Origin of the sequence: Mesorhizobium calcicola, from assembly GCF_042682105.1 — a bacterium.
Lineage (GTDB): Bacteria > Pseudomonadota > Alphaproteobacteria > Rhizobiales > Rhizobiaceae > Mesorhizobium > Mesorhizobium calcicola.
The window spans coordinates 57,672-173,014 of sequence record NZ_JBHUGY010000019.1 but is presented as its reverse complement, the minus strand read 5'-3'; the positions used below and the strand labels follow the sequence as shown (position 1 = coordinate 173,014).

Sequence of the window (115,343 nt, the reverse complement as noted above, 5' to 3'; positions counted from 1 at the left end):
GCTCCCATGCTTGTCAGCATGAAGGCACTGGCCACGATCTTGGCGAACTCATCGCCTTTTGCGTCTTCCTGCCGACTGCTAAAGGCGAAGAGCCGGCGAGCGCATAGGTCCAAGTAATTCAACACCCAATCCGGTATCGAATCTTTCGTCACGCGCGCATGGCTGAAAGCCGCCCAAGCGTGCATGGCATTCCCGGTCGCAAGGAAGCTCTTGTGTTCCACTTCGATAAAGTCCGCATTGTCGCTCACCGCCCGAATTCCTTCACCTCAGCCACTGGCTTCTGCAGCACATTCATCGCGTCAGCGGTGCGCTGTGCGCCACGCCGGCCAAGGCTTTCGGCGCGCGCCACATACCGGCCCGTCATCGCCAAAGTTTTCCAGCCGAAGGCCTCCCGGAGTTCGTGCGCCTCCGCACCGCTCAGAGCGGCCCAAGTCGCGGCAGTGTGGCGCAATGCGTGAGGCGTGATGGCCTTGATCTTTGCCGCCTCGCAAACGCCGGTCAGGACTTCGCGGAGGAGCTTATAGGAAACTGGCTGCGTTCCCTTGCGCCCTGAAAAGACATAGCCGACGCGGTGCGCTTGCTGGTCGATGATGGTAGCACCATCGGTCGAGAGCGCCCGGGCAGATGCTCCCGTTTTCGTGTCGGGTAGACGGACGACAAGGCGCGGCAAGTCGACCATGTCCCAGGTCATCAACCGGCCCTCCGAGACACGCCAGCCAGAGACGGTAAGGAACCGGATTAGATCGGCATGGGGACCGGCAACGCTGGCGAGTGCTTTGACGAATTTTGGCAGGTCAGTCTCGTCGAGCCATTCCTCCCGCGCCGTTTCCTTGTTTCTCCGAACGCCCATGCACGGGTTATCTTTGCGCCAGCCAAGTTCCATTGCCCGGCCCATCATGACCGACAGCACCGCGAGCGACCGATTTGCGTCGGTCGGATTGCCGTGCTTCTTGGCATGGAAAGCCCGCACCATTTCGGCGGTGATGTCGGCAACGCGCTTGCCCTTGAACGCCGGTCTCAGATTGCGCCGGATGCGCCCGCGATAGTCCTTCCGCGTCTGGGGTTTTTTCTTCTCGATGTGCGTCGTCTCGAATTCCTTGATGAGATCTTCGAAAAGCGGCTGCGCCTTTTTTGCAGCCCGCGCTGCCGCAGGATCGTCGCCGACGCTGATCGCCTGGAGCATGCTCTGAGCCTCGGCGCGCGCCTTCTCGGCTGGATAGGTCGCGTGATCGCCAATGATGATCTTTCTACGCTTGCGGGCGCCGTCGCGGCCGGGAAGCTCCTGAAAGACGAGGAAGGTCTTCGATGCCTTGCCATCAGCCTTGCGACGTAGGCGGAGCGCGAAGCCTGCGAGCTTACTGTCTCGGATAATCAGTTCGTCGCGGTCGCGTGGCAGAACAGTCGAATTGACGAAATTGTCGGAAAGCACTGGCATTGCCTGTCTCCCTTGGGTAGCCGTGCGGGTAGCCGCGACGTGTCCACTCAAGGGAACGTATCGGAACAAACAGGGACTGTAAACCCTCGGTCTTTCCTTTATTCACAAGGCTTTCAGCGTCTTTGGATACCCAAGGGTGGACCGCTAGAAAGAGACTTAAAATCCCTCGATCTCTGATCGTACGGGTTCGATTCCCGTCGTCCGCACCATGTTGAAATAAAACAATATGGCTTTGCGGCATTCGCTGGCCGCCTCTCCGGCGCGATCTCATCAACCCGCACTTAGAAGGCCGCGCCTATCTCGGAATGCGGCGCAAAGAAACAGCGGGTGTCGCCCTTTCCGAAACTTCCCTGATCCAGGTTGAGAAATTCCGATTGATAGATGCAGCGGTGGAACTGCCGATCCTGGCTATGCTGTACGCGAAGATACGGGATGAACTCGCCGGTGGGGAGATAGATATAGCCGCCCGGCATTTCCTTGACTTCAGAGTCCGGGATCGGTGCGCAATCTGTTCCCGCGCAGCAAGTGAAGCCCGTGACGGGGTCCTTCTTGCCCGCATACCACTCGTGCGCCACGGCGCCAGTCGAGACAATAGCCAAGGCCGGGACAAGGATCCTGAAAGAGCTACGCATACATCCCCCGCGCAATCCAGCCTGGCGGCCCGATCCCTTGCGTTCCCTCATTCGAAAGCTTTAGATATATTAGCATTTGCGCATATATTTTCCAACCGGCGTCGGCGTCGTCAGGCCCGCTACAAAAGCCGCATGGCCAATGGCGGGGGAAACGTCCGAACAGGGTTCTGCTGCAGATTGCTTATATAGGGATCGGCTTTAGCCGGCTGGCCCCAACAAAGCCGGTCAGGCTCGTCGGCCTCTCGTCAACCCGATCGGCTGTCGAGCCGCCTGAAGGCCGAGAGCTGAACGAAAAGCCTCGCCGCTCCATTTGCGAAGCGGCGAGGCTCCCCCATTTGCCCCGATGCCGGGCCCCAATACCCGGCGTCGGTGGCGGTGCAATTATGGTGCCAGCACATATGACCCATTTCGGGACGTCTGCCTGCATCGGCTTAGGCGGTGTTGGCTAAGATTAATCCAGTCCGACCGGAATCGTCCGCCGAGCAAAGGTGGCACGGTTCTTGCAGTTATCACCTCAGACATGCCGGGCCAAAACGCTGTTCCACATCGACACCGGCGTGTGAGGTTGGGACAATGATGTCGCGCAAGCTTCTGTTTGGCCTTCCCGCAGTGCTCCTGGTCACGGCCTTGGCGGTAGCCCTCTTGTCGTCCGAGACCTCGTGGGAATTTCTGACTGCGACCCAATCCGATACGGTCTTTTGTTCAAGCGGCTCCTCGACCGTATCGGCGTCGGCTTCAGCATCGCGGACTTTGCCGTCATGTGGATAGCACAGACAAAAATCGGAAATGAACAGCCTCCAGCAGCGGCGTCTTGCAGGGATTGGGTCATCGGATGTTGGGGTTTGATCACACGGTTGGCATTGGCCTTTCGCGAATTCGTTGCACCGCGCTACCGGCCAGAACTCCACTATATGCGCGGCCCCGGGCCGGCCTGCGCGCGCCGCGTGAGGCCACGCTGAAGGCTTCATCCTTCCTGATCTCTCGCGGTTAGCCCGACATTTCGCACCGGTCGAACCAGACGGTCACGTTGAGCTTGGGAAAGTGCGGTTCCTTCGCCTGCCGCCAGACCGTTCGATCTCATATTCCCCTATGCCATCCCGCAAGCGTCCAGCCGCGGCCAGCAATTGCCGAAGTCACGGCTTGCGCGAAGTCCTTCCCTCAAAGATGGCTGAGCAATCGATCTCTTCGTGAAACGGAGCATCAGGATCGAACACCAACCAGGACGCATGAGATCGAAGCTCTCTCAGCCGGGCGTTCTTTTCGAGGCGGGCGGAGCGTTCCACTTCCGCATGGAACGCCAGCGTAGGCTATTCACGAAGAGAACTCATCCGACCCCCACTTGGTGACGTCGCCTATTGAACGCCTCGCTCGGCGTTGCGTTCCTTTGATGCGGGGACGCAACTTCGCAGGAGCCTCACCAGCGTGGGTTTCAATTGGCCGCTGTCCCTGCAGCGCTGCCGATAGAGCGCCGGATAGCCGGCGCTGGATCAAGCCTTGATCGGGTTCAGCTTCAGGTGCTGGACGAGGATGATCGTCTTGGCATCGATGATGCGGCCATCGGCGATGCCGGCCAGCGCCTCGTCGAGCGGTATTTCCAGCACTTCGATGTCCTCGCCCTCGTCCCGCGCGCCGCCGCCGGCCGAGATGCGGTCGGCGGGCGAATAGCGGGCGACGAAGAACCAGAGCCGTTCGGTGACGCTGCCCGGGCTCATATAGGGCGAAAACAGCCGCTCCACGTTCTGCAGCCGGTAGCCCAGTTCTTCCTCGGCCTCCTTGCGGATGCAGGTTTCCGGATCGTTTTCGTCCAACAGGCCGGCGCAGGCCTCGATCAGCGGCTCGCGGTGGCCGGTGACGTAGGCGGGATAGCGGAACTGGCGGACCAGAAGCACGGTCGAACGCGACGGATCGTAGGGCAGGATCACCGCGCCGTCGCCGCGGTCATAGGTCTGGCGGATCTGCGTCTCCCACTGTCCGTCACGCCGGCGGTAGTCGAGGACGGTTTTCTTCAGGACTGCCCAGTCGTCGGAGAGGATTTCCTCCGAACGGATGCGAATGCGATCTTCCATCATGGTCTCCATGCTTATGCATGTCGTTCTCCCAAAACCGGGGCCACTTTTGGGCGACATGCATTGTCGGGTCGAGGCGTAGCCGCGAACCGGCATTTGCGCAATGCAGGCAATCGGTCCCAAATTCACCGTATCGTGTCTGGCGCGCCTTCGATCCGCTACCTAGATAGCGGCTTACCTCCCGGAGCCCCATTTCATGACAACATCGCTTTTCCAGCCGATTACTCTCGACGGCCTCACCTTCCCCAATCGCATCGCGGTCGCGCCGATGTGCCAGTATTCCGCCGAAGACGGCTCGGCCAGCGACTGGCACCTGTATCATTGGATGAACCTTGCCATGTCCGGCGCCGGCATGGTCACGGTCGAGATGACCGATGTCGAGCGGCGCGGGCGTATCACGCATGGCTGTCTCGGCCTTTATTCCGAAGACAATGAGGCGGCCGCCCGCCGCGCGCTGGATGCGGCCAGACGCGTTGCCGCGCCCGGTACGAAGTTCGGCTCGCAGCTTGCCCATGCCGGCCGCAAGGCCTCCAACCGCAAGCCCTGGGAGGGCGGCGGGCCGCTGCAGCCAAACGAGGATCCCTGGCAGACCGTGTCGGCCTCGGCCATCGCCTATGACAGCGGCTGGAACGTGCCGCGCGCGCTGGAGGACGAGGAGATCCTGCAGCTCATCGAACGTTTTGCCGAAGCGGCAAGGCGGGCCGAGCGGGCCGGCTTCGACTTCCTCGAACTGCACGCGGCACACGGCTATCTGATCTTCCAGTTCCTGTCGCCACTGTCCAACCAGCGCACCGACCGCTGGGGCGGCTCGCTGGAAAACCGCATGCGTCTTGCCGTCGAGATCGCCAAGGCGGTGCGGAAAGCAACGCCAAAGCTGATGCTCGGCGCGCGGCTGTCGGTGAAGGACTGGGTCGATGGCGGCTTCGAGGTCGAAGACGCGATCGAAGTGGCGAAAGCACTAAAGGACGTCGGCGTCGCCTATCTCTGCTGCTCGAGCGGCGGCAATTCGCCCTTGCAGAAATTGCCCACCGGCCCCGGCTACCAGGTGCACCTGGCGGAAGCCGTGCGCAAGGGCGCCGGCATTCCGACCCGTGCGGTCGGCCTGATCGACGACCCCAAGCAGGCCGAGGCGATCGTCGCCGAGGGCCGCGCCGACATGGTGGCGCTGGCACGCGCCTTCCTGGCCGATCCGCGCTGGGGATGGCGTGCCGCCGCCACCTTCAGCGAGACAATCCACCCGGCGCCGCAGCTTGCCCGTTCGGTGACGACGATGCAGCACTGGATGAAGGCGGGCTGATCGACCGGTTCTTCCGACCCCGGCGCGGCCCGCAGTTTGGGACAGTTTGCCACGGCTTGGCTTCAATTCTGTTCGCAAACTGTTACGTTGGGTGAGGCTGCGGCGGGCGCGGCCGGGCTTGGAGGAAATCATGTCGTTCAGGGCATTCTTGCCGGTTGCCGCGCTGACAGCCGTGGCCGGACTTTGGATCGGTGCGTCGACGCCGGTCGGCGCGCAATATTGCGAGGGCACCGTGCATGGCTTGTCCGGCCGTTACAATCTGGCGACCGGCAGCGGCTTTCTCGCCGTGCGGACACGGCCGAACTCGTCGTCGCGGATGATCGGACAGCTGTTCAATGGCGATCACACCGAGATCTTCGACCGGCGCGGCAACTGGTATCAGGTCGAAATCGGCGGCAGGACCGGCTGGGCAAATGCACGCTGGCTGCGCAATGATTGCGGCTACTGAGACGCCCGTGCCATGTCACCCAAAAGTGGATCCGGTTTTGGGACAACGACATGCATTAAACAAAAACCTCAGGTGTGTTGAGATTCAGGTGATGCCGGACTGCAAACGGCGCGTTCCTGCGCTTCCGGTGCTCACGTACCCAAAAGTACGCTCCGCTCTGGTTCTCAGAAACCACCGTTTTCGGCTCGGCCTGACCTGAATCTCAACACACCTTACAGCGCGTCACAAACGCGACGCGACTTTTGGGCGCAGGCTGAAGACCATGGTTGCAACCAAATTGGCTGCTTTGCGTTGCGGCCATGATGGACAACAAACCTTTTGAAGTGCCGGTCGTCGTCGAACTTGGCCACGTCGGCAAATATCGCCATATCCGTAGTGCCCAGGAGGCGGCGGAGTGCCTGATGACTGTGTGGCCGCTCAATCGCGGCCCGCGTCATCGTGATGCCCTCGACACTTGCCTCAAAGTGCTGGAAGGTTATCGTTCGACAGCGGATGCGCGCCGGGCGCTGATTGAAGCCGCCAAGGAATCGGAAGTGCTGGTGCCCGACGACAAACTGTCCGACGACCGGCTGCATTGAGCGGACGGACCTTTCAACTGGAGGTTTTCATGGCGAAGCTGACTTACAAGATCGTCGAGCATGACGGCGGCTGGGCCTACATGGTCGGAGCGACCTACTCGGAGACGTTCCCCACGCATCAGGGCGCCTTGCGCGCCGCCGAGATCGCTTCGGCCGAGCAGCAGGTCGCCGGGGCCACGGACGGCATCCAGTACGAGGATTCTGACGGCAAATGGCACGAGGAACTGGCCGACGGCCGGGACCGGCCGCAGACAGAAGTCTCCGACTGATCTTTTATCCAGATTTTAGATGGGCACAGAGGCCGGCCGCGGACGCCTGTAGAGGAGACGCTCGTGGCCAGTTGGGAGCCTGCTGCTGATTATTTCCCGCAGTACTGGTCGTTCACGTTCCCTTGGGCATTCGCATCAGGGCCGGCCGTGGTGGAGGCACAAGGCCCGAGCGGGCCGGGATTGCCCAGGCTGTTCAATCCCGAGCTATCGCCATTGATGCTTCCGGTGGTGCTCAGGTCGACAGCCGAGGAGTCCTCGTTGCCGAACAGCCAGTTGTGGTGGTTGGAATAGGTGCTGTCCGACGACTGCGCCATTGCCGATGTGGCAAGACCGATCGTCAGAACGGATGCTGCGAGAAGTTTCGTAACCATTGAATTACTCCGTGTCTTGGCCGCCTTGGGTGCGACACGGGTAAACCCGGCAATCAGCTGAATGGTTCAGTGAAATTGTCGTGAGGCCGCGGTGATGTCCGGAGAGCGAAGGCTCGGTTGGCGACGCGCTCGATGAAGGCCACGATCTGCTCCGGCGCGACGAATTGCGGCATATGCCCCATTCCCTCGACCACCTCGAAATCGAGCCCCTCGATCCTTGACCTCATCGGCGCGCCCTGGGTGTGAAAACGGGTCACGCGATCGGCATCGCCGAAGAGAATGCCGGCCGGCATGGCGATCTCGCCGTAGCGCCCCTCGATGCGGCCAAGGTCGCGCTCGATCGCCACGACATCGGAGGACATGGCATAGAAATGGGCCGGCCTGAGCCCGAGCCACCCGCCTCCCGCGACCATATAGTCGCCAGGCAGGACCTGCGGCGCGAAGATGAACTCCATTGTCGGCCGCGCATATCTGAGGCTTGTCGGTATCGCCACCGTATAGCTCATGATCCAGCGCCACAGGCGTGACGGAATATAGAGTGAGCCGAACCTTTCGCGCGCACCGGCCTCCATGTGGGTCAATGGCGCGAGGAGTGCGATGCCGGAAATCGCCTCGGGGTGTTCCACGGCCAGGGTCAGCGCGATGGCGCCGCCCAGGGAATGACCGACCACCAGCGGCTTCTCCAGCCCGAGAGCTTCAATGAAGCGCCGCACGATCTCGGCCTGTTCGGGCAGCCGGCCCGTCGCGGCGTTCGCCCGCACGGAATAACCCGCCCCCGGCCGATCGAGCGCGATCAACCGGTAGCCTGGACCAAGCCGTTCGAACAGAGTGTGCCGGAAATGATGGAGTTGGGCGCCGAGCCCGTGCAGGAAGACGATCGGCCGCCCTTCACCCTGGTCGACACAGTGGATGCGATTGCCGTCTATCTCGATGAATTTTCCGACCGGCGGCACCAGCCTTTCGGCCTTGGCCGCGATCCACAGCGTCGCCAGCACCAGACTGGCGATCCCCAGGACCGCCGGCAACAACAGAACGGCAAGCAGCCACGACAGAACCGACAGGAGCATTGTCCACCCGAACCAGAGCCAGCTTGAGCTTAGCCGCATCCGGTGCCGCTGCAATCCAAAACGCGTCGCGCTTGAACGGCGTCGGACGCCGCGCTATCTGAGGCGACCCGTCCTGCCGGAGTCTTCCATGCCCGAAATCGTTACCGCCGCCATGCTCGTCATCGGTGACGAGATTCTGTCCGGCCGCACCAAGGACAAGAACATCGGCCATCTCGCCGACATCATGACGGCGATCGGCATCGACCTGAAGGAAGTGCGCATCGTTCCGGACGAGGAGGACGAGATCGTCGCGGCGGTGAATGCGGTGCGCGCGCGCTACACCTATGTGTTCACCACCGGCGGGATTGGCCCGACGCATGACGACATCACGGCCGATTCCATTTCCAAAGCCTTCGGCGTGCCTTGCGAATACGATGCTAAGGCCTACGCCATGCTGGAGGCAAGCTATGCCACGCGCGGTATCGAATACACCGAGGCCCGCAAACGCATGGCGCGGATGCCACGTGGCGCCGATCTCATCGACAATCCGGTGTCCGTTGCGCCCGGGTTTCGCATCGGCAACGTCCATGTCATGGCCGGCGTACCGTCGATCTTCCAGGCCATGCTCGACAATGTCGTGCCGACGCTGAAGGCCGGCACCAGGATGCTGTCGGCAGCCGTGCACTGCCCATTCGGCGAAGGCCTCATCGGCGGACCGCTGGGCGACATCCAGAAAGCGCATCCGGACACGATCATCGGCTCCTATCCGAAATATGGCGACGGCAAATTCTGGACCGAACTGGTCGTGCGCGCCCGCAGCCAGGAAGCGCTGGACGCCGCTCGGGCGGACGTCGAGGCGATGGTGGCCGGCTTCGCCACCAACCCCGGCTGATCTGGTCCAGACCGGAACAAAGCACGACGCTGGAACGTTTCCCTGGCGCGAGTTCGATCGGCCACAATTCGATCGCTTGTAAACTGAGGGATTACCATGCGATTCAAAACCATCGTCGCCATTCTGCAAAACGAGCAGGACGCCGAGCGGGTGCTGGACTGCGCCGTTCCGCTAGCCAACCGATTCCAGAGCCATTTGATCGGCATCCATGCCGAAACGCTTCCGGTACCCTACACCTCGGCCACCGGCTTTCCCGACACCGAGTTCCTGCAGGTTTCAGCCGATATGAACCGGGAGCGGGCCGAGAAGCTGCAGGCTATTTTTCTTAAGTATATCGAGAATTCCGGGCTGTCCTTCGAGTGGCGCAGCCTGGAGAGCTTTTCGGGCGACAGCGCGCTGACCGGCATTTCCAGCGTACGTGCCGCCGATCTGATCATCGCCGCGCAGCGCGAGACGGGCGGCGACCCGAGCGCGGATGTCGATACGCTGGTCTATGATGCCGGTCGGCCGGTGCTGGTGGTGCCGCATGCTGGCCCGCTGGTCACCACCTTCAAGCATGTGCTGCTCGCCTGGAACGGCAGCAAGGAAGCGGCCCGCGCCGCCTTCGACGCGCTGCCGTTCATCATCGAAGCCGAGAAAACCGACATATTGGTCATTGATCCACCCGACACGCTCGACGAAAGCCCGGAGGCCGCCGGCGCCGATATCGCGTCCGCCCTGTCGCGCCACGGCGCCAACGTCAGCGTCTCGGTGCAGAGGTCGGGCGGCAATTCGATCGATGACATCATCCAGACCAGGATCGCGGAGACCGGCGCCGATCTGCTGGTGCTCGGCGCCTACAGCCACTCGTGGCTGCGCCAGCTGCTGTTTGGCGGCGTAACGCGCACCGTGCTGCGCACGGCGCAGGTAGCAGCCTTCCTGTCGCGGTAAGCCCACAGCGATTGCGGGGCTGGCCCTTGCCAAGGCCAAGGCTTTCCAGTTAATTCCGCGCGCATTCCCCTGTTTTCTTGCACGCGGTCCCCGCGTGCTGCGGAGTGCGCGACATGTCCCTTCCCGAAAAAGCCTTTCCGGTCTCCTGGGACCAGTTCCATCGTGACGCCCGCGCGCTCGCCTGGCGGCTTGCGGGTGCCAACAAGGGGCAATGGAAAGCGATCGTCTGCATCACGCGTGGCGGGCTGGTTCCGGCTGCCATCATCTCGCGCGAACTCGGCATCCGCGTCATCGAGACGGTCTGCGTCGCCTCCTATCACGACTATACCAGCCAGGGGCAGTTGCAGGTTCTCAAGGAGATCACCCCCGCCCTGCTGGCCGACGACGGCGCCGGCGTGCTGATCATCGACGACCTGACCGACACCGGCAAGACGGCGGGCATCGTGCGCGCGATGATGCCGAAGGCGCATTTCGCCACCGTCTACGCCAAGCCGAAAGGCCGGCCGCTGGTCGACACTTTCGTCACCGAGGTCAGCCAGGACACCTGGATCTATTTCCCGTGGGACATGGGCTTCACCTATCAGAAGCCGATCGCCGACGACCACGCCGGCTGATTCGTTTATTCCAATTTGTAGCCGCCGCCGGGGACCATTTGCTTGGGAACCGGCCCCCTTGGGTACGATTTCTTGCGAAATCGACCTTTGTTGGCGGAAATTGGCCAGTCCATCCAAAGTTTTTACTTTTATTGCCGACAATTGGCCGTAAAATTCGTGAGGCGGCAAACGATTCTGGAGGCTGGGGCTAGCTTCTCCGATGTTGACGAGACCAACGACGCACAACCATCTGGCCGAAAGGGTCCGGCGACTCTTCGGCACGGCGCCTTGCCGTCTGCAGGTAGCCGCCCTGCCCTGGCGGGATACCGGGAACGGCGTCGAGGTCATGCTGATCACCAGCCGCGATACCGGCCGCTGGGTGTTGCCCAAGGGCTGGCCGGAAGCCAGGGAGCCGCTCTGCGAGGCCGCGGCGCGCGAGGCCAATGAGGAAGCCGGACTGCGCGGAACGGTATCGCACCTTGAGGCCGGCCGTTATTTCTATGCCAAGGTATTGGCCTCCGGCGAAGAAGTGCCGTGCGAGGTCCTGGTGTTTCCGCTGCACGTCGACAAGATCGCGGATCGCTGGAAGGAAAAACGCGCGCGCACCCGCAAATGGGTCAGCTCCAGCGAAGCGGTGCGCATGGTCAACGAACCCGACCTTTGCCAGATCATCGCCTATTTCTGCGCCGACCCGCATAGATTCCCCTAGCCGCTTGCTTCCCTCGCCGGTCCCGCTTTCTTTCGCGTGTGTCGCCACCGATTCGCAGCCCTGTGATGCGCCGTGAATGGTTTGCTAATCATTCGCGGATAGGAATCGGTCGATCTGGCATGTGATCGATGGCGAACCCAGCAAACCCACTTCAGGAAGAATCCGGCGAGCCCCAGCGCGAGCGTCGTCCGCGCGTGCTCAAGGGTGGAGCGATCATCACCGGGATTCAGAACTCGGAGGTCGGCTGCACGCTGCGCAATCAGCACGAAGGCGGCGCGGAACTGAAGATACCGCTCGAGGCACGCGTTCCCGATCAATTCCTTCTCTATGTGCCGCTCGATGGCATTGCCTATCGGTGCGAGGTTCGCTGGCGCCGCAACGACCGCATCGGGGTGCAGTTCACCGGCACCGAGCCAAAGCCGAAATTGCATTACGGCTGATCCCTCGGGACGCAGCGGTCGTGTTTGCGCGAAGCATGCCGGCGGCAAAACCGCCTGCGCCACAGCTCAAGTCTATCCCCGTTATCCACATATGTGACACACAAGATGTTGGGGTCACAAAAGCTACGCAAACGAATCCTTGACGGCGCAAAACGAGTCGCCTTTTATAGGCCATGCGCTCCTGTTGAGAGCGCGACCGGAAAGTTCTGAGCCCGGTCTTTTTCCCGTATTATGTGCGTTTTTGCCCGCATTTCCGCCTGTTTACGAGGCCGGCGGAAGCGTTGGGGTTGTGGGGCGGTTGGGGACGATAGGGAGAATTGTCGGACTGGAATAAATTGTCTGTTAATACTATATTTAGTGTTTGCAGGTAGGTTCGACGCTAGATAGTGTGAAATTCCCTCAAGTGAGGGAATCGAAAAAAAATCAGTTTTGAGGGACCCGCGGGGTTCGTCGGCGCGTTGGACAGGCACTTCGCAAGGAGTTGACCAGCAGGGCCGGCGGAGACTGCGAAATGGAGAGCCGGCCGTTTTCGAACGCCGGCGGACGGCGGACATGCGCGTTTCGCATTGGGGGCAGAAATCCCCGGGAAAAGCGCTATATATAGACAAAAGGGACCGGACCAATGCGCATCGAGCGTCGTTTCACCAAGCCAGGACAATCAGCCTATGCGGAGATCGAATTCCGCAAGGCGCTTTCGGAGATCAAGAATCCGGATGGCTCGGTGGTGTTCCGCTTGGACAATATCGACGTGCCGGCGCAGTTTTCCCAGGTTGCCGCCGACATCCTGGCGCAGAAGTATTTCCGCAAGGCCGGTGTCCCCGCGCGGCTGAAGAAGATCGAGGAGAACGACGTCCCCTCCTTCCTGTGGCGCTCGGTCGCCGACGAGGCCGAGCTTGCCAGGCTGCCGGAAGCCGAACGCTATGGTTCCGAGATCGACGCCCGCCAGGTCTTCGACCGGCTTGCCGGCACCTGGACCTATTGGGGCTGGAAGGGCGGCTACTTCAAGGCGTCGGAGGAAGACGCGCGCGCCTTCCGTGACGAGCTCGCCTACATGCTGGCCACCCAGCGCGTGGCGCCGAACTCGCCGCAATGGTTCAACACCGGCCTGCACTGGGCCTATGGCATTGACGGCCCGAGCCAGGGCCACTTCTATGTCGACCCGTTCACCGGCAAGCTGACCAAGTCGAAATCCTCCTATGAGCATCCGCAGCCGCATGCCTGCTTCATCCAGGGCGTGCAGGACGACCTCGTCAACGAGGGCGGCATCATGGACCTTTGGGTGCGTGAAGCGCGCCTGTTCAAATACGGCTCCGGCACCGGCTCCAATTTCTCGCTGCTGCGCGGCGAAGGCGAAAAGCTGTCCGGCGGCGGCCGCTCGTCCGGCCTGATGAGCTTCCTCAAGATCGGCGACCGCGCGGCGGGCGCCATCAAGTCGGGCGGCACGACGCGCCGCGCCGCCAAGATGGTCATCGTCGACGCCGACCATCCCGATATCGAGGAATTCATCGACTGGAAGGTCAATGAAGAGCAGAAGGTCGCCTCGCTGGTAACCGGCTCCAAGATCGTCAAGAAGCATCTCGAAGCGATCATGAAGGCCTGCGTCAACTGCGAAGGCCATGACGACGATTGCTTCGACCCGTCGATCAACACCGCGCTGAAGCGCGAGATCAAGGCGGCCAAGAAGTCCGCGGTGCCGGAGAACTACATCTACCGCGTCATCCAGTTCGCCAAGCAGGGCTACACCTCGATGTCGTTCAAGACCTACGACACCGACTGGGATTCGGATGCCTACCTGACCGTTTCGGGCCAGAACTCCAACAATTCGGTGTCGCTGAAAGACAATTTCCTGCGCGCCGTCGAGGACGATGCCGACTGGCACCTCACCGCCCGCAAGGACGGCAAGGTGTTGAAGACGCTGAAGGCGCGCGACCTCTGGGAAAAGATCGGCTACGCCGCCTGGGCTTCGGCTGATCCGGGCCTGCATTTCAACACGACGATGAACGACTGGCACACCTGCGCCTCCGCCGGTGCGATCCGGGCGTCCAACCCGTGCTCGGAATACATGTTCCTTGACGACACGGCCTGCAACCTGGCGTCGATCAACCTTCTGCCCTATCGCAACGCCGACGGCACGATCGACATCGCCGCTTACGAGCACACGGTGCGGCTGTGGACCATCGTGCTCGAAATCTCCGTCATGATGGCGCAGTTCCCGTCGAAGGAAATCGCCAAGCAGTCCTATGAATACCGCACGCTCGGCCTCGGCTACGCCAACATCGGCGGCCTGCTGATGACCTCGGGCATCCCTTATGACTCGGACGAGGGCCGCGCGATCTGCGCCGCTCTCACCGCGATCATGACCGGCACGGCCTATGCCACCTCGGCCGAAATGGCCGCCGAACTCGGCGCCTTCGCCGATTACGACCGCAATGCGCAGAACATGCTGCGCGTCATGCGCAACCATCGCCGTGCCGCCTATGGCGAAAAGCAGGGCTATGAGAAGCTCGCGGTCAACCCGGTGCCGCTGGTCGCTTCCGACCTCAAGCAGCAGGACCTTGCGGTGCACGCCAAGGCCGCCTGGGACCGTGCCATCGAGCTCGGCGAGGAGCATGGCTACCGCAATGCGCAGGCGACCGTGATCGCGCCGACCGGCACGATCGGCCTGGTCATGGATTGCGACACCACCGGCATCGAGCCCGACTTCGCGCTGGTGAAATTCAAGAAGCTGGCCGGCGGCGGCTATTTCAAGATCATCAACCGCGCCGTGCCGGAGGCGCTGCGCACGCTCGGCTACTCCGAAAGCCAGATCGCCGAGATGGAGGCCTACGCAGTCGGCCACGGCAATCTCAACCAGGCGCCGGCAATCAACCCCGGCGCGCTCAAGGCGAAGGGATTCACCGACGACAAGATCGCGGCGCTCAACGCGGCGCTGAAGTCGGCCTTCGACATCAAGTTCGTCTTCAACCAGTGGACGCTCGGCGCCGACTGGGTGAAGGAGACGTTTGGCTTCACCGACGAACAGCTCAACGACTTCTCGTTCGAAATGCTGCCGGCGCTGGGCTTCTCCAGGAAGGACATCGAGGCCGCCAACATCCATGTCTGCGGTGCGATGACCTTGGAAGGTGCGCCCTTCCTCAAGGCCGAACACCTCGCCGTGTTCGACTGCGCCAGCCCGTGCGGCAAGATCGGTAAGCGCTCGCTGTCGATCAACAGCCACATCCAGATGATGGCGGCGGCGCAGCCCTTCATCTCCGGCGCCATCTCCAAGACCATCAACATGCCGAACGATGCGACGGTGGAAGACGCCAAGGGCGCCTACATGCTGTCGTGGAAGCTGGCGCTAAAGGCCAACGCGCTCTATCGCGACGGCTCGAAGCTGTCGCAGCCGCTCAATTCCTCGCTGCTCGCCGATGGCGAGGACGACGAGGACGAGGCGATCGAGCAGCTGATCGCCGCACCGGCGGCGGCGCGCGCGGCACAGATCACCGAGCGGATCGTCGAGCGCATCATCGAGCGCGTGTCGCGCGAGCAGGAAAAGCTGCCCGGCCGCCGCAAGGGTTATACCCAGAAGGCCAAGATCGGTGGCAACACCATCTTCCTGCGCACCGGCGAATATGACGATGGCCGTCTCGGCGAGATCTTCATCGACATGAACAAGGAAGGCGCGACCCTGCGTGGCCTTCTCAACAACTTCGCCATCGCCATCTCGCTCGGCCTGCAGTATGGCGTGCCGCTCGACGAATATGTGCACGCCTTCACCTTCACCAAGTTCGAGCCGGCCGGCATGGTGCAAGGCAACGATGCCATCAAGAGCGCGACGTCGATCCTCGACTACGTGTTCCGCGAGCTTGCCATCTCCTATCTCGGCCGCAACGACCTCGCCCATGTCGACCAGTCGGACTTTTCCAACACTGCACTTGGCCGCGGCATCAGCGAAGGCAAGACCGACGCCGTCTCCAAGGGCCTGACCCGTGGCGCCTCGCCGGTGAAGCTGGTGTCGCGGGTGAGCGGCAACGATCCGAAGGGCTTTGCCGGTGGTTCCGCCGGAACCCCTGCCCGCTCGGCACCGACTGCTTTCTCCGGCTCCAACGTGCTGGCGCTGAAACCGGCCAGCGACGAAGCGGTCGCCTACAAGCGCGACTATGAAGAGCGGGCGAAGGAATTGGCCGAGGACATCGCCTTCGAGGAAGCGGCCGGCGCTGCCTCCGACACCACGGCGGCGCTGTTCACCGACGCGGCGGCCAACGAAGCGGCCGAAGCAAAGAAACTCGCCGCCGACCGCCGCGCCAAGTCGCTGCTGCAAGGCTACACCGGCAATTCCTGCTCCGAGTGCCAGAATTTCACCATGGTGCGGAATGGGACGTGTGAGAAGTGCGACACGTGCGGCGCTACGAGCGGGTGCAGCTGAGAACTGATGCCGCCTGGTGCCACACCCAAAGTTGGGTACCTGAAAGCCAATGTTGTGTACTTGGAGCGGCTCGACGGCCGCTCTTCAGATCGCTGGAAAGGTGAGAAGGAACGGATTGCGCGACAAGTGTGCCATCTGTGGGGGGACAAACGCTAGGTAATCCCAATCAGTAGGGAGGGACCTGATGCAAAGCGACCCATAACTTTCCTTTTTTGGGCGCCAATTATCCCCTGACGCGTCACTGAATCTCGCTCAACGTCAAGATAGATCGTTCATTCGACACACGAAGTCTGCTCACCTCCGGCGGTAAGCCGAAAAACACCATCTCCCGGGCGCTTTTCGCGCCCGGGAATGCCAACGGGAACAAATCAGGAATTGAACGCATTCCGAGCGAATTAAAACGCTGCACAATCAACCGGATTGATTTTCGTCGCTGCGCGGCGTCCCGGTGTGAACTCACTTAATTTCATTGCGAAGTAGCTGGGCGATCCCAAGCGCCCTTGTCGATAGGAGTAGGTATGTCGAACAACTGGAAATACGATCGCGCCAAGGACGCGATCGACGCCCGCATCAAGGAAGTCCAGTCCGTCACCGTGGTGGACTACAAGCGGGACACCTCGCTGACATCGATACCGACAAACAAGGCCTACCGCATGGATGCGGTTCACCTTTACGTCGACATCCTGAACCTGCGGGATATGTTGGAAAGCACGCAGTCCGAAGGCGAGACCTGCCATAAGCGAACGCTGCGCTTCCTCAATCTGCATTATCGGGCCGTTCATCGCATCCTGGCCGCATCCGATGCAATTCGCGTAGACTTCCACAACCAGCGGCTTCACGCCGTCGTCGCCAAGCCTTATGGGGACGACGCGGAAGGAGATCGCGTCAACCGTGCTATCGCCATCGCGCGGCTGATCAGCGATGTCCTGCTCGAGACAGGCGATGACGACGAGAACATTCCGGCTGCGGCGGTTCGGATTGGCATCGACAGCGGCCGGGCGCTGGTCGTCAACAACGGCCGGAACGGCAACCGCGAACCGCTGTTTCTGGGTCGCCCCGCCAACATGGCAGCGAAGATCGCATCCAACGGGAGCGACATCGGCATATATCTGAGCAACGAGGCGAGGAAGGCAATCGGGCTCGAGGAGCTTGACGATGAAGACGTCCCGCTCACCGAGGCCGAGATCGAGGATTGCCAGAACGCCGCCAAACTTGGACTGAGCAAGGACTCCGTGGTGTCCGACTGGCGTGCTGACAACAAGAATAACCCGATCGGCGCCTTTGTGTTCAGCCGAGCGACTCCTCCTTTGCGCGACCTTGATATCTCGGTCCTTACGCCTGGAAACTCGAGGCGGATGGACACGGTTTCAGTCTACGCCGATGTCGACAACTTCACGGCATACGTCGACGCTCATATCGATGACGATCCAGAAGACGTCGTCCGCTGTCTCCACGTCATCCGTTCGGAACTCGACCGTGTTCTTTCCTCCGATTTCTCGGGGCGGCGTATTCGCTTCATCGGCGATTGCATCCACGGCCACGTGATGGAGGGAACAGCCTACCAGACGTACACCGAGGATACGGTGTCTACCTCGGCCCTGTGTGCCGGAGGATTGCGCAGCAGTTTCGATCTAGCGCTCGAAAGGCTTGGAGCGAATGACGTGGACACCGACGATCTCGGGCTAGCCATAGGCTTTGAATTCGGCCCGACGGCGATTACCCGACTTGGCATGCAGGGCGAGCGTGTCCGTTGCTCCACGGGTCGCGCCGTCCTAGATTCAGAAGCCGAGCAGAAGCGCTGCAGTGGCGAGCAAACCGCGATTGGGAAGGCGGCGTATGATGCTGGTCCGGAGTCTGTACGGACACTCTTCGGGACATCGCGTCGAAAATCCGGACTGACTTATGACGTAGTGCTTGAGGCGCTCACGGCCGAAGGCGACAAGGTGGCCAAAGCAGCGCATGCCGCCGCTTATGCCGCGAAGAGCCCGGCCATTGCCAGGGCTGCCGAGGAACCGTTCCGCCCACACTCGGAGGGGCGATGACGGCAATGTCGGCCCTCGCCCTCCTGGCCGAGACTGCACGCGACAACCACTCGGATCTGGTGAGCTGGAAAGACAATGTGGCGATCTTTGCCGTTCAGCCAGTCAACGCGTCCGGTGCACCCGCAACGCGGTTTCTCATCACGGTGGCTGATACCGGAGACAAGATAGTTGCGAAGGAGGCAAAAACCGAACACCTCCCCTCCTTCTGCCCGGAGCGCCACATCAACTTTGACGGTACGTTCTGTCTCTATTGGGCGGAGGCAGAACCGCTTGAAATCACCGACGCGGAAGCCGCCAGGCGATGGTGGGGAAAGCTGCTCATTTTCCTTCTGAGGCAACGCACCGCGGCAGCGCTTTGCAGCTGGCCCGGAAAAGGCGAGGCACGTGCTCACGGACCCGAAGCTGCAAGGTACCAGGCGGCGGCTGAAGCGAGCGCCATAAGGATCGGCGGGGCTTTCGAGAAGGCATTGAAGGAAGGGCGTCTTACGACATTGCGAAGGAGGCATGGCGGCCACGATCGATTGCGGCTTCTGCTCGACGGCAGGAGGTTGCTTACAGTCGACGTGGAGACCGGCCAAGTGATGACCCGACGCCAGAGGTGCCAGTGTGACCGAGGAAGCGGATTGCCGCTGGCGGCATGCTCCGACCATGCGCAGATGTGTGCCGACCTCGCGGCGGCGCTTGAAGGCTGGCGTTTAGCCGAGGCGAAATTTTTCGACAGCTTCAAGGATTCTTCCCTGAAGTGCTGCGGAACGATGGACGAGTGCCCTCTTCGGGACCTTGTCGACACCGAACTGTCAATAGCCGCATAGGAATTGCGATGGCCAAGAACGACCAGCAGGAAAGCTATGAAAAGGCCTTGGCTGCCAATCACAGTCGAATGATGGACCTCGTGAAATTCGCGGAAGCGAAGAACGCCGCGCTGCTCACGTTTTGCTCCGTTTGGATGGCAACCATCATCGGAATCCTTCGCTCCACGGATGAGCCTCCAATGGGCTACCGAACTGCCTTCCTGGTGGCGCTACCGCTGCTGGCCGTGGCAGCGGTGGTGACGCTCACGTCCTTCCTTCCAAAATTGCTGCACCATCTTCGCCATGAACGTGAGGAAACTAGCAACCTTCTTTACTTCGGTCACATCGCATCCCTGGAAATCGACGATTTCGGTCCAGCTTCCAAACAGCGGTACTACCCTGTAGAAGGCCAATCCTTCTCTGACGAATATCTGGATGACCTCGCAGTCCAAGTGGCCGTGCAGGCACGCATCGCCAATCGCAAATTCAAGACCTTCAACGCAGCTGGCCGCTTGGTCCTGGCTTCGTTTGTCTGCATGGCAGCCCCGCCGGTTGTCTGGGCTGTCCAGGTCGTGTGGGAAGCCGGCCAGAACTGGGTGTCAGCTCTCCATTAGGCTGACGCGCTCCCGCCTGCATGTGATCGCCAAGAGATCGTTCCGGGGAACGCATTCCCGGCCTTCTGCCCAGAGCGCCACTTAAACGAAGATAGTTCGTTCTGCCTGGCTACTGGGGCGGGTTTGGGATTGTCAGTCGCGCAACCAGGCGATCGTGTCGTGGGGGCTTCTGGAGCAGTATTAGCTTCTCCAAAAGGGTCTCGGGAAGGACACGCCGTTGGTCCGCGAGGCAGGCGATCACCCACGGCGATGTCGGTCCGCATCAAGTTGCTGCCTTGAATGCCGCCAAAGCACTCGGGCCGAAGAAGCCTATTACGAGATGCTGGAGGGCGAGCAAAAATGGTTCGCCGGACGCTTCCCTCGGTTGAGCAAATAAAGGCGATCGACTTCTCAATGGACGTTTGCCCTACCTGATGGGCTGCACGAAGAGGGGCGCCCAATCCTGCGGGTCGAATGCTGCCGAAGTGACGACCCTGCTTCGCGAAGAACGCCTGAGGCGGAAAAGACAAACGACTTTTGGAAAGACTGTGCTGGAACCTCACGCCGGCCTGAGGCGCTATGTGCGAATGTCATCTCGTCAAATAGCGGCTATCGTTTGCGGCTTCGACTGGACGCCACCGCAACGCCCGCGCATTCGGCGTAGCCAAGTCGCGCCTTGTCACGGAAGCTGGTCCGGTTCAGTCCGCTCACTTTAATCTTCGCAGGGCTATGCCAGGACCGTGATCCGCCGTCGACGATAGGAACACCACACCCTCTTTTTCGAGCGCCGTTCGAACCCTATCCACTACGTCGAACGCAACCCCTTTCCCTCCACCTTCGATCCTGACGATCGTTTGACGCCCCACGCCGGCGAGTTCGGCCAGGTCTTCCTGGCTGAGCTCAAGCAGCGCCCGCGCTACTCGCATCATCCGGATGGTATCGGCAAAGGACTCCATTGGTCAACGAAGCGACCGCTGGTCCTCGTTGTCAACAATTGGCGCATATTGATACAGATAGTATATGAAAGGATTCGAATCAGGTACAAATTGACCATTCGCTGAGCCATGGCATCATTTAATCCCCCTAAACCGCATGGTGATTCGGGGACCGCAGGAAAGCGCCTTGGAGGCGAGCAGAAGATAACGGGCAGCAAATACAGCCGGCTACCAGCGACGCGAAAGAGAGACGCCATGTTGCGCTTCGGACCAAACATTGATCTCGATCTAACAGCTTTCGGCGAGGAGAGGGTCCGGCTTGATGCTCTAGTCGCCGACCTTTGGTACGTCAGTCTCAACAAGCGCCCGGCATCGAGCTCCACGCATGACGCGCCGATTCTGGAGGAATGGCGTTTGGCGCTACGCCCGACCCTTTGCCTCGTCGGGTTGGCCACTGGGCATCCAAAGCTTCCGGGCCACCAGCGGGCGATTGTAACGTCTGGCTTGTCGATGTTCTCTGAGCAGCTCGGTTTGGGTAGGACTGAATCGCGGTGGTACCAACTGGGAAAACCGGCTGGTGATGTCCCCGAGCATTCGTGACATGGCTGCCCCCTCCTCCACTCTTCCAAACGCATTTCATCCGACATTCGATTGGGCCGCAGGCGCCGGAGTTCCTCAAGAACTCTGTCGGAACGTCGGACCAAGAGAACTGCGAGCGGCGATCGATCGCGATGGTGTCGATGTGCCTCAGAGGCCGGCGCTCGACCGGCAGAAAAAATGATCGGAGCCTGATATGAAACTCTGGATTTGGTCCGACCTGCATCTCGAACTGCAGGCCCCGGCTTTCCCGGAGACGGCTCCGCAGGCCGACCTGATCGTCTGTGCCGGCGACCTTTGCCGCGCCGACGTGCTTGGCGATACCGCGCGATGGATCATCGAGCGGTATCGGTTGCCGATGGTCTTCGCGCCGGGCAACCACGAATTCTATAGCGACGCCCGGATATCGCGCACCAAACCGTCCGATCACCTTTTGATGAAAGAGGCGGCCGAGGCGTCGAAAGACTGGGTGCGGCCGCTCCACGTCCTGGACGATCGCGTGGCCGAGATCGGCGGCGTTCGCTTTGTCGGCGCAACGCTCTGGACCGACTTCCGGATGAACCTCCAGGACGAGGCCGACCTGCCGCGACGCATGCGTTCGATGGCCTGGCAACTGGCGGACTTCTCCAGGATTCGGCTCGGCGACGGACAATGGCTGTCGCCTGAGGCGATGCTTGGCTTCCATGGGTTGACGCGTGGCTTCATCGAGCGCCAGCTCTCGATCCCGTTCGACGGCAGGACGGTCGTCGTCACCCACAACCTGCCGCATCCGGATTGCACGCCCGCCGTCTATCGGGGCCTCGAAACCAACTGCCTGTTCGCTTGCGGTGCGGAGGTATTCGAGGAGGTGCTGCATTCCGATGCCGCCCCGGCGCTCTGGATCTGCGGGCATACGCATCATCCTGCCGACGTCACGGTCGGCCGGACTCGGGTCGTGTGCAATCCGCGCGGCTATCTGAGGTCCGCCTCCGAGCGCGCCAACGGGTTTCGCTGGGACCTCGTGATCGACACGGAGTACCTGCCATGAAGCCCCGCTTCCCTGCACCGTACCCAACGTCCTTGGCCGCGGAATGCCGGCCATCATCTGGCGTGTTCGGATGCACGAACCGCTTCCCAACACCTGTCGGAGGACAAGATGCCGCGTTCACAGCATGAGACGACAAGCCCCGGTGCCAGCGTCGTCAAGGCCGACCTTCTGGCGCGAGCCTATCTCGATATCCTCGCCCGCGAGGACGGCGTGCATTCCAAGTCGATGCTGCGCGCCGGTTCTGGCGATCCTTCCGATGCGGTCGAAATTCTCCTCGACGACCTGATGGACACGCCGGTCGAGGAGCGTGTATCGATCCAGCCCGACCTGGCGGCCGTGGCCGTGCTGACCGCACGTGCGATTGAACTGGAGCCCGGACTGACACGAATCCTGCGGCGCGGCACGCCGGTCGTCAGTATCGCCACCCATACACCCGACCGGGTCGAAGCGGTCCAGAGGGTCATTACAGCTTGCGCGCTCCCTTCGGATCGCGTCGTATCGACCAGCGGCCGCCAATTTCGGGCCCGAAGGGACGAGGCGCTCATCGTTGCCCGCGACGGGATGGAAAAGGGCCACAAGCCGGACAGCGGCAACGAAGCGGTCGCGGGCGCTCTTCATGCGCGCTCGACCATCATCGGCATCGCTCCCGATCCCCGGCGACAGTTGCCGCGCGACCTGCAGCGCTCAGCGGAATATCATCTTGTCCTACCCGAGATCGATGAGAGCGCCCTGGCGCTTGTTGTCGAAGCAGCCACCGGAAGGCATACGGCGCGCTCGATCGACCAGACCACGGTCCGCCTGCTCGATATCGCCGACCTGGTACTGGCGCTGAGGCCGGACCGTAGTCCTGACGAATGCTTGACGCGGCTTGAGGAGCTTGTCGCCAGGAAAGGCGAGTTCCATTCCGACGGGCCCGCGCTGGAAGACCTCGACGGCTATGGCGAGGCGAAGGACTGGGGCCTCGAACTCGTTGCCGATTTTGCCGACTACAAGGCGGGGCGCATCAGCTGGGACGAGGTGGACAACAGGGGGCTCTTGTTGTCCGGTCCACCCGGCGTTGGCAAAACCAGCTACGCTCGGGCGCTTGCGAAATCGGCACGGGTGCCGCTGGTGGCCACAAGCGTCGCCGACTGGAACTCGGCAAGCTATCTCTCGGGCACGCTGCAGGCAATCAAGGATGTCTTCGCCCGCGCGCGAAAATTGTCGCCGTCGATCCTGTTCATCGACGAGCTCGACGGCATCTCCGACCGGGCACGGCTGCGCGGCGATTACGTCGAATACTGGTCGCAGATCGTCAACCTGTTCCTCGAACTGCTGCAGGGAATCGACGAAAGGCCAGGTGTGGTCGTCATCGGCGCCACGAACCACCCGGACGCGATCGATCCGGCGGTCAGGCGAGCTGGACGGCTCGATCGCGAGATCGCCGTCGAGAAGCCGGACGCGAGGACCCTTGCCCGGATATTCCGCTACCACCTTGGGGATCAGTTGCCCGATACCGAACTGATGCCTGCGGCGCTCGCCGCTCGCGGTGCGACCGGAGCCGACGTCGAGGCCTACGTCAGGAGGGCACGCGGCGCCGCCCGGCGTGGTCGTCACCCTCTTCGGATGGATGATCTTCTCTCCGAGGTCCGTTCCAAGCGCGAACCTCCGCCTGAGCAAGACCGCCGCCGCCTTGCCATCCACGAGGCGGGCCATGCCATTACCGCCACGCTGCTTGGCGGAATGGAGGTTGCCGGGGTCACCATCGGCGACCGCGATGGGGTAACCGAGATCGTTAGGCTTGACGGCTGCATATCCCCGGAACGCTGCCATGAGGTAATGATCACGCTGTTGGCAGGCCGTGCCGCGGAGGAACTGGTGTTTGGCAGCCCGTCGGCCGGCGCAGGCGGAGTTCAGGGCTCGGACCTTTCGCGGGCGACCGACCTTGCAAAGGACATGGAACTCCGTTTGGGATTCGGCGACCTCGGTCCTGTCTTCCTGCCGGAAGGAGCTCACGACACGTTGGTGATCATGCCGGGCCTTCTTGGCAGCATTCGCAGGCGGCTGGACAGAGCCATCTCTGACGCGAAAGAACTATTGGGAATGAACCGGGCGGCGCTCGACGGGGTCGCCGATAGGCTCGCGCTGTCCGGTTACCTGTCCGCCGCCGAAATCTCCGAAGTCGTTAGCACAGCGAGCCAGCCAAGCAACGGCAGCGATCAAGCCAAGGAACCTGAAGGCACTCTGAGCGTCTCGCTCGGGATCTTGCGGGAGGAGATCGAAACCGGTGTGACTGATGGAAACGCCAGCGAAGGCAGGAATGGAGAGAACGGGGAGCATGAGGCCCGCCCCGGCAATGCTGGGAGGGGAGCCGGGGAGTACCCCCGCTAGGCGTCGGGATCGAGAACCTGATACCGCTCCGCCTCCCGCTGGTTCGGGATCGTCCCTTCAAGTCCCAGAGCGTGCAACCGCCAACCAAGGGCTCGACCCATGAAAATCTGGCTGTTCTCCGACCTACACCTGGAAGTCGCAGATTTGCGGCAGCCGCTTGCCATTCCAGATGCAGACGTCTGTGTCGTCGCCGGAGACCTTTGTCGAGCGCCGGCCAACGGCGTCTACTGGCTGGCCGAAAACATCGCCCATGCGATGCCGTGCGTGTATGTCGCTGGGAACCATGAGTTCTACAGAGGTACGATCAAGGAAGGACTGGAGGACGGTCGCGCCGCCGCGACACGCTTCCCAGCCGTTCACTTCCTCGAAAACCAGGCCGTCGTCATCGGCGGCGTCCGCTTCCTCGGCGCCACGCTCTGGACAGACTACAGAATTGAAGGGAATCCCGAGGTGGCAATGTTCCATGCTCGCCAAAGCATGAATGACTACAGCCAGATCGCCGCACAACGAAATCCCTGGCAGCGCTTCCTTCCGCTGACTGCCTATCGCATGCACCAGGAATCACGGCATGTTATCGAAACCGCCTTGAAATCCGAGCCGGTCCCGACCGTTGTCGTCACGCATCATCTGCCCCATGCCAACTCGATTCCCAACAGATTCAAGGGGGACCTACTCAACGCGGCCTTCGCGTCGGATCTGTCGCAGGTCTTGGAAGTGGGGCAGCCTGCGCTATGGGTCCACGGCCACACGCACGATAGTTGTGACTACCAGGTCGGCAATACCCGCATTGTGTGCAACCCGAGGGGTTATGAGGATGAGAACGGCAAGTTTGATCGAGCACTCGTTATTCGGCTGGGCAACTGAACCGACGCAGCTTCCTGTCGGTTTTTAGGAAGCGGAGGGGAAGCTGTAATCCGTGGTCGACGGTCTTCTCGCGTATCAGGAATGGCGGCTTCGCGCCCAAAGTCTGTCGTTCAGCCATCTCTTTCGAAAACCTAAAACCGGACATCGTTTTGGCCTGAGCCGTTTGTCGGAGATGTCGGACAGTTGCGGACTTTCCGGATTTGGTGGCTCACCCGCAATAAGCTACCGTTCGCATAGCCGCATCGATCCTGGGAATAACGCTCCGGCCGGCTGAAAATGGCGCGCCAAGGCGAGCTCAGCGGCCGGTAACGTCGCCTAGCAGATCAGCCATCGCGTTGTTCGCCGTAGGCGTCCAAACGGCCAGCCTCTCGGCGATAGCACAGAAGCAACGCGTAAACGCGACCTGCGCACGATGGATATCGACAGCGTGATCGGGCTCTCCAGTGTGCAGAATCGAGCTGCGGGCGTAGTAGATCGCGTAGCCGGCGAGCCTTGCCACACTTTTCATGCAGATGCCGATCCGGCGACGAAGCCGTCCGCGGCCCCGAGCCCATAATGATCGGTGAGCAGCGTCTCGAATGCCACCGCGAGCGCGACGATAGCCTCGTCCTCGTTTGCACGAGCGCTAAAGGATTGCCGGAACCAGTGCAATGCCGTGAGCAAACGTCGGAAAAGGCGGTTCTCCGGCTTCTCTGCCTGTTCGCGCTGGCGCTTGAGGGGGTCATTGAATAAGGCTACCGAGGCCAAATGGAATTGCAGATTCGCATGTCCGTTTCGAGCAACCTCTGGTGAACCACCGGCAACCGCGCGAAGATTTTTCAGTGTATCAGCGGCATCGAGCCCCTGACTTTCGATCGGTATACAAGCAATCGTTTCGCCCGCGGCGGGGCCGCGTTAGGAAAGGCGCATGTTCACTGTCAAAGCGGATGACATCAAAAACTTCAACGGCGACCAGCTGGTCGAGCTGCTGCGTGTCCTCCTCTACGCCGAAGCCCGCAAGGCCGGCGTACCACTCCGCAATGTCGATGTGCCTCTCCAGATCACAGTTGCCGACGGCGGTCAGGACGCGACCGTCCAATGGGAAGGCGGGAAAACATCGACCGATTATTTCCCCGGCCGAGATGTCATCTTCCAATGCAAGGCGAAGGATTACGGCGACGCTCAGTGGGAAAAAGAGGTCTGGACCAAGCCGACACAGGCCAAGACGGCTAAGGTCAAGGTCCTCAACGACGCGGTTAAAGGCGTGCTCGCGCGTGGCGGCACCTATATCGGCGTCACCGCAAAGCCTCTGGTCGGCACCAAGCCGAGCGACCGCGTCACGGCGATCGAAAGGGGTATTAAGGCCGCCGGCGGCGATCCAGCCAAGCTTACTGCGATCCGCGTCTACGAAGGCAACACGATCGCCGCTTGGGCCAGTACCCATCCGGCGGTCGCCGTGTGGATCAAGCAGCAGAAAGCGGCGATTGAACTCGCCGGCTTCTCGACCCTCGACCAATGGGGCAAGCGCGTCGATATCGCGTCGCCCCCATTCGTGCCGAGCCCGGACCGGAAATTCTCGCTTGGCCCCACCGACGCCGACGTCATCGACTTCACCCAGCTCGCCGCGCGCCTCGTCGACGATCTCGCCGAGGGCGGTGCCTGCGCGCGCATCTGGGGTGCATCAGGCATCGGCAAGACGCGGGCCCTGCATTATGCCCTGAGCACGAGCACGGGAGCGCTCCAGGGACTGACTGCCGCTAACTTCATCTTCTGCGACTTCCGCGAGGTCCCTCTGAAAGTCTGGGACGTCGCCAATCAGATTGTGAAGGAAAGCTCCGCCGCGGTCCTTGTCGTCGACGGTTGCTCGATGGACGAGGCGCGCCGGCTCAATGACATCGCGCGCGGCGACGATAGCCAGCTCCGCGTTATCACGCTCGGCCCTGATGGCAGCGACCATGACGATTATTGCCAGATGATCCGGCCGGCCCAAGCCGATCGGGAGACCATCAGGGGTATTCTCAAGGCCGGACTCGCAAAAGCGAAGGCGGACGAGATCGACTATATCGCCACGCTCTGCGACGGCTTCCCGCGCATCGCGGTCCTGGCGACCCACAGCTACGACAAACGCGGCATCCTCAAATCGGTTGACGATGTCGCGGAGCAGATTCTCGGCGCCGCTGACGTCGAACGCGATACGGTCCGTGCGCTCGAATGCCTCTCCCTGTTCGAGCGGCTCGCGCCCGACGAGAATCCGGCTGGTTTCGACGATATCGCAGAGACGCTCGTCCACATAAAGGGCGAGCAGATGTACGAAAATCTTGTCATCGCCGCAGGCAAGCACCTGGTCGATCGCAACCACGGCAGCATGAATGCTCAGCCCCGACCCATCGCCGATTTTCTGGCGTTGCGCCGGCTCGATTATTTGCGGCCTTCGACCCTCATCAGCTTCCTCGACCGAGCACCATCCGCCCACCGCAACGCGATGCTCGCGCGCTGGCGCTTCCTTGCTCGATCACGGACGCTGAGCGACGTCGTCCACTCCCTGCTGCACGGTGCCTTCGCGGACGCCACCGACCTGCTCGGCCCCAATGCCGCCCAGTTCCTACCATCCTTCACGCATGTCGCTCCTGACAGGACAGGATCCGCCCTATTCTTCGCCATCATGCGAATGCCACTCGACGATCTGGCGGCAATCCCCGTCACCGATGGTCTGCTCGACGCGTTGCGCTTGCTCGCCTCCCGTTCGTCGAGCTTCAGGCAGGCCGCGCAAATCGTTCTGCGTCTGTCTGCAGTCGCCAGTACCGAGGGATCACCGCCCATCGTCGACCTGATGCGGCAGCTCTTCCAAATCGCCCTAGCGGGAACGCAGGCCGATGATCGACGCCGCCGCGAAGCCCTTACCGAGACGCTGGACGAGGATGATCCCCGGATCAGGCGGGCATGCGTCGAGGCGTTGGGGGCGATGATCCAGACCCACATCTCGCGCTCGACGGACTTCGAGCAGATCGGCGCCGAACCCTATCGGCCCGAATGGGCGCCCGCCGATCACGACACGATTCACGGCTATTTCAAATGGGCGCTCGAGCGCCTGCTTGACATCTGGCGCAAGACCCCTGAGCTGCGCCCGACCATCGAGGAGCACATCGCTGGCGACCTACGCAACTTGCTGGTGCCGGAACTTTTGTCGACCATCGAGGCCTTCGTCCGCGAGGTCGTTGCGACATCCGGTCACTGGTTCGGGGCGACCAAGAGCATCGGCGACTGGCTTTATTTCGACCGTCCCAGTCCGCCGGACGACTTTGCTGCGGCCGTGCGTGCTCTCTACGATCTGACGCTCCCGGAAGACCCCGTCGAGCAGGCGCTGCTCTACAGCCGGTTCTGGGTCTCGGACATCCACGACCCGGAAAAACGATACGCCGACAATGTCGATGATCCCGACTTCGAGTATTCGGCTCGGCGAGCGCAGGCGCTCGCGGCCGATATTGCGCGCGATCCGGACCAGCTCGCCCGGATCGTCGCCGCCATGTCGAGCAGGGAAATGAACGCTCCTTATCCCTTCGCCGAAGTGCTGGCCGGGCATTTGCCCGACCCGCTCGGCGCCTTGGAGCAAGCCGTCACCGCACTCGATGCCAGCGGCAATCGTGGCGGCATGGCCTTCGTCCGCGCGCTCCTTTCGGCCATTGACCGGCGGCTTGCCGATCAGGCCGATCAGATCGCGAAGCTGGAAACGATCGCCGAGTCTTCCGCGATGCTCGCGGCGAGCCCGATGAACATCTATACCGCGCTTCGTGTCACCGACAAGCGGTTGGCGCGCCTCACGGCACAGGTCCGCGAAGGCGCGATCGACACCGCTCAGGTGGTGACCATCTCCTACGGCAAGGGCCTGGCCCAGGTCTCGCCGCCGGCGCTGGCTGACTTCATCAAAGCGCTCGTCGAGCGCGAGGATGGCGGTGCCTGGGCTGCGCTCGAAATCCTCTCGATGGTGACACATGAGCGCAATGCGCTCACCTCCGAAATCGTCGAGCTTGTGAAGGCGGCCATACTCGCGCCTGCTATCGCGGATGGGACCGACGGCAATGCGAGCAACGCCGACTATGTCCACGATCGCATGCTCCGTCTGCTCGCCGCATCCGGCGCTATTGACGACAGTTTCGCGCGCGCTTTCGCGCTCCAGATCGAGCGAGCATGCCGTTCGGCCGGTTCGCGCTACGGTCGTCCTTCGGATGCCATTCGCTCGGCGCTAGCGATCGTCGTCAAGCAAGCCCCCAACGAGGTCTGGCCGGTCCTGAGCGGTTTCTACGAGATCGCAACGCGCGTCGAACGTGAGCGCCTTAACGCTATCACCTCCGCGACCAAGCTTTTCGCCTATGACGTCTCGCGCACCGGCCCGGGCGCACTCTTCGATACACCGCTGCCCTTGATGCTCGACTGGGCTGTAGAGGATCCGGACCGACGCGTTGCCTTCCTGATCAGCTTCTTCCCAATTCTGCAGCAGCAGGGCGAGGGCTGGACCTGGCACCCCGCTTTGCAGCAGCTCGCTCATCTTTATGGAGCCTCAAAGCGCTTCCAGGCAGCCCTCCGGCTGCGGATTTTCCCCAGCTCCTGGGGCGGCTCGCTGAACGCGCATCTGACCAGCTTCAAGGACCCCCTGGCGACATGGGTCGACGATCCCACCCTCGGCGACTGGGCGAGCGGAATGCTGGAGGTAGTCAACCGGTCGCTGGAGGACGGACTCTACGGGCGCTGACGCGCCCAGCCCGCGAAACGGAGAGAGACGAGGAACCCAGCCATTGGTTGCAATTGAACGAACGGAAGGTTTCGGGCAGCGACTTAGGCTATGCTGAATGACTCATGAAGGCGACTGCCGACCGCCCCGTTCGTTTGAGCGTCGGCTTTCCCATGTGCAGCATCTGTAAGCGGCCTGTCTCCAGGTACGGCCCCCTTGCGCACATCATTTGATCGCCGCAGGTGATGGTCGCTGTCGGCGCAAGCGCGATCTTGGAACTGCGGTAAAAGCAGAGGCAGCAGGCAAACTTCGCCTAAGATCGCCACACCACCATCTGGCTATTGTGATCATGCCTACGACGGAGTCTCCCTGACAGATTGGCGATGCGGCTTGCCGCGACATGCGGTGCTGCGCCTGCGTCGAAACTGCGATCGGCCCCTTCGTAAACCAGCCAGCCGAATCCTTGGTCGAGATCAACTATCAGTTTCCTGCCTGACTCGAACGTTAGGACCAGGCTTCGCTTGTGAGGCGGCTGGCCAACAGCCAACTTGACGTCAAGGTTTCGACGGTCGCCATAAGCTCCCGCAAAGGCATCCAATATGTCGTTGTCGGTGAGGTCGGAGGCGACCTGATGCCGTGAAAACCCCGAATCCTTGTCCGACGCAGTCTCGATCGACAGAGGTATCGTCTCTCCTCCGGTGAGAACTGACACGGTGTCAACGAGGAGACGAAGAACTAACGGCGACCGCGCGAAGCGATCACGGTAGGAAACTTGGATCGGCCGTTCCTTTGCTGGGACACCGCAATCAGCCGCAGCCTTGCGGATAGCTTTTGACATCTTCTCCCCGAAGGCGCTGATCGGGCCGTCAAAGGCTCGATCAAGGATGACCACCGCGGCACCGCTCTTTGGCGCCAACCTTTCGGGACCGACCGTCGCTAACCTGGGCTCGAATTCCAGGGGTGCGCGTGCGACGGGAAGACTGTGGCTGGCGCCCCAGTCGGGTGCGGCCAATTGGATGGCCTCGTCTCGGCTCGCCCAGGCGTGACCGGTCGACCCATCCATCGCATAAGCAAACAGGATGCCACCATTGCCAAAGCGCACGGCATCCCCCTCGGCGATAGCAATCTGATGCCTCGAACTGTAATCCCGGAGATAAAGAAGTTGAGACGCGTCGAGCGTGTCGATGGTGCCTCGCGGGAGGACTAGAGTGACTATCCGGCCGTTGCCTGCCCAGCGCCGAAACAGAGAGGTCGGGGGCCAATCCTCCAGTGCTGCCAGATCGCGCAACTGCGCCCAGAAAAAGAGCTTCGATCGGCCGCGACCGTTCAGCCATTCGTCGATCTCCGCGAGCGGTCGCCCAGATATGTCGGCACGCTGTGCGAAAACGTCCTCTGGGCTGATCATGTCCGGAAGGCAAAGATGGGCATCCATAAAGCTAATGGCCTTCTTTCGGTCGAGCTCCTCCTCCTTCTCCGGCGCATCGGAGACGAGGACGCAAGATGAGCAGGCATGGGCACACTTACGCGGGCAGTCGAGTATCGCGCGAGCACTCTTCAAGATCGCACGGATGTCATCTGCCGCGCGCACCACGTAGCCTGCACCTCCCGCAGCCCGGTCGTAGAGGAAGATGGAAAGCGTGGTACTAATCATGGCATTGCGCGATGCGCCAATGCCGTAACCCATCTCGTCCGGCTCGATTCCCAGGTGCCGCGCCAGCGCTTCGCGCATGGCGATCGCGAGCGCATTTGCGGCACCAACATCAGGTGTCGCTGCCGGTTGTAGTTCCAGAACATCCGTGTGGATCTCATAGCCCAGATGCAGGCCAGTCTTGATGGTGAAGGGCTTTTCGTTTCCCTCGCAAGGCTCCATGAAATTCTCCGGCGAGCGAAGCGGCTTATGGTCATCAAGCCCCGAGCACACCATTTCGCCTGGCTTCATCGGCTCCATGCGGCCGCAATACAGGCATAGCCCATAGCCAGAGGGTTGCGAGCCCGGCCCTTTCGTATGGTAGTATACGGTTCCGCGACGGTTGAGCCTCAAACGCCCAGCGGTGGGCTTGGTCAGGGCTTCCCATCGGGCGGATCCGGCCGAAATGCGCGGCGGCTCGGGCCGAACAAAGGCAACTTGGTCGATATCGGCATGCGTCTCGACATGGCTGTCGCGAAGAAAGCCGGCTGGCTTCAGGTAATCGTCGACTTTAATCGCCGCGTCCGCGCAAGTGCGGCACTGTTCGGGCCACGAGCCGGCACCTGTCCATGAATCGCCGCAATGTGCGCAACGTGCGGCCCAACGCAACGCCTGAATCTCACGCACGCCCTGTTCGCTTGAAGGGCGATGCCAATTCAGCGTAACCCCGCCAACGCGGTAGACTTGCCCGTCGACAACCGTCTCGGAACCCGGAGCGTAATCGCGGATGGCGATATCGAGCGGTCGCTTAGGTCCGCCGTGACGCTGGCCGATTCTACCATCCGCCACATCCTCGTCAGGGAGAGAACCGCCAAGCTCGAAAGAAACAATGTTGTTTGGAAAGCCATGCCCAGGCAGGAATCCTCGATCTGCGAGATCAGACAGCAGGAACTCGCCGCACAAGCGTTTCAGATGAAGTTCAAGGGATTTCGCCGCACCGATTTCCGTCGCCCCCCGCAATTGTTCCTGAAGCGCTCGCCACTCATCAGCGAACTCGCATTCAACGGCTGCCATGGCGTCAGTGGTGAGCTCCGCCAGGTCCCGCCGCCCGTCCAGCACTGTGCCGCGCACAAGGCGATGGAGCGGGGCTTCGTTGTCATTAGCGGTCGTAGCCAAACCTAACCAATCTAGAAACCGAGCGACGGGCCGTTCCGCCTTCACGGCGCGAGCGGCGCGGGGCAACTCGGGACAGCCGAAGAAATCGCCAGCAGCCATTTTCAGGGCGTTGCCGCTATTTGCCTCTAGGAAGCGACCGAGAAAGAAGGCTCCCACGTGGCGCAGCACGATAGGTCGGCTGTCCAGTGCTACTCTGGGCGCCGCGATTTCGCGCTTCAGATAGATCGCAGGATCTCGGAAAGCCTCACGATCCAGCGGTCTATCCTTCGCAAACGTGAAGGCGAGCGAGAGAGGCTGACCGCGCCGTCCAGCACGGCCGACGCGCTGTCGATAGTTGGCGATCGAGGGCGGGACGTTGGTCATCATAACGCCGTTCACCGAGCCGATGTCGACACCCATCTCCATCGTCGTCGAGCAATTTAGGAAATTGATCTTTCCGACTTTGAACAGTGCCTCGTAGCGACGCAACCGTGCCGGCGACAGTTGTGCCGAATGTTCGGCGGATCTCGCATAGGGCGAGAATAGTGCAATGCGGTCGTGGAGGTCCGTCCAGAGACCTCGCGCCCGCAGCTCCGCAACAGTCGTGTCGTTTTCCGTGAATGCGCGGCGGATCGCTTCGTCCCCGTCAACGGGACAGGACGGCAACGCAATAGGCTCGGCGCGATCCCTTGCAATGCGAGCATACGGGGTCAGCCCGAAAGGTGCGACGTCGACGATACGTCGCGTGACGGGACAGAGAAACGCGTTCTTGAGCGGCGCAATCTGTAGCAGGTCAAAATCCAAGGCACGCTCGCCACTTTCATTCGCCGGGAAGAGTGGAAGGAGCTGGTTCCACGCTTTCTCCAGCCAATCGTTCATCTCCATCCGGTCTTCCTTCGAACCCGGATTGAGACCAAGGCCCAGGCGAAGCAACTCAACTACCTGAGGGATTTTCGCCGACGTAGAAGCACGTGGCCAGGCCTGTTGTCTTCTCGCCGGCTCAAGGCCTGGCGACGAGAGTTTCTTCGGAAATCCCTTGCGCGCAATCCAACGGAGAAGATCACGCGACACGGCGACAGCAAACGGTGACCGCACGGCGAATACCAAAATGCTGCCAAGCCAGGCCTTCCAATCCTCAAGCGTGGCGCCCCGTTGCAGGAATCCGCGTGGGGCGTCTACAATCCTCTCGACCGTTGGATAGACGAGCCGCGCCAGCCCCATGGTCTCAGGCGTGTTCGCCATGCGTGGACGTCGCAGCAGTTCACGCAGCAGGAGCGCGTTCGCCAACTGCGAAGCAGGCGACGACCCGGAGGCCTTGAAGATGTCAGCGCGATCACCCCAGACCTGCGGCAGCCATTCTCGCATCTCAATCCGGTCAGCCAAGCTCGCGCGAAGGTCGGGCCAGCTGATAGTCCCGTCGCCAGACTGCTGCGCAAGCTCCTTCTCCCAGCCGGCCACGAGGGATGCGAATAAGGCGTCGTCCTGCCATCCCTCGCGTTCCTTGACCCGAACTATGTTCCTGCGAAGTTCGATCGTTTTCTCGGTCTCCCCGTCACCCGCAGCCTTCAGCTGAACGGCCTGGTAGATGAACGAGCGTACGAAAGCTCGCTCCGACTCGATCTGCAGGCGGGCGGCCATGCGAGCGGTGCCCTGGCGGCTGTCGGTAAAGCTGATGAGTTGGCGCCCGCTCGCCGGAAGGTCGGGGGGTGTTTGCGGCAGAAGAGGTACGACCACCTTATCGGCAGGAGGCATGGCCGCAAGCAGCATTGGAGCCGCGTTTCCAATGATGAACGGAGCGCCAAAGCGGAAAGGATAGAGCTTGTCACCTGACTTGTTTCTGGCGCTGCACGAGGGGCAAGGTCCCGTTCCATCGCCATGAGATGTTAGACGGTAACGGCCCTCACCGCCCGAATCTGCCGTGCGGCCAGTCGCCTTGTCTATGAAAAGGGGCAGCAGACCTGCATCTTGCAGCGAAAAACAGTGACGAACCGACGGCATGTCTAACGCGGACACTTCCTCGATAGCCTCATCCTCCCCATCATCTTCGACTTCGCGGATCGCTTCGAAAAGGAACTCGTCAGAGGGCGGCAGATTGCGTGGCGGAGTTAGGCGATCGCCTTTCTCCTCGGCAATCATGAAGGCTTCGCCGCACTCGTTGCATGTGAACAGTTCGGCGACGGGCATGCGGCATGACGGACAAGTTTCTTCACGCTCGTAAAGAACCCTTCCGGCCGACCATCCTTCACCCATTTTGGCGGGACAATCTGGATTGGTGCAGGACCAAAGGCCAGGTGAGGCGCGATGGAAGGAATGGACGCGCAGAGGCGCCAATGTTTCTCCATTTGCATTCTGGGCGCGCGCCAGCGCCATTGCCAGTGTTTCGCCGTTCACCCCGATCGCGCCGGCCAATCGTTCGAACTCTGCCGCTGGAACCGATCGATCCTTAAGCCCTTCCACCAACGACCACACAGGATTGTGGCTGCCTAGCGCGTCGAAGAGAGCTTGCGGAGACATCGTCCCGAGATCGGCCACTTTCGGCGCGACGCCACCCGTTCCTGGACGGCGCGGAAGCCGGCGATGTCCCGTGATCATGGTCACTTGGTCGAGCTGAATGCCGCCTATGTTTGCAAGGAAGCGGCGCAATTTATCTTCAACATCGGCGCCCTCGCCGATCGTCGCCGAAGTGGCAACGAAACGGACCGTCGTGGGGTCGACCTCGAAGGCTTCCATGACTCGACGTAAGAGCAACGCAACTTCTGCTGCCGCCGAGCCGACCAGTGTATGGGCCTCGTCCAGCACGATCCATTTCAGTCGACCGCGAGATGCTTCCAGAATTGGCCTGTCCTGCGGGCGGACGAGCATGTACTCAAGCATCGTGAGGTTCGTCACGAGAAGCGGTGGCGGATCTCTGCGAAGCGCCTGGCGGTCCGGCACATTCTGCGGCGCGCGCAACAATGCCTCTCGTTGTTCGTTTGCCTTCAGCTTCTCACGCAAGTTGCCGTTATATAGGCAGTAGCGGATGGCGCCATTGGCCGGCTTCGTCCAGGCGTCGAGGCGTTCCTGTTGGCTGGCGATCAATGCGTTGAGCGGGTAAAGCATGATGGCTTCGACACCACTCACGCGCGCCCTTCTCCTGTAGAGGCTGTCAAGCATAGGGACGAAGAAGCATTCGGTCTTGCCAGAGCCCGTACCTGCGGAGATGATGGCGCTCCTTGGTTTCGGATCTCCTAGTACGCGCCACGCCTCAAGTTGATGCTTATAGGGAGAGCGCTTCTGCGGAAAGGAATAGCCTTCGCCGCTGTTGTCTCCGGCAAGAGCTGCGACAGTTCGCTCATCGAGAAGTCTCCCAGACAGTGCCGCCAGCGTCTCATCGGCTGTGACGAATGGAAAGGCGCCTTCCAGAACGGGTGGCGGTATGAGCGCGCCTTCATGGTGCGGGTTGGGCAGCGTTTCTCTTAGATGAGCCGTCAACGCCGGATGCCGCAGACCTGATTGGGCTATCACGGCTTCCGCCATGCGCTGGCGCAAGCGGCTTAGGGTCTCGAAGGGTCTGATGGTCATTTGGAAAGGAACTCGAGGCAATGAGGGTAAGCTGTCGCGATGTAGGTGCTATCGAAGTCCAGCGCGTTGCGGAGGCCTGCCGCCACATCCGGCGTCATCTCCAGTTTTCCGCAAGCAATGCCGGCGAGACAAAGCGGCATCAGTAGCATCGGGAAGTGATTGTAATCGAAGCCCTGGAGCCCGGCTGGGGCGCCCAGTCGAGCAGCGTATTCAGCAAGGCTGCGTGGCAGATCGTCCACTTGGTCGTGGCGAAGGCGTACATAATTCTGGGCCACGGACCGAAGGTCTTGAGGCAGCGTCTTTCCAATGCCGATTGAACGTGACACACCGGCAAACCATAAGGTGCGCTCAGCCAGGGTTTCAAATCGCTTCTGCATCTGCATCGTGGCTTGTTTCGACGCTTGGGCGGAATCGAACACAGTCGACAATTCCTGCACAGCGCGATCCCATTCGGCGCCTGCGGCCTGTTTCCATGCGTCCACAGGCAAGGCCATCCAGAGGAACGGCAGATCGCGTTCCAGCGTCAGGATTGCCTCTAGTCTTTCGGGGCTGGCGGCCAACAGCAAACGACACAACAGCTTGGGACAGGAAGGCAACTCCCGCGTGAGGTCGAGCGCTCGCGGACTGAGCCCCTTAAGCGACGCGACAACACGGATAAGGTGAGAGAGCTCCGCGCTAGATGCCGTCCGATCGGCAATCCTCGAAAGCTCCTCCTGGATTGCCAGTCGCCGTTCGTCTTCCTTTGAGATCAATGAATTCGCCTGCAGGCGCGTTGTGGTCGAAGAGCTGCCACCGCCTACAGGAGCGTCAATCAGCCAGGGACGTGTCACAACTGCGTCGCCTTTACGGCAATACACGAGATACGGGCCATCCGGCGGGGTTGGCAGTTGGAATAGCCCGGAGCCGATCTGGGTGAGGGCCAGCTCGGTTTCAGGATGGAGGAGTGGCCTTGCCACTGCGAACGCATCTGCAGCCAAACTCGCGAAGAGGGCCTTGCCGTCATTGACAAACGGCACGGTTTGACTACGGCGGATGGTGCATAGCGGCCGATTGCGGTCGTCCCTTACCACCACGCTGGGGCCACGTTCGGCCGACAGGCCCAGCAGGCTTTCGGCCAGCGCACCAAACTTGATCATTGGCGTCTCGCCTTCCACACGGCGGGCGATCAAAGCGCGCGCACTCGCCGCTCCTCGCAAATCGAGATCGATCGTCACCGCCCGACCGGTGAGGAGAACGGCTCCGCGCAAATTGGCAAGCGATAATTCTGGCGCGTCCTTGCGGATCCTGCCTGAGGCGTCGACGAGGACGGTCTCGTTAGCCGCCAGGTCCAACATGGCCATGACGGCAGATCCATACGGATCGATCAACCTGATGCGCAGTTGCGCAGTGGGTTGTCCCTGCCATGGCGCGACCAAACCGGCGTCGAGGCGATCGGCCTCGATTTGTGTGCCAAACTCATCGACTGCCGCGACTTGCCAGCCCTGCAATCCTTGCCAAGACACACGCGCGCCGCCGGTCTCGATTCGGCCCTCCAAACTGAAGCCTTGAGGCAACGCGAGAACCCGGGCCCGCTCGATAAGGAATCCTTCGTCATCAAGCCATTGAACGGTGACGAGGCCCTCCGCGGCACCTTGAGCACTGACCTCACGACCTTCCCTGAGAAAGCGCAAGCGCGGTTCACCGCCGCTCCCGCGAGTTCGCGGCCGCAGAGGTGCGGCCACAGGTTGAATTGATCCGTCTTCGAAGGACAAATCAGAAATGAAGATTGTCTCCAAATCGAGCCGTCGCTCGTCGTCCGACGAGGCGCCGGCCTGCACACGATAGCGCTCTCCCTCTTCCGTCTCGACGAGCGCCATGCCCTCGACGCGCCAGAGCGCCCGCCCATCGGATTGCCATAGGCGCTCTACGCCACCACCGTCGTGGCCAAGCACCCTCGATTGTCCCGAAACCCATACATGGAGTAATTCGGCGGTCGAGCGGACAGATCCGGTACCAACGAGCTCGAGGCGGTCCTCCCTCTCAGTTGACCTTAGCACGTGGCATGCGGAAGCGACGGCTCGGCCGCCTGGCCAGCAGACGGTTGGCAGCGTCCGGCCTTCTCGCGAGAGCGCGACCGCTGCCATTTCCGAGAAAGCAAAGGGGCCAACGAACCCAGGATGGCCGAGCGCCTGTGACGTTACCTCGAACCTCCCCTTGGAGTCAGTCTCCGAGCGGTAGATCAGTGCGAATTCCCGTGAGGTCAGCCGCGCGGCGCTTCCTGCGAAATAAGCGCGGAATCGGCCCTCTTGTTGATCGCGCAGTGCATCGAACTGGAGCGGGCCGTCCGCGTGAACGACGAACCCTTCACGCCATCTGCCCTCCGGATCGCGTGCGAGCAGGCGCCTGAGGCCGATGCCTCCACTGCGAGACTTTGGCTCAACGGTCAGCAGGTCGTTGAACAGCCGACTGCATGCCGCCTGGTCTTCGGGAAGATAGATAGGAAGGCTCTCGCGCCAGCCTTTTGCATGAGCATCGAGCCAGCCAGCCGGATTGTTGTTCAGCTGGTCCTTTGGCAAGGCGCGACGGCACTCGATCAATCCTGCAATGAGCTCCGCAGCTAGGTCGAGAATGCCGTCGTCCTGGTAGCTGACCGGCAAACCTTCTGCATGTCTACGTGCGATGGTCAGGAAGTCGGCGTGGGCGGAAGGCCAAGGTAACGCGAGCGAGTCCGCCATGACATTCTCGAAGTAGGCGCGCACAGCATTTGCCCGCTCACCCACCAGCAGCGTCGACGGCAGCCCGCCATTGCGGGCGAGCGTCATCAAATACTCGTTACGGGTACGTTGAGGCCCTTCGGTTACGATGAGCTTCAGGCCCCACCAGCGAAGCCCGGCGAGAGCGATGTCATTCCGTTCGCTGACTGAAATCGTCACCGGCACCACGCCAACATCCTGCCAGCGCCGCCATAAAGTGTCGGCCTGCCTCCGGAACCATTCAGACGTGACGAGCGCGAAAATTGCGCAAAGCGGGCGGTTCTTAGGGTCTAAGAGTGCAGAGTTCCTCTGTACCAGATCAAGACCACAACGATACTGAGCATCACTGATACGGTAGCGATGCAACGGGCGACCATCAGGCGCCTCAACTCCACTTTGTGTAAGGAGCTCGTTGAGAAAGCGGTGGGTAGGCGATACACGTACGCCGGCGCCGTCCAATGACGGGCCTCGCTCAAAATTCATGACGACAATTACACCCCCCGAATCAAGCCCAACTCAATGAACTGCTTCCCATGGAAGTTGTCTAGTATATTAATAGCATACGCACCTGACGTACTCTCACATTCGCTTCTTGATCAGAGCCTTGACTTGAATGGATGAGATCAGCCTCGTCCGCTTGTGTTGCATTCGCGTCAATTCGCCACCCCTGGCATAAGTCACGAAACAGTCGCGGCGGTTGATCGCGAGGAGATTGGCGTCCATTGTCCGAGGGAATCGTTCCGGGGGGACATGACCAAGCCATTCTATTCAGAACCTATCCTGAATTCTCCATATCTGCCGCCGACCCGTCATCATGCGCTTGATAACGAGGGGCAGCCTTTGGACCTGCCGCCAATCGACGGAAGGAGGACGTCGAAGTACCTTGTTCCCGTGCCGCGCGGGAAACGGTCGAAGGCGACGGCCGCACAGCGGGCGCTCGATCTGGATGAGGCTGGGCACGAAGCAGGCAAGTATTCCCCGAATGCGCTGGTCAACGAGTTGCGGCGGCATCTGGAATCCTGGCGCGCCATTCCGAATCCTTCCGATTGGGGTGTGACGCCCACAACCCAGCGACTGCTCCAGCATTGGCGGCATCACAAGTTTTCCAATCAGCAGCCGTTCTTCTGTCAGGTTGAGGCAACCGAGATGGTCATTTGGTTGACCGAGGTCGCTCGAAATCGAAAACAGTATGCCCACATCTTCAGGTCTCTCGAGGCGGCAAACAGGGATTCGAATCCCGAACTGTTCCGGCTAGCGCTCAAGCTGGCGACAGGCGCGGGCAAGACGACAGTCATGGCGATGTTGATCGCCTGGCGAGCGATCAATGCCGCCCGCCAGCCGAATTCGAGCCTGTTCTCCCGCGGTTTTCTCCTTGTTGCCCCCGGGATCACGATCCGCGACCGGCTTCGCGTCCTCCTGCCGTCGGATCCCGACAACTACTATGTCACGCGCGAGTTGGTGCCGCCGGACATGATATTTGATCTCGGCAAGGCAAAGATCGTTATCACCAACTATCACGCCTTCCAGCGCCGCAAAGCGCATGACCTCAACCCTGTCGGCGAACGCCTCATGCAGGGACGCACGGGAGCCGCAATCGAGAAACAAGAAACCGAGGGTGAGATGCTGCAGCGCGCCTGCGGCGAACTCCTTCCCCTCAAGAACATCGTCGTCATCAATGATGAGGCGCACCATTGCTACCGGGAACGGCCTGGAACGGATGAAGAGGCGGAAGCCAAGGGCGAGGACAAGGAGGAGGCAAAGAAGAATAACGAGGCCGCTCGCCTCTGGATCTCCGGCATCGAAGCCCTGAAACGCAAGGTCGGTCTTCGCGGTGTCTACGACCTGTCAGCGACGCCCTTCTTCCTGCGCGGCTCGGGCTATGATGAGGGAACGCTGTTTCCGTGGGTCGTGTCCGACTTCTCCCTGGTCGAGGCGATCGAATGCGGTATCGTCAAGCTGCCCCGGGTGCCCGTCGCGGACAACGCGGTCAACGCGCCCACGCCGATCTACAGAAACCTCTGGGATCACATCGGCAAGAAGATGCCGAAGAAGGGCGCTGGCAAGTCAGGGGACCTGGATCCTCTTAGTTTGCCAAGTGAGCTTCAGACGGCCCTTCATTCGCTTTATAGCCACTACAAGGAGACGTACGAGGACTGGGAACGTGTCCCAATCGACGTGCCGCCCGTGTTCATCGTGGTCTGCAACAACACGGCGAGTTCGAAGCTGGTCTATGAGTGGATCGCCGGATGGCAGCGCGAGCGCGAAGGCGAGATGCAGACCATCCACACCGGCCACCTCGACCTGTTCCGGAATTTCGACGAACGCACGGGCGAGCCCCTGGCCCGCATGAACACGTTGCTGATCGATTCCGAGCAGCTTGAATCCGGCGAGGCTCTGGACCCGAATTTCCGCCAGATGGCCGAAGCCGAAATCGACCTGTTCCGGCGCGAGAAGCAGGAACGTGAAGGAGCAGCAGCTGGAAGCATCTCGGACTCGGAACTCCTGCGCGAAGTGATGAACACGGTTGGCCAGAAGGGCCGCCTTGGCGAGAAGATCCGCTGCGTCGTCTCCGTCTCGATGCTGACCGAAGGCTGGGACGCCAACACGGTGACCCACATCCTCGGCGTGCGCGCCTTCGGCACGCAGCTACTGTGCGAACAAGTGATCGGGCGCGGCCTACGCCGCCAGTCCTACGAGCTCAACACACAAGGCCTGTTCAACACCGAGTATGCCGACATCATGGGCATTCCGTTCGACTTCGCGACGGAGCCGCAGAAAGTCGTCCGTATCCCGCCAAAGAAGATTACCCGCGTGCAGGCGATGAAGGAGCGCGAGCGGCTCGCCATCCGCTTCCCGCGGGTTGCAGGATACCGCACGGAACTGCCGCCCGACCGCATCTCGGCCTCCTTCTCGCAGGATTCGACGCTGACCCTCACCCCGGAAATGGTCGGACCGACCAGCGTGCGGCTCGAGGGGCTGGTCGGTGAAGGCATCGACATGTCCCCGGCGGCGCTCGACGACATGCCCCCCAACACCGTGAGCATGCACCTGACCAAGCGATTGATCGAGCTCTACTTCCGCGACGGCGACCAGGATCCGCCCTACCACCTGTTTAGCCAGGTTCAGCCGGTCACACGCCGATGGCTGCGCGAGCACGTCAAGACGGTCGGTGGAACCAGGATCGGCATGCTTACCTATGCGGAGCTGGCGGAGAAGGCCGCGAACCTGATTTACAGCGGTATCGTGCGGGAGGCTGGTGCGGAGGATGCCCCCGTCGTCAAAGCGATGCTCGATCCCTACAACCCGGCCGGCACGACGAACTTCGTCGCCTTCAACACGACCAAGGCCAACCTCTGGAAGACAGCGTCGGACAAGTCGCACATCAACTACGTCGTCTGCGATTCCGACTGGGAGGCAGAGTTCGCCCGGGTCGTGGAATCGCATCCGGCGACACTCTCCTACGTCAAGAACCAGGCGCTCGGCTTCGAGGTGCCGTACCGCCTTGGCTCGACCACGCGGCGCTACCTGCCGGACTTCATCGTCCGGATCGACGATAGGCACGGTCCTCACGATCCGCTGCAGCTTGTTGTCGAGATCAAGGGGTTCCGCGGCGTCGATGCCCAAATCAAGGCCGAGACCATGGATTCACTGTGGGTGCCGGGTGTCAACAATATCGGCACCTTCGGCCGCTGGGGCTTCGCCGAGTTTCGCGACGCCTTCGCCCTCGAGGAGGAGTGGAAGAAATTGATCGACACGCTGATGGTAGCCAAAGGGGAAAAACATAGTGTTTGACAGTACGAAGCAAACGCTCAAAACGCTGTTGGAGCAGGTGAACGACGGCAAGCTTCAGCTGCCTGATTTCCAGCGCGGATACGTCTGGAACGAAGATGCCGTGGTAAGCCTCCTTGCCAGCATCGCGAAAGGTTATCCTGTCGGTGCCCTCCTGACACTTGAGCGCGGTGGATCGGTGAACTTCAAATTCCGACCAGTCGAGGGGACGAAGACTGACAACGGAAATCCCGAAGCGCTTCTGCTGGATGGTCAGCAACGAATGACCTCGCTCTATCAATCGATCTATTCGGATCGGCCTGCGAGGGTGAAAAATACCCAGTCAGAAATCGTCGAACGCTACTTTTATCTTAATCTCAAGAAGGCTCTGGCCCACGGCGATTTTGAAGACGCAATTGAGACAGTTCCGCCGAGCCGTATTCGAATGAAGGCATTTGCCCGGGAAATCGACCTCGACGTCTCCACTCCTGCCCTTGAATTCGAACAGCACATGTTCCCGCTGAACCGATGTTTCGACGAAAAGGACTGGGTGTACGGGTGGCGCGATCATTGGAAGGCGCAAGACGTCGATATCTACGAGACGGATAAGGCTTTCGATCGGCAGATACTCGATCGAATCCAACGTTACGAAATGCCCATCATCAAGCTCACCAAGGATAATGGGCGCGAAGCGGTCTGTACGATATTTGAGAAGGTTAATGTCGGAGGGGTTAAACTTGATGCGTTCGAGCTCGTCACGGCGATCTTCGCGGGGACCGGCGAAGGTTTTGATCTTCGCGAGGACTGGTGGGGAACTAAGTCGCAACATGGACGCCTCGGGCGCATCCGCGACAATACCAAGCCCGATGGTGTCTTCGCGAGGCTGGCAAGTACAGACTTCCTCCAGGCCTGCACTTTGCTCCATACTATGGACGTGCGTCGGCAGCGCGAGGCCAACCCGATTCCAGGCGCTCAGCTGCCGCAGATCACGTGCAAGCGAGACGCCCTGCTCGCGTTACCGCTCGGCGCCTATCAGCATTACGCCGACCGCACTGAATCTGGATTTATAGAGGCGGGCAAATTCCTCGCCGAGCAGAACATCGTGTATCAGCGTGATCTTCCGTATCCGCCGCAGGTCGTTGCGCTGGCCGCACTATTCGCAAGCATTGGAAATGCATTGGCCAACAATGCCACCATACGCGCCAACCTAGCGAAATGGTTCTGGGCGGGCGTCTTGGGCGAGCACTACGGCGGCGGAACGGAGACCAAGATTGCACGCGACGTGCCTCAACTGATCGGTTGGTTGGAGCATAACCAATCCGCGCCGACCATTTTCCAGGACGTCACGTTCGTATCAAACAAGCTGATACGTTTGCGACGACGCCAATCAGCTGCCTACAAGGGCTTTCATGCCCTTTTGATGCGGGAGGGCTGCCGCGACTTCGTTTCAGGGAAACCTTTCGACCTCATGACGCTCTGGAACGAAGCGGTCGATGTCCATCACATCTTTCCCCAATCATGGTGCCGTAGCCAGGGCAAGGCTATCGAACAATACGATTCCATCGTGAACAAGACGCCGTTGTCGGCAGCCACAAACAGATACATCGTCCGCGGCGATGCCCCCTCCGTCTACCTGAAGCGGATCGAGCAGGATCACAAGATTTCGTCGCTGGAGCTGGATGCAATCCTCAAGACGCATCTGATTCCGGTGCAGCACCTGCGTGCGGACAACTTCGAGGCGTTTTTCGAAGAACGCATGGCGCTACTGGCCGGCATGGCTGGGAGCGCCATGGGCAAAGCCAGTGTCGACGCCGCCGCGTTCGAGGAGACCGCTGCGCCCGACGACGCGTTGCTTGATGAGATCGAAACAGCAGATGCGGCGTAGTAGCGACCCAAGAACGACGATCGCGGCGGAGTGTCCATGGTCAAATACGGCCCCTACAACGATTTGAAGACCGACGTGATCAAGCGTTACTGGCAGCACATGATCCGGCGGCACCGCGAAGAGATTCGCCACGGCCTCGCACAGCCTCGTGGCGCGCGCTGGCACGCCATTCCGGAACTGGGTCTGGAGATCAGCATCACCACCGGCATCGACTTCGTCCGCGTCTTCGTCCGCACGATGGAAGGCGGTAAATCGTCGAAACTGCGCGAGCGCCTGACGCACTGGCAGGAGGAACTGGTCCCTGCACTTGGCGCCCCGTTGAAAAGCTCGAGCGAGAGCGACAGGTTCTTCTCAAGCAGGCTTGATCTCGACATGAACGACGAAGGCAATTGGGACGCCGCGGCCGATTTCCTCTGGGACACCTCGCAGCGCTATGAAAAGGCCCTGCGCGAAACTCTGGGTGGGACCGAAGCATGACCGCCCCCCGCGAGCGCCACTTCGTGGCACAGGAACGCGCACGTCAATCGGCTTTCTTTGAAGCGCATCTTCACGGCGAAGGAGGGTTCGAGGGATGCGCCTATCGCCTTGCTCCTTCGAACCGCCTTTCGAACCTCAACCCCGGTATCCGCGACGTTGCCGCGCGGTATTTTTCCGACAACGCCATTGCCTGGCATCAGCACGCCGCTCACGGGCTTTCCTCGCAGGTCTGCTGTCTGAATTTCCTGATGCCTCTCGCGACGCGCCCAGAATTGTTGGCGCGTCTGGTCCAGCAGGCCATCGGCGGTGAGCTTCCGGAAATGCTGGAGGTCGAGAAAGGACCGGACGGCGAACCCTGGTTCGTCGGCTTCGAATGGATCGGCCGCAAGGATTACCTCAACGAATGGCCCCGAACTGGATCGCCGAAGCGAGGCGCCAACGTCACCAGCGCCGATGCTATTGTGCGCTTCCGACAGGCGCAGGCGGGCCGGGTCGAGACCTTGTTGATCGAGTGGAAGTACACCGAGTCCTACGGCGCTGCGCCCGAACCGAAGCGCGAAGCGGAGCGTCTTCGCCGATACCAGAACATTGCCTTCGCACCGTTCGGCCCGTTGCGCAGCAATGCCGACCTGAAACTTCCCGACCTGTTTTGGGAACCGTTCTATCAGCTATTCCGCCAGCAAATGCTGGCGTCTCGCATGCAAGCTGTCCAAGAGGATGGCGCGGAGCGTGCCCGCGTGCTCCATATCGCTCCCGCGGCGAACAGACGCCTGACCCGTGTCACCTCACCCGCAATGCGTCCGCTGGGCGACAACGCCTTCAAAGTCTACTGCTCGCTGCTGATCGAAACCGACGACTTCATCAGCCGCTCGACTGAATCCCTGTTCTCGCCGCTTATCGACGATGCGTCGACAGACGATGCCTGGGCGAAATATCTTCGCAATCGCTACGCCTTCTTGGCCGACCCGGCCAGATCCTCCTGGGATGAAATGACTACGGCATAAATACCACCTTCGACGGGACAGGACTGGGAATCTAAATATTCAGATGGACCACACAGGGGGGGAAGTATGGCAAACTACAAGGATGGGGTAGTCCGGGACGGATCTTCGATCGGTTCCGGCACTGCATTGGGCAATCTCAGGAATGGAGTCATCCGCAAAGGTGGGTCATTGCCCGGCTCGGGCGTCGCCGTGGGCAATGTGAAGGACGGTGTGATCCGGAATGGCTCGTCCGTGGGATCTGGAACGGCCATCGGCAACATCAAGGATGGTATCGTGCGGAACGGATCGAGCAAAGGAAGTGGCTCGACTGTCGGAAAGGTCTCGGACTTCACGATCAAAGGCATCGAGCGCGAACGCGATGATGAGATCGTCGCCGTCTATAACTTCCTCATCAAGAAATTTCTCTGACGACCTGATTGGACTGCCTGATGGCCAAAACGCCGATACAAAAAGCCGTCGATGCCCTCACCCACGATGCGGCGCGGCGCATCAATGTGCCGACGGCCGAGATGGCGTCACTGTTCGAGCAGCAACAGGAGCTCTTGGGCGATGTCGAGCGCGAGATGACGATGCCGCGTCCTCGTCCGCTGGCGAACGGTGAGGTGCGCGACCGTGATGGCGATCTCGACCCGCAGATCGTCTGGAACGGCGCGAAGATTCGTATCACGAAGGACCAGACGCGTCAGCTTGCCGAGACGGGCGAGCTCGAGCTCGGCGACGCGCAGCTCGTCTGGCGCGGCAAGGACCGGCAGGACTGGTCCGACCTCGTGGTCAACGCGCCGCCGATTTACCGCCAGGAGGCGATCCACCCGAAACATCTGATCGACGATCTGAGGCGCATGTCGGACCGTGCCCGCGAGAGCGGCGCCGAGCAGCCGAACCTGTTTGCCGATTTCAACGGCATCACCGATCCGGAGGCGCGGGCCGAGTTCTACCAGCACGCCCAGCACTGGACGAACCGCTTTATCCTTGGCGACTCGCTACAGGTGATGGCGAGCCTCGCCGAGCGCGAGGCGATGCGCGGCAAGGTGCAGTGCATCTACTTCGATCCGCCCTACGGCATCAAATTCAACTCGAACTGGCAGGTCTCCACCCTCTCCCGCGACGTGAAGGATGGCAAGAAGGAGGATGTCTCACGCGAGCCGGAACAGGTGAAGGCTTTTCGCGACACCTGGAAGGACGGCATCCACTCCTATCTGACCTATCTGCGCGACCGCCTGATGGTCGCGCGCGAGTTGCTGGCTGAAAGCGGCTCGATATTTGTGCAAATAAGCGCTGAGAATGTTCACCGAGTGCGGTCGTTGATGGACGAAGTGTTCGGCGAGGATAATTTTGCCTCCCTGATCACATTTCAAAGCACCACCAGTCTCGGCACAATAGGGTTGTCGTCGGCGGGAGATTATATCGTCTGGTACTATCGAGATCGTCAACGCGCGAAGTACCGACCTGTTCTCCAAGTCAAATCTGAGAGAGGGGGATTCGAGTACTATGCGTACGTCCGTTCAAAGGACGGACGGATGTGGCGAGGAGACAAGAATGATCTCCTTTCGAGCGAATACGAGGTGTTCTTCCCGGACAATCTGGTCAGCCAAAGGCCGCTGGGACAGGGCGACCTCAAGGAATTCAATTGGAAGAATCGCGCTTTCCGGCCTGGGAAGGGAACGTTCAAGACCGAAAAAAGGGGGCTAGAACGCCTCTCCAAATGCGATCGCCTCTACGAAACATCGGGAGCAGTGCTCCGTTACGTAAGGCTCGCGAATGACTTTCCCGTCGTTGCCATAAACAACATGTGGACTGACACGAGCACCGGGAGCTTTACAGAATCTAAGGTTTACGTCGTCCAGACGAATACCAAGATCGTCGAACGCTGCATCCTGATGACCACCGATCCGGGTGACCTCGTGCTCGACCCAACCTGCGGTTCAGGTACGACAGCCACAGTCGCCGAACAATGGGGCCGGCGCTGGATAACCATCGACACCTCGCGTGTGGCGCTTGCCCTTGCCCGAACACGTCTTATGGCGGCACGGTATCCCTACTATCTGCTTGCTGACAGTCCTGAAGGCAGCGAGAAGGAGCAGGAGGTTTCCGGCAGAATTCAGCCGCAGACACCGACCGCTGGCGACATCCGCCAGGGCTTCGTCTACGAGCGCGCGCCGCACATCACACTGAAATCCATTGCCAACAATACCGAGATCGACGTGATCTGGGAGAAGTGGCAAGCGGTGCTGGAGCCTCTGCGTGCCGAGTTGAACGAGAAACTGCAGATCGTTTTCGAGGAATGGGAAATCCCGCGCAACCTCGACCAGTGGCTGGAGACGCAGGACGGCGCCGCCAAGGCCGGGCTCGTCAGCGCCCGGGTGCGCGAGCTTCACAAGGGCTGGTGGGAAGGCCGGATCGCGCGGCAGAAGGAGATCGATGACTCGATCGCCAGGGCGGCGGATGTCGAGATGCTCTACGACCGTCCCTACGAGGACAGAACCAAGCTGCGCGTCGCTGGCCCCTTCACCGTCGAGAGCCTGTCGCCGCACCGCGTTGTCACCTCGCGCGACGATACGTTTTCCGGCGAAATGTCTGCCTCCAGAGGTACCATGCAGCCTGAGCCGAAGAACGTGCCGGACCAGGATTTCGGCCAGATGGTGCTCGATCATCTGCGCTCTGCCGGCGTCCACAGCCAGGAGAAGCGCGACACGATCAGCTTCAATTCGGTCGAGCCCTGGCCGGGCAACTGGCTGGCAGCCGAAGGGCGCTACACCGACGGCGACGGGCGCGAGAAGCGCGCGGGAATCCTGATCGGCCCGGAATTCGGTACGCTGACCCGCTCGAACATCACCGCCGCTGCGCGCGAGGCTTCCGACGCCCGCTTCGATGCATTGATCGCTTGCGCCTTCAATTTCGAGGCTCAGGCGAGCGACCTGAACCGGCTCGGCCCTCTTCCGATCCTTAAGGCGCGCATGAACCCCGACCTGCATATGGCCGAGGACCTGAAGAACACGGGCAAGGGCAACCTCTTCGTTGTCTTCGGCGAGCCGGACATCGACTTGATCGAGACGCCGGAGGGCGGACTTCAGGTGAAGGTCAACGGCGTCGACGTGTTCGACCCCTCGACGGGCGACATCCGCTCGACCGACACCAAGGGCATCGCCGCCTGGTTCATCGACACCGACTACAACGAGGAAAGCTTCTTCGTCCGCCACGCCTACTTCCTCGGCGCGAACGACCCCTACAAGTCGCTCAAGACAGCGCTGAAGGCCGAGATCGACGAGGACGCCTGGTCGACGCTTTATTCCGACACTTCACGGCCCTTCCCGCGACCAGCGACGGGCCGGATCGCGGTGAAGGTGATCAATCACTTCGGGGACGAGGTGTTGAAGGTGTTCGGGGTATGAGGGAAGGTTAGCGCTTCACCAGCTCTCTGGACTGCGAATACGGTGTCTCCTGACATGAATCAGAGGCCGCCATGGATGGAAACAAAATGCGCAAGAATATTGCAGACAAGATGTTATCCGGAGCCAGTTTGAACTATCGAAAATGGCTAGCTCAGGAAGCAGCTGCGTTGGCGTTGACGATGGAGGACTTCAATGACTTGGATGGAATCTCCCCTTCAGCCATCCTCGCCCTCGCAAAGATCGTGGCCTACGGCGAGACCGACCTTGCTCGATTGGCGATCGCGTGTGACTTGGAACCAGCCGATTTACAAACCCACCTCGATGGTCTGTGCGACTTCGGATTTGCAGTAGAAACTGTCAACGGTTTCAGTGCTACTGCGTCGGGAGAAAAAGTATTCGTCGCTCTTGGCAGGAATATGATTATTCGCGAGAGATTTGAATTGAATGGGAGATTGGAGGAGATTAGAATTCTATTTCGCGAATTGCATAGTGACTCGGAGTTTTGATAATACGAATCGTGATTAAAATGATCCATCACTTCGGAGACGAGGTGCTGAAGGTTTTTGTGGTGTGAGGGGACTGAGATGAACTGGATACCCGAGTACAAGCCGACCGATTTCGGGGGGCCAGTCGAGAGCATGCAAAACCGTGCTGGCAAGGCTCTCTACAAAAATGTGACCCTTGTCTGGTCTAAGCCCCAGCTACTCGAACTCGATGAGGAAAAGATTAAGCCATTCTTCGAAGACGACCGACCACTCCTGTACGCCATCATCCGCAATCATCACAAGATGATGCGTAAGAATCTTATCGCGTACATCGGGCTTTCGACCAATCCGAAAGCCCGATTTCAGAATCATCCAACAGCCAAGGAGCTTGCCGCGAAACGTGGTGCAACCAGTCTAAGCTATGCCTATCTCGATACCGGACGATCGTCTTCGCGGATAGACACCATCAAGGGCTCCCTCGAGCAGATCGAGCACATCCTGATTTGGGCACTTTGGTCCCAGCACGATCTTCGCAATGATCGCAAAGTCTTTACTCTGCCTGGTATGGGAACAAAGGGCGCAGATGCTTGGCGGATCATAAACGATGGCTACAGGTTTAGCGGAACGATGCCCCGCGAGATCGTATATCCATGGATGTTGACACGTCTGGGGAAGGATCGTTCCAAGAAAAAACTGCAAACCTGATGCCCACAATCCTCGCCGACAGCTTCATCGCCTCCCGCGCCACCGGACGAGAGAACGACCCTCTCAAGGTTCTCGGAGCGTAACCGTGGGCAATTCCTACAACGGCTACACCTGGCAACAGCGTACCCGGATCATGCCTGCTTATCTGAAGCTGACCGGTCGGAGCTCACCCTTCGACAGCGAACCATGCTTCAATGCCTTCCAGATCGGAATCCTGACTTCAGCGACGCTAGCGGGTTCCGCAGCGCTTACCTTGTCCGTCGGGTTCGTGGCGCACCTCTTCTCCCGCAGATCGCTCTTGATCGCAGCGGCTGTCTTGATGATCGCCACAGGGATCAGCTTCGCGCTGGTAAGGGACTTCTGGACGCTGCTAGCGATCGCATTCGTCGGAACGCTGAATCCGTCCTCGGGCGATGTCAGCGTGTTTCTGCCGCTGGAACACGCGCAACTCGCTCACAGCGTCACCGATCGCGACCGCACCGCGCTCTTCGCACGCTACAGCATGGTCGGTTCACTTGTCGGAGCCGTCGGCGCTCTGGCTGCCGCCGCGCCTGACATACTTCGGCAGGTTGTCGGACTGGAGATAAGGCAGGCGCTTCAGATCGCCTTCCTCCTCTATGCAGCCTTGGGGTTCGGAGCGCTGCTTCTGTATAGGCGGCTGCCGCAGGAACCACTCGACGTCGGTGCGGAGCCGGCTGAGCCATTGCGCAAATCTCGAAGCATCGTCCTGACGCTCGCTGCGCTTTTCAGCCTCGACGCCTTTGCAGGCGGCCTGGTGGTTCAGTCATTGCTGGCTCTGTGGCTTTTCCAACAGTTCGGCCTATCGCTCGCCGCGACAGGCGCGATCTTCTTCTTTACAGGCGTCCTCTCGGCAGCGTCCTATCTGGTGGCCGTGCAAATCGCCAAACGAATCGGGCTCGTGAACACCATGGTGTTCACACATCTGCCGTCGAGCCTTTGCCTTGCACTCATTTGTCGATGGCGGTTGAGAACCGCGTATAGATGGCGCCGAGAGGGAATTGATGCGGAATTCGGCTCGGAGTGGTGCTGAATGACGCTGATGATCTGATTTGGTTGGGGATGAGAGCGCGGGATGCGCCGACAGGAGCCCGGAGGGCGACTGAGGCGCATCCCGCGCTGCGTCCGCGCATGCTACATGTGCGGAGCGCCGCAATCAGACATCGACCCACTACCACGTAAACTCGATGTCCTATCCCAACGGCCCGTGTGAGGGGACTTGCAGGTCCCCGGGCACTGATGCCGACTGGTTCACGGTATGCGCCAGCATAATGGCATTGGCGCATTCCGTCGAGCTTTTCCCCGCAATCCCGACGGCGTTCCGAGAGGTTCGCCGCCGCAATGCAAACCGGTCGTTTCTTTCTCTGCGCACGGTGCCGCTCACAGGTCTTGCTTTGCCGGCATTGCGATCGGGGTCAGCGCTTCTGTGGTTCTGACTGCGCCCATGAAGCCCGCCGTGACAGTCTGCGTGCGGCGGGGCTGCGCTACCAGAACACCCGCCGGGGCCGCTTTGCCCACGCCGACCGCTCCCGCCGATATCGCCAGCGCTGCAAAAACAACGTGACGCATCAGTCTGCACCTTGTCTGCCGGATGGTTCACGACTGAACGCGCCCCTGATCGACGGCACCGTCGCACTGGACGACGTCACCGCTGAAGCGGTGCCATCGATCCCTCCGGCTCCGTGCTGCCGGCGCTGCAGTTGTCGGCTGCCGCCGTTCTTTCGCGGCGGCTTCGTGCGTCGCCGAGGGGCCTATGTCCGTCAACACGACTATGGAGACCCAACCGATGACCATATCCGCCGAGAAGGAAGCGATGATCCTGCGCCTGTACCACGTTGAGAGGTGGCGCTGTGGAACGATCGCAACGCAATTGCATTGCCACCATACGACGGTCTTCCGGGTTCTGAAGGAGGCCGGTCTGCCCCGCCACAGGCCGGTGATACGTCCCGCCGAGGTCGACCAGTATCTGCCGTTCGTCCAGCGGACGCTTGAGACATATCCAGACCTGACCGCCAGCCGCCTGTACGGGATGGTGCAGGAGCGCGGCTACAAGGGCTCGTCCTCCCACTTCCGGCATATGATCGCGCTCCACCGTCCGCGCAAGGCTGCGGAAGCGTTCCTGCGTCTGCGCACCCTGCCGGGCGAGCAAGGCCAGGTCGACTGGGCGCATTTTGGTCACATCGAAATCGGCAAGGCTCGCCGCCCGCTGATGGCCTTCGTCATGGTGTTGTCCTACTCGCGCGACATCTATCTGCGCTTCTTTCTTGATGCCCGCATGGAAAACTTCCTGCGCGGCCACGCCGGTGCGTTCAACGCCTGGAATGGTTTGCCCAGGGTGCTGCTCTATGACAACCTTAAGAGCGCTGTGCTTGAGCGTCACGGCGATGCCATCCGGTTCCATCCGACACTTCTGGCCTTCGCGGGCCATTATCGCTTCGAGCCCCGTCCCGTCGCCGTGGCGCGGGGCAACGAAAAGGGCCGCGTCGAGCGCGCCATTCGCCACATCCGGGAAGCCTTCTTCATCGCCCGCAAGTTCAAGGACCTCGACGATCTGAATGCCCAGGCCGAACAATGGTGCCGCAACCAGGCCGCCGACCGGCCATGCCCCGAGGACCGGACGATGACGGTTCGTCAGGTGTTTGCGCAGGAGCAGCCCATGCTTCTGCCATTGCCCACCAACCCGTACCCCATCGAGGAGCAGATCGCCGCGAAGGTCGGAAAGACACCCTATGTCCGCTTCGACCTGAACGATTACTCGGTTCCCCATACTCATGTCCGGCGCACGCTCACCGTGCGCGCCGATCTCGCCCAGGTCCGGATATTCGATGCCGCCACGATGATCGCCAGCCACCGCCGCAGCTACGACCGGGGCCAGCAGATCGAAGACCCCCGGCACCTCAAGGCGCTCGTCGCCGTCAAGCGCGAAGCGCGCCAGCATCGGGGCCTCAACAGTTTGACGCGCGCCGTGCCGGCCTGCCAGAAACTGATGATCCACGCCGCCGAGCGCGGCGCCAATATCGGCGCGATCACCAATGCCATGCTCAAACTGCTCGACCTCTACGGCGCCACCGAACTCCAGGCCGCCGTCGAAGATGCCTTGCAGGCCGCGGCCTCTCATTCGAGATCGGTTCACGTCGCGCTCGAACGCCGCCGGATCGCGCGTGGCGCTCCACCGCCGGTCGAAACAAGGCTGCCGGAGCATGTCCGCAAAAAGGATACGGTCGTACAGCCCCACAAGCTCGACCGTTACGATCAACTCACTTCCGCAGGCAACGACGATGAATAATCCCGGCATCCTGTTCAACCGCGCCAGGGCGCTGCGCCTCAATGGCCTGATCGCCCACTGGGACGAAATCGCCGACGCGCCGTGGCTGGCCGCCGTGCTTCAATGGGAGGAAGAAGAGCGCTCCGACCGCTCATTGCGGCGACGCATGCGCGCCGCCAGGCTTGGCCACTTCAGGCAACTGGCCGATTACGACTGGAAATGGCCGCGTCGTATCGATCGCGCCGCCATCGAGGAACTGATGACGCTGTCCTTCGTCAAGGAGGCCGCCAACATCGTCCTTATCGGCCCTAACGGCGTCGGCAAGTCCACGCTCGCTCTTAACGTCGCCTACCAGGCGCTGGTCGCCGGCCATTCGGTCCTCTTCCGCACCGCCAGCGAAATGCTCGGCGAGCTCGCCGCCATCGACAGCGATTCCATGCTCCGCCGAAAGCTGCAGTACTATGCGGCGCCCGATATCCTGGTCATCGACGAGGTCGGATATCTCTCCTATTCCAACCGTCATGCCGATCTGCTGTTCGATCTCATCAGCCGCCGATACGAGAAACGCTCGACCATCGTCACCACCAACAAGCCCTTCGCGCAATGGTCGGAGGTCTTCCCCAATGCCGCCTGCGTCGTCAGTCTGGTCGATCGCCTTTTGCACCATTGTGAGGTCATTCCCATCGAAGGCGATTCTTACCGCTTCAAGGAAGCCTCCGAGCGCTCGAAGGCGCAGCGTCAACAACGCACCAGCCACCCCGCTGACGAAAAGGAGCCTGCAGCATGACCGGAAATCCTCATCAGCCGTCCGGTCTCGGGCGTGGAATCCAGTTCATCGTCAATGCCGAATGGACACCCGAGCAAGCAGCCGCCGTCTTCGAACTCCTCGACGATCTGCGAGACTGCATCTGGAGCCGTTACGCTCCCCACATCCAGCAGTTTGTCCGTCACCAACAAGCCCCTGACGATCAGCACCCTTCCAGCGACGAGCAGACACGGCAAAAGCCCCATCCTCTCGATCCCTCCTGGTAAAAAATACAAAGCGGCCCCATCGGGCCGCTTTCTCCTCCACAATCCTCGGCACCATTTGTCCGCGCTTTCTCGCAGCCGTTAACACTCATTCCCTTCATGCACAGCCTCGGTCCGGTCATTGTGCTCCTGCTGATCCGCAGCGCCTTGTCACAGATGGATGTGCCGACCCGCACCTCTTATGTCATGGCGGTGGTGACACCCGGCGAGCGGGCGGCCGCCGCGAGCGTCACCGCCGTCCCGCGCAGCCTCGCGGCTGCGGCCAGTCCTGTCGTGGCTGGCTCGCTGCTGGCTGCTTCAGGCTTCGGCTGGCCGCTGCTCATCGCAGGCGCCTTGAAGATTGTCTACGACATCCTCCTGCTCGCGATGTTTCGCAAGGTTCGACCGCCGGAGGAACGGCGGGACGGTCAGTAGCAGGCACAAAATACGTTGCGCGACTTGGCAACGATGCGGCTCGACCGCGCCTCGAGGACCTCTCAAGTGCGTCCCCATGCTCACTTCGCGATGATCGCGTTCCACGCGACGATGACCAGGACAAGTCCCGCCAGAATTTGAATAGCCCTTGTGACGGCATCCACGACGCGTGGCCGTGTTTCGAGAAGCCGAAGAAGCTGCTGGCGGAAGACCACGGCCGCCAGGGCTACGACAGAGAGCGTGCACGCCACCCCCAGCATCATCGTCACGGCGAAGGCAACGCCCTGCCTGAGGGACGCCGCGCGAGATCGCGAACGTCATGACGAACAGCGTCAGCGGGCACGGGATCAGGCCCGCCATGAAACCGACCATCGAGCCTTGACGGCTGCCGTGGTCGTCGTGCTCCCGTCGAAAGGCTTGCCACAGCATCCAGAGGCCGATCACGCCGAGCAGGCCCCGGCTGATGTCTTCCAGCAGCGGCGCGCGGCCCACGCTGCCGAGCGCCACCGAGACCAGCGGCAGCGACAGCAGCGCGATGATGACGGATGTGGTGATATGGGTGAAGGACAGCACCAGTGTCACGAGCAGCGCCCTCGGAAGCGAGGCCGTCGATCCGGTCAGGTAAGTCGCAAGGACTGCCTTGCTGTGGCCGGGGTCATCGCGTGGACAGCGCCGAAGACAATTCCCATCGGAAGGTAGGCGGCAAGGACCGCCCAGTCGCCCGTCTTCGCGAAGCCCCCGATCCGGTCGGCGAAGGCCAGGTAGATTTCGCGCTGGATCGCGACCAGGTGCTGGAACATATACATCGGCTAGATCCAGCTCAGCGTGGCCGCCGTCAGCACGACGTAACGCGAGGTCTTGGCTATCGCCACCAGCATAAGGAAACTCCAGAACGGTTCGCGCAGGGCACCCGCCACGACGGTCAGCGGATCGCCGATCACGGGCACCCAGCTCAGCAGCAGCGACCATTTTCCATAGCGACGGTACCATTTCATGGCACGTCCGAGCATCGCGGGACTTGCGGGAAACCACGGGCGGTCGCGGAGCCGTTCGACGCCAAGCCCGATTCCCCAGTTGACGACAGAACCAAGCACGTTTCCGGCGCTGGCCACCAGGATCAGGATTCCCGCTGGAAAGGACCCGCCCAGCAGCAGCCCGACGAGCGCAGCCTCCGACTGCATCGGCAGGAAGGTCGCGGCGGCGAAAGCGACGGCAAACAGCCCAGAATAGAGGGCGAGATCAGTCACTGAAAGGCATCGCGAGATACCGATTTGAGCAGGCGCGTCATGCGAGGCGAGGCCATTCGGTGTGATGGCCGTCGATGACATAGGCGTGAGCGTGCCTGTGGCCCACTTCCGACGGGTGCGGCATCCGCAAGATGCGGGTGGCCGGGGTCGAGCGCATCATGGACGTGCTCGATCGCGTCGGGGTCGTGAGCGGGCCATAGCCGCGTCGCGACGAACACGGCGACTGCGGCGATCAGCCCGAGCGTTGCGAAGGTGAAAGGCAAACCTGCCTTTGCACCTAGCCGGCAACGGGATAGGTGATCAGCCAGCAGGCGTGCGACAGCGCGAACTGCGCCGCGAACAGCGACGGACGGTCTTCAGGCTGCGAGGATCGGCGCAGCAGGCGGCCGGACGGCGTCTGCGCCAGCGAATAGCCGAGACCGAGTGCAAACCAGAGCGGCAGCAGCAGCCCGAAACCGGGAACCAGCGTGCCGATGAACAGTCCGGCGATCAGGATGACGGAGCCGACGAGCATGGCGGTCCGATCAGGTATGTTCTCGAGCAGCCGCGGCAGGAGGAGCGCCGCGATCATCGACCCGCTGCCGAAGGCCGCAAGGGCGAACGCCGTGGCGCGCTGCGTCAGGCCGAACTCCGCCTGCACCAGCACTACGGTGTTGACGATGACCATCGCGCTCGCGGCGGCGACCGCGAGATTGAGCGCCAGCAGGCCACGCAGACGTGGCGTGGCGAGATAGATGCGCAGGCCGCGCGTGGTGCGGTCGTAGATGCCTCGGCGCTCGGTCGCCTTCGGGCTTGGGAGCACGACCGAGACGACGAGCGCGGCCGAAGCGAGGAAGCCGACAACCGTGCCTGCGAACAGGCTGTGGAAGCTGATGACGGTCAGCAGCGCCGCCGCCAGCATCGGACTGACGACGCTCTCCAGATCGTAGGCGAGCCGCGAAAGGGACAGGGCCCGGGTGTATTCCTTCTCGTCCGGCAGCACGTCGGGAATGGTCGCCTGGAAGGTCGGCGTGAACGCCGCCGAGGCCGATTGCAGCACGAAGATCAGGACATAGATTTCCCATATCTGCGTCACGAAGGGCAGTGCCAATGCCACCGCCGCCCGTATCAGATCGAGCGAGACCAGCATCGTCCGGCGCGGAAGGCGCTCGGCGAACGCTGCCGCCACAGGCGCTACGCCGACATAGGCGATCATCTTGATGGCGAGCGCCGTCCCAAGCACTTCGCCGACACTGGCCCCGGCGAGGTCGTAGGCCAGAAGTCCGAGCGCGACGGTGGCGAGGCCGGTGCCGACTAGGGCGATGACTTGGGCAAGAAACAACATGGGGATGCTCACAGGTACTTGGTGATTTCCTTGAACTCGTCGATCGAGCGGCGTTGCTCGCGCGCCAGCGGTCCAACGACGTCTTCAAGGCAATGGTCGAGATGGTCCTGGATCAGCGTCCGCTTCGCCTGGCAGACCGCCTTCTCGACCGCATGAAGCTGCTGGGCGACATCGAGGCAGGGCCGACCCGCCTCGATCATCTCGATGATGGGGATCAAGACCCTGTGGTTGTTGCAAGCCGCAATTCAAATGCTGCGACTTCGGGACAGCCAGCTCAGTTTGTCACTTTGGCCACGTCGTGGAGGTCCCTTGATGTGAGAGGTTAATACGCGGAAACCCCCACTCCTCGAATTGCGCGCAATTAGCGTAAATCGACACTTACCGGAGCCAACGCTGTTCCCGATGCCGCGCCGACATGGAAGCTTGCTTCGAAGGGCCGCCTCTGAAAGACAGTCGCGCATCGACACGCCAAAGCTGTCACCCACGCAAGGCGCGGTGCTTCACGGCTGGGCTGCCAACCTCGAAGCAAGGCGGAAAGACACGGAATGAGCCTCACCGAGATCACGCAGGCGACGGTCGCCTTCATTCGCGAACACGAAGCATGGGGTGTGCCGCTGGTGCTTGTGCTGGCCTTCGGGGAATCGCTGGCGTTCATTTCGCTGCTGCTTCCCGCGACCGTCATCCTGCTCGGCGTCGGCTTCCTGATCGGCGAAAGCGGCATCGCCTTCTGGCCGTTGTGGCTGGCGGCCATTGTCGGCGCCTTCATGGGCGACTGGCTGTCCTTCTGGATCGGCACCAAGTTGGGACACAGCGTTTCGAACTACTGGCCGCTGATGCGCTACCCCAACCTTTTGCCACGCGGCCATCGGTTCTTCGAACTCTGGGGCGGGCCGGGCGTATTCATCGGCCGTTTCTCGGGCCCGTTGCGCGCTTCCGTGCCGCTGGTCGCGGGCATCTGCGAGATGCCCGCGCTGACCTTCCAAATCGCCAATATCAGTTCGGCGATCCTGTGGGCGACGGGCATACTGGCACCCGGCGCCTTCGGCCTCAAATGGCTGCAGCAGTGGATGTAGCGGCCTCGCGGCGCACAAGCAGCTTGTCGATGCGCCTTCCGTCCATGTCGAGGATTTCGAAGTGCCATCCTTCGTAATCAAACTGTTCGCCAACTTCCGGAAGATGCCCAAGCTGGGACAAGGCGAATCCGGCGATGGTGTGGAAATCGCCTTCTGCCAATCCAGATCGGAAGCCAAGGCGGGCAAAGGCATCGTGCGCCAGCATCATGCCGTCGATCAGCAGGGAGCCGTCATCGCGCTCGACGATGTCAGGAGTCTCGCCCTCCACGTCCGGCAGGTCGCCAGCAATGGCTTCAAGCAGGTCGGTTTGGGTGACGATGCCCTCCAGGCTGCCGTATTCGTCAATGACGATGGCCAGCCGCACTGGTGCCTTCTTGAACTGGTCAAGCACGCGGAAAATCGGCGTTCCTTCGTGGACGATTACGGGCTGGCGGATGACGGCCATTGGATCGAGAGTTTTGCCATCGAGCACCTGGTCGAGGAGGTCCTTCTTGAGGATCATACCTAGGGGTTCGTCCACCCCGCCACGTCCGACCAGAAGCTGCTCATGGCTGCAGTCCCGGACCGCTCGCAAAATCTCGTCCATGCTGTCATCGGCATCGATCCAGTCGACATCGCGACGCGGTGTCATGATATCGGCAATGCGGCGGTCGCCAATGTTGAAGACGCGTTCGACCAGTTCCTGCTGTGCCTGGTGCAGCAGCCCGGCCTCCTGGCTGGCGGCGACAAGCAGTTTAAGCTCCTCGGGCGAATGCAAGGACTCCTCGCCCGTACCCGGCCGCAGTCCGCAAAGGCGCAGCACAAGATTACCGAGGCCGTTTAGACCGACGATTGCGGGGCGCAACAGGAATAGAAACAGCCCGAGAGGGCGGACCACCCAGAGAGCTGTACCTTCACTGCGCTGGAGCGCCAAGCTCTTGGGCGCCAATTCACCAAGCACGATGTGAAGTGCCGTGATGATGACGAAGGAAATGGCTACCGCGATGGCATGCGAGCCAACTGTAGCAAGGGACCCCGGTAACATGCTCAGCAAGGGTTCAATCAGGTGGGCGAGAGCAGGTTCGCCGATCCATCCGAGCGCGAGGGAAGATATGGTGATGCCAAGCTGTGTTGCCGCCAGATTGGCATCAAGGTTGTCGACGGCGCGCTTCAGGGCAACTGCATTAAGCCTGCCAGCATTTACCAATTCGGTGACGCGGCTGCGACGAACGGCCACAAGTGAAAATTCGGCCGCGACAAAGAAACCATTGGCGGCGACGAGGGCAAGTACGGCGAATATCCCGAGTAAATCGTAAATACCGCCATCGATACTGGACATAATCTCCCTTCTGGGCGGAATTCCGCCACGTGTTTTAAGTGATAACCACTCATAACACGGTTCTGTTGCATCGCTACCTCGGAGAGAGCGGGTGAAGGCAACGTTGATGGTCTCTTCGGATCAGGCTTAACAGCCATCGCAAGGCAGCCGGGGCAATATCACCAAAATTTCCAGAAATGTTGGATTCAGGCGACTGGCGGATTCGTCCGGTTCGCGATGGGTTTGACCAGCGGACAACCGGAAAGCTTGAGCTTTTGCCGACAGTCCGCCTGCTTCCAGATTGGAGATTGGATGTCGATGCATCGGGAGAGCCCCAGGAGCCTGCCCCGAAAGTTCCTCGCCTCATGTGCTGATATGATCGGATAGGCCAAGGGTCGACTCCTGACGGCCAGACCGATGTTGAATATCGATCAGTTCGTCCACTTCGGATCCTGACAGCCTTCGCTTTTGCAGCAGGGCCTTCGCAATGCAGTGAAGCTCCTCGCGCCTGGTCTCGATCAGGATCTTCGCACGCTGGAATTCATCAGCAAGCAGTTTCTCAACCCGAAACCGCAGGTCGCCGTTCATGTGCAGCGTCACGAGCAGTTCCTCCTCGCTTGCTCCCGACAGGAACGTGAAGCCTCCACCCAGCCCGTACGCGGCTTCCACCTCCAGGGCGGTCACCGTGGCGATGTGAAGGTCCGAACCTTTCCTTCCCCCGCCTCTGGCGGACCTCGAACCGAACACAGCCTCCTCGGCTGCGAGTCCTGCAAGCGCGACGGCGATCCGGTCGAGGAATCCGGCCTTCGTCCGTTCCGGAAAGAGCCGCTCGTCGAAACGAGCCCCTCCTCCCCGTTGCGTGGTTTCGCCTGTCGGGTCGAAGGTGTCGATGATCTCCACGCTCCTGAAATCGCCGACGACAAGCGCCAGGCCGACGACCACGTGGCTTGCCTCGTGGATCGCGTTTCGCCACAGCAAGGCTTCAGGGAGAGACATGAGTTCAGGCAACTCGGCGAGCAAGTCCGCGGTTTCGAGGTCGCGCCGCGCACGGCGCGCACGGCGACGCGCCTGCCTGGCGAGCTGTTCCAGGGCCGCCCCTGTCCAGCCGTCCGTGCGAGCGGCTACGGAAGTCAGGTCCAGAGAAGACGACGCTTTGGCTAGATGCCAACCAAGAATTCCTCGTCGTCCCATCATGTCCGGCAGCGGAATGTTCACATGCCTGTCGAGGCGGCCCGGACGGGTCAGCGCCGCATCCAGCATATGGGGGAAGTTAGTCGCGCCGACCACGACGACACCTTCCCGGCCACCGGATCCATCGAGGCATTCCAGCAGACCATTGACGACCTCGCGGCTATATTGTGCGTTGTGCCCCGAGAAGGCATTCCTATCCCCAATGGAATCGATTTCGTCAATGAGCAAAATCGAAGGCGCGTTCTTCATGCCTTCTGCGAACGCGCCTCTCATCGCCTTCAAAAGATCTCCCAAATGCCCCATTGCCTGCCAGCGTGCCAGCGAACCCAAGACAAGATAGACTCCACAGGTTCGCGCGAGAGCCGCTGCGAACATCGTCTTGCCAGACCCGGGCGGACCGCTGAGCAGGATTCCTCTGTCGACTTCGGACCACCCGATCCTGCCTGCCCGCCAGTCCTTCAAGTCGACGGCAAGCTCCCTCCCCCAGTCGGCAGCGGCGCCCAGTCCATGGAGGTCGTCCAATGTCGGTCCCTGCCCTACGCTCGACTTTGGAGCGACCATGGTGGCGCGAGCCGCTTGCAAGACCTTGTCCAGCGCCCTGCCCTTGCGCCAGATTGCGGCGAGAACATGCAGAGGGACCGTCGCCAGGAATGAAGCATCCTCGTCCGACAGGATCTGGTTGCGGCAGAAACGGGCGGCCGCCTTGAGATATCGGGGCTGGATGGCCGGAAGCACCAGCACAGCATCTGCAACCGCGTCAACGTTTTCCGCGAGAAGGTCGCGGGAATGCGTAACGACGACGATGCGGTCGTTGGAACCCGTGATCCCGAGGAGGTCGAACCGTTCGGACTTTTTTCGCCCATCCGGTTCGACCGTCATGACGAGCGTCCGGTCGCGATCGTACACGCTTCCGGTGATAAGCGATTCCCCCTTTGCCGGGAATTTGGACGCGCCCTCGTAAATATCCACGTCCTCTTCCCTCGGCGCGATCAGGACGATTACGGCCGGTCCTCCCGACAGGAAGTCCCGTTGGTCCCGGAGTGCCCGCATTACCGAGCAATAAGCGGCGAACCGCGTCGCGTTCAAGGCGAGCTTCGCGCTCAGCGCTTTCGACAGGCGTTTCATTGGATGTCCTGACTTTGATGGCTCGGCGCACTCTGGGGCGCAGCAGCGATGATGTTCGAAAGCAACGTTCAGCTGCGGATGCGGCGAACCGCTGTCTCAGGTCCGATCCTGGTTTCGTCGAGATCGATCTCGACGAAACGTCGCAGGACCAGCGACGAAAGCCCCGCTATCGGGACCGTCTCATGGAAGGCGGTCAGGCATTCGGCCACGGTGGGGGAGCCGTGCTCGTCCAACGCCGCCAGCACGCGAACCCGGTCGCCCAGCGGACACTGCCAGCTGGCATACCGAAGCAGGTCCATGGAATTGGCCAGCCTATGTCCTGCAATGACTGTCGATTGGGCCTCATATCGATAGCCCGCCTCAGCGGCTGCATCCTCGATCCATGGCTCCAGACGACTGCTTTGCGACACTGCATCGACGATCGAAGTCCCCTCCTCCCGAACCACAAGAAAATCCGGCACGTGGCTGTCGCCCTGTCGATTCAGTACGAGCGGCAGACATGACCATTCGACCACCGTCGGGTCGACGTCGAGCAGACATCCGAGGTCACGCGCGGCTTGGTTCCTGAACAAGGGCGTGCCGATGCAGCGGACAGTTCCTCGTGGATGGAAATGAAGACGCGCGGCGTCGGCGCGGACTGACGCGAGTTGGTCGGTTTCGATTTCGGGTTGGGCGGTCACGGGACGCTCCTACGCATACGCAAGAATGATCGGCCGCTGCGAGGGTGCAGCGGCGGTGCGCGATCAGCGTATGAGGAGCGATGCCTGTTTCATGGTGGCGGGAACAAATATAGAACATATACGGCGGCGTCAACTGCCGCAATTGCCTGAAGCATCATGCTCGCGGTGGCATGCTGGCAGCGTCCAGACGACGGTGAATCAACGAGACAAGCGACAGCAAGTCCTCCGCATCCTCCTTCGACATCGTCCAGTTTATCCGAGCCTCGTGTGCGGTGGGATTGCGGAACATCCCGAACGTCCCTTTCAGCAGATTGCCGAAGCCCTTCTGCTCGTCCTGCTCGCTCTTGGTCGCGAGGGCGTTGATTGCCAACATCGGAGGTAGTCCCAGAAAACGCCCTGTCGACGAGCACGGCGCCATCGTCATCGAGCCCGGTGCGGGACCGCACCTTGGCGGCGATGCTCTTCACCGCTTTGAGCACGGCGTGGAAATAGTTGTCCTGCAGCAGTTCTTGCCGACAGAACTTCATCACGTCCGGATGCACGCCTCGTGACGCGAGGCCTTCGCGCAGCTCCCGCGCCCGCCGTTCTGCCTGCCCGAGCGTCTCGACCTGTTCTGCCTTCGACAGCTCGCCGGAGGCGGCGACCGAAAGCCCCGTGAACGCGAGCGCCCGGTTGAGGTTCGCACGCATTGGTTCGAAACGTTCAGACTCGCGGGCGAACCGCGCCGGCTTCATGGCCTTCCGGATGAATCCCATGATGCGAGTACGATCGCGGCGCGTATTCTGTTCATGGGCGAAGGCGTTGTAGAGACGATGTCTCTTCGTGATGGCGGGATCAGTATCCTTAATATGACAGCTCGTCAGAAGGTGACCAATTTCGGGGCCTCTCAATCCCTCTGAAGTATCCGCAAGTGCATCCGCAATGGCTTGCAGCTGTTCCTGGGAAAACGAAGCCATAACACCCTCCTGAGTCGTTCTGACGTGGTAGCGTATGGGCTCCAAGTTGTCACAGGGCACCTACGGATGGCTCGGCGCTTGAGCCGCCATACGGCCTTCGCATCAGGCGAAAGAGAATGCCACGCGTAAAGCAGCCACGGATTATTCGAATCGGACAGATGTGGCTTTATCCATCTGCAAGATCGACTGCACCAAGGCCTTCTGTTCGTTCCCTCCCAGCGTCTCGCCGCTCATCAGTATTCCGTGCAGGATCTTTGCCTTGCTGCGCAGCGTTGCGAAGTCTGGACAAGGCCACGTACAGATCTTGCGGAGCGCCGTCTCTTTCGCTTTGCGCCGATCATGGATGTCTGCCAATTCCGAATCGGTTGCCGATCGCCCCATATGAGCGCGGTCGAGATAATGCGCGACGAGTTGCAGCCGCTCAATGGCAGCGATGTAAGCACGGTGCGCCTGCTGAATGTCGACGGGTTCTCGATCCATAAATCCGTTCCTTATTTGAAGATCGGCATGAATCTTACGACGCAAGAGAGGGCTGCGGTTGCGAAACCTTTTGTCATGCCCGCTTTTCACAACCTCGAGGCGAACGTATTCCCGAGGCGGCTGCACCGTCTCCGCAGTCAGGCGCGGCGGGCCTTCTTGCCAGGAAGGAATTCGAGGCACTTTTCGAGAGATCGGTCGTCGACGCAGATATCCTCGGGCCTCTTTCCGGCCAATCCCTTGCAAGGCTGTCTTATCCACAAATCTGCGAAATCGGGCCGTCCGAAGCTCTCCCGTGCAGCATTCCGAAGCTTGGATAGGCTCTGCTCGCGCTGCTCGAGCCGACGGGCATCGGCGGCGCGCTCGTCCCGCCATCGATCAAGCGCCGCGATGACCTTCCATACGCCGTCCTTCGAGCGTCTGGCGGCTTCCGCCGGAGATAGGCCCGCGAGGCCTTCCAGAGGCGTCGACATCCATGTGATGGCATCCGTCCCCATGGCAGCGCGCACGACCTTCCCGACTTCGGCTTCGCGGGCATTGGCTTCTTCCTCGGCGCGATGCTGCGCTTCCGCCGCACGCTTTTCCTCGGTCCGCCGATGGGCCGCCTGTCTCTCCGCAACCTCCTCCTCCACAGGAAGACCGCAGGCATCCGAGATCGACGGCGGTCGGGCCCACAGGGCGGTCCGCAACTTCTCGATCGGCTGGATGAACCGCTCCCAATCCGCGTCGTCCAGATGTATGGCGTCGGCGGGCCGGATGTCTGTAGGTCCGACGGGCCATTCGAACCAATTCTCGAAGACGAAGCCTTCGCGGAACTCCTCGCGGACGAACGCAAGGACCGCCTGAACCAGACCTTGCAGGTCTTCGGTCCGCCTCGATGGGCGCTCCTTCAGATCCTTCGCCGCAGCGATCGCCTCGAGAAGTCGCGAACCGCAGGTGACACGCTTGCCGAATGCGGCGGGAACCAGGTAACGCTCGCGCTCCATCGCTTTCATGTAATCGCCAAGCGCCTCCCACGGCACCCTGAGCGTGCTGTCCTCCAGTTCCCGCATCCGGTCAGCCAACTCTTCCCTGACGAAACCGAAATCCCTGGACACCCATCCCTCCGCTTTTATGGCGGCCAATGCCTCTTTCCGGGTGAAGCCCTTCTTCGAGCCGATAGCCATCTGCAGCAGCACGAAAGCCTTCCATTCCGCATCGCGCACCAGGAACCCCCGGTTGTCAGCTCCGCCATCCACGACCGCATCGGCGAGCCCGTGATTGACGGCGCCGTCCTCCCATACGCCTATCTCAGATAGATCGATGGCCTCGGCCTTGTACGCCGCTAGCAGGTGCTGCGCTTCGTTGCCAATGCTTTCCTGCCGCTCGCGCTCCATGCCCGCGAGCGTGATCCGCGCCTTGGCCGTCTTCGGATTGTGCAGCCAGATCCGTGGCGCTTCGAACAGGATCGCGTCCGCCAGTTCGTCCAGCGGACGGTCACGGCAGCCCGATAGGTCGATTTCGATCGCGCCTACATCCATCTTCTTCAGCTTGGCGATCTTCTCCGGGCCACAGGGATGGGTGACCTTGAATTCGACGTGCAGGTCCCTGTCGCCGATCCGGCAGATCACGTCGGGCACGACTTCGCCCTGCCTGCATTCGAGGATCGCTTTCTCGAATTCGAAGCGCCCTTCCCTCACGACATGCACGGTGTGAGTGCCATCGGTCTCGTCGAGGGCGGAAAGCATGAGGACCAACTCGCGTCCAAGGACCGTCTTCGCGAACTTATGGAGCGCCGTTTCGCCGGAGGAGGTGCAGCTGCGACCCTCGACGCGGGCCTCGTGCTGGAAATGCTGGCGGCGGCTGCCGCGGTGAGCCACCATTCTCCGCTCGCAGCCTGGACAGATGCAGTTGCAGGCCAGACCTGACAAGGCATTGAAAATATGGACGGGTTCGCCAGTGTCGGCGGCATGGGCGACCAAGCGCTTGCCGTCAGCGGTGCAGCTCATCAATTCGCCGAGGGTCGTCCGGTGCATCGCCGTTCCTGTTCGCGGGGCGGCGATGATCCGTGATTTGGCTGCGCCAGGCAAGCATGCCTCCCTTGACGGTGTCAGCCTGCCGACTTGGGAACTTCGCCAGCAACCCGTCCAAGATCGTGTTTTTCAACGCTCCTGGCGGTCACAACATCAGCATAGGTCGCCCACCGGCGAAGGCGGCCTTTTGATCCACCGAAGCGGCTGACGAGGGTTCGGAGGGGTAATTCGGAGGCGTGGCAGAGGTGCGGCGTTCGGCACGACCTTATTGACCGATCGCCAGGCCGGGCTGCGGCCCGGCCTTATGTCGCTTTCAATTCTTTTCGCGGACGTATCTTACGATTGTAACCAAGCCAACGAGGATCGCCGGAAACAGGATCGCGACAACAATCGGGGGGCTAGCTGCGGCCGGCGCAAGTGCCAAGGGCGCAAGCGTGAAAAACAGCGCAGCGGCGCAAGTAATCGCAGCCCATTGGGTCAGCAGTCTCCGTAGCGTGTCACGGTGCTTCTCTACAGGGAACGGCCCGGTTTCTGGCCACCGCCCCGTCGCCGCACCTGCGAGCCTGTTGGCAACGTGTGCTGGAATGGTCAGGGATCCGATCGCCGGTTGCCCAAATTGAAGTTTAGCTACCGGGCCGAACAAGACATTTTTCCTAGTGACCCTGATAGCTTCCCACGGAACAAGAAAGTCCCTGCAAAACGGTCCAAACACCCGCATGATCCCGACCCGGAGTCCTGAAGGGCAGACACTCAACGCCAGTATGCCCTGCATGCTGACCCCGAGTCCCATTGAGCCAGACTGACCACGGATTCGCAGAAGCTGCTCCTCGGACTGGTTTGGAAACTTCGCCATAAGCCGAAACCAGCCCGACAACACCGCGAGAAACGTGGTGATCGCCAGCCAGAACAGCGGGAAGAAAACCGCGAAATTTTGCTCGAACAAGCTGTTCAACTGATTCGGCCTTCAGCGCCTACCCTGCCGCCAACGCGGTATCTGGAAATGGCTTCAGTAGGCAACAGGCGGTTTGTGACGTTGGTAAACGATCCACTCGCGGCGAACCCCTGCAGTCTTTGAAAATTAATGTAGCATAATGTCAACAGAACAAGCCCGCCAGAAATTTGACAATACTAAATGGCAGCAAAGGGTGGATTGCAGGCTGGCCGCTATCAGTTGAGCCGACCGAGAAAGTTGCTGCTCATCGATGGCTCGATGCGGCGATCATGTTCATACTGTCCTTGGATCACGACCTTCAACAGCGGCCTTCAGGCGCTCGTACGTCCAGCGGTCGGGGGCGCTGTCCAGAAACTCGCGCATTTCTTCGGTATCACTAGCCCGGAAAATTCATGGGGGTTGGCGGATGTGGTGCAAGCCGTTGAAATGACGTAGGATTTGGTTGTCGAAGCCGATCCGAACCATTTCCCGGAGACCGCACCCGCCATGAATGATCTTACGCTGCCGCTGGCCGGTTTGTCATCTGTCGGTGGCAAGTCCGTGATCGCCCGTTTCGACGGCGGCATGCTGTCGTCCAACAGCGGCGTTCTGGCTCTGGCCGAGGTGGAGAAGCGGCTGCGGGTGGCGGACCGTCTGGCGCGCTGCATCGATGATCCGCGCTGCCCGGACCAGATCGCCCACAGCCTGGCCGACATGATCGGCTTCCGCATGAAGATGATCGCCGCCGGCTACGAGGATGTAATTACTCACGCCCTTGTCAGGGGCAAGAATCCCTGAATCTATGGGGATATGGATCGCACTGATTTGCAGCGTCTGACGAAGGAAGAGTTGATCGATCTGGTGCTGCGGATACAGCGGCCAGAGAAGACATCGCGCACGTCGTCCAAGCCACCTTCGAGCGATCGCAAGGCGCGTCGGGACAGGGCAAAGCCTGGCGGCGCTAAGGCGGGTCATAAAGGTCACAGCCGCGCCATGAGTGAGGATGCCGATCGCATCATCGATCATCATCCCGACCAATGTCTTTGCTGCCGCGCCAGCCTGTCAAGCGATCTTGCTGCCGAAACCGTCAGCGAGCACGACAAGATTGAGCTTCCTGCGATCAGGCCTTTGATTGAGCGCCATCGGCGCCTGGCAGTCCGTTGCCCGTCCTGCGGCACGCTGGTCGTCGCGGCTGTGCCAGATGCGGCGAAGGGGACGCCGTTCGGGCCACGCGTGCACGCCGTAGCGACCTATCTCAAGACTTTCCAGGCCCTGTCCTACGAGCGGCTGCAGGGCGCGTTCGCGAACCTTTTCGGTCTCAACATTAGCCAGGGCGGACTGATGAACATGTTGCGCCGTGCGCAGGGCGCGTTCGCGGCCGAGTGCGACAAGGCCGTCGCGGCGTTGCGCCGGGCCAAGGTCATCGCCTCCGATGAGACCGGCGTGCGGATCGAAGGAAGCAACGCCTACCACTGGGTGTTTCGCTGCGCCGAAGCGGTTGTTCATCAAGCGGCGCCAACGCGCGGCGCTGTCGTGGTCCGGACCCTGATGGACGGCCATCGTCCCGACGTCTGGTGTTCCGATCGCTATGCCGCACAACAAGGTCACGCAAATGCGCATCAGACCTGCCTGGCGCATCTCGCCCGCGACGTCGCCTATGCGGACGAGGCAAGTGAGGACATGCTGCCCTCACGGCTCAAACGTTGGCTGCAAAGGGCCTTCGCCCTAGCCGACGGTATGGAAACCTTCGCCGCCTCGACCATCGCCGGCAAGCGTCGCGCCCTGGAGCGAAGTCTGGACGATATCTTCGCCACCACAACGTCGTGCGATCTGGCCCGCGACATCCAAAACAAGTTCAGGCGAGCTCGTAATCAACTTTTGACCTTTGCCCAATGGCCAGGAATGGTCGACGCGACGAACAACGCCTGCGAACGGGCGCTGAGACCCGCCGTCGTTCAACGGAAGATCACCAACGGCTATCGCGCCATGTGGGCCGCCCAGGGCGAAGCCGACATTCGAACCGTCGTCGACACGGCTCGTCTCGCGCCAGGCACGAACCCCTTCAAAATCATCCTTCAAACCGTCAGCGCCTGAAATCTGCGATGACTGAGCCCGCGACCTTGATCTTCCGAGCCTCTCTTCGGGCACGGCTTTGTCGGGACATCGAGGTGTCGAGTTCGAGCACGCTGGCGGATCTGGCCGAAGCCATCGTAGCGGCATTTGGCTTCGACTTGGACCACGCCTACGGCTTCTATTCAAAGCTGACGGGAAAGCTGTTCGACTCGCCCCTGCGGTTCGAACTCTTCGCCGACATAGAGGGGAGCGGCTCTCGCAGCGTGAAGGGCACGCGCGTCAGCACAGCCTTCCAGAAGGTGGGCTCGGCAATGACCTTCTTGTACGACTACGGTGACGAGTGGCGCTTCCGCGTTGAAGTTATTGGAACAGGGCAGGCGCAGCCCGATGCCAATTACCCGAGGATCGTCAGCAAGATCGGCAAGGCTCCCCCGCAGTACCCGGACATCGACGACGAGTGACGACGCACCGTGTCGCATCGAAAGGGTGGGTTGTCTAATCGCAGATCATTGATCAAGTCTTTTTTGAATAGCCCGAAGAGGCCATTGCTGTTTTTTGGACAGACAGCGAACAGGAGGCGATGTTACGATCGCGCTGCCTGGTCTTCTTCGCGCTGTTGATGATCGTTTGCCGGGAGGCATGGTTGTCTTCGCGGTCGACATCTGTTCGCCGCATTATGGATATTCGCAAGGCGAGGCCTTCCAATGTAATTAACGCAGTTTGCGTGGACGTTACGCACCTGCAACCCACGATAGCGGAATGGCCCGACCTACGTCCCGGCAGGGACGTCTCGGCGTGTCCGAAGAAAGGACGCAATCTGGTTGTGGCTCAATTTCAAGTCATGAGTGGTCTCCCATGCCATGCGGTGCGATCTCAGGCGGTCGCGCCGGCGGACCGATCAAAAGGCTCGCCGGTTTTCAGCATTGTGTGCATGATGACAGCGAGTTTGCGCGCCACGGCGACCGCGGCCCGCTTGAAGCCGACCTTTTTCCTGAGCTTCAGTCCCCAGGTTCGAAGCGTGCTGTCAGCAAGGGTTCTCGTTAGGATCACCACGGCAGCTTGATAAAGCAGACCCCGCAGATGGTTGTCGCCACGCCGCGATATATGCCCGTCAAAATCAACTTCTCCCGACTGGTAGCGCCGGGTGGTGAGACCGAGCCACGCACCAACTGAACGAGATGTCCTGAAGTTTTCCGGAGCCCTCGATCGCTGAAGCGAAGGAGGCTGCGACAACCGAGCCAACACCCGGTATCGACACCAGCAGCTGACATGGCGCGCTTTCCCGCGCAGCGGCGACAAGCTGCCGATCAAGTTCCGCCGCCCGGTCGCGCACGGTGCGCCAGGTCTCGAGCAGAGGCAGGATAATCCGCTCCAGTCCCTTGTTGTCGACAATCAGGTTTCGGACATTGGCTTCGAATACGCGGCCGGCACCCTTGGGAACGACCAGCCCGAATGTCTTCATCAGCCCACGGATCTGATTGGACAGCTCGGTTACGATCTTGATCAGCTGGCTGCGCGCGGCTACCAGTGTGCGGGTCAGCATGCTGTCATACTGCTTGACCCGCACCTCCCGGTAAAAGCCAACTTCTGCAAGCTGCGCCAGACCGTCTGCATCGTTCGCATCGGTCTTGTTCGGCGCCATGTCGAGCGCCGCTTTGGCGTGACGGGCATCGATGCAGATCGCCGGCAGGCCTTCCCCCGTCAGCGCATGATAGAACCAGACGGACGCGTGATACTCCGTCAGTTCCATTGGCCTTTCAAGGTCGTTGCCGTGTTAGGAACATGCGTTGCGGAAACCATCTTGGCCAGTGGTCATGTGCGACCACACACAAAGGCCGCACATATGGAAGCAAGCGATCCGATCAAAAATATCTGTAAAAAACACTTGCAAGCGGGAGCCGTCCACATATGGAACTGGGTGCGCCGCCAAGAGATGCCGCTCCCCTTGGCGGCATGAGCGCGATCGATGACATGGCGCTGTCGGACGAGGCGCTCGAGGCCTGGATGGCCGCCAAGACCGCCCGCCGCCCGTTGGTGCGGACCATGTCGGCGCTGGATGGCTTCGTAACGGCGGCGGTCACCGGGCCCCGGTTCGCGGACCCGCAAGACTGGATGTGCCCGCTCATGGGGTTGCCGCGCGACGTCCTGGCCAAAGGCTCTGCAACCGATCACGCCGTGTTTGCCAGCCTCGCCAGGATCCACAACCGGATCAACGAGACGCTCTTCGACAGACCGCAGGATTATGCGCCCCGCTTCGCCATCAAGCCCGGCGGCGGCATCGACCCCCGGCCGTGGTGCCAGGGGTTCCATGCGGCCATGAATCTCAACATCAAACGCTGGAAACGGCTACTCGACCTCGACCAACCCCAACCACGGCCTGCTGCTGCCGATCCTGATCTACTGCGTCGACAAAAAGGGCAGGCCCGTCCTCGGCAAGCCCCGACCGGGGCCCGAGACCGCGCAGTTCATCGAGCACGAGGCCTACAAAGACATCGCACTCGTCATCCCCGCCCTCCGCGAACTCCACTACGTCACCCGTTATGACGATCCGGAGTGATCTCCGGCGGCCAGCGGACCAACGACCGACCCACCAAAGACACATCACAAGATGGTTTCGCGGAAGGTGCCTGGGCGCACCGCTCTGGTATCGCTACCCGGCCTCGGCCGAGTGCATCCACTGGACGCACCTGACCTATCTCTACGAATACCCGGCCGGCGGCGAAGCGATAGATTACGTCATGGGGTGAACGATGGTGGAGCGGCGACATCGGCCGTGACCGACTCCAGAGGGGCGAGACAGGAGAATGGGACGTGAGGGGTGCTGTGGGGAGCGAAGCCCGCACTGGCAGATTGCCGACGAGCCCCCCCATGACCAGCGCCGCCTCCGGTGGATCGGAACAGGAAAGAGCGGGGAGTAGTTTGCTCGCACTACGGAGCTTCGGCAGCCCAGCTACAGAATTCGAAGAGACCCTGAGTACGTAGAAGCGCTCTTTTGGGATCAGTCGGCCGAGCCTGCCTGAAATGAATTCATTGGGCTAGAGCTGAGAGCGCTGGCGTCTCGCAAGGAATGCATTCCAAGCCTGGCTATCGCCTTTCAGGCGTTTTACCGCTCGATCGGCCGCTTTTTCGAGATCGGAAAGCGCGCCGTCGGTGGCATCGTCCAGAGCAATCGGCCGGCTGGGGGATTCGTCAAGCCGATACAAGCGAGAACCAAGCTGAGCCTTTGCATATGATAGCGACAATCTGGCTTGGGCATCGATTGTGACACCGAACAGATCGTGTTTTGACATCCATCGCGCCGCGCCGGGGGATTTCATCTGACCGTCTTTCGTCGCTTCGAAAGCAGCCGTTCCAACGCTCAGTATCCGGATACCATTCCAATCGGCACCCAAAGAATCCGAGCAGCGCTGCGCCGCGATCATATCGGGAGAATTCGCGAGAAGGCCGCCATCGACAAAAATGCCATCGCGGATCCGATGCGGGGGAAAGTAGGTCGGAGCGGCTGACGTAGCGAGAGCAACATCGAGCAGGGTTATTTCAAGATCGTCATCAGCTCCGGCCAGGGGTTTCGAAACGAAAATCCTGGGTGCGGATCTTCGGAAATCGAGCGCCGGGACGAGCAAAGGAACCTCAACTTCGCCGAGCTTCGTTTTCGCCTTGTCGCCCAAGATCGCCTCAACGGCATCCCTGAGAGGCTTTTGCGGGTACGCAGTGCGAAGAAGCCGCCATGGATTCGTCAGTCCTCGGTGCCATTTTTTCTTGAAGATCGTAGGACCATGCTGGCGAATAGCCGTTGCTATCGTTTCGGGGGATATGCCTACAGCCAACCCAATGGCAATCAGGCCGCCGATGGACGTACCCGAGTATGTATTGAAGCTGTCCTGTATCTTCGTATCGGCTTCGGTCTCGAGCATTTGGAGTGCGCGAGCGCTGAAATATCCTCTGATCCCACCTCCTGTTAACGACAAGATACGCGTGCGGAGGTGATCCTGGAGAGGCGCGGCCGGAGGGAGTTCATCCATCACGTCAGACTTGCTCAACCAAGAGACCCCGATTTCTAATGGCTTCCGCGTAACCTTGCGCATCATTTGTAAGAAGCGTGAATCCTTCGCTGATGGCTGTCGCCAGCACTAGGAGATCACCGTCACCCAATGGAATCGCCTGGCCTGCCGCATTGCCGCGGAAAAGATCGAGGCCATAGAGGAACGCAAACTCCATTGCTGTCGCTTCCGAAACTTCCAGCAGATCGCCTGAAGCGCGCATCTTCCGTCGAGCCACTTCGAACCGTCGCTCCCAAACGTCTCTGGCGCTCGGGTCGCTCATGGCTAGGATTCGAGCCTTGAGCAATCCGAACGAAACAACAGATGCCTTCACGTCGTGGTCTTGCATTTCCGCACGCTCGACGCGATCACGGATCGCATTCTCGCTCCCGCTGACCAGATCCGTGAGCGCTTGGGTGTCCAATAAATACACGATCAACCCGCTCTAAATGAAGGTAGGTCCTCTCGTTTCACGCTGGGGGCTTCCAGGTCCGGAAGCATGCTTCGCCGTCCTGCGGAAGCCGTGAGGAGTGGAGCAACAGGCAGATCTTCAGTCGCTGCAAGCGCACCAACTATCGATCGTCTGCTTCGGGCTTCCGTAAGCATTTCTACGAGAGTTGCGACGCTCATCATTGCGGCTGGCGTTCCATGAACTTTACCTCGGTCGACCGCAAATAGCCTGAGCCCTTGCGCAACCGCTTTGCTCGAGAAGCGTTTGCGGGCCTCGTTTACCGGGTAGCACATAGCTGCTGCCGAACCCTCATTGAGGACTTCGGGTGCTAGGTGTCGCCAGATGATTTCCGCATACTCGCGGCCAACCCCGTCGGCTAGGGATTTGAACGAAATCTCTTTGTTCTGTGTCGCTGACTCTTTTTCCATCCTGATGGGCATTTCAGTTCGCCTTTCCATCCGTTGATGACATAATGTACATAGTGACGACATTATGTACATCAAGAGCGCGCAAATTGGAAGCACCGTTCTCGACGCGCAGCCAACTGATATGAGATCGCTCACGCGGATGCCGGGCCATTGGCTGAGGTTGCACAATGTTTTGGAGCGTACCCGCGTTGTTGTGTAAGCGCGTAGGCATCCCCACGTAGCGTGCAGGCGGTTGATCGCTCATTTTCAGCATGAATCATGCGGAGAATCCTGTGAGCGACAGTATGAGCCATCATCGAACATTCGAGATTTTGACGGCGGAGCCTGTGCCGTCCCGACGCAAGCCGCGCCATCGGTCGGAAGACGAGAAGGCACGGCTTGTCGCCGAAGCGTTCTCGCCAGGGGGCAATGTGTCGGCGGTTGCGCGTTCCGAGGGGCTGGATCCCTCGCAGCTCTATGGGTGGCGCCGCAAGGCGCTTTCGTCGGGCATGGTTGCGCCACTGACGGAGGCAGCGAGCAAGCCGGCGAAGTTCACGCGCTTTGAAGCGGTGGGCAGCGGCACGGTGGAAATCGTCATTGGCGATGCCGTGGTGCGCGCCGGCGGCGATGTTGATTCCGATCGCCTGGCGAGGATCATCCGCGCGGTTCGCAAGGCATGATCGCTTCCGGTGTGGTGGTTTACGTGTCGTGCCAGCCTGTCGACTTCCGCAAGGGCGCGGCATCTTTGATGGCGCTGGTCAGGGACGGCGGCCTGGACCCGTTCTCGGGGGCGCTTCACGTATTCCGTTCGAAGCGTGCGGACCGGGTTCGCATCGTGTGGTGGGACGGCAGCGGGGTGTGTCTTTATTCGAAGACTCTGGAAGATCACAGCTTCTGCTGGTCTGCGATATCGGCCGCGCGCATGCGTCTCGACCACGCCCAGTTGATGGCGCTTCTGGCCGGGCTAGACTGGAAAAAGATCCGTCCGGCCAGGGTCAGGCGGCCGTTATCGACGGGCTGAAACCGGCTGCGGCAAGATGAATCATGGGGCTGTAACGGTTGGGAAAGCGGCTGTTTTTGTGCTCTGCTGCTTGCCATGGTTCTACCGGATCTTGCCCTTCCCGACGACGTTGATGCGCTGAAGGCGATGATCCTTTCCATGGCTCGCGAGCAGGCTGCGAGCGAGGCCCGGATCGCAGTCGCCGAAGCTCGGATCGCAGCATCTGAGGCGGAGGTCGCCCGGCTGAAAGCCGTCGAGAAAAGCGCCAACGAGCGTATTGCCAACCTCACGTCGATCCTGAAAGTTTTGCAGCGCACGCAACATGGCACGCGTTCCGAGCGGCTACGCCTGGCCATCGACGACGAGCAGGCCTCCTTTGTCTTCGAGGAGGTCGAGACCGGCCTTTCGGCGATCCGGAGCGAACTTGCTCACGCGGCCGGGGAAAAGCCGAAGCGTGCCCCGCGCCCGCGCAAGGGTTTTGCCGCCCACCTCGAACGCATCGAGGACGTTATCGAGCCGGAAATCCCGACCGACTGCGAGGAGTTGGAAAAGGTCCTGATCGGTGAGGATCGCTCTGAACGGCTGGACGTCGTGCCGCCGAAGTTCCGAGTCATCGTCACGCGCCGTCCCAAATACGCCTTCCGGGGCCGTGACGGCGTGGTCCAGGCTCTGGCGCCGGCGCACATCGTTGAAAGCGGCCTGCCGACGGAGCGGTTGCTCGCCTATATCGCTGTCTCGAAATACGCCGATGGCCTCCCGCTTTACCGGCAGGAGGCGATCTATCTGCGCGACGGCGTCGAGATCAGCCGGTCGTTGATGGCGCAGTGGATGGGACATCTGGGCTTCGAGTTGCAGATGCTCGCCGATTACATCCTCGAGCGCGTCAAGGAGGGCGAAAGGGTCTTCGCCGACGAGACGACCTTGCCCACCCTTGCCCCTGGGTCCGGGAAAACCACGAAAGCCTGGTTGTGGGCCTACGCGCGTGATGATCGACCGTTCGGCGGGACCAGCCCACCGATGGTTGCTTATCGCTTTGAAGATAGCAGGGGCGCCGATTGCGTGGCGCGTCACCTCGCTGGATTCGGGGGCATCCTGCAAGTGGATGGCTACTCGGCCTATACTAACCTGGTCAAGGCACGGGCCAAAGCCGGCGGCAATGAAACAATCCGGCTCGCAGGGTGCTGGGCGCATCTGCGGCGCAAGTTTTACGATCTGCACATCAGCGGGATCTCACAGGCCGCGACGGCAACGATCACCGCCATGACCGAATTGTGGAAGGTCGAGGACGAGGTTCGCGGCAAGGATGCTGGGAGCCGCGCCGCGCTGCGTCAGGAAAAGTCCGCGGCCATTGTCGCGAGCCTCTTCGACCTGTGGGAAAAAGAACTGCACAAGGTCTCCGGAAAATCCAAGACTGCCGAGGCGATCCGCTACGCGCTCACCCGGCGGGAGGCGCTGGAACGCTTTCTGATGGACGGTCGTATCGAGATCGACTCCAATATCGTCGAGCGTGCAATCAGGCCCCAGACAATTACGAGAAAAAATAGTCTCTTCGCTGGAAGCGAGGGCGGTGGACGCACCTGGGCGACCGTCGCGACACTTCTGCAAACCTGTAAAATGAATGGCGTCGACCCACTCGCCTGGCTCTCCCAGACCTTGACCCGCATCGCTCAGCGCTGGCCCGCAGCCAAAATCGAAATGCTCATGCCCTGGAACTTCAAACCAGACGCCGTCAGCTAACCGCTTACGTTGTTGTCAGTTCGCGCGAGTTCCATATTGGCCTACGAGCTGAATCAAATTCGGCAATGTGAGGAATGCGAAGGATGGCTGATGGTGGCACCATGCGCGAAGGCTTGGACGATGATTTACGCGACAAGCTGGTAGCAATCGGCAAGGGAGTTGCAAGCACCATTCCACTCTCATGATTGCTGACAATAGCCTTTGGCATAGGTTGCAGCCCGCCGGATCCGATCGGCGGCCGAGGTACTTGTACGGCGGATATGAGGTGCAAGAGGCGGGACTTGAACGTCGGTCAACAATCTCTCATCCGCGGGTCGAGCCGCATGACCTTGTTTCGTTTGGGGCTGCCTCTGTCTAGGTGGCGAGCGTCAAGGCTCATAGTGGAGACGAGGGCTCCCCGGCATTGTCCCGCCTCCAGCACCGCATATCGCGCCGAGGCTGATGTTGGGTGTTGCGATCTCCTCTCCTGGGCTGTCTGTCAAGTTGATGTCATGCCGCCTTTGGCGCGGATTGAACCGTGCAGGCGATCGACCAGATGAAGCCCACCATCTCGCGTGCGATGGCGACATTGACGACGTTGGCGTTCTTGCCGCGCGCGCTGAGCCGACGATATCGGGTGCACAGTCGAACCTGCGCTTTCCATCCGATGTCGCGAACGACTTTTGGCAGCGCCTCGATCCGATCGACCTTGTGACGGCCGATGCGCGGCCTCATCCGGTAAGCCCAGGCGCCTTCGACCAGCGCGCGCCGGGCATGGGTGTTGCCGGTCTTGGTGATGCCGCCACGCCAGACGCTCTCGCCACTCGATTGCTCGCCAGGGACCAGGCCGAAATAGGCCATGAGCTGACGTGGGTTTGAGAAGCGTGTGAAGTCACGACCTCCGCGACCAGCACCACGGCATTGATCAGCGCGATGCCGCGCATCGCCTGCAAGGCGTCAACGACCGGGCGCTGGTCCCATTCCGGGAGAAGGCTGAGTATCTGTTCCTCGACCTGCCGCAGGCGCCGTTCCGCATCCATGACGGCATCGACGTAGTCCTGAAATGCGATCTGCTGAGCGGGATGTTCGAAGGCCAATGTCGAAAGCCATCGCCGATAAGCCATTCGCCAGGCGGTTCCCCGCTCGTGCTTGCGTCCGTGACGCAGCAGAAATCCTTGAAGATGTTGGCGCGCTCGCGTCACCACTTGTCGCACGACGCTGCGCAGCCGGATCAGGTCGCGCATGGCTTCATGATCGGCGTCGGGCACCCAGACCGGCGTCAACTCGCCGGCCCGGTGGAGGCGGGCGAGCATGGTCGCATCGCGACGGTTCGTCTTCACGCGATCGCCGGGCTTCTTCGGAATCAGTGACGGCGCCACCACGTCGCATCGATGGCCGAGGCTTGTCAGTTGGCGATGAACGCCATAGCCGCACGGTCCGGCCTCATAGCAAACACCAGCGGTTTACCGGACTTCACGAGACGATCGCACAGCTTGCTGATGGCATCAGGGTCATTCGCAATCTCGCCAAGATACTCCACCGAACCGGAGCGCCCGTTCTCCGCCACCGCGATTGAAATCCGTTCTTTGTGAATATCCAAACCGACAAATCGGGTATGTTCCATGTGGCCCGTCTCCTATGCATGAGGCTCTGTGCCGGCCCAGCCGGCGTAACCCTCGTACCGTTGCATATCGGATGACGGGCCGCCCTCAGGCCCAGCAATCATAGGGACTAGTTGTCAGATGCACGTCACATCAGGCAGCTTGGGTAAAGTTTGGGGCAACGATATGACAGCAATGACGGACGCCTTTTGGCAGTCGCTCCGGGTGAGAGTTGATATTTCCAGCTGTGTAAAACAGTGATACTCGATAAATCTTTGAATTCTCGTGCTTCTGATGCGAACGCCGAGGCCGAAGCGGTAAGAAGGCAAACTGCTGCTGCAATGGTGCGGGTCATGAGGTCTTTCCATTCTTGAGGGACGAGGTGCGCTTGTTATCTTTCTATAACATCATCGTATCGATCACACATTCTTTTGGAGTCTATGTGCGCATGAAAAAACTCCGTTTCAGTGAACGACACGAGACACGAAGCAAACGTCATGCCAGACGCAGCCATGGCTTAGATTTCAAGCGGTTAGGAATCCTTCGTAGCTTGCGGCTAGGCGGTGTCGCTATTTTGTCGAATTCCTTGCAGGAGTTTGAATAGAACCGGACGAGCGTTCCTTCATCCATTGGCTGTCAAGTTTGGGAGGCCAAGCGCGAGATACTCCTCGTTGCGCGTCCGAGACGCCGAATGTACGATGGCGACAGGTGGCAATATGCCTTCGCTATCCACTCCTGCATGACCGGATGCGTACAGATTGGTCAATCTGGTTCACCGCCTCAGGTGTGAGGCTACCCAAAGGCACCGTGAAAGGGCCAAGCTATCCCGACGACACATTGCTGATTCAGGCTGCGGGTCAAGGTCTCGCCGTTGTCCGCGACGTTTCCGCAAGCGACGCCTTGGTATCCGAAAAAATAGTCATTGCGATCGGCAACTCCGCGCCTACGCCAAGGCGCACCGTCATGTCGAACAGCCTGAACGAACGATCTGGAACGTGTTCGAGGAGGAGCGCGGCAAGCTGGTCAAATACCGCGGCCCCTTCGACGGGTTCCACGCGGTGCCGGCCTCGGTGTCGAAGACCTGCACGGTGCGCTTCGACAACAACAAATACTCTGTCCTGTCGACGGCCGTCGGCCGGCCGGTCGAGATCCACGCCTATGCGGATCGGATCGTCATCCGTCAGGACGGCGTGGTCGTTGCCGAGCATGCCCGCTCCTTCGGGCGCAACGAGACGGTCTACGATCCCTGGCATTACGTCCCTGTACTCGCCCGCAAGCCCGGTGCGTTGCGCAATGGCGCGCCATTCCGGGACTGGGCTCTGCCACCCGCGATGGAGCGTATCCGACGCAGATTGAAGGCGGCGCATGACGGCGATCGGCAGATGGTGTCGATCCTGGCCACGGTGTTGGCCGACGGCATCGATGCCGTGGATTGGACGCATCGCGGCAGTCTTGCCGGGCTTTCTTGCTTTCCCGCTCATCCGCCACTATGTAGCGACACTTCGCCGACTGTCTTTCAAGCATCCGGAGAGTTTCATGACAGAAGAAGCCGACAACAACATCGACGTCCTCATCGAGCTCACCGCCGATGTCGTCTCAGCCTATGTCTCCAACAATCCGGTCCCGGTAGGTGATCTCCCTGCCCTGATCGGCCAGGTCCACGCAGCGCTCAAAGGCACTGTCGGCGCCGGCGTTTCCGCAGCAGAGGCGGAGGCTCTCAAGCCTGCGGTATCGATCAGGAAGTCGGTGACACCGGACTACATCATCTGCCTTGAGGACGGGAAGAAATTCAAATCGCTGAAGCGCCATCTGTCGACCGACTATGGGCTGACACCAGACGACTATCGCGCCAAATGGGGTCTGCCGGCGGATTATCCCATGGTCGCGCCGAATTACGCCGCTGCGCGCTCGGCGTTGGCCAAGACGATGGGGCTCGGCCGCAAACCGAAAGAGCCGGAAACGCCGGCGCCGGCGAAGCAGACCCGCAAGAAGGCCGCGGCCTGATTTCAGAAATCGGGGTTTCTCTGGGGCGCGCAAGCTGCCATCGGCACAATCTGCATCTGCCCGGAATGTGAAAAGGCGGGGTCCAGCCCGCCTTCCCTTTCAAACAGCCTCGGCTTCCCAGCCTGGATGCACCCTTGTCCATAGCCGTTGCCAGCACGCTGGAAAAAGTCAGCCAGCTTTGCTGAGGCTGCCAGCAGAGGACTTGCCAGTGCGGCGGTCCTGTTCGATTTCATAGTTGATCTTCTGACCATCGGCGAGGGTCGAGAGCCCCGCTCGTTCAACGGCGGAAATGTGAACGAAAACATCCTGACCGCCATTGTCAGGCTGGATAAATCCAAATCCCTTACTGCTGTTGAACCACTTCACGGTTCCAGTCGCCATATGCGTATCCTTTGTAACAATTGCAACGTGGGCAGGCCGTCCGGCCAGTGCCGATTCATAACCGAACTTTGGAGTTGGGCAAAAACGAAAAATTGCAAGGCCCGCTAGATCGGCGGCAGCTCGCTCACTTGCAATGACCCTGTTGTCAGCAAGTACGTCTTGCGCTTCGGCCGGGGTCTCTCCGCTGCGAACAATTGCAGAGGCATGTCTGGCGCTGTCCGGCCGACGCAGCCAATGTCGCACCGACGGCCACCGGTCCACCAAGAAGACCAATCAGCACCACCAGGCCGTCGCGTGCTTTTCCATCGGCGCCCCCAGGAGGGGCCGGTTACGGTGTTACGGCCCGCAACTTGGCTGCTTCACAATCGAATGAAACGCGGTTCCGTCCACGTTGTTTCGCTTCAAAAAGGCATCGTGCGGCAGTGCGAAGGACATCCAGAGTATCTGCACCATGAGAACTTCCGCACCTCCGATGCTGACGGTCACCGTCACGCCGTCCTGTTGCGCTTTCACCCAGGAATCCACTCACGACGGATGTCCTCCGCAATGGTAAGGAAGTATCGGACACGCTACGGATGACCTGGTCCGGACAGCGCGGATCGTCGATGCACCGTGCCAGACGGTCAGCCACCCGCAGCCGCTTCTCCACCTCGGCCAGTGCCAGAACCCCACCGTTGGAAGAGAGCATGCCGCCATCAAAACGGGCGACGACGCACTTGCCGCGAACAGATGACAAACCGCTCAGCGGCAGCGTAGGATCATTCATGGCGGGTGTGGTCTCCGGGAAATGGCGCGGATCGGTGTAAGCAACCAAATCCTACGTCATTTCAACGGCTTGCACCACATCCGCCAACCCGCCATGAATTTTTCGGGCTAGCTAATCGATGACATCTGGTTCGCCAATGCACAATGCCCAAAGTATACACCCCCAGCCTTCACCAAACGACAAGCTTTGGTCGGAGTAGTGCTCGTCCGCGTCTTGGGTGACGGCTGGAGCTGGAGCGGTCGTTACAACGGCCAACGCCGTGGCAGCAAGTATCGTTCGTGGCCAGTGAGACCGCAATTTCAGGAGCCTCGGGCGCGCCACAGCGTCTTTTTCTGAGGTAGGCATTTTTCGTTTTCCTTTTGGATCATCACAGATTTGAAGAGGGGTCTGGTGTTATGTGCCATTGGGAGAGCCGGCGAAGCAGATATTCATGTGGTCGTCATAGATTCCTCCTGAATGTTTGTTTTACGAGAACCTTATGGCAGCCCTATCTGACAGCCTGAAAGCGGTCTGCGGGATGGCGATCCTGTCTGATCGCAGCGAGATCCAACCGAGCTGGGGCGGTGCGACGGGATGCGCAGCCTGTATTGCGTTCGGACGAATGTCATGTGAACTCCTGGGCTAAGACTGCGCGACGGCCATGTCGGAACACGGTATCATGGCTATGAATATGCAATTGGCATGCCACCAAACGGGTTGTGAGCAGCGACCCCAAATCGGAGGAGTCGTCCGCTGGCCGGCTTGATCCTAACCCCCAGGATGTTTGGATCTGAACACAGATTTGTCGTCAATCGGACACGGACAAAATGCTGTGACCAGCTGGGCACCGGTGCTGACGCTTTGGTCAGACAGGCCAGAGACGTTGATACAGCGGGACTGTCAGGATTTCCGTGTGCGGTCGGGCGGTTGAACATTACGCCGCCATGGCCCGGATGAAGCGCTCGCCGAAGATGACGGCGAACTGGGCCTTGGCCATGGACCACTCACGTGGCGGCATTTTCCACTCTTTCTCGGACCGGTTCAAGATCAGATAGAGCAGCTTGGTGGCGGCTTCGTCGCTGGGGAAATGGCCCCTGGCCCTGACGGCCGCCTGAGCTTCGAGTTCAGGGGCTCGATGGCATTGGTAACCGGTATGAAGATGGCGGTGCCGATGTCCGGCTGCGGTTTTCGTGATCGCGGCGTATGGTGCGACCATCCGGGACAGAGGCACCGGGAGCACGAAGGTGCGGGCAGGCCGATCTTGTACGTTGAGCTGCGAGCTCGTGTTAGTAGATGGCCGCCTCTGCGACTCGCCCGGTTGCGCTGAGAGCGCGGATCCGTAGTTGTCGTGTCGCCCGCCGCTCCCCTCTGACTGATCGAGAGGAGGCAGGAATGCGACGTGTAATTGGAATCGACACCCACCGCACCTTTGGCGAGGTGGTGATCTGGGAAGATGGTCGACTGCGGCATGTGGGCCGGGTCGATATGACGCGAACCGCGCTGGAAGGCTTCGGCAAAACCCTTCTGGCCGACGACGAGGTGGTCATCGAGGCCACTGGCAACTGCATGGCGGTCTCTCGGGTGCTGTCGCCATTCGTGAAGCGGGTGGTGATCGCCAACCCGCTGCAGGTCAAAGCGATCGCGCACGCTCATGTGAAGACCGACAAGATCGACGCCGGCACGCTGGCCAGCTTGTACGCAGCCGGCTACCTGCCGGAGATCTGGACACCGGATGCCGCCACGGAGCGGATGCGCAGACTGGTCGCGCGGCGCTACCAGGTCGTGCGGCATCGGACCCGGATCAAGAACGAGGTACATTCGATCCTCTACGCCCACCTGATTCCGCGGTGCCCCCATGCCGACCTGTTCGGGCGCCTCGGTCGTGCCTGGCTCACCCGTCAGCCGGTGCCGGATGACGAGCGCGCCGCAATCGAGCGCCATATCCGGGAACTGGACAGGCTGGGTGACGATCTCCGCGTGCTTGACCGGGAGATTGCCGAGAGCGCGCTCGATGATGCGGTGATCAAACGGCTGCTCACAATCACTGGCGTCAATCTCGCGGTGGCCGGCGGGCTAGTGGCGGCTGTCGGTGACATCGGCCGTTTTTCCAGCCCGCAAAAACTGGTGAGCTATTTCGGCCTGAACCCACGCGTGCGCCAGTCGGGGCTCGGCGCGGCCCATCACGGGCGGATCAGCAAGGTCGGACGCAGCCATGCCCGCGCGATGCTGGTGCAAGCCGCCTGGGCGGCCGCCAAGACGCCGGGGCCGCTCCATGCTTTCTTTGTCCGCATCCGGGCCCGGCGCGGCCATCAGGTTGCCGCCGTCGCCGTGGCGCGCAAGCTGACGGTGCTCGTCTGGCATATGTTGACGAAGGAGGCGGACTACCTCTGGGCGCGACCCAGTCTGGTTGCACACAAGATGCGCAGCATGGAACTGCAGGCCGGCAAGCCGCAGAAGAAGGGCAACAGCCGCGGACCGACCTATGCCTACAATGTCAAGGAGCTGCGGAACCAGGAGATGCGCGTCGCCGAGCAGGCCCAGAAAGGATACGAACACTTCGTTGAGGCTTGGCGCCCGCGCCTGCCAAAGGAAAAGGCGCGCGGGCGCCTCAGTCCGGCAAGGCTCGAATAAGGCGGCCCGGCGGCGCTTTCAGCCGGTGCACCACGCTTCGCCACGAGGTCGCCCGCGCACGAAGACAATAGCTGACTGCGGCGGGTATTTCCAGTTGCGCCAGCCCCTCGGGGGCGCCTTGCACCCCGATCCGATCGGGAGCATGCCGCCGTGCTCGGGTCGATCAAGGCCCAAGCCTTGCGGTGGCCGCGTAAAACGCGGCCAGCCTTGACTGCCCCTGCGCGCGGCGGCTGTGAAATGGGGCGGTCGGGACGGAAGAACACCAGCGATGCGGTCGAACCAAAGAACATACTCGGGGAGGTTCCAGGGCTCGTCACAAAATAGCGCTTGTCGATCTCATCCGTGGTGTAAATGATCCGACGGACGTCGTCAGGGAACGCGAAGAATGGAATGACCTCGCCCCAGGCGCGCCGCCAGCTCTGGCCGATGGCGGGATAGCGCTGGCCCCATTCACTGGCCTCGAAGGTCGTCAGCGCCTCCTCGACGGCCTGAGCGTCGACGGCACGGTAGATTCCCTTCAGGGCTGTCACGAGCGGCTTGCGAACCTTCCAGGACACGAAGTCCATTGAGTTCCGGCAGGAAGAGTACGGCGGGCCGCCAGAAGGTAGGGATCGACGGAAATCCGGGCATGAGCACGACCGCCGTCGCCCTGCGGCGTACGTGCAGTATTATCCTGCGCGCGTCAGGCTCTCGTCATCGAGATGCCAGCCGTCGGCAGCGTTCCCGTCACGGAAGCGAAGATCGAAGGCGCTGAGGGAGGCGTACTCGGGCAACGGACCCGCATGCGCACCGATGGCCAGCTTGATACGAGCGGCGATATCCATGATTTGGATCCTTTCTTTGCACGATAAATGAAGTCGCTCACCAAGTGGCGAGGGTCATATGCGTGCGAAAGAAAGGGCGCCCATAAACATGGGACGAGCGGGTCGGCTGCGACAAACGGTGTACAATGCTTCTTCATAGTCTGCGTTTGTGAAGCGGGCGACGTATGCAGCCTCAAACATTTCGAGAAGGCCGCCCCCCGATTCCTCTCAAGCTACTAATGAACACCTCGGCCGCGCGGCCAACAACGTCTAGCTTCCAAACACCATCGTCACAGTAATATGCGTTCCGTATCCCCTGCTTGATCTCACGCCGCAGCAGTTCATCATTCGGAGCCTTGGCGTGTAGCCAATGATCGCCTCGGAGAGCGCACAGAACCTGCTCCAATTCCTGGGTGCCGAATTCGAGCGTTACACAAATTCGTTCGGCTCGGGGCAGGGTTTCGGCGACCGCGACTGCGCTATAGCCGGTGAGCGCTGCTGAAGATGACGAACCGTTGTCAGGCACGGTAACCTCGTTGCGATACCAAGCCTGGGCCTGCATAGACTCCAGGTCCGATGAGCGGCCTTCAAACTGAATTTCGCCATACCCACGCGGGCCAAGCCCGCTGTGTACGTCGATCACGCAAATACGCTCATGCTGGGAATCATATAGCTTGAGCAGCCGCCGCCATAGCATGTTTGAAAATGCCGGCGAGAGGCCGCCAAAAAACATGCCGTCGGGGAATTCATATTGACCCTTGGTTAACGCCGAAATGAAGGCCTGATGACCGTTTTGCTCGACATAAGAGCGAATGGCCACTTCAGCAGTTTCCCGCGACGGCCCCTCCCAGCATTGTGGGACCACCAAGTCGTGTAATTTGCGGTACTCATCGTTCCTTGGAAGCGGCTTAGCATGATCTATGAAGTTGCGATTGAGGTCGACGTTGCACTCGTCCACTCGTCTCAGATAGGCAAAGCCATGGGGACTGAGCGCGTGGACGAGTAGGACGGCGGTGTCGCCGTTTCGCTCGGCAAGGAGGCGCTGCTCCAGAATTCCGATCAAACACCCCGAACCGCAGAACCCTTCCACTCCATGCAGACCCGCCGTCACGATCACAAGGTTAGGCAGTGCGATATCACCAACGAGGGCCACGTCGGTAGTAAGTTCTTCGCCGTTCGGACCAAATCCACAGTGGCGGTATTGCAAAGGTTTGGCACCGACGCGGATCGCGGCCTCCCGGAATTTGTGCCGCGCCTCCTGGTAATGCGCCGAGAAAAAGGCCTTCACATTGGACATGGGTTACTCCGCGGAGAGCACAGCGCGCACCAGCGTGGTGGAATGGCGATCGGGCGGAAAATCGCGTCGAATTGGCTTCGCGATTATCGTGGCCCGGGATTGAAGATGCGATCGAGACGCCTGGTCAGCACGATGCCAGGAATGCTGACCACCAAGAAGAGCAGTGCGACGAATGAACTCTACAAAGAACCTGACCGCCCGCCGGATCGCTACGCTTTGGGCACGCTGAGCGAAGGCAAAAAGCAGCCCGAGCGCCATGGCCATGGCCGATCCAAGCAAGGTGGCTGACGCTCCGAGCGGATGCCGTAGAAGGCCTGCAACAGCATCGTACGCAGCAAACGCACCGGTGCGGTCGAGGGCCGGCCGAGCCCGGCGGATAAAGCACCGCAAAATCCCGCATCGTTCGGGCAGCAGTAAATCACGCTCCACACAACCGCGCCAGCACTTCTTCAACAGCCTCTAGGCGGCAAACTTATCGAAATCCAAGGAAAGACGAAGGTTCGCAACCATAGCTCCCTGTGGTCGACAACGGCACGCGCATCCTCATGCATTCCATTGGCTTCTAATATTTCCGACGGGCGTTCGTATTCCGCCCCGGCGGTCGGTCAGATTTTGGAATAGATTCTGATGCGGAACTGCTGTCCATCCTGGAAAGGATCGCAGACGAATGCGCCATCAGGGCTCTCAATTCTTTGATGTCCCGCTGTTGCTCGGCTCGTGAATTCATCGAGACGGCACCAACCCTTGAAATGCTCTGCCTGGACGACACCCCCGGGTAGATCTCAACCGACACCGAACCGGCCTGCCCTCGTGGCAGTTGTTCAATATCCGGTCCGATACCCGCAAGCTCGAGAACCGAGATATCGTCGGTAGGGAAGCTGTACAGAACTCGCTCCGCGCACCAATCTCGAGCCATGCGTCTGCCCATGCAATTAAACTCGGTCATGATGTCGCTACTTGCCTGCAGGCCTGACCACGCCGCGAACCAAAGAGGCGCCATCGGAAGACCCGGTCCGGCCGACAGCGCCGCCGGAATGAACCGGAAGGAACCGCCGCCGAGGAGGCTCAGAAGGCACCCAGCGACGCAGTCTCTCAACTGCCCTGCGTTGCCCGTGGAATTGTTCAGCAACGAGATTGCTTCCTGAATCGCTCGAGCGCGTCCCTCCCTCGTTCCGCGGAAGCGCGAAAGGTCCCCCCTTAGTTCGGGAAGCGAAGAGAGTAGGTCCTCCAGAACTGAATCCTCGATCCGACCGCTCTCGATCACCTGTCGCATGGACCTGATCATGACGGATTCACCAGCAGGTCGGTCGGAGGAACCACCGCCATGCACCGCCAGCTGAACGACCTGCCAAAAGCTTCCGAGGGCTTCGATGTCAAGTGGTAGCTGCTCGCCGCCAAGCTCGGATCGTAGAGCCTGCCATCCGCGGCCAATGGCGAAGACGTCGGCATTGGGACTGAGTGCGAGCCCTTGAATCGCGGCTGCTGAGTATGTAGCGCCTGTAGCCGCGAGGGTGATGGGCCGCCCGGATTCGTGCGGATTCGGCGATCGGAGATAGAGTGCCACCTCTACGATCGCGGTTCCAACGAGCTTTTGGACAACTGGTTTCGTGTTCCGTGTGGTCAAGCCGAGGTCGTCGGCCAATAGATCGAGTTGCCCCGTCGTCACAACCCGAAAGAATGCAGAGAAGGGAGTGTAGTCGGTGACGTAGGTCGAGACAAAGGCAAAGAAATCACGCACCTTTCGCTCATCCACGACGACGATTGGACGACGTTCGGGATCATACCGCTGCTGATGATCTGACAGCGCGACAGCACAGAACTTTGATGAGAGCTGCTTGCGGATGGCGGTAAGACCAAGATTACTGGGCGTCAGAGGCGACTTTTGTCCTACCCAGGCCAAGAATTCCTCTGTGTCCAAGACGGAAATATTCAACATTCTTCCCTACCTAAGCGAACAGGTCGTCGAGCGTCGGATCACTCGTCGAGGCTTCATGGAGCGCGAGGATGCCCTTTTCAAGATATCCAGGAATAGACTTGTCATAGTAGATGCGCAGTGAGGTTTTTGCGCGCGTCACGCCCGTAAACGCGAGATTCTTCTGCAAGTCACGGAAACGGCTGATCCTCTCCATGCCGAGAAGATGAACTGCACGGAATTCAAGCCCCTTCGCGCTGATGATAGTCGTCACGATGACACGTTTGTTCGGTTCGAAGGCTGCATACCCACCCGCGAAGTTCTGCGTCTGCACTTGATCCTTGACCTTCGAGGATAGGAGGAGAGCGGCGACCCTGGTGGCGTCTTCCTGCTTGGGGCACAGGACACCGATGGTTTCGTCCGGATAAGCGAAAAGCTGCGTCTCGATTTCGGGAATTGCAGCCGCAACCTGATCTGCGAGCGCTAGACCTGAATGCGGTATCACCGACGACTCGAAATCCTGTTCGTTGTACTTCGACGTCGCCTCCATTCCTTCCTCGGAATCGATTTCGTTGCGGATGCCGTCCGCCACCCGGCATATCTTGATGCCATTCCGATAATGCTTCTTGAGGACGACTGGCTCGCCACATTTCGCCTCCAAGGCGTTCAGCCCACCTTTGGCGCTTGTGACGCGCTGTCTGTCATCGCCAACGGCATAGATCTGGTCGGCGAAGCAGGAAATCACCTCGATCTCTTCGGCCGAGTAATCCTGCGCCTCGTCCAGGAGAATGCAGTCCAGCACGTTGATGTTCTTCTTCAGCGCAGCAACTACCTTGAGTCCTTCGAGAAGCCGTATGCGAACCTCCCCGAATTCACCGGAGGCATCGAATGCGACCCCATTCAATGCCAGGAGCGAAGCACCCCACTGCAGGTATGTCTGGATCTTATCCGACGAGAACGGATAGTGCGTAGACCCCGCTACCAAAAACTCCTTCAGGACGCGACCGAACGTCAGCACGGTGATGTTCGTAACGCCTGCTTTCGCGAGGAATGTCGCTCGGAGAAGCAAAAGATTTGTCTTCCCGCAGCCGGCCGGGCCCAGGACGAGATGGTCGCCCTCTTTGGGGAGGCTGATGACCTTCTTCTGGTCATCATCGAGATCGCTTGTTTTCTTCCACCAGGTGCTCATGCGTGTGCTCTCACTTGAACTCAAGGTTCAGCCAGCTATCAGCCTGAGGCATCTGGCGTTGAACGAAGTCTATAATCTTGTACAGGATGTCCTCGAGCGACGTATGGAGCCGCGATGGATCGTAAATGCCCGAGAAAAAGGGGATGCGGCATTCGAAAGGCTCAGGTGGGGCGGTCGACATGTGTACGCAGACGTCCACGGCAACAGCCTTTGCTTCCGCGTCGACGATCTCGATGCAGAAGATCACTGACAACTCGGGCATCAGGTGCGCTTCTGACTTCTCGAAGGTCATCTTGACCGACGGAGCCTTCCGAGGATATCGGGCTATAGTGGCATAAGGTGGGAATTGGTCATTTTCCGAACTGACACGCCGGACCGAATCCTTGGTAGACGTTATGATCTCCTCGAGAAGGGGCTTGACGAAATCCGGCTTGTTCTCCGTCACTGCACCCGATCCCGCCTGTTCAACGAGAACACGCTTGATGACTCTCTCTTTGATGCCAGCGATCCCGCTCGCAGCTGCTTTCGGAGGTCTAAAGGATTCCCACGATACCATGCGCAACCGATCCTTGGGGTCCTTCAGAAGGCACATTTTGGCGAGATCTACGAGGTATGATGGCACTGACGAATTCTGAATATTCGGAGTGACTTCCTGCACCGCGTTGACCAAACGCGCGAATGGTTCGGCATACTCGCTGAAAATGGGCTCCCGCATTATCAGATCGTGGAGCACCGCTCCAATTTGATAGAAGGTGAGTGCGCGCCAACCATCCGTTGTTCCATCCTCTTCGCGAAGGAGAAACTCGGGCGAACTATATTGCAGGGTACCGATGAATGGGTGCACGCCCTCGATGTCAGTGACCCCCGGCTCCTTCACGGGCTTCAGGACTCCGAAGTCGAGTAGCGTTACTTTCTTCAGATCCTCGCTTACCTGGATATTTTCCGGCTTGATGTCTCGATGAACTAGGCCCAAGCCTTCCAGATATTCCGCGCAGGCCGCGATGTCGGCGATGAATCCTCCGATCGCCTCGACGGGAATGTCTTTGAGTCGCTTCTTTAGATTGCTGCCCTGAAGAAACGCCATCACAATATAGTGGTTTTTTGTCCCTACATCGTATCCTCCGTCGAGGATCTCGACCATGCTCGGATGGCCGCGTCCCTTGAGGGAGACTTCCCGTTCGATGCGCGCAAGCTGCGTCTTGTCGCCAAAGCGCTCGATCAGCTCCTTGTCGAACACCTTTACAGCCGCTTGCTTCGCACCATTGGTAGCTTCGAAGACTGCGGCGGACTTCCCGTGATCGATCAGTCTTACGATCGTCCACTCTTTAATCATCAGGCCCTTTAACTGGTCCTCGAGTAGATGTGCCCTTGCAGTGTCCATGTATCGATCCCGACTCGGATGGGCGAAATACCTCATTTCCATCGATGCATGTCAACGAGTCCTCGGGTCGATTTGTAAGATCGGAGCCAGCCAGGATACGCCAGAGACTTGGGAGCCAACATACCACCCCGGCTGCTCCCTTGATTGTTTGCTTTCAGGATGAGGCCTTTCACAGGCAGGAAAACAGAAGTTCGCGCCTCCTCGAACAGCATCGGACATCCGGCAGTCCAAGGCGCCGACCGCATCCAGAGTGTCACATCGATGGAGCTGCACTCGTCAGCCAGCTTGTCCAAAACAACGCGTTGATGGCTACAGGTATTCAAGCGATCGATTTCACCGCCCCCGCCGGACATCAAGCGCCCAATCGACCACTTTTCAGATGTTTGGCCACATGCGTGTGGAACAAATGGCGCTTTTGAAGCGGGGGCGGCTATAACGGGTATCATCTTGCGGGTTTCGGCAATTGAGCTTGGTATGAAAGGCCCTCCCCGCCTTTTCGGCCTCGGCCCTGGGCACGGTTCGATTTGGGAAAACATTTCCTAACATTGCCGCGCACGAACACCATTCAAACCGATGCAACCTGGGTCAGCTACGATTTCAGTACAAAGACTAGTTATGTTGTTGATCGAACCCCACCGGGCAGTTAGTGAGACAGATACGCTTCAAAGGAGAAATCGCTTGACCGACGAGACTGTCAATCTGATCGAACTAACCGCAGATATCGTTTCCGCCTACGTCAGTAAGAACCCCGTGCCCGTGGCATCTCTCCCGGAACTGATCGCCAGCGTGAATTCGTCGCTCGCCAAGATTGGACAGCCAGCCGAACCCGATATGCCGGCCCAGTTCCCCGCAGTGAACCCAAAAAGGTCCGTATTTCCCGACTACATTATTTGCCTCGAAGACGGGAAGAGATTCAAATCGTTGAAGCGGCATCTGGGTGTCCACTATGGCCTCACTCCTGACGGGTACCGTGAGAAGTGGGGGTTGAAGTCAGACTACCCCATGGTTGCGCCCAACTATGCGGCCGCGAGGTCCGAAATGGCCAAGGCACTCGGCCTTGGCCGCAAGGCTGTGCCCGCGAAGGTAACCAAGAAGCCTGGAAAACGAAAGGCCTGAAATTTCGACATGCCCCACTCGGGCGCAGCGGAATTGAAGCGCGCAACTGCTTGCCGACAAATGGAAGCAGAGGATCGAACGGGACGGCCAGCCTGCCGGCAATTTCCGCCATCAGCGCCACGTCGGCAGGACTTCCGTTGCGCAGCATGGCGCACCACCTCGAGCTTTCGATCCTCGAGGCCCAGCGCAGCGGCAATCTCGTCGTCTTGGTCGGGTACCGTCCCATTCGGCAGGTTGATACACGCCAGGCACGCCATGTCGTCGTCGAATCCGTGATGCGACACTCCAAGGTCACCTCGCTGCGTCCAGGAGTTGATCGTCCAGCGGGACACGCGCCTTGCACGGCGATTCGATCCGCGGCGGAATCAAGCGCAACCGCCACATGCCGCATCGAGCCCGCTGGAAGATGCGCTGCACTGCGTAGACACCATGAACCTAGCTGGCAATAGCCTTGGCAACGTACCCCGCGCTCCCTCGGCGCCTAATCTCAGCATGATCGCAATGATCACAACAGAACCGGAAACGTCGAGTCTTCCTCCGGCTGCTGAATACCCAATCCAGAATCCTGACCGATAGGCTCGGGCGCCGGACGACCTTCGGCCCCTGAAAATATTCCGAGATCGCGGTGCGCATGCAGGACCGAGTCCTCATTAGCTCGCTGACCTGGTCAATCTGATGATGGCGCTGCTCCAGCATCTGCTCCCGGTCGAGCGCGAGGACCTGCGCTGTCTCCACCGTTTTCTCGGCCATGAAACGCAGCCTCGAGATATCGCGGCCGACACTCGAACCACTGTGAAACATAACCGCCACGGAAGGCTTCCCATCCCTTCCGGCGCGGCCGAATTCCTGCAGCTGGTCTTCGACCGATGCCGACTGCTGCCAATGGATCACGAGGCGGACGTTCGGGACGTCGAGGCCCATGCCAAAGGCGTTGGTGCAGATGATCTGGTCAACGACCGGCCTGCTTTGCCCAAGGAAGCGCTTGACGAGTTCCTGCCGTTCCCATGCGTTTCCCAACCTGGAATGATAGAGCGGCACTTCAATCCCGAGACTGCGCAGGGCCGCTTGCAGTTCCTCGCCGACGTTCGTTGACGGCACGAAGACCATCGCCTTCTGTCCCTGGAGCTGTGGCAACCGCAGTAGCGATGCGATTTCGACGGCTCGCCGATCGGCTGCGCATCGCCATCGGAGGAGTGCGATATTCGGTCTGTCGACATCGCGCACAAAGACCTCGGCGTCCTCGATGCCGAGCGATTTCAGGATGCGCTGCTGCATCTCCTGCCCGGCGGTCGCCGTGAACGCCAGGACGGGTGGCGAACCTAGCTTTTCGCGGACCTCCTTGAGGCGGCCGTATTCCCGCCGGAAGTCCCTGCCCCATTGATCGACGCAGTGGGCCTCGTCTATGACAATAAACGAAGGCCGCGTCTGCTTCAGGCGAGCACGTTCGCTCTCGCTCCTGACGAAGAAGCGCTCGGGAGCCAAATAGAGCAACTTGATCGCGCCCCGGCCTAGCAGTGAGAATCGGGTCTGTTTCTCCTCGACGCTCAGATCGCTATTGATGAAGGTGGCAGGGATCTTTTTCGCCAGCAGATCGGACACCTGTTCCGACATCAGGGTCTTCAGGGGGCTGACGACCATGGTCAGGCCGCGGCGAAGCACGGCAGGCAGCTGAAAGCAAAGGGTCTTGCCCGATCCGGTCGGACTGACGACCAGGACCGATTTTCCAGAGAGCGCAGCCAGCACGATCGGCAACTGGCCTTCCCGGAAACGATCCTTCCCGAACAGCCGGAGAGCCGGCCCGAAATTGCCCACGCCTTCAGAAACCTTGCCTTCGGTATCCAACCAGCGGGCAAGCCTGACCGCCCATCGCTCGATTACCCGTCTCGCAAGCCTGCCAGCCAGGTTTGGGTGATGGGCTGCATGGCAACCATCGCAAAGGGTGACGAGGTTCGAGAGCCCGTCCGTTCCACCCATTGATCTCGGCAACAGATGATGCACGTCCGCTTGGGCGGATTTCACCGGCGTAGAGCACGAGACGCAGCGGCAGTGGTCACGCTCGAGAACCTGAATGCGTATTTCGTGCCACGAATCTGCGGCAATAGGTTGGCCCATTTCTGCTTCCGTCCCGTCCTTCGAAGCTGCGGAGTAGCAGAATAGTTTTATGAAAAGCTGACCAATGTCATCGTCACGCCGAGGTCCAGGCGGCGCGAATGGTGCCGACGTCCCCGTCGACAGGTGACTGTACAGCCGATGCCGGTGTCGGCCTGGCCCTGCCCTATCGCCGCCGCTCACCAGGTTAGCGGTGGGCTGATGCCGGACCCGGCCCGCCGAGAAGGGAGAGCGCAATGAGTGAAGCCCGCGCCCACCCGACCAAGGCTCCTGACATAAGTGCACATTGAAGCGTGCTACCGTGACGCGGGCACCTGGCCGAGGGCGCGAAGCTCCTCATAGACCCGGCGGAACAGTAAGCGTGCATCCCCAGGCGCTTCACAACGCCCGGTTCGCGTATTAGTTGTCCGTTTGGTAGCGCGTCACGCAAACCCTTTTTCGTTTGCGGCGTGACTTTTTTGTTGAATTTTACGAAGACCTTCGTATATTGAGTGAGCTAATGGCTTTCAAGGGTGTCAGGTATCGCGTCATCAAGGCACTGAAAGAAGGTACTTATCAGCATGCGGCCCGTGGGGGCATCGAGGACAAGAATGCCTTGATGACTGGCGACATCTCCCCCGAGCAACTGATAACGATCATCGACAGGTGCAATGGCTCGCACCATGAGAGTTCTGAACACCATGAGTTCAAGGGCATTGAAGTCCACATCCTCAAGCGAGATGGATGGTACATAAAATTCTTCTTCATAAGTGTACATCCGTCAAGGTAGGCTAACATGAAAATCTGGTATGCTGGAGATAGGAGCAAGGCGCTCTGCGAAAAATGCCGGAAAGTCGTTACGACGACTTTCGATTACCACGATGTGCCCTTCGAAAGCGGGATCGGAGTGGCAAAGCAGATCATGGCGGCTACCTGCGACGAGTGTGGTACCGTTGTGGCTATCCCCCCGCAGTCGACGCCAGCGATCCGCGTTGCTCGCGAGATTGCTTCCAGGCCTTTGGAAGTGGTTATGGCCGCGCCGTTTATAGATACGTTGGACCTGGCGTCCTATCGGATTGATCCTTCTGCTGGCGTGATCCTCCGGAAGTCGCTGATCGCATACTTCGTGCACAGGTCCGTAAACGACGATTCCTTGGTTGAGCGGCTTCGCAAAAACGCGGAGGTTCATCGAGCGAAGTGGAAAAGCTGGCACGACACCCCGTCAAAACGTCTTTCGATGAAAATAACCCCACGCGTTGGCGACGAGTTCGACGAACTCGTCAAGAAAAGCGCGCTGAATAAGACAACATTGGTCAAGTCAATCGTGATGGACATTGGCTCCGAGATCGTTGAGCCCGAAGAGCCGCAGATGATGCCTGAGTTGCGCAGGATGGCTGCGGCGCTTGCTGCCTAGTTGGCGTTTTGGCAATATGGCTGCATTTCCTGTTTCAGGAGGCACCATCCCGATCAAGTGGCGTCTCGCCCTTGAGGCGCGCGCTGGCGAGCTCAATGAGCGAGTAGGCTATCTCGTCCTCGCTCCAGCCGGAGTCCGCCGCGCGCCCAACCAATTCCAGGAAGGCCGGTTCCAACGCGAGCTTGCATTGAAGGCCGCGGTCCGCATGGTCGGCTGGGGAACTTGGTTCGACGATGCCCGATCGCTTCATTGCAGGCCATGGGCTCTCGCCCCTCTCCCTTTGCCACACGAGGCGCGCCAGCTCGCGTGTTGTTGGAGCGCGCGCTGGCAACCGCTTCATCTTCTCAACCAGTCGCTCTAGCGAGCCCGCGCGTTCCAACTCGGAAAAGAAGTGATGCGGAGTGACGCTACCCAGCCGATGCAGCTGGGCCATGTCCCACACATAAGGATAGTCAACCATGAAATCGGATCGGCGCGCGGCCCTGGACGGCTCAACCCTGGTCAGGATGCCGCCGCCCACGAGCCGATCGGCCTTCTCGATGATTTGGCGCACCCTTGATGTGGACAAGCCATGTTCCTGCGCCAGCGCGGCGAAGCGCCTGCCCTCGAGAAAGCTCTCGACCAGGGCGACGTTCCTGTCGACGGTAGGGCTAAACCCCCAACAGGCGCGCAGTTTTTCCAGCATCATCGCGTTCGTTCATCCGGTTGTTCGCGTCCCTGCAAACCCTAACCGGGCAAATCGGCGCTTGGAAGACCCTGGACACTCACGTCTTGGCTCGGGCAGCGATGCGCCGCCATGTGATCACGGAAGATCAGGGCGACCACCATGAACCGTCTGTGACCGGCGACCTCGCGAATGTCGGCTTCTACCGAACACCCGCAGCTCGCGGCAACGTTGAACAAATCCGTTTGAGGATGGCTGATTTCGCCTGGGGCGCGAACCCAAGCTGAAGACTTTACTGCGAAAGGCAGCAGCCCGATCCATCCCGGAATTATGGGACGCCGTGGCCGTCGCCATCGATCGTTTCCACCCCAAAGAATGCGAAAACCTGTTCGCCCACGCCGGCTACTATGCCTAACCGTGATTATCCAGAAACTGCTCTAGTGACCGATTAAGGCCCTCTCGCCGTGGCGAGACATTGGAACGAACATAGCCGCCAAGCTGCGCACTGCTGCTGCTCGTTCCTTATGGGTCATCCTTCGGCAGTTCCACTCGCCGCATAGATCGCGTCGGCAACGTGAACACGTCGAAGAACTTGCCTGAACTTGCCGAGCTTCGCTTCGAAGGTATCGCTGTGAACCTGAGGGAGGGCGGCCGCACCGGTTGCAAAAAGTTCTTGCAGCACCCGGCCGGTCATCGTCAGTGGCCGTCCGATTTCCAACAAATGCAGAACGGTCGGCGCGAAATCGCAAATGCCGGAGGGGATCGTGGAGATCGAACCCGCCTCCGGAAATGCTGAACCAGCAACTATCCCGAGCGCCGAAAGCTCCTTGGGATGCAAGCCACCATGAACGCCGAGGCCCGTGCGGCGGCCGTTGTCATAGAACGTGCCACCGACGAGCCCGAAGGAGTCGGCGCGATCATCGGCACGGAAGGAGAAAGACACATCCGGCGCGCGCACATGATCGGCGAACACCAGGTGTTTGCCGAGGCTGCCGGACGCAATGCCATCCCTTTCGTTCTTCGCACGGGTGAAGACCGGACCGCACCAGGGCACCTCCGTAATCGCCGCGACTAAACGAGCGATCTGTTCGTCAGTGGGATCGGCAAGGTAGAGCGCGCCGACTTGGCCAGGCACCACCACGACATCGACATCGGGTGCAGGCGCGGTGCCCGGCCGAAAGCCCGCATCGCGAAGGCAGTCGGCGACGTTAACGCGGGTGTGGCCCGTGATGTGGCCATGGTCCGAAACGGCTATAATCTGCACGCCGGCGGCGCGGCCCTCGGCCGCCCACCAGTCGAGCAGCCGGCCGAACTGGCGATCGCAATAGGCGATGATGCCGCGCGTTGCCTCCGCGCCCGTGCCATGGAAATGCGAGGTGACGTCCGGCTCACCGTAGGAGAGGATCGTGACATCCGGTCGGTGCTTTGGCCAGACCAGGTTCAGAAAGGCCGAGGTGATCCAGTCCTGGCCGACCTTGTCGGGCTCGATCTTGGGCGGTTCCGGTGGCAGCGGACCGATGCGTTGCTCGGCGTCCGTTAACACTTCAGAGGGCGTGCACGCCTCTCGAAAATGCCCCGACAGACGAACATGCCCGACGTCTTCCGCCTTGTGGTGGAAGAATCGGGTGGTACCGGGTGTGTTGGTCGCCAGGACCGCAAGGGTCTTACCGGAGGCGGCAAGGATTTCCCCAAGCGTCGGGGCAGACATCAACCGCCCGCCGCTTTCGAGATCGAGCGTACGCAAAAGCACCGCATCGGCCGTGTCGATGTAGCGAGGCGGCGCAACTGAACGGTCGATATATTTGTTGCCGACCATGCCATGCCGGTCGGTGGTTGCACCGGTGACAAGGCTCGGAAAGGCCGAACGGGTTTCGCTCGGATAGACCGTGCGATGCTCCGACAGTGTCACGCCCAATGACTGCAAGCGGCAGATGTTGGGCGTGAGTTGAGGCGAGACGAGATCTGGTCGAAGGCCATCAAAACTGACGAACAGAAAACGGGGGGCAGTGGCATTCATCAACGGCTTCCCTCAATCCGAGTTAAGCTTGCCGCACAAAACGAGACGGATCGAATAGGCTGATGTCTCGGTTCGTCGTTCCATTCAGCGCCAGATCGGCCAGAATCTCGCCGATCACCGGTACGAACTTGAAGCCATGACTCCCGAAGCCGCTGGCAACGATGACGTTGCCGCACCTTGGATGAGGACCTATTATAAAGTTGTCGTCCTTGGCCTTTCCTGAGAAGCAGGCCGCGACCTGGGTTGCCCCCTTGCCCCGGATCGAAGGCACAAGATCCGACATGAAACCGACCAGGGTCTCAACCTCGCCTGGCAGAGCCTGCCTCTCAAGATTCTCTGTGTCCGATGCTGTTCCGGCAGTGAAGGCCATTTTTATCGAGTCTTGGCCCTCCAGGATCGGAAAGGCGTACGCAGTCCTTCCCTCGCTGCTTTCGAGCACCCAACGAGGGTGGTGCTTGACAGAGAATACCGCAGCGTCGATGTCCGGCTTGACCCACACCTGGAACAGCCGCTCGCACTTGACCGGAAGTAAGTCGGCGAAGAGACCTTCCGACCATGCGCCGCCAGCGATGACAAGCTTGTCAGCTACGATGATCTGATCGCCGACCTTCAGTTCGACGCCCCGTTGGCTGTGCGTCCAGGAACTGACGGGAGTGTTAAAATGCAGATCGGCGCCATGCCGAACTGCGAGTTCAATGTGTGTCTCTACCGTCTTTTCTGGCGGCATAATGGATTGGGTACGTTCATAGAATGTGGACGTACCCACAGGAGGATGCATCGTGGGCCAGCGCCGGGTGACTTCGGATGGTTCCAGTACTTCGTGTGGGATCCCGTATTTCGTCGCCGTGGCGATAGAGCGTTTCAAGGTTTGCCCGTTGGAGGGCGTAACCACCAGACCGCCGATCTCACGCAGAAGTTCGGCTCCGGTGTCTCGCTCCAGCCGCATCCATAGATCATAGGACTCCAACACCAGCGGTGCATACTGTTCCTCACGAACGTAAGCTTTACGAATAGCGCGCGTGTCACCGTGACTGGAGCCCTGATTGTGGGCTCGCCAAAACTGTTCGAAGCCGATCACCTTGCAACCGCGTCGCGCCAGCGTGGCGGCCGCGGCACTTCCCATGGCACCGAGGCCGAGCACCGCTACTGTCGTCTGTTTCGCTGTCATTTGGATTATTCCGTTTCTCTAATCTCTATGACGACATTGAAGTGGTCATCGACGTTGATAAAAGTGTTCGGGCCGGCCACGATCGTGGATTCCCGTTCCTCAATGATGGCCGGGCCGGCAATTGTCGCTCCGGCAGCCAGTTTCGAACGGTCGAACACGGCACAGTCGACAAATCCCTTGCCTTCGAAATGCTTTTTCATCGAGGATCGTCACGGCAAAATCGTTGGACTCCCGGACAATGGTCGAGAATGCCGTGCGACGCGGCGCTGCGGCTACGGCCGTAGGGGGTGGTCACTTCGCGTGAATCAGCGGCTTGATCGCGCTCATCATGTCAGCCATGACAGCCTCGGGCTCTTCATGCTCGATCAGAACCCGGCGCAGATGATCGCGAATTGCCTCGCTGATCTTGATGGTGTTCTTGCCTGGATAGGAAAGCCATTTCGTCAGGCGCGATGCCGCCTCAAGGGCAGGCTTTTGATTGGGATTGTCCTGATAGAATTTTCCGAGCAGTGTCGGATCGCCGACGGCCTTACTGTTAACCGGCACAGCACCGACGCTCTTCACCAATATCGTCTGGCCGACCGGCCCGGTCAGGAATTTCGCATATTCCCACGCCGCCTTCTGTTTTGCCGGATCCTTCGCGTAGATCATCAGTACACGACCTCCGGCGGGAATTCGCCCATTTTGAGCGGGGATCGGCCACGGCGCTGCCTTGACCTCGAACTTTCCGGCAACCTGTTTCTCGATCTGCCCGAGCGCGGCGCTGTAGGAAGCAAAGACGCCGACGGTTCCCGAGCCGAAGGCCTGCAGCATCTGTGCTTGAGACATGTCGACAGTACCTGCCATGCCGAAATCATGCAGGATTTGCAGCGCTTGAAGCCCCACGGGGCCATTGAAGGCGACGTCGGACCCGTCATCCGTCAGAACCTTGCCGCCGAGACGCCGCCTCGAACTGGCGGGCGCTCTCGGTCATGACATTCGTGTAAGCGCCCGATGAATAGGCGACGTTGATGATAATCGGATCTGCGCAAGCGGCGAGAGGAACACCTGTGGCAGCAAAAGCGCCGGCGAGAAAAAACGCGACTTTGTGCATGATAACTCCGAGTCGGCCGAACTGAGGTTGAAGTCGATTGGCAGCGGCTCTGCAGTCATTGTTGCCGGAGGAATGCGTCGTGGCTGTCCGCGATAATCCGGATTGCCTCTTCGAGCTCGGCATGGGATTTTGCGTGACCGATACCGATGCGGATTGCCCGTGGCGCCTTGCCCGGTGAAGCGGCGTAGGGATCGCCCGTTCCGACATTGACGCCGCGCTCGCGGATAAGGGATGCCAAACCACTGGCTGACGCCGTTTCCGGTAGCCGGATCCAGACATGCAGCGCCCCGTCCTTCGTCTCGAAATCCGTACCCGTCAGCAACGGCCGCACGATCTTGTGACGCGCGACCATTTCCTGCTTGACCGCATCGATGATGCGCTCGGCGCCGCCCGTTTCAATCAGTTGCGTCGATACCGCCGCACTGATTGGCGCGGACATCCAAAAGGTCGCCCTGACGCCCGGCCAGAACTGTTCTTCGGCCAGCGCCGCGCTAGGCGCAACGACATAGGCGATCTTCATTCCGGCGGCGATCGTCTTGGCAACGCCCAGCATGTACCAGGATCGCTCCGGTGCGAGCGTTGAGATTGGCGGCGGTAGGCCTTCGGGTAGCAGGCTATAGATGTCGTCCTCGATAATCTGCAGATCGTATTTGCGGGCAATATCCGCGATTTGCTGACGCCGTTTGAGCAACATTGTCGCGGTAGTGGGGTTTTGAAGGGTCGAAAGGAGGTAGAGGGCCTTGGGCCGATCGCTGCGGCACAGATCCTCGAGTGCCTCCGGCACAATACCCTCGTCGTCCATCCGCACGCCTTTGGGAACGAAGCCGAAGTGCTTCGCCAAGACAAGGATCGGCGGATACGTGAGGCTTTCGACGGCCAGCACATTGCCCTGACCGACAAGCCCGCCGAAGAGCATATTGAATGCACTCTGCGTTCCGTTCGTGACGATAACGCGGCTGGGTTCCGGATTGGCCCCCAGCCTGCGCCCGGTGAAGACCCCGCCTGCAGCGCGGTCCTCCTCGGTTCCCATCCAACGATGCGCACCTACCATTTCGCTCGGCGTGTAACGCGACAGGACGCCGTCCATAGCCTTTCGATATTCGGGGTCGAAGACCTCCGGCACCAATGGCGGGTGGGTGCGGCTCATTTCGATGGTTTTGGTCATGTTTGTATGTCTTTCTCGTAGCTTGGCGACTCTCTGCCGATCAGTTCGGCAGCAAGGCTTGGATATCTTGGACAGTTGCCTTCAGCGCCGCTTCGGGCTCCGCCTTCAAAGTGATCACGGACCGCATGCGATCGATCAGAGTGTTGATGATCTTCCCGCTGTTCTGGCCGGGAAACGAATACCAGCTATTGAGTATGGGTAGCTCTTCGATGGCCGCCTTCATGTTTGGCTTGTTGCGGTAGAACTCACCAAGCATTGCCGGATCTGTTGCCACGCGACTGTTGGCCACCAAATAGCTGGACTTCTCCGCAATGATCTTCTGGCCGTCGGCTCCCGCCGCGAACTTGAGGAATTCCCACGCGGCTTTCTGACGCTCAGGGTCCTTTGCGAATACAATTCCGAGCCCCCCCCCTGCCGGAAGCCGCGCGCTTTCAGAGAGCAGCGGAAACTTTCTCGTTGCGATCGCGAACTTTTCCTCCGACTGTTTCTCGAATCCGCCGAGGCTCCCGCTTGAATCAGCCAGGATGGCGATCTTGCCGGCAGCGAAGAGCTGACGCACCTGGTCGCGCGGCATGTCGACCTCTGCCTGGCCCGCCTCGCCGAAAGCCTTAAGCAACTGCATTGCCTTGAGCCCCTGGGCTCCGTCGAACGCCACCTTTTTCTCGTCGGGGGTCATCATCCGACCTCCTTGGCTTTCGATCAGCGCAATCCAAAACCAATCCGCCTGATCGTAAGTGAAATAGGCTCCAAGCGTGCCGCTCGCGGGATCGTTTATCTTGCGGGCGAGTTCGAGGATCCCGTCCCACGTCGTTGGCAGCCCTGACGGATCGACGTCTACCTTCTTTACAAGGTCGAGATTATAAAAGATGACGGGCGCGGAAACGGAGAGGCCGAGACCGTAAACTTTGCCGCCCACTTCACCGATCGAGGCAACCGAGGGAGAAAGCGTAGTCTCGTCCGATTTCAATTCGACGGAGAGATAGTCATCAAGCGGGACTGCCAAGCCGCGGTCGACGTAGAGCCGGATCTTGTTGTTTCCCTGTATTGAGACATCGGCCAACTGACCAGTCAGGGAGTCGCGCAGTGTCGCATCCACCTGAGCGTTGTAATCACGCTGGCTTGTGTCGATATCGATTTTGATCTTAGGATGTTTGGCTTCGAACGCGCGCGCCATGGCCTCGTACATATCCGCCACAATCGACGGCGCAGCCGAGACGCGAAGGGTCAATTCTTCTGCGGCATTGGCCTCCGTGAGGCCGACACTGCACAGGGTCGCGGCAGCAGCGCCAATGAAAAACCGCCGGCTGAAAATTGACATGGTTAATTCTCCGTTGTTCAAGGACTCTATGTCTGGGTTCGGGTTCACTTCACCGCACCGCCGGTCAGTCCCTCAACGAACCATCGTTGAGCGGCGAGGAATGCGATGACGAGAGGAGCGACGACGATGGTTGAGGCTGCCATAAGGGGGCCGTAGTCGTTGCCGGCCTCCTCATTCTTGAAGGCCATGATGCCGAGCGGCGGCGGCATGAGGTTCTGGTCTCTGACGGCGATCAGCGGCCAGAACAGGCTGTTCCAGTGCCCGACGACGGAGAAGATGCCGAAGGCGATGATCGCCGGCAGTGCCACGGGCACCATGACGCGCCAGACAATCGCGAGCTCCGACAGTCCGTCGAGACGGGCGGCGTGGACGACGTCGTCGGGGATGGTCTTGAAGAACTGCCGGAACAGGAAGATGCCAAAGGGCGATACGACATAAGGGAAGATCAGCGCCGCATAGGTGTTGAGAATTCCGAGCTTGGCACCAAGGATAAACAGTGGCAGGGCCAGCACCTCATGCGGAAGCAGCAACGCGACCAGCACCATGGCGAACAGCAGGTTCTTGCCCGGGAAGTCGAGCTTGGCCAGTGCATAGGCTGCCGGCGCGCAGACGAGGATCTGCAGCGTGACGATCGCCGTGCAGACGATGACACCGTTGAGCATATATTGGGGAAGCGGTGACGCAGTCAGCGCCTTGGTATAGTTCTCGATCCCATAGAACTGCTCCGGCCAGAAGGTGAAGGAGGTGCGGAAGATCTCGCCCGGCGGCTTTATGGAAAGGCTGACCATCCACACGAAGGGGATGAGGATCAGCGCGCCGGTGACCAGCAGTATAGTATGACGGGCGATCGCGGTTGGGATGGAAAGCCCAAGGCTGTAACTGTGCGTGCTCATTGATAGTGAACCTTCTTGTCCATGACGCGGGCCTGGATCAGGGTGAGCGCGACGACGATGACGAGGAAGACGACGGCGACGGAGGCGCCATACCCGGTGCGCAGATATTCGAAGCTTTCGCGGTAGAGCGTGTAGAGCAGCATCTCGGAGGCATGGTCGGGTCCGCCTTGCGTCAGGATCTGCACAGTGTCGAAGGTTTCGAAAGCTTTCAGGGCCACGACAATGAAGACGAACATGGTGACCGGTCCAAGCATCGGCAGCGTCACGGTGCGCAGTCGATCGAGCCACGCGTCGGCGCCGTCGATATCGGCGGCATCATAGAGGTCCTGGGGGATCGACTTCAGCCCGGCGAGGAACAGCACCATGGCATAGCCGAGGTTCTGCCAGATGCCGATCATGGCGAGCACCGGCAGCACGGTATTCTCGTCACGCAGCCAGTTGGCGGTCGGCAGGCTGAGGGTTACGAGCGTCTGGTTGACAAGGCCGATGGTGGGATGCAGCAACGCCTCCCAGGAAATCGCCATCGCCGTCAATGTCGCCATGAAGGGCAGGAAGTGGATGGCGCGATAGAAGGCGCGCAAAGACTTGCCGCTCTCGATCAGAAGCGCGATCACCAGGCCGAGCGTGATCGTGCCGGGCACGACAATCACCACGTAGCGAACGGTGTTGACGAAGGAGGCGCGGAAACCTTCATCGGAAAAAACTTTCCTGAAATTATCGAACCCGACAAAGGAAAGCGTGGTTGCGCCAAACTGCCAGTCGGTCAGCGCGATGGCGAAGACGGCAAAGACCGGCAGGAAGAACAGGACGACGAGCAGGACGAGCGCCGGGCCGGCAAGTGACCAGGCCGACAGGACTTCAGCAACGCGTTGCGAGCGGAGCGTTCTACTGGCTGCAACAGTGTCGGTTGGAACGCCGGCTTGTTCCGGCGTCGTCGAGCGAGCGATTGTCATTGCTGGCGCTCCTTCATTCGAAGCACCTTGGCACCGCCGTGGTCGCCGCTCCGCAGCCGCCGCCCGTCGGCGGCAAACATAAGCAGGCGATCCGGCTTGACGCCGAGATGCAAGGTCTGGCCCGGGTCGATATTGGGCGCGCGCTCGGCGAGCAGCCGGGCGACAATCGGATGATCCATTCCAGGAACATTCAAATGGACGAAGAGGTCGGAGCCCATATGCTCGACCAGTCGCACCGCACCGGTCAGGACGTTCGGGCCGTGGCCTTCGACAACATGGAAGGCCTCCGGCCGGATGCCCAGTGTCACACCGGTTCCCGATGCGATGTCGCCCGATATTGTAAAGTGGGTGCCAGCGGTGCTGGCAATCCCGGCCTCCATCACCTTGGCGTCGAGCATATTGATCTTCGGTGAGCCGACGAACTCGGCAACGCGCCGGTCGTTCGGATCGGCATAGATCTCCTGCGGCGGAGAGATCTGCAGCAACTTGCCATCGAGCATCACCGCCACCCGGTCCGACATGGTCATGGCCTCGGACTGGTCGTGGGTGACGTACACGAAGGTGACGCCGAGGCGCTGCTGCAGTTCCTTGATCTCGGCGCGCATCTGGACGCGTAGCTTGGCGTCGAGGTTGGAGAGCGGCTCGTCCATCAAGAAGACGGCAGGCTCGCGCACCATGGCGCGGCCGACGGCAACGCGTTGTCGCTGACCGCCAGACAATTGGCCGGGCTTGCGCCCCAGCAGGTGGCCGATGCCGAGCGCCTTGGCGGTGCGCATCACGTCGATCTCGATGTTTGCCAGGGTCGCCCTGGTTCCCGGCAGGAAACGGCCGAACAATGGCAGGCGCTGCCAGGCCGAGAGCCGGCGCATCCTCAACGACACGCTCATGTTGTCCTGCACCGTCATATGCGGATAGAGCGCGTAGGACTGGAAGACCATGGCGACATCACGCCGCTTCGGACGCACGCCATCGACGATGCGATCGCCGATCGCCACCGACCCTCCCGTCTGCACCTCGAGCCCCGCCAGAATGCGCAGAAGCGTCGACTTCCCGCAGCCTGACGGCCCGAGCAGGGTCAGGAACTCGCCATCGGCAATCTGAAGCGAAACGTCGCGCAGCACGGTTGTGGCACCAAACGCTTTTTCTATTTTTTCGATGGTTATGGCCGTCATATTGCGTTACCTCGCTTGTCAGCGAGCGCTTGCAACCGCCTGCGACACGCGATGTCTGGATGAGCGAGACCATTGGAGCCGTCGTGTTACAGACAGATGACATATATCGAATAAACCGATGTGAACGGACCCATTCTGGATGGATTGCCGGGAAAGTCGTAGAGAGCGATTTGTGAGCGAGGAGCAGGACCTATCCCTCAACGCGGTGCGGGCGTTTGTACAGGTCGCGCGCGACAGCAGCGTCACCCGGGCCTCTAAGACGCTCGGCATCACCCAGAGTTCGGTAAGCCGTCACATCGCCGTTCTGGAGGAGTATCTCGGCGCCAAGCTGATCGAACGGCGCGGCCGCCAAAGCCAGTTGACCGACTTCGGCCGCCTGTTCGCCGACGCGCTCGCCGAGCCGCTCGACACGATATTGTTCACCGCCAAACGGATGCGCCGCAACGGCAGGAATGACGCCAACCGGCTCGTCGTGCGCACGTCACTGGCGACCTTCGCCTATACGGTCCTCATCCCGAACTTGCGCGACTTCTCAAAGGAAATGGGCGGCATCACGGTCGACGTCATCAGCACCCTGTCAGCACCCACATCCACCGACAGCTTCGACGTGCTGCTCACCCGCGATCTGACCTTGACGGAGCCGGAGGACCGGTGGGACGTCTATGACGAGCAACTCGTTTGCGTTGGGGCGCCGGACTGTGTTGCAGGCCGAGGCCTCAAAGCCTTGCGAAACACGCCCGTCATTGCAGTGACCTCCCGGCCCGACATTCTGCCGACCTGGCTCCGCGGCATGGATTTGAAGACGTCGGAGATCACCTCCGGTGCACGCTACGATCATCACTACCTCGCCTTGCCGGCGGTCACGACAGGCAGCAGCTTGTTGGTGGCGCCACATATCCTCGTTGCCGACCTGATCCGGCAGGGTCTGGTGGAGGTGCTGGAGGGTTCACGGGCGCCGAGCGGCATGCAATATCGCGCCTATGCCATCGATCGTAGCTCCAATCCGGATGTCGCCCGCGCCTTTTGCCGCTGGCTGACCCGGCTTTGCCGGAAGATGACCGAGGAAAGCGTCCTCGCCCGATAGATGGCAGCTTTTCCCCACTATCATCGCAAAATACGATCAATTAAGCAGCCTTGTACGATAGCAAAACTGGCGAGCGATGACTTCCATCGGTAGTTCTGGGCGAGAATCCAGTGCATCGAGGAGAGTTGCGTTGCCACTCATCGCCAAGAGACTACAGGCCGTCCGCCCGTCCGAGACCAAGGCCATGACCGCCAAAGCCGCTGCCCTGCGCGAAAAGGGCATCGACGTCATCGCGCTCAGCCAGGGCGAGCCGGATTTCGACACGCCCGAGGCGATCCGCAATGCCGGGATCGCCGCGATCCGCAATGGCCGGACGCGCTATACGCCGGTTGCCGGCGTCAAGCCACTGCGCGAAGCAATCAGGGGAAAACTCCTGCGTGATAACAGCCTCGACTATGACATCGATCAGATCACCGTCGGCTGCGGCGCCAAGCAGGTGGTCTTCAATGCCCTATTCGCCAGTCTCGATCCAGGCGATGAGGTGATCATCCCGACCCCCTGCTGGGTCTCCTATCCCGACATGGTGCGGCTTGCCGGCGGCGAGCCGGTGCTTGTCGCTGGCCACGAGCATTTCGGCTTCAAGCTGAAGCCAGAGGATCTCGAGGCAGCGATTACGCCGCGCACCAAGTGGCTGATGCTGAACTCGCCCAACAATCCGACCGGCGCGGTGTATTCCAAGGCTGATCTTGCCAAGCTGGCCGAAGTCCTGCGAAAGCACAAACAGGTTCACGTGCTCGCCGACGACATCTACGAGAAGCTCGTCTACGGCGTTCCGTTCGCTACCATGGCCGAGGTGGCACCCGACCTCATCGACCGGGTGCTGACCGTCAACGGAGTTTCGAAGTCCAGCGCCATGACCGGCTGGCGTCTCGGCTATGGCGCCGGCCCGAAGGACCTTATTAAGGCGATGAACACGATCGAAGGCCAGACCTCGTCGCACACCAGTTCGATCTCGCAATATGCCGCCATCGAGGCGGTCGGCGGCGACCAGGACTACATCGCCGATTTCGTTTCCTCCTTTGCCAAACGCCGTGATCTCGTCGTCGAAAAGATCAACGAGGCCTACGGCCTGAAATGCCGTACTCCGGACGGTGCCTTCTACGTCTTCGTCAACTGCACCGGTGTCATCGGCAAGATCACCCCGCAGAGGGCGCTGATCGAAAACGACATGGATTTCGCCATGTATCTCCTGGAGCATTTCGGTGTTGCCGTCGTGCCGGGCTCAGGCTTCATGGCCTCGCCCTATATCCGCCTTTCCTACGCCGCGGCAATCGAGGATCTGCAGCGTGCCTGCGGCCGTATCCTCGCCGCCTGCGAAGCTCTTTCCGAAAGTGAGACTACCTATGAGCAAAGCAAAAAAACTGCGTGACGCTGTGGCCGAACGTGGTCTCGTCCACATCATGGCCGCTCACAGCCCTTTGTCGGCGATCCTCGCCGAAGAGGCCGGATTTGACGGGCTCTGGGCCTCGGGCTTCGAGCTCTCGGCACTCTACGGTCTCGCCGACATGAGCCTGATCACCATGACCCAGCATCTCGACATGCTGCGGGCGATTGCCGGCCGTTCGTCTCTGCCAATTGTTGCGGATATCGACACCGGCTACGGCAATGCCCTGAACGTGATCCACGCCGTCCGCGAATATGAAACGGCTGGAACAGCTGCCGTCGTCATCGAGGACAAAACTTTCCCAAAAGTCACTAGCCTTGCCGCCGACGGACGGCAGAAATTGCTGCGCATCGAGGAGTTCCACGGCAAGATCGAGTCGGCGGTTGCAACCCGTTCCGACCCGGACTTCCTCGTCATTGCCCGCACCGAGGCCCTGATCGCAGGCCTCGGTGAAGAAGAAGCATTGAAGCGCGGCATGGCTTACGCCGAGGCCGGCGCGGACATGATTCTGATCCACTCGAAGAAAAAGGATCCGGCCGAAATCGAGAGTTTTTCGCGCGCATGGAAGGGATCTGTGCCGCTCGTCATCGTGCCCAATGCCTATCCCGAACTCGACGCCACGCGCATCAAGGCGCTCGGCAACATCAGGATGACTATCTACGGCAATTATGGCATCCGTGCTACAGTGACGGCGATGCAGGACACTTTCCGCCGCATCATTGCCGACGGCGGCGTGCAGAATGTACACGAGGACATTGTGCCGGTGGAGGAGATCTTCCGGCTGCAGAAGATGGAGCAGGTCAAGGCCGACGAAAAGCGGTTTCTGAGATAGGATGGCACGATGCGGCTGACACCCGTAGCAAGTCCCGATGCTCCCGACTTCGGTGTCTCTGTCGCTTGGAACGGAGACGCATTAGCAGATGCAACATTTCATCTACAACACGGATCTGAGACGACCGCCGGACAAGTCCAAGTTTCGCCGTCCCACGGCCGACGAGCCGCCACCCGTGGATTTCGACGCGTTCATCTTCCTGTCTCGCATGCCGTTAATGGAACGTTCAGTCACGTGCTTCGGACGCTCGCTTAAGAGCAAAGGTACCATGGCCAACATAATTGAGTTCCACAGTGTCGGCGGAACTGCTATGCCGCGCTATAACCTCCTCGAGTGCTTGCCATAATGTTTCTCGGCCTATTTTAGCTTCAGCTTTAAGTGATGGAGTAAGCGCCATGGCCGCGGAGATGACTTCTTCCGTTCGACGCTGCACCGTCCAATTAAAAGCACGCTGATGCACGTTGGTGAAGAGCCTTGCTGACGAAATGGCGTCCGCTGCGTCAAACAGTTCGTATTCCCCAGCGCTATTTGAATGCGCCCTGCGGTCGTATCCATCGACAAGTCGCTCAAGAAGCGAATAGATTTCGTCCCCGACATTGTTTTGGGTATCTCCCCAGCGATATTCGACTATCGCCAGGCAGCCGTGCGGCACCAGTATTCTATGGCTTTCGGCAAGGAACGTATGCTTGTCAAAGCGGTGTGCTGCGCAGGCCGCGGCCACGAGCGCGACCGACCTGGATGCATAGCCAACCTCTTCTGCAAACCCGGTTATGTATCTGACGTTTTCGAGCTTTTCTGGATGATCTTCTGCCGCCCGCCTCATCTCTGCGCTTGGTTCTATTCCAATTACGGAGCGGCTTGGATTGAGGGAGCGAGCAAGTGGTCGAGTAAAAAGACCCGTTCCGGCTCCAATGTCGACTGCCGGATATCCCACCGGAACTAACGACAGCAAGGAATTGATATGATCTACCATTTGTTTGGGATACTCTGGTCGGTCGCTGTAGCGGCTCGCCAATCTTGCAAACTCGGCGATAGACCCTGGAGGTTCGTTGCTCTTGGTGCTCGTTTGCATGGCTGTAGCTTTCGTCTTTCTTGCGCTGAAGGAAAAGGAGCCGAGGCGCTTCAAACTCTGGTCATTTGGAAAGTGGAAGATGCCGGTGAAGCGTCGCAAGCCCCCTGTCAAGCACGCTAATCGTCTCGGGATTGCCGATGCCGACGCGGATCGCCTCAGGAGGCACAAAGGTTTGAGACGCGTAAGAACTGCTGTCGGCAACCTGCACGCCATCGCTCTTGATCGCGGCCGCCAATTCTTTGCTGGATGTGCCTTCGGGTAGTGGCAACCACACATGCAGACAGCCTGGATCCGTGACATAGCGGCAATTACAAAGGATCCGGTCGAGAAGTTCGTGTCGGTTGCGTAGCTCGGCTTTTACCGCCGACAAGATCGCCTGATCGTCGCCTCGGCGAATGAAACCGGACATCAAGGCAGCGCTCATCGGCGTTGCCATCCAATAGGTCGCACGAACTCCCGGCCAAAACACGCAGGCAGCTTCGTCCGCCGTTGGAGCGACGAGATATGCCAGTTTCAGTCCGGCCGCGAAACTTTTCGCTGTCCCCAAGAGATACCAAGATATTTCCGGTGCCATTGCCGAAATCGGCGTCAAGGGCGACGGGCTTAGAAGGCTGTAGACATCATCTTCAATGATTTTGACGCCATAGCGCCTGGCGATCTTCGCGATATGCGCGCGGCGCCCCAAAGACATCGTAACGGTTGTGGGATTCTGATAGGTGGTCAAAAGATAGATTGCGGCCGGTTTTGTTTCTTTGCAAACATCCTCGAACGCATTTAGAGCTGGCTTGGGGAATCTGGACAGAGCGATAAGTGGATTTTCCGCCTGACAACGGCAACGTGGTTGCCGCGAATCAGGAGAGACCATGACGAAGCGCACGCGCCGGAACCACACACCGGCTTTCAAGGCCAAGGTGGCTTTGACTGCCATCAAGGGCGAAAAGACGCTGGCCGAGTTGGCTCAGCTTTTCGATGTTCACCCGAACCAAATCACAGCCTGGAAGGCGCAACTGCTTGATGGCGCCGCCGGCGTCTTCGGCTCGGGCGTTGCGAGCGCCGAGGCGCCATCGGTGGATTTGAAGGCGCTTCACGCCAAGATCGGAGAGCTGGCGCTGGAGAACGATTTTTTGGAAGGCGCGCTCATCAAGGCCGGCATGCTGAGCGTAAAGCGATGATAGACCGCAACCACGACCTTCCCATCGTCCGTCAGGCCAAGGCTCTGAACATCAGCCGCGCCAGCGTCTACTACAAGCCGCGGCCGGTGTCGGCCGAGGACCTCGCGCTGATGCGCCGCATCGATGAACTGCATCTGGAATACCCGTTCGCGGGCAGCCGGATGTTGCGCGACCTTCTCAACCGCGAGGGCGTCGAGATCGGCCGCCGCCACGTCGCCACGCTGATGAAGCGCATGGGCGTCGAGGCGATCTATCGCCGACCGAACACCTCGAAACCCGCGCCGGGCAACAAAATCTATCCCTATCTCCTGCGCGGACTGAAGGTCGATCGTCCGAACCAGGTCTGGGCGATGGACATCACCTATATCCCGATGGCGCGCGGCTTTGTCTATCTGGCCGCCGTCGTCGACTGGTTCAGCCGGCGCGTGCTCAGCTATCGCGTGTCGATCACGATGGAAGCGGACTTCTGTGTCGGGGCGCTGGAGGAAGCCCTGACAAAATATGGCGCGCCCGGCATTTTCAACACCGATCAGGGTAGCCAGTTCACCAGCGAGCCCTTCACCGACGTTCTGATCGCCAACGAAATCGCGATCAGCATGGATGGTAAGGGCGCATGGCGCGACAATGTCTTCGTCGAGCGCATCTGGAAATCGGTCAAGTATGAAGAAGTCTATCTGCATGCCTACGACAGCGTCGGCGTGGCGCGCGCCTCGCTTGGCCGATATCTGGATTTTTATAATCGACTGCGCCCCCATTCCAGCCTTGACCGGCGCACGCCGGACGAGGCCTACTTCGATCCGACGCACTTCATGGCGGCGGCATGAATTTTCCGCCGCCGGGTGTTGGATGCGACTACGGTCGGGCTATCGCCCTCCCTGCGTCACACCCAACACCCGGCGCAATCGAATGAACGAAACCCGGCGGAACGCCACTTATCATTCGCGGGAAACTGTTCAGACAACCGGAGCCAGCGCTTTTGGCTCAACACCGTTGGCATCGACGGGCGCGTCAATCACTGGAATTCCGTAGCGCTCGGCAAACGTTCGTACCGGCGGATAGGTCATTTGTTCTAGGACAAGAGCTCGACCTTTAGGGATGATCCCGGGGAGGATCATATGCATGGCCGCTTGTGTACTGTGGGTCAAAACAACCCGGCCTGCGTCCGGTTGTGTTCCTAACCGACGGCTCGTGAATTCCGCTCCTCTCGACCGATCCTCGTCGGAGCCCGTCCAACGATGTGTTTTTACGAGGCTGGAGGGCGACGTTGTCAGTAACAGTTCTTCAAGAACATCCTTGAAGATTTGGTCGAAAGTCTGGGGAACAGGAGGTGGATGGTTGAGATTAAGTCGGATCAATCCATTATCGTCGATACACCGGTCGACCAGCGACTCAGATTGGACGTACACCCTATTCATTTCCTCGACCTCCTATTGTCTCCGATACTCGCCAGCTTCATCCTTGGCCGCACTAGTTGAGACCCCGTCGCGCCAGAACAGCAGAAATCGCGACCGCCAGGATTGTCGCGATCGGAATTGCCCTGCCCCGTATCGCTGGCACCTTAACCGCGGTGGTCACGTGCAGCATGGCGAGAGCGATGAAGGCCAGCGCGAAGACTGTCGGAAACGCCGCAACCGGGAAACCTGGCCGCGCCATCAGCAGGATCGCGACTAATGGTGTGTCATAAGAGACGGGAATGCCCGTAAACTTGGCATCCGAGGTCAGGCCGAAGCTCTCGAAATAGCTGAGGCGGATGGCGCCAGCCATGATGAGGGCGAGAATGGCCAAGAGCGATAGAACGCCTCCTTCTCCAACAAATACGATAACGACCGACGGAAATATTACGCCATGGATGAAGTCGCCAAAACCGTCGAGACATTTTCCGAAGTCCGCTGCTCCTGGGCGGCGGTTGTCACTGGTTTTGCGGGCGACATGACCGTCCCAATGGTCAAGGAACCACATCCAGAGCATCGATGCGGTGCCGAGCTCGATACGACCGTTCAGCGCCAGGAAAAGTCCAAGGATCGCGAACACGAAGCCCGTTGCCGTAATGGCATTGGCGTAGTCTCGAAAGTATGTCAGCATTTGGGTACTCCTCGACGAAGCTCTTAGTGGCGGGCGCCTGGGAGCCGTCGGCCTGCGATCGGGAAGGCATGGGCGTGCGATCCGGCACGTTATTCCAGTCAGTGCACCGCCCCTCACGTGCGTTTGCCAATCCCTGCCCGCAGTTGCCGTAAGTCATGATGCCGCCTAACGGCTTTTCAGGCTATTGAGCGTAGCGACGACTTTCTCCAGGGCCGGTTCGAGTTCTTCCGGTGGCGCTCCGAACGAAAGCCGGAGTCCCGTCTCGTCACCGAACGTCGTTCCGGCAACGGAAGCGACGCCTGCTTCCTCAAGAAGGATGCGGGCCACATCATCCACGGTGCGGGTTGAGCTCGTCCTTGGCAGCCCGGCGAAGAGCGGTGTGAGATCGAGGTAGAAGAAGAACGAGCCTTCGGCACGCGGCGGTGGTGCGACGTCCTCCAGCTTGAAGAGAATTCTTAGCCCTGACTTCCGCGCAGCTGCGAGGCGCTGATGCATCTCCCGCTCGTAGCTGCCGTCGCCGACTTCGAGGTGATGCAGTATGGCGTGTTGAGCAATCACGTTCGCATTCGAAGTCGTAAGGCTTTGAAGCTTTTTGGCCGCTGCGACGATTTCCGGTGGTGCGGCAAAATAGCCGAGGCGCCATCCCGTAATGGCCAACTCTTTGGAAAACGCATTGACCAGTATGGTTCGTGAACGAATGCCCGGATGAGCCATCGTAATCGACTGATGGCGATCCCCGGTGAAAACAAAACTGGAGTAGCACTCGTCGGAGAGGACCCAAAGATCATGGTTTATTGCGAGATCACCGATGGCCTGGAGGGTCGCGCGGTCGTACACGGCTCCCGTCGGATTATTGGGCGAGTTAATAATAATTGCCGTAGTCTTGGGCGTTACGGCGCTACGGATGGCGGGGATTTCAGGAACATAAGAAGGCGGCTTGGCGTCCACGAAAACAGGCTTTGCCCCCGCCAAAAGAACCTGCGATGGAAATGTCGGCCAGCAGGGACGAACAATGATGACTTCGTCGCCTGGATCGAGGAGCGCCAAGGTGGCATCGAGCAAGCCCTGTTTCGCACCTGCAGTGATGACGATGTTGTCGGTATCCCACGCAAGCCCGGTTTCAGTCGACAATTTCTTGGCAACGGCCTTGCGGAGAGACG

95 protein-coding genes and 11 pseudogenes (2 of these 106 cut by a window edge) are annotated in these 115,343 nt (G+C 60.4%); 51 read left to right on the top strand and 55 right to left on the bottom strand.

Annotation, left to right across the window (positions count from 1 at the left end; all coding sequences use genetic code 11):
* From ACFSQT_RS11940 to ACFSQT_RS11925, 4 genes are all read right to left on the bottom strand, one after another.
* Positions 1-248 carry the 5' portion of a hypothetical protein gene (locus ACFSQT_RS11940; RefSeq protein WP_379018710.1) on the bottom strand. The gene continues 217 nt to the left of window position 1, outside the view, so 248 of the gene's 465 nt are visible here — the first part of the coding sequence; the start codon lies at positions 246-248; the stop codon falls past the left edge of the window.
* The gene (locus ACFSQT_RS11935) at positions 245-1,435 is read right to left on the bottom strand and encodes a tyrosine-type recombinase/integrase (RefSeq protein WP_379018708.1); all 1,191 of its coding nucleotides are present in this window, start codon (positions 1,433-1,435) and stop codon (positions 245-247) included. The genes ACFSQT_RS11940 and ACFSQT_RS11935 overlap by 4 nt, the downstream gene beginning before the upstream one ends.
* 281 nt (positions 1,436-1,716) lie before the next feature.
* A complete protein-coding gene (locus ACFSQT_RS11930; protein WP_379018706.1) occupies positions 1,717-2,034 on the bottom strand; it encodes a hypothetical protein in 318 nt (105 codons plus the stop codon).
* 1,520 nt (positions 2,035-3,554) lie between these two features.
* Entirely contained in the window at positions 3,555-4,133 is a 579-nt protein-coding gene (locus ACFSQT_RS11925) for an NUDIX domain-containing protein (RefSeq protein ID WP_379018704.1), read from the bottom strand.
* Between the two features lie 196 nt (positions 4,134-4,329).
* On the opposite strand from ACFSQT_RS11925, the gene ACFSQT_RS11920 reads away from it, so the two are divergent.
* The 4 genes from ACFSQT_RS11920 (at position 4,330) to ACFSQT_RS11905 (ending at position 6,725) form a co-directional block, all read left to right on the top strand.
* Positions 4,330-5,430, top strand: a complete 1,101-nt coding sequence (locus ACFSQT_RS11920) for an NADH:flavin oxidoreductase/NADH oxidase (RefSeq protein ID WP_379018702.1) — start codon at positions 4,330-4,332, stop codon at positions 5,428-5,430.
* Positions 5,431-5,560: 130 nt separating this feature from the next.
* Positions 5,561-5,878 carry an SH3 domain-containing protein gene (locus ACFSQT_RS11915; protein WP_379018700.1) on the top strand — a complete coding sequence of 106 codons (318 nt, stop codon included), beginning with the start codon at positions 5,561-5,563 and terminating at the stop codon, positions 5,876-5,878.
* A gap of 299 nt (positions 5,879-6,177) precedes the next feature.
* Complete coding sequence (locus tag ACFSQT_RS11910; RefSeq protein WP_379018698.1) at positions 6,178-6,456, top strand: DUF982 domain-containing protein; 279 nt, start codon at positions 6,178-6,180, stop codon at positions 6,454-6,456.
* Between the two features lie 29 nt (positions 6,457-6,485).
* Complete coding sequence (locus ACFSQT_RS11905; protein ID WP_379018696.1) at positions 6,486-6,725, top strand: hypothetical protein; 240 nt, start codon at positions 6,486-6,488, stop codon at positions 6,723-6,725.
* A gap of 89 nt (positions 6,726-6,814) precedes the next feature.
* Here ACFSQT_RS11905 and ACFSQT_RS11900 read toward each other — a convergent pair whose 3' ends face one another.
* Both ACFSQT_RS11900 and ACFSQT_RS11895 read right to left on the bottom strand, forming a co-directional pair.
* A complete protein-coding gene (locus tag ACFSQT_RS11900; protein ID WP_379018694.1) occupies positions 6,815-7,096 on the bottom strand; it encodes a hypothetical protein in 282 nt (93 codons plus the stop codon).
* Between the two features lie 53 nt (positions 7,097-7,149).
* Entirely contained in the window at positions 7,150-8,163 is a 1,014-nt protein-coding gene (locus tag ACFSQT_RS11895; RefSeq protein ID WP_379018692.1) for an alpha/beta fold hydrolase, read from the bottom strand.
* Between the two features lie 127 nt (positions 8,164-8,290).
* On the opposite strand from ACFSQT_RS11895, the gene ACFSQT_RS11890 reads away from it, so the two are divergent.
* The 10 genes from ACFSQT_RS11890 to ACFSQT_RS11845 all read left to right on the top strand — a co-directional run bounded on the left by ACFSQT_RS11890 (position 8,291) and on the right by ACFSQT_RS11845 (position 19,840).
* A complete protein-coding gene (locus ACFSQT_RS11890) occupies positions 8,291-9,034 on the top strand; it encodes a competence/damage-inducible protein A (RefSeq protein ID WP_379018690.1) in 744 nt (247 codons plus the stop codon).
* A gap of 96 nt (positions 9,035-9,130) precedes the next feature.
* Positions 9,131-9,964, top strand: a complete 834-nt coding sequence (locus tag ACFSQT_RS11885; protein ID WP_379018688.1) for a universal stress protein — start codon at positions 9,131-9,133, stop codon at positions 9,962-9,964.
* A gap of 113 nt (positions 9,965-10,077) precedes the next feature.
* Positions 10,078-10,578 carry a xanthine phosphoribosyltransferase gene (gene gpt, locus ACFSQT_RS11880; RefSeq protein WP_006200882.1) on the top strand — a complete coding sequence of 167 codons (501 nt, stop codon included), beginning with the start codon at positions 10,078-10,080 and terminating at the stop codon, positions 10,576-10,578.
* A 199-nt stretch (positions 10,579-10,777) separates the two neighbouring features.
* Positions 10,778-11,266 carry an NUDIX hydrolase gene (locus ACFSQT_RS11875; protein WP_379018686.1) on the top strand — a complete coding sequence of 163 codons (489 nt, stop codon included), beginning with the start codon at positions 10,778-10,780 and terminating at the stop codon, positions 11,264-11,266.
* Positions 11,267-11,394: 128 nt separating this feature from the next.
* Positions 11,395-11,706 (top strand): PilZ domain-containing protein, encoded by a 312-nt coding sequence (locus ACFSQT_RS11870; protein ID WP_379018684.1) that lies wholly within the window; start codon positions 11,395-11,397, stop codon positions 11,704-11,706.
* A gap of 622 nt (positions 11,707-12,328) precedes the next feature.
* Positions 12,329-16,114, top strand: coding sequence for a vitamin B12-dependent ribonucleotide reductase (locus ACFSQT_RS11865; protein ID WP_379018682.1), 3,786 nt, complete (start codon positions 12,329-12,331; stop codon positions 16,112-16,114).
* Between the two features lie 518 nt (positions 16,115-16,632).
* Entirely contained in the window at positions 16,633-18,156 is a 1,524-nt protein-coding gene (locus ACFSQT_RS11860) for a nucleotidyl cyclase domain-containing protein (protein ID WP_379018680.1), read from the top strand.
* Positions 18,153-18,968: an E2 domain-associated cysteine-rich protein gene (locus ACFSQT_RS11855; RefSeq protein WP_379018678.1), complete on the top strand. Its 816-nt coding sequence runs from the start codon at positions 18,153-18,155 to the stop codon at positions 18,966-18,968. Before ACFSQT_RS11860 ends, ACFSQT_RS11855 begins: the two co-directional genes overlap by 4 nt.
* Before the next feature lie 8 nt (positions 18,969-18,976).
* Entirely contained in the window at positions 18,977-19,561 is a 585-nt protein-coding gene (locus ACFSQT_RS11850) for a Pycsar system effector family protein (RefSeq protein ID WP_379018676.1), read from the top strand.
* Between the two features lie 36 nt (positions 19,562-19,597).
* Positions 19,598-19,840 carry an E2 domain-containing protein gene (locus ACFSQT_RS11845; protein ID WP_379018773.1) on the top strand — a complete coding sequence of 81 codons (243 nt, stop codon included), beginning with the start codon at positions 19,598-19,600 and terminating at the stop codon, positions 19,838-19,840.
* 407 nt (positions 19,841-20,247) lie between these two features.
* Here the strand turns inward: ACFSQT_RS11845 and ACFSQT_RS11840 are convergent, their stop codons facing one another.
* Complete coding sequence (locus ACFSQT_RS11840; protein WP_379018674.1) at positions 20,248-20,496, bottom strand: helix-turn-helix domain-containing protein; 249 nt, start codon at positions 20,494-20,496, stop codon at positions 20,248-20,250.
* Positions 20,497-20,604: 108 nt separating this feature from the next.
* Between ACFSQT_RS11840 and ACFSQT_RS11835 the strand changes: the two genes are divergently transcribed.
* From ACFSQT_RS11835 to ACFSQT_RS11820, 4 genes are all read left to right on the top strand, one after another.
* Complete coding sequence (locus tag ACFSQT_RS11835) at positions 20,605-21,075, top strand: DUF6634 family protein (protein ID WP_379018672.1); 471 nt, start codon at positions 20,605-20,607, stop codon at positions 21,073-21,075.
* 193 nt (positions 21,076-21,268) lie between these two features.
* The gene (locus ACFSQT_RS11830) at positions 21,269-22,099 is read left to right on the top strand and encodes a metallophosphoesterase (protein WP_379018670.1); all 831 of its coding nucleotides are present in this window, start codon (positions 21,269-21,271) and stop codon (positions 22,097-22,099) included.
* A gap of 225 nt (positions 22,100-22,324) precedes the next feature.
* Positions 22,325-24,469, top strand: a complete 2,145-nt coding sequence (locus ACFSQT_RS11825; RefSeq protein WP_379018668.1) for an AAA family ATPase — start codon at positions 22,325-22,327, stop codon at positions 24,467-24,469.
* Between the two features lie 99 nt (positions 24,470-24,568).
* The gene (locus tag ACFSQT_RS11820) at positions 24,569-25,333 is read left to right on the top strand and encodes a metallophosphoesterase (RefSeq protein ID WP_379018666.1); all 765 of its coding nucleotides are present in this window, start codon (positions 24,569-24,571) and stop codon (positions 25,331-25,333) included.
* Between the two features lie 504 nt (positions 25,334-25,837).
* Here the strand turns inward: ACFSQT_RS11820 and ACFSQT_RS11815 are convergent.
* A complete protein-coding gene (locus ACFSQT_RS11815) occupies positions 25,838-26,080 on the bottom strand; it encodes a hypothetical protein (RefSeq protein ID WP_379018664.1) in 243 nt (80 codons plus the stop codon).
* 160 nt (positions 26,081-26,240) lie between these two features.
* On the opposite strand from ACFSQT_RS11815, the gene ACFSQT_RS11810 reads away from it, so the two are divergent.
* Positions 26,241-30,059 carry a hypothetical protein gene (locus tag ACFSQT_RS11810; RefSeq protein ID WP_379018662.1) on the top strand — a complete coding sequence of 1,273 codons (3,819 nt, stop codon included), beginning with the start codon at positions 26,241-26,243 and terminating at the stop codon, positions 30,057-30,059.
* Between the two features lie 292 nt (positions 30,060-30,351).
* Here the strand turns inward: ACFSQT_RS11810 and ACFSQT_RS11805 are convergent, their stop codons facing one another.
* Positions 30,352-36,381 carry a DEAD/DEAH box helicase gene (locus tag ACFSQT_RS11805; RefSeq protein WP_379018660.1) on the bottom strand — a complete coding sequence of 2,010 codons (6,030 nt, stop codon included), beginning with the start codon at positions 36,379-36,381 and terminating at the stop codon, positions 30,352-30,354.
* On the bottom strand, positions 36,378-39,596 hold the full coding sequence (locus ACFSQT_RS11800) for an STY4851/ECs_5259 family protein (protein WP_379018658.1): 3,219 nt from the start codon (positions 39,594-39,596) through the stop codon (positions 36,378-36,380). Before ACFSQT_RS11800 ends, ACFSQT_RS11805 begins: the two co-directional genes overlap by 4 nt.
* Positions 39,597-39,863: 267 nt before the next feature.
* Here ACFSQT_RS11800 and ACFSQT_RS11795 point away from each other — a divergent pair, with 267 nt between their 5' ends.
* The 9 genes from ACFSQT_RS11795 to ACFSQT_RS11755 all read left to right on the top strand — a co-directional run bounded on the left by ACFSQT_RS11795 (position 39,864) and on the right by ACFSQT_RS11755 (position 51,877).
* Complete coding sequence (locus tag ACFSQT_RS11795) at positions 39,864-42,905, top strand: BPTD_3080 family restriction endonuclease (protein ID WP_379018656.1); 3,042 nt, start codon at positions 39,864-39,866, stop codon at positions 42,903-42,905.
* Positions 42,898-44,766, top strand: a complete 1,869-nt coding sequence (locus ACFSQT_RS11790) for a GmrSD restriction endonuclease domain-containing protein (RefSeq protein WP_379018654.1) — start codon at positions 42,898-42,900, stop codon at positions 44,764-44,766. Before ACFSQT_RS11795 ends, ACFSQT_RS11790 begins: the two co-directional genes overlap by 8 nt.
* A gap of 36 nt (positions 44,767-44,802) precedes the next feature.
* On the top strand, positions 44,803-45,243 hold the full coding sequence (locus ACFSQT_RS11785) for a hypothetical protein (RefSeq protein WP_379018652.1): 441 nt from the start codon (positions 44,803-44,805) through the stop codon (positions 45,241-45,243).
* Positions 45,240-46,247 (top strand): PGN_0703 family putative restriction endonuclease, encoded by a 1,008-nt coding sequence (locus ACFSQT_RS11780; protein WP_379018650.1) that lies wholly within the window; start codon positions 45,240-45,242, stop codon positions 46,245-46,247. Before ACFSQT_RS11785 ends, ACFSQT_RS11780 begins: the two co-directional genes overlap by 4 nt.
* A 126-nt stretch (positions 46,248-46,373) precedes the next feature.
* Positions 46,374-46,655 (top strand): hypothetical protein, encoded by a 282-nt coding sequence (locus tag ACFSQT_RS11775; RefSeq protein ID WP_379018648.1) that lies wholly within the window; start codon positions 46,374-46,376, stop codon positions 46,653-46,655.
* A 20-nt stretch (positions 46,656-46,675) separates the two neighbouring features.
* On the top strand, positions 46,676-49,636 hold the full coding sequence (locus ACFSQT_RS11770; protein WP_379018646.1) for a site-specific DNA-methyltransferase: 2,961 nt from the start codon (positions 46,676-46,678) through the stop codon (positions 49,634-49,636).
* An 86-nt stretch (positions 49,637-49,722) separates the two neighbouring features.
* The gene (locus tag ACFSQT_RS11765; RefSeq protein ID WP_379018644.1) at positions 49,723-50,142 is read left to right on the top strand and encodes a hypothetical protein; all 420 of its coding nucleotides are present in this window, start codon (positions 49,723-49,725) and stop codon (positions 50,140-50,142) included.
* Positions 50,143-50,220: 78 nt separating this feature from the next.
* Positions 50,221-50,826, top strand: coding sequence for a hypothetical protein (locus ACFSQT_RS11760; RefSeq protein WP_379018642.1), 606 nt, complete (start codon positions 50,221-50,223; stop codon positions 50,824-50,826).
* A gap of 85 nt (positions 50,827-50,911) precedes the next feature.
* A complete protein-coding gene (locus ACFSQT_RS11755) occupies positions 50,912-51,877 on the top strand; it encodes an MFS transporter (protein ID WP_379018640.1) in 966 nt (321 codons plus the stop codon).
* Between the two features lie 347 nt (positions 51,878-52,224).
* On the opposite strand, the gene ACFSQT_RS11750 is transcribed toward ACFSQT_RS11755, so the two are convergent.
* A complete protein-coding gene (locus ACFSQT_RS11750) occupies positions 52,225-52,413 on the bottom strand; it encodes a hypothetical protein (RefSeq protein WP_095090369.1) in 189 nt (62 codons plus the stop codon).
* A 217-nt stretch (positions 52,414-52,630) separates the two neighbouring features.
* Here ACFSQT_RS11750 and istA point away from each other — a divergent pair, with 217 nt between their 5' ends.
* The 4 genes and pseudogenes from istA to ACFSQT_RS11730 form a co-directional block, all read left to right on the top strand.
* A complete protein-coding gene (gene istA, locus ACFSQT_RS11745; RefSeq protein ID WP_379016669.1) occupies positions 52,631-54,130 on the top strand; it encodes an IS21 family transposase in 1,500 nt (499 codons plus the stop codon).
* Positions 54,123-54,896: an IS21-like element helper ATPase IstB gene (gene istB / locus ACFSQT_RS11740; protein WP_095090157.1), complete on the top strand. Its 774-nt coding sequence runs from the start codon at positions 54,123-54,125 to the stop codon at positions 54,894-54,896. Before istA ends, istB begins: the two co-directional genes overlap by 8 nt.
* Positions 54,893-55,141 (top strand): hypothetical protein, encoded by a 249-nt coding sequence (locus ACFSQT_RS11735; RefSeq protein WP_379016670.1) that lies wholly within the window; start codon positions 54,893-54,895, stop codon positions 55,139-55,141. The genes istB and ACFSQT_RS11735 overlap by 4 nt, the downstream gene beginning before the upstream one ends.
* A 78-nt stretch (positions 55,142-55,219) precedes the next feature.
* A pseudogene (locus ACFSQT_RS11730) lies at positions 55,220-55,552 on the top strand (MFS transporter); the annotation flags it as partial.
* A gap of 80 nt (positions 55,553-55,632) precedes the next feature.
* On the opposite strand, the pseudogene ACFSQT_RS11725 reads toward ACFSQT_RS11730, so the two are convergent.
* The 4 genes and pseudogenes from ACFSQT_RS11725 to ACFSQT_RS11710 all read right to left on the bottom strand — a co-directional run.
* Positions 55,633-56,352 (bottom strand): annotated as a pseudogene (locus tag ACFSQT_RS11725) (nickel/cobalt transporter).
* A gap of 9 nt (positions 56,353-56,361) precedes the next feature.
* Positions 56,362-56,799 (bottom strand): YqaA family protein, encoded by a 438-nt coding sequence (locus ACFSQT_RS11720; RefSeq protein WP_379018638.1) that lies wholly within the window; start codon positions 56,797-56,799, stop codon positions 56,362-56,364.
* A gap of 37 nt (positions 56,800-56,836) precedes the next feature.
* Positions 56,837-58,123, bottom strand: a pseudogene (locus ACFSQT_RS11715) (MFS transporter).
* Between the two features lie 8 nt (positions 58,124-58,131).
* Positions 58,132-58,332 (bottom strand): annotated as a pseudogene (locus tag ACFSQT_RS11710) (metal-sensing transcriptional repressor); the annotation flags it as partial.
* Positions 58,333-58,668: 336 nt separating this feature from the next.
* On the opposite strand from ACFSQT_RS11710, the gene ACFSQT_RS11705 reads away from it, so the two are divergent.
* Positions 58,669-59,196 (top strand): DedA family protein, encoded by a 528-nt coding sequence (locus ACFSQT_RS11705; protein ID WP_379018636.1) that lies wholly within the window; start codon positions 58,669-58,671, stop codon positions 59,194-59,196.
* Here the strand turns inward: ACFSQT_RS11705 and ACFSQT_RS11700 are convergent.
* The 7 genes from ACFSQT_RS11700 to ACFSQT_RS11665 form a co-directional block, all read right to left on the bottom strand.
* Positions 59,171-60,514: a hemolysin family protein gene (locus ACFSQT_RS11700; protein WP_379018634.1), complete on the bottom strand. Its 1,344-nt coding sequence runs from the start codon at positions 60,512-60,514 to the stop codon at positions 59,171-59,173. The genes ACFSQT_RS11705 and ACFSQT_RS11700 overlap by 26 nt on opposite strands.
* Positions 60,515-60,856: 342 nt before the next feature.
* Entirely contained in the window at positions 60,857-62,809 is a 1,953-nt protein-coding gene (locus tag ACFSQT_RS11695; protein ID WP_379018632.1) for an AAA family ATPase, read from the bottom strand.
* A gap of 68 nt (positions 62,810-62,877) precedes the next feature.
* Complete coding sequence (locus ACFSQT_RS11690) at positions 62,878-63,489, bottom strand: hypothetical protein (protein ID WP_379018631.1); 612 nt, start codon at positions 63,487-63,489, stop codon at positions 62,878-62,880.
* 89 nt (positions 63,490-63,578) lie between these two features.
* Positions 63,579-64,445: a TIGR02391 family protein gene (locus ACFSQT_RS39815; RefSeq protein ID WP_465264325.1), complete on the bottom strand. Its 867-nt coding sequence runs from the start codon at positions 64,443-64,445 to the stop codon at positions 63,579-63,581.
* Positions 64,446-64,586: 141 nt separating this feature from the next.
* Positions 64,587-64,925, bottom strand: coding sequence for a hypothetical protein (locus tag ACFSQT_RS11675; protein ID WP_379018629.1), 339 nt, complete (start codon positions 64,923-64,925; stop codon positions 64,587-64,589).
* A 137-nt stretch (positions 64,926-65,062) separates the two neighbouring features.
* The gene (locus ACFSQT_RS11670; RefSeq protein ID WP_379018627.1) at positions 65,063-66,883 is read right to left on the bottom strand and encodes a hypothetical protein; all 1,821 of its coding nucleotides are present in this window, start codon (positions 66,881-66,883) and stop codon (positions 65,063-65,065) included.
* A gap of 364 nt (positions 66,884-67,247) precedes the next feature.
* Positions 67,248-67,886, bottom strand: a complete 639-nt coding sequence (locus ACFSQT_RS11665; RefSeq protein ID WP_379018625.1) for a hypothetical protein — start codon at positions 67,884-67,886, stop codon at positions 67,248-67,250.
* Positions 67,887-68,372: 486 nt separating this feature from the next.
* Between ACFSQT_RS11665 and ACFSQT_RS11660 the strand changes: the two genes are divergently transcribed.
* From ACFSQT_RS11660 to ACFSQT_RS11650, 3 genes are read left to right on the top strand one after another with little or no spacing between them, the layout of a single operon-like run.
* Positions 68,373-68,663 carry a transposase gene (locus tag ACFSQT_RS11660; protein ID WP_379018623.1) on the top strand — a complete coding sequence of 97 codons (291 nt, stop codon included), beginning with the start codon at positions 68,373-68,375 and terminating at the stop codon, positions 68,661-68,663.
* 12 nt (positions 68,664-68,675) lie between these two features.
* Positions 68,676-69,959 (top strand): IS66 family transposase, encoded by a 1,284-nt coding sequence (tnpC, locus tag ACFSQT_RS11655; RefSeq protein WP_379018621.1) that lies wholly within the window; start codon positions 68,676-68,678, stop codon positions 69,957-69,959.
* Positions 69,960-69,967: 8 nt separating this feature from the next.
* Positions 69,968-70,399 carry an IS1096 element passenger TnpR family protein gene (locus ACFSQT_RS11650; protein ID WP_379018619.1) on the top strand — a complete coding sequence of 144 codons (432 nt, stop codon included), beginning with the start codon at positions 69,968-69,970 and terminating at the stop codon, positions 70,397-70,399.
* 412 nt (positions 70,400-70,811) lie between these two features.
* On the opposite strand, the pseudogene ACFSQT_RS11645 reads toward ACFSQT_RS11650, so the two are convergent.
* Positions 70,812-71,664: pseudogene (locus tag ACFSQT_RS11645) on the bottom strand (IS110 family RNA-guided transposase); the annotation flags it as partial.
* A 182-nt stretch (positions 71,665-71,846) separates the two neighbouring features.
* Here ACFSQT_RS11645 and ACFSQT_RS11640 point away from each other — a divergent pair.
* Positions 71,847-72,482, top strand: a complete 636-nt coding sequence (locus ACFSQT_RS11640) for a UPF0149 family protein (RefSeq protein ID WP_379018618.1) — start codon at positions 71,847-71,849, stop codon at positions 72,480-72,482.
* Positions 72,483-72,973: 491 nt separating this feature from the next.
* Here the strand turns inward: ACFSQT_RS11640 and ACFSQT_RS11635 are convergent, their stop codons facing one another.
* Together ACFSQT_RS11635 and ACFSQT_RS11630 are read right to left on the bottom strand one after the other, a co-directional pair.
* Complete coding sequence (locus ACFSQT_RS11635) at positions 72,974-73,960, bottom strand: CBASS cGAMP-activated phospholipase (RefSeq protein WP_280952784.1); 987 nt, start codon at positions 73,958-73,960, stop codon at positions 72,974-72,976.
* 4 nt (positions 73,961-73,964) lie between these two features.
* Positions 73,965-74,411 (bottom strand): type II toxin-antitoxin system VapC family toxin, encoded by a 447-nt coding sequence (locus ACFSQT_RS11630; protein WP_379018616.1) that lies wholly within the window; start codon positions 74,409-74,411, stop codon positions 73,965-73,967.
* A gap of 718 nt (positions 74,412-75,129) precedes the next feature.
* Between ACFSQT_RS11630 and ACFSQT_RS11625 the strand changes: the two genes are divergently transcribed.
* The 3 genes from ACFSQT_RS11625 to tnpC (ACFSQT_RS11615) all read left to right on the top strand — a co-directional run bounded on the left by ACFSQT_RS11625 (position 75,130) and on the right by tnpC (ACFSQT_RS11615) (position 77,573).
* Positions 75,130-75,516 carry a transposase gene (locus tag ACFSQT_RS11625; RefSeq protein WP_095090644.1) on the top strand — a complete coding sequence of 129 codons (387 nt, stop codon included), beginning with the start codon at positions 75,130-75,132 and terminating at the stop codon, positions 75,514-75,516.
* Positions 75,513-75,857, top strand: a complete 345-nt coding sequence (gene tnpB, locus ACFSQT_RS11620; RefSeq protein ID WP_023693549.1) for an IS66 family insertion sequence element accessory protein TnpB — start codon at positions 75,513-75,515, stop codon at positions 75,855-75,857. The genes ACFSQT_RS11625 and tnpB overlap by 4 nt, the downstream gene beginning before the upstream one ends.
* A gap of 75 nt (positions 75,858-75,932) precedes the next feature.
* Positions 75,933-77,573 carry an IS66 family transposase gene (gene tnpC / locus ACFSQT_RS11615; RefSeq protein WP_379018614.1) on the top strand — a complete coding sequence of 547 codons (1,641 nt, stop codon included), beginning with the start codon at positions 75,933-75,935 and terminating at the stop codon, positions 77,571-77,573.
* A gap of 489 nt (positions 77,574-78,062) precedes the next feature.
* Here tnpC (ACFSQT_RS11615) and ACFSQT_RS11610 read toward each other — a convergent pair.
* Positions 78,063-79,176 (bottom strand): annotated as a pseudogene (locus tag ACFSQT_RS11610) (IS110 family RNA-guided transposase).
* A gap of 918 nt (positions 79,177-80,094) precedes the next feature.
* On the opposite strand from ACFSQT_RS11610, the pseudogene ACFSQT_RS11605 reads away from it, so the two are divergent.
* Positions 80,095-80,586 (top strand): annotated as a pseudogene (locus tag ACFSQT_RS11605) (Mu transposase domain-containing protein); the annotation flags it as partial.
* Between the two features lie 103 nt (positions 80,587-80,689).
* Positions 80,690-81,157 (top strand): Ros/MucR family transcriptional regulator, encoded by a 468-nt coding sequence (locus ACFSQT_RS11600; RefSeq protein ID WP_095081579.1) that lies wholly within the window; start codon positions 80,690-80,692, stop codon positions 81,155-81,157.
* A 168-nt stretch (positions 81,158-81,325) separates the two neighbouring features.
* On the opposite strand, the gene ACFSQT_RS11595 is transcribed toward ACFSQT_RS11600, so the two are convergent.
* From ACFSQT_RS11595 to ACFSQT_RS11580, 4 genes and pseudogenes are all read right to left on the bottom strand, one after another.
* Positions 81,326-81,538 (bottom strand): cold-shock protein, encoded by a 213-nt coding sequence (locus ACFSQT_RS11595; RefSeq protein ID WP_095081581.1) that lies wholly within the window; start codon positions 81,536-81,538, stop codon positions 81,326-81,328.
* 336 nt (positions 81,539-81,874) lie between these two features.
* Positions 81,875-82,051: a hypothetical protein gene (locus ACFSQT_RS11590; protein WP_167391969.1), complete on the bottom strand. Its 177-nt coding sequence runs from the start codon at positions 82,049-82,051 to the stop codon at positions 81,875-81,877.
* A gap of 72 nt (positions 82,052-82,123) precedes the next feature.
* Positions 82,124-82,304, bottom strand: a pseudogene (locus tag ACFSQT_RS11585) (transposase); the annotation flags it as partial.
* Between the two features lie 913 nt (positions 82,305-83,217).
* A pseudogene (locus tag ACFSQT_RS11580) lies at positions 83,218-83,438 on the bottom strand (transposase); the annotation flags it as partial.
* A gap of 255 nt (positions 83,439-83,693) precedes the next feature.
* Between ACFSQT_RS11580 and ACFSQT_RS11575 the strand changes: the two are divergent.
* Entirely contained in the window at positions 83,694-84,914 is a 1,221-nt protein-coding gene (locus ACFSQT_RS11575; RefSeq protein ID WP_379018769.1) for an IS110 family RNA-guided transposase, read from the top strand.
* Between the two features lie 331 nt (positions 84,915-85,245).
* On the opposite strand, the pseudogene ACFSQT_RS11570 reads toward ACFSQT_RS11575, so the two are convergent.
* The 3 genes and pseudogenes from ACFSQT_RS11570 to ACFSQT_RS11560 form a co-directional block, all read right to left on the bottom strand.
* Positions 85,246-85,489: pseudogene (locus ACFSQT_RS11570) on the bottom strand (transposase); the annotation flags it as partial.
* Between the two features lie 93 nt (positions 85,490-85,582).
* Entirely contained in the window at positions 85,583-85,738 is a 156-nt protein-coding gene (locus ACFSQT_RS11565; RefSeq protein ID WP_379018612.1) for a hypothetical protein, read from the bottom strand.
* A 172-nt stretch (positions 85,739-85,910) separates the two neighbouring features.
* On the bottom strand, positions 85,911-87,014 hold the full coding sequence (locus tag ACFSQT_RS11560) for a M14 family metallopeptidase (RefSeq protein ID WP_379018610.1): 1,104 nt from the start codon (positions 87,012-87,014) through the stop codon (positions 85,911-85,913).
* A 141-nt stretch (positions 87,015-87,155) separates the two neighbouring features.
* Here ACFSQT_RS11560 and ACFSQT_RS11555 point away from each other — a divergent pair, with 141 nt between their 5' ends.
* On the top strand, positions 87,156-87,302 hold the full coding sequence (locus ACFSQT_RS11555; protein WP_379018779.1) for a hypothetical protein: 147 nt from the start codon (positions 87,156-87,158) through the stop codon (positions 87,300-87,302).
* Here the strand turns inward: ACFSQT_RS11555 and ACFSQT_RS11550 are convergent.
* From ACFSQT_RS11550 to ACFSQT_RS11535, 4 genes and pseudogenes are all read right to left on the bottom strand, one after another.
* Positions 87,302-87,411 (bottom strand): annotated as a pseudogene (locus tag ACFSQT_RS11550) (transposase); the annotation flags it as partial. The gene ACFSQT_RS11555 and the pseudogene ACFSQT_RS11550 overlap by 1 nt on opposite strands.
* 165 nt (positions 87,412-87,576) lie before the next feature.
* Positions 87,577-88,950, bottom strand: a complete 1,374-nt coding sequence (locus ACFSQT_RS11545) for a hypothetical protein (protein ID WP_379018608.1) — start codon at positions 88,948-88,950, stop codon at positions 87,577-87,579.
* A gap of 10 nt (positions 88,951-88,960) precedes the next feature.
* Positions 88,961-90,115, bottom strand: coding sequence for an ATP-binding domain-containing protein (locus ACFSQT_RS11540; protein WP_379018606.1), 1,155 nt, complete (start codon positions 90,113-90,115; stop codon positions 88,961-88,963).
* Between the two features lie 10 nt (positions 90,116-90,125).
* Positions 90,126-91,496: a protein kinase domain-containing protein gene (locus ACFSQT_RS11535; RefSeq protein WP_379018604.1), complete on the bottom strand. Its 1,371-nt coding sequence runs from the start codon at positions 91,494-91,496 to the stop codon at positions 90,126-90,128.
* Between the two features lie 678 nt (positions 91,497-92,174).
* Between ACFSQT_RS11535 and ACFSQT_RS11530 the strand changes: the two genes are divergently transcribed.
* The gene (locus ACFSQT_RS11530) at positions 92,175-92,612 is read left to right on the top strand and encodes a Ros/MucR family transcriptional regulator (protein ID WP_379018602.1); all 438 of its coding nucleotides are present in this window, start codon (positions 92,175-92,177) and stop codon (positions 92,610-92,612) included.
* A gap of 435 nt (positions 92,613-93,047) precedes the next feature.
* Here ACFSQT_RS11530 and ACFSQT_RS11525 read toward each other — a convergent pair whose 3' ends face one another.
* Entirely contained in the window at positions 93,048-94,724 is a 1,677-nt protein-coding gene (locus ACFSQT_RS11525; RefSeq protein ID WP_379018600.1) for a RecQ family ATP-dependent DNA helicase, read from the bottom strand.
* Positions 94,725-95,217: 493 nt separating this feature from the next.
* Positions 95,218-95,478: a hypothetical protein gene (locus ACFSQT_RS11520; protein ID WP_379018598.1), complete on the bottom strand. Its 261-nt coding sequence runs from the start codon at positions 95,476-95,478 to the stop codon at positions 95,218-95,220.
* A gap of 18 nt (positions 95,479-95,496) precedes the next feature.
* Here ACFSQT_RS11520 and ACFSQT_RS11515 point away from each other — a divergent pair, with 18 nt between their 5' ends.
* The gene (locus ACFSQT_RS11515) at positions 95,497-96,114 is read left to right on the top strand and encodes a hypothetical protein (RefSeq protein ID WP_120019187.1); all 618 of its coding nucleotides are present in this window, start codon (positions 95,497-95,499) and stop codon (positions 96,112-96,114) included.
* A 34-nt stretch (positions 96,115-96,148) separates the two neighbouring features.
* On the opposite strand, the gene ACFSQT_RS11510 is transcribed toward ACFSQT_RS11515, so the two are convergent.
* Positions 96,149-96,802 carry a hypothetical protein gene (locus ACFSQT_RS11510; RefSeq protein WP_379018596.1) on the bottom strand — a complete coding sequence of 218 codons (654 nt, stop codon included), beginning with the start codon at positions 96,800-96,802 and terminating at the stop codon, positions 96,149-96,151.
* 83 nt (positions 96,803-96,885) lie between these two features.
* On the opposite strand from ACFSQT_RS11510, the gene ACFSQT_RS11505 reads away from it, so the two are divergent.
* Positions 96,886-97,065, top strand: coding sequence for a hypothetical protein (locus tag ACFSQT_RS11505; RefSeq protein WP_379018594.1), 180 nt, complete (start codon positions 96,886-96,888; stop codon positions 97,063-97,065).
* 242 nt (positions 97,066-97,307) lie between these two features.
* Here the strand turns inward: ACFSQT_RS11505 and ACFSQT_RS11500 are convergent, their stop codons facing one another.
* From ACFSQT_RS11500 to ACFSQT_RS11455, 10 genes are all read right to left on the bottom strand, one after another.
* Complete coding sequence (locus ACFSQT_RS11500) at positions 97,308-98,795, bottom strand: alkaline phosphatase family protein (protein ID WP_379018592.1); 1,488 nt, start codon at positions 98,793-98,795, stop codon at positions 97,308-97,310.
* Positions 98,796-98,817: 22 nt separating this feature from the next.
* Positions 98,818-99,963 carry an N-methyl-L-tryptophan oxidase gene (gene solA / locus ACFSQT_RS11495; protein WP_379018590.1) on the bottom strand — a complete coding sequence of 382 codons (1,146 nt, stop codon included), beginning with the start codon at positions 99,961-99,963 and terminating at the stop codon, positions 98,818-98,820.
* Between the two features lie 5 nt (positions 99,964-99,968).
* Positions 99,969-100,163, bottom strand: a complete 195-nt coding sequence (locus tag ACFSQT_RS11490) for a hypothetical protein (RefSeq protein WP_379018588.1) — start codon at positions 100,161-100,163, stop codon at positions 99,969-99,971.
* A gap of 91 nt (positions 100,164-100,254) precedes the next feature.
* The gene (locus ACFSQT_RS11485; protein WP_379018587.1) at positions 100,255-100,848 is read right to left on the bottom strand and encodes an extracellular solute-binding protein; all 594 of its coding nucleotides are present in this window, start codon (positions 100,846-100,848) and stop codon (positions 100,255-100,257) included.
* 28 nt (positions 100,849-100,876) lie between these two features.
* Positions 100,877-101,056: a hypothetical protein gene (locus ACFSQT_RS11480; RefSeq protein WP_379018585.1), complete on the bottom strand. Its 180-nt coding sequence runs from the start codon at positions 101,054-101,056 to the stop codon at positions 100,877-100,879.
* Between the two features lie 55 nt (positions 101,057-101,111).
* On the bottom strand, positions 101,112-102,221 hold the full coding sequence (locus tag ACFSQT_RS11475) for an aminotransferase-like domain-containing protein (protein ID WP_379018583.1): 1,110 nt from the start codon (positions 102,219-102,221) through the stop codon (positions 101,112-101,114).
* Positions 102,222-102,261: 40 nt separating this feature from the next.
* Complete coding sequence (locus ACFSQT_RS11470) at positions 102,262-103,539, bottom strand: ABC transporter substrate-binding protein (RefSeq protein ID WP_379018581.1); 1,278 nt, start codon at positions 103,537-103,539, stop codon at positions 102,262-102,264.
* A 44-nt stretch (positions 103,540-103,583) separates the two neighbouring features.
* The gene (locus ACFSQT_RS11465) at positions 103,584-104,432 is read right to left on the bottom strand and encodes a carbohydrate ABC transporter permease (protein WP_379018579.1); all 849 of its coding nucleotides are present in this window, start codon (positions 104,430-104,432) and stop codon (positions 103,584-103,586) included.
* The gene (locus tag ACFSQT_RS11460; RefSeq protein WP_379018577.1) at positions 104,429-105,385 is read right to left on the bottom strand and encodes a carbohydrate ABC transporter permease; all 957 of its coding nucleotides are present in this window, start codon (positions 105,383-105,385) and stop codon (positions 104,429-104,431) included. The genes ACFSQT_RS11465 and ACFSQT_RS11460 overlap by 4 nt, the downstream gene beginning before the upstream one ends.
* The gene (locus tag ACFSQT_RS11455) at positions 105,382-106,557 is read right to left on the bottom strand and encodes an ABC transporter ATP-binding protein (protein ID WP_379018575.1); all 1,176 of its coding nucleotides are present in this window, start codon (positions 106,555-106,557) and stop codon (positions 105,382-105,384) included. Before ACFSQT_RS11455 ends, ACFSQT_RS11460 begins: the two co-directional genes overlap by 4 nt.
* Positions 106,558-106,729: 172 nt before the next feature.
* Between ACFSQT_RS11455 and ACFSQT_RS11450 the strand changes: the two genes are divergently transcribed.
* From ACFSQT_RS11450 to ACFSQT_RS11440, 3 genes are all read left to right on the top strand, one after another.
* On the top strand, positions 106,730-107,641 hold the full coding sequence (locus tag ACFSQT_RS11450; RefSeq protein ID WP_379018573.1) for a LysR family transcriptional regulator: 912 nt from the start codon (positions 106,730-106,732) through the stop codon (positions 107,639-107,641).
* Between the two features lie 130 nt (positions 107,642-107,771).
* The gene (locus ACFSQT_RS11445; RefSeq protein WP_379018571.1) at positions 107,772-109,010 is read left to right on the top strand and encodes a pyridoxal phosphate-dependent aminotransferase; all 1,239 of its coding nucleotides are present in this window, start codon (positions 107,772-107,774) and stop codon (positions 109,008-109,010) included.
* Positions 108,985-109,857, top strand: a complete 873-nt coding sequence (locus ACFSQT_RS11440; RefSeq protein WP_379018569.1) for an isocitrate lyase/phosphoenolpyruvate mutase family protein — start codon at positions 108,985-108,987, stop codon at positions 109,855-109,857. The genes ACFSQT_RS11445 and ACFSQT_RS11440 overlap by 26 nt, the downstream gene beginning before the upstream one ends.
* 226 nt (positions 109,858-110,083) lie before the next feature.
* Here ACFSQT_RS11440 and ACFSQT_RS11435 read toward each other — a convergent pair whose 3' ends face one another.
* Complete coding sequence (locus tag ACFSQT_RS11435) at positions 110,084-111,028, bottom strand: class I SAM-dependent methyltransferase (RefSeq protein WP_379018567.1); 945 nt, start codon at positions 111,026-111,028, stop codon at positions 110,084-110,086.
* Entirely contained in the window at positions 110,991-111,806 is an 816-nt protein-coding gene (locus ACFSQT_RS11430) for an aminotransferase class I/II-fold pyridoxal phosphate-dependent enzyme (protein WP_379018565.1), read from the bottom strand. The genes ACFSQT_RS11435 and ACFSQT_RS11430 overlap by 38 nt, the downstream gene beginning before the upstream one ends.
* Here ACFSQT_RS11430 and ACFSQT_RS11425 point away from each other — a divergent pair.
* Positions 111,793-112,925 (top strand): IS3 family transposase gene (locus ACFSQT_RS11425; protein ID WP_379018563.1). Its coding sequence is split into 2 segments (ribosomal slippage): positions 111,793-112,057 and positions 112,057-112,925, totalling 1,134 coding nucleotides; the frame shifts between segments, so codons are not numbered across the junction. The genes ACFSQT_RS11430 and ACFSQT_RS11425 overlap by 14 nt on opposite strands.
* A gap of 129 nt (positions 112,926-113,054) precedes the next feature.
* Here the strand turns inward: ACFSQT_RS11425 and ACFSQT_RS11420 are convergent.
* From ACFSQT_RS11420 to ACFSQT_RS11410, 3 genes are all read right to left on the bottom strand, one after another.
* Positions 113,055-113,516 (bottom strand): aminotransferase-like domain-containing protein, encoded by a 462-nt coding sequence (locus ACFSQT_RS11420; protein ID WP_379018562.1) that lies wholly within the window; start codon positions 113,514-113,516, stop codon positions 113,055-113,057.
* 52 nt (positions 113,517-113,568) lie between these two features.
* Positions 113,569-114,183 (bottom strand): CDP-alcohol phosphatidyltransferase family protein, encoded by a 615-nt coding sequence (locus ACFSQT_RS11415; protein ID WP_379018560.1) that lies wholly within the window; start codon positions 114,181-114,183, stop codon positions 113,569-113,571.
* Positions 114,184-114,348: 165 nt separating this feature from the next.
* Positions 114,349-115,343: the 3' portion of a pyridoxal phosphate-dependent aminotransferase gene (locus ACFSQT_RS11410; RefSeq protein WP_379018558.1), read on the bottom strand. It continues 205 nt past the right edge of the window; only the last 995 of its 1,200 coding nucleotides appear in the window; its start codon lies beyond the right edge, outside the window — the gene reads right to left on this strand; it ends in the stop codon at positions 114,349-114,351.

Excerpts from the sequence above, each read along its gene's own strand:
- ACFSQT_RS11560 (WP_379018610.1), bottom strand. The coding sequence starts at position 87,014 with ATGTCCAATGTGAAGGCCTTTTTCTCGGCGCATTACCAGGAGGCGCGG.
- ACFSQT_RS11415 (WP_379018560.1), bottom strand. The coding sequence starts at position 114,183 with ATGCTGACATACTTTCGAGACTACGCCAATGCCATTACGGCAACGGGC.
- ACFSQT_RS11545 (WP_379018608.1), bottom strand. The coding sequence starts at position 88,950 with ATGTTGAATATTTCCGTCTTGGACACAGAGGAATTCTTGGCCTGGGTA.
- ACFSQT_RS11830 (WP_379018670.1), top strand. The coding sequence starts at position 21,269 with ATGAAACTCTGGATTTGGTCCGACCTGCATCTCGAACTGCAGGCCCCG.
- ACFSQT_RS11890 (WP_379018690.1), top strand. The coding sequence starts at position 8,291 with ATGCCCGAAATCGTTACCGCCGCCATGCTCGTCATCGGTGACGAGATT.
- ACFSQT_RS11525 (WP_379018600.1), bottom strand. The coding sequence starts at position 94,724 with ATGGGCCAACCTATTGCCGCAGATTCGTGGCACGAAATACGCATTCAG.
- ACFSQT_RS11520 (WP_379018598.1), bottom strand. The coding sequence starts at position 95,478 with ATGTACACTTATGAAGAAGAATTTTATGTACCATCCATCTCGCTTGAG.
- ACFSQT_RS11805 (WP_379018660.1), bottom strand. The coding sequence starts at position 36,381 with ATGACCATCAGACCCTTCGAGACCCTAAGCCGCTTGCGCCAGCGCATG.
- ACFSQT_RS11770 (WP_379018646.1), top strand. The coding sequence starts at position 46,676 with ATGGCCAAAACGCCGATACAAAAAGCCGTCGATGCCCTCACCCACGAT.
- ACFSQT_RS11600 (WP_095081579.1), top strand. The coding sequence starts at position 80,690 with ATGACAGAAGAAGCCGACAACAACATCGACGTCCTCATCGAGCTCACC.
- istB (WP_095090157.1), top strand. The coding sequence starts at position 54,123 with ATGAATAATCCCGGCATCCTGTTCAACCGCGCCAGGGCGCTGCGCCTC.
- ACFSQT_RS11460 (WP_379018577.1), bottom strand. The coding sequence starts at position 105,385 with ATGACAATCGCTCGCTCGACGACGCCGGAACAAGCCGGCGTTCCAACC.
- ACFSQT_RS11860 (WP_379018680.1), top strand. The coding sequence starts at position 16,633 with ATGTCGAACAACTGGAAATACGATCGCGCCAAGGACGCGATCGACGCC.
- ACFSQT_RS11500 (WP_379018592.1), bottom strand. The coding sequence starts at position 98,795 with ATGAATGCCACTGCCCCCCGTTTTCTGTTCGTCAGTTTTGATGGCCTT.
- ACFSQT_RS11420 (WP_379018562.1), bottom strand. The coding sequence starts at position 113,516 with ATGAATAGGGTGTACGTCCAATCTGAGTCGCTGGTCGACCGGTGTATC.
- ACFSQT_RS11455 (WP_379018575.1), bottom strand. The coding sequence starts at position 106,557 with ATGACGGCCATAACCATCGAAAAAATAGAAAAAGCGTTTGGTGCCACA.
- ACFSQT_RS11765 (WP_379018644.1), top strand. The coding sequence starts at position 49,723 with ATGCGCAAGAATATTGCAGACAAGATGTTATCCGGAGCCAGTTTGAAC.
- ACFSQT_RS11915 (WP_379018700.1), top strand. The coding sequence starts at position 5,561 with ATGTCGTTCAGGGCATTCTTGCCGGTTGCCGCGCTGACAGCCGTGGCC.
- ACFSQT_RS11785 (WP_379018652.1), top strand. The coding sequence starts at position 44,803 with ATGGTCAAATACGGCCCCTACAACGATTTGAAGACCGACGTGATCAAG.
- ACFSQT_RS11475 (WP_379018583.1), bottom strand. The coding sequence starts at position 102,221 with ATGACCAAAACCATCGAAATGAGCCGCACCCACCCGCCATTGGTGCCG.
- ACFSQT_RS11635 (WP_280952784.1), bottom strand. The coding sequence starts at position 73,960 with ATGGATGAACTCCCTCCGGCCGCGCCTCTCCAGGATCACCTCCGCACG.
- ACFSQT_RS11900 (WP_379018694.1), bottom strand. The coding sequence starts at position 7,096 with ATGGTTACGAAACTTCTCGCAGCATCCGTTCTGACGATCGGTCTTGCC.
- ACFSQT_RS11660 (WP_379018623.1), top strand. The coding sequence starts at position 68,373 with ATGAATGATCTTACGCTGCCGCTGGCCGGTTTGTCATCTGTCGGTGGC.
- ACFSQT_RS11700 (WP_379018634.1), bottom strand. The coding sequence starts at position 60,514 with ATGTCCAGTATCGATGGCGGTATTTACGATTTACTCGGGATATTCGCC.
- ACFSQT_RS11850 (WP_379018676.1), top strand. The coding sequence starts at position 18,977 with ATGGCCAAGAACGACCAGCAGGAAAGCTATGAAAAGGCCTTGGCTGCC.
- ACFSQT_RS11835 (WP_379018672.1), top strand. The coding sequence starts at position 20,605 with ATGGCATCATTTAATCCCCCTAAACCGCATGGTGATTCGGGGACCGCA.
- ACFSQT_RS11675 (WP_379018629.1), bottom strand. The coding sequence starts at position 64,925 with ATGGATCGAGAACCCGTCGACATTCAGCAGGCGCACCGTGCTTACATC.
- ACFSQT_RS11750 (WP_095090369.1), bottom strand. The coding sequence starts at position 52,413 with ATGCGTCACGTTGTTTTTGCAGCGCTGGCGATATCGGCGGGAGCGGTC.
- ACFSQT_RS11855 (WP_379018678.1), top strand. The coding sequence starts at position 18,153 with ATGACGGCAATGTCGGCCCTCGCCCTCCTGGCCGAGACTGCACGCGAC.
- ACFSQT_RS11905 (WP_379018696.1), top strand. The coding sequence starts at position 6,486 with ATGGCGAAGCTGACTTACAAGATCGTCGAGCATGACGGCGGCTGGGCC.
- ACFSQT_RS11865 (WP_379018682.1), top strand. The coding sequence starts at position 12,329 with ATGCGCATCGAGCGTCGTTTCACCAAGCCAGGACAATCAGCCTATGCG.
- ACFSQT_RS11555 (WP_379018779.1), top strand. The coding sequence starts at position 87,156 with ATGCTGACCACCAAGAAGAGCAGTGCGACGAATGAACTCTACAAAGAA.
- ACFSQT_RS11885 (WP_379018688.1), top strand. The coding sequence starts at position 9,131 with ATGCGATTCAAAACCATCGTCGCCATTCTGCAAAACGAGCAGGACGCC.
- ACFSQT_RS11650 (WP_379018619.1), top strand. The coding sequence starts at position 69,968 with ATGACTGAGCCCGCGACCTTGATCTTCCGAGCCTCTCTTCGGGCACGG.
- ACFSQT_RS11840 (WP_379018674.1), bottom strand. The coding sequence starts at position 20,496 with ATGGAGTCCTTTGCCGATACCATCCGGATGATGCGAGTAGCGCGGGCG.
- ACFSQT_RS11470 (WP_379018581.1), bottom strand. The coding sequence starts at position 103,539 with ATGTCAATTTTCAGCCGGCGGTTTTTCATTGGCGCTGCTGCCGCGACC.
- ACFSQT_RS11780 (WP_379018650.1), top strand. The coding sequence starts at position 45,240 with ATGACCGCCCCCCGCGAGCGCCACTTCGTGGCACAGGAACGCGCACGT.
- ACFSQT_RS39815 (WP_465264325.1), bottom strand. The coding sequence starts at position 64,445 with ATGGCTTCGTTTTCCCAGGAACAGCTGCAAGCCATTGCGGATGCACTT.
- ACFSQT_RS11640 (WP_379018618.1), top strand. The coding sequence starts at position 71,847 with ATGGAACTGGGTGCGCCGCCAAGAGATGCCGCTCCCCTTGGCGGCATG.
- ACFSQT_RS11695 (WP_379018632.1), bottom strand. The coding sequence starts at position 62,809 with ATGAAACGCCTGTCGAAAGCGCTGAGCGCGAAGCTCGCCTTGAACGCG.
- ACFSQT_RS11820 (WP_379018666.1), top strand. The coding sequence starts at position 24,569 with ATGAAAATCTGGCTGTTCTCCGACCTACACCTGGAAGTCGCAGATTTG.
- ACFSQT_RS11825 (WP_379018668.1), top strand. The coding sequence starts at position 22,325 with ATGCTGCGCGCCGGTTCTGGCGATCCTTCCGATGCGGTCGAAATTCTC.
- ACFSQT_RS11540 (WP_379018606.1), bottom strand. The coding sequence starts at position 90,115 with ATGAGCACCTGGTGGAAGAAAACAAGCGATCTCGATGATGACCAGAAG.
- ACFSQT_RS11735 (WP_379016670.1), top strand. The coding sequence starts at position 54,893 with ATGACCGGAAATCCTCATCAGCCGTCCGGTCTCGGGCGTGGAATCCAG.
- ACFSQT_RS11705 (WP_379018636.1), top strand. The coding sequence starts at position 58,669 with ATGAGCCTCACCGAGATCACGCAGGCGACGGTCGCCTTCATTCGCGAA.
- solA (WP_379018590.1), bottom strand. The coding sequence starts at position 99,963 with ATGACAGCGAAACAGACGACAGTAGCGGTGCTCGGCCTCGGTGCCATG.
- ACFSQT_RS11895 (WP_379018692.1), bottom strand. The coding sequence starts at position 8,163 with ATGCTCCTGTCGGTTCTGTCGTGGCTGCTTGCCGTTCTGTTGTTGCCG.
- ACFSQT_RS11935 (WP_379018708.1), bottom strand. The coding sequence starts at position 1,435 with ATGCCAGTGCTTTCCGACAATTTCGTCAATTCGACTGTTCTGCCACGC.
- ACFSQT_RS11465 (WP_379018579.1), bottom strand. The coding sequence starts at position 104,432 with ATGAGCACGCACAGTTACAGCCTTGGGCTTTCCATCCCAACCGCGATC.
- ACFSQT_RS11795 (WP_379018656.1), top strand. The coding sequence starts at position 39,864 with ATGACCAAGCCATTCTATTCAGAACCTATCCTGAATTCTCCATATCTG.
- ACFSQT_RS11480 (WP_379018585.1), bottom strand. The coding sequence starts at position 101,056 with ATGCACAAAGTCGCGTTTTTTCTCGCCGGCGCTTTTGCTGCCACAGGT.
- ACFSQT_RS11925 (WP_379018704.1), bottom strand. The coding sequence starts at position 4,133 with ATGGAAGATCGCATTCGCATCCGTTCGGAGGAAATCCTCTCCGACGAC.
- ACFSQT_RS11870 (WP_379018684.1), top strand. The coding sequence starts at position 11,395 with ATGGCGAACCCAGCAAACCCACTTCAGGAAGAATCCGGCGAGCCCCAG.
- ACFSQT_RS11490 (WP_379018588.1), bottom strand. The coding sequence starts at position 100,163 with ATGAAAAAGCATTTCGAAGGCAAGGGATTTGTCGACTGTGCCGTGTTC.
- ACFSQT_RS11800 (WP_379018658.1), bottom strand. The coding sequence starts at position 39,596 with ATGAATTTTGAGCGAGGCCCGTCATTGGACGGCGCCGGCGTACGTGTA.
- ACFSQT_RS11760 (WP_379018642.1), top strand. The coding sequence starts at position 50,221 with ATGAACTGGATACCCGAGTACAAGCCGACCGATTTCGGGGGGCCAGTC.
- ACFSQT_RS11595 (WP_095081581.1), bottom strand. The coding sequence starts at position 81,538 with ATGGCGACTGGAACCGTGAAGTGGTTCAACAGCAGTAAGGGATTTGGA.
- ACFSQT_RS11515 (WP_120019187.1), top strand. The coding sequence starts at position 95,497 with ATGAAAATCTGGTATGCTGGAGATAGGAGCAAGGCGCTCTGCGAAAAA.
- ACFSQT_RS11535 (WP_379018604.1), bottom strand. The coding sequence starts at position 91,496 with ATGGACACTGCAAGGGCACATCTACTCGAGGACCAGTTAAAGGGCCTG.
- ACFSQT_RS11565 (WP_379018612.1), bottom strand. The coding sequence starts at position 85,738 with ATGGATATCGCCGCTCGTATCAAGCTGGCCATCGGTGCGCATGCGGGT.
- ACFSQT_RS11910 (WP_379018698.1), top strand. The coding sequence starts at position 6,178 with ATGATGGACAACAAACCTTTTGAAGTGCCGGTCGTCGTCGAACTTGGC.
- tnpC (WP_379018621.1), top strand. The coding sequence starts at position 68,676 with ATGGATCGCACTGATTTGCAGCGTCTGACGAAGGAAGAGTTGATCGAT.
- ACFSQT_RS11875 (WP_379018686.1), top strand. The coding sequence starts at position 10,778 with ATGTTGACGAGACCAACGACGCACAACCATCTGGCCGAAAGGGTCCGG.
- ACFSQT_RS11510 (WP_379018596.1), bottom strand. The coding sequence starts at position 96,802 with ATGATGCTGGAAAAACTGCGCGCCTGTTGGGGGTTTAGCCCTACCGTC.
- ACFSQT_RS11920 (WP_379018702.1), top strand. The coding sequence starts at position 4,330 with ATGACAACATCGCTTTTCCAGCCGATTACTCTCGACGGCCTCACCTTC.
- tnpB (WP_023693549.1), top strand. The coding sequence starts at position 75,513 with ATGATCGCTTCCGGTGTGGTGGTTTACGTGTCGTGCCAGCCTGTCGAC.
- istA (WP_379016669.1), top strand. The coding sequence starts at position 52,631 with ATGACCATATCCGCCGAGAAGGAAGCGATGATCCTGCGCCTGTACCAC.
- ACFSQT_RS11810 (WP_379018662.1), top strand. The coding sequence starts at position 26,241 with ATGTTCACTGTCAAAGCGGATGACATCAAAAACTTCAACGGCGACCAG.
- ACFSQT_RS11440 (WP_379018569.1), top strand. The coding sequence starts at position 108,985 with ATGAGCAAAGCAAAAAAACTGCGTGACGCTGTGGCCGAACGTGGTCTC.
- tnpC (WP_379018614.1), top strand. The coding sequence starts at position 75,933 with ATGGTTCTACCGGATCTTGCCCTTCCCGACGACGTTGATGCGCTGAAG.
- gpt (WP_006200882.1), top strand. The coding sequence starts at position 10,078 with ATGTCCCTTCCCGAAAAAGCCTTTCCGGTCTCCTGGGACCAGTTCCAT.